Source organism: Thalassotalea sp. Y01 (genome assembly GCF_012932945.1).
GTDB lineage: Bacteria > Pseudomonadota > Gammaproteobacteria > Enterobacterales > Alteromonadaceae > Thalassotalea_A.
Genome location: NZ_JABBXG010000002.1, coordinates 339,852 through 455,194, shown reverse-complemented (window position 1 = coordinate 455,194; position 115,343 = coordinate 339,852). Strand labels below are relative to the sequence as shown.

The window sequence follows — 115,343 nt, the reverse complement described above, 5'->3', positions numbered from 1 at the left end:
CATCGATAGAGTCTCGTAGTAATGACGATCCATGTCGCTAACTTGTATGTGCGCTTTGTTTACGGTTGCTTTTAATGCCATGATTAGCCTGATTATTCGCTGCTATAGGATAAAAAAGACCGGGCTTAGCCCGGTCTTATCTGATTGGACTGCTTGTCCTTAGTGTTCTTTTGCCTGAATTAACTCAATGGCATAACCATCTGGGTCTTTTACAAATGCGATTTCGGTGGTGCCGCCTTTTACCGGGCCAGGTTCACGAGAGATGATACCGCCTAACGATTTAATCTTATCACAAGCGGTATAAACGTCGTCTACTTCAATGGCGATATGACCAAACGCCTCACCCATATCGTAACTATCGACACCCCAGTTATACGTTAACTCCAACACCGTCGAGTGGGCGATATCATCGTAACCTAAAAAGGCCAAGGTATAACGATATTGCTCGTTCTCTGATTGGCGCAATAGACGCATGCCTAAAACATCTTGGTAGAAACTAATAGAACGGTCTAAATCACCGACTCTAAGCATTGTATGTAGAATACGCATAATAAATCCTAATCGCTGGTTTTTCTTTGAATTTGCATAAATCTTTTATGATGCAGGCGCCCGCATTTGAGGGCTTGCTACACAATTATAGCGCCCCTGCAATAAACGCCAGTAGTGTACATCAAGTTTAAAATCTTTGAATACTACTTTTAGCAGCTTTTGTTCGACGAGATCAACATATTTACGCATTCATAAACGGCATATAGATGACTTAAATTATACGAACAGTTTTATAGGGGCAGTTTTGTTTTATGAAATTTCACACCGTTGGCATAATTCGGCGGCTAACTGGGACTTCCATTGCATCGTGCAATTGCAAGAAGCCTGCGGCCGATGTTTTGGCTTGTTTTAAGCTTGTTGTCGTCAAATTTTGAATGAACTCAACATTCACTAAATAGGAACGATGAACCCGTAAAAACGTATTCGGAAGTGTCGACTCCAACTCTTTTAAACTACCCGTAAATAAACGTTGTTGATGGTTTTTAAGGGGCATTTCAACGTAATCGCCCGCCGCTTTGCAAAACACAATTTGATCGCTGGTGATGATTTCGATTTTCCCCGCGCTGTTAATTTTAATGCTACTTGGCTTTGTTTTTTGCTGGTTTTGTTCGAGTTTAAATTGCAGTTTTGCCACTAACGCTTGCTCTGCTTCTTTGTCTTTTTGTTCTTGGCTAAGCTTTCGCGCATGAAGAATAAATAGCATGTTCAGAAACGCATAATAAGTTTATAGAGTATTAATTATTTTACGCACAGAGTTTATCCTTCTTCCACTTTATTTATAACCTAAAACCACTTACAATAGCTGTGATTTTTATAAGAATTATATATGTTTAAACCATTTTCAAAATTGCTGTTCATGATAACGATTCTGGTTGCCTTTGTAGGGCAAACGATGGCTTATCATTTTATGTCGCCGTATGACGGCACCACAATACAGCAGCACACCTATGTTAGTGATAATGCCAATACTATAGTATCAGACAGCATCGATGAATGTTGTGACATTGAGTGTTGTGAAAGTGAATGCGTTTGCCCTTCAAATGCGTGCGTTTCTGTTGTTTTTTTAGGTAGTCATTTTATGATGTCTGCGTTATTGGTGATAAGTGAGTCTTTATTGCCAATTGATAGCAAAGCAACAAACTTTATCGCGAAAACCCTTTATCGGCCTCCCATTTTTACCTCCTAGATTACTTACACTCGTCCCCTAGAAACAACAACATTGCTTTATAAACTGTGAACATTGCACAGTGATAGGCATTATTTGAGGTAAAAATGCTTACTCAATATTCAAAAATAGCACTTGCTGTGCTGTTAGCACCGTCACTGTCTTATGCCAGTGAAAACGACCACCATGATCACCACGAACACGATGAAAACAACATCGAAAAGATTCAGGTCACTGCATCACGCCTTGGCCGAATAGTGAATGAATCGGCAACACGTACTGAAATTATCAATAGCGAAGAAATTCAAGAAAAAGCGTTAATGAGACCGGGCAACATTTCAATGCTGGTAGCCGAAACGGGGGGCGTACGCGTGCAAACGACCTCTCCAGCACTGGGCAGCGCCAATATTAGGTTACAAAGCCTGTATGGTCGTTATACCCAGTTACTCAGTGATGGTTTACCACTGTATGGTGGTCAAACGGCATCTATTGGTTTATTGCAAATTCCGCCTACGGATCTCGCTAATGTTGAAATCATCAAAGGGGCTGCTTCGTCACTGTACGGTGGCTCTGCACTTGGCGGTGTGATTAATTTAATCTCCCGTACCCCATCAGATGAACTTGAAGGGGAAGTGTTATTTAATGCAACATCCAAACATGGTCAAGATATCACCACCTATGTTGCCTCACCTATCAACGAAACCACGCGTGCATCACTAACCGCTGGTGTGCACAACCAAGAACAACAAGACTTAGACAATGACGGCTGGCTCGATATGGCAGAATATCAGCGCGCAACGCTTCGTCCACGGTTATATTGGCAAAGCGATAGCGATGCCAATCTATATCTAACATTTGGCGCCATGCAAGAAGAGCGTGAAGGTGGTACTGAAGATGGGGCAACCGTGCCTGATGGTAATCCATTTAAACAAAGCCAAGATTCGCTCAGGCTTGATAGCGGTTTTATCTTCGAACAACCAATGGGTGATACACTCAATCTGAATGTCCGCGGCTCAGCAATGCGACAGGAGCATGATCATGTTTATGGTTTCGTAAAAGAAAATGATACTCATGAAAGCTTTTTATTAGAATCGAGTATGTCCGGTTATACTGACCAAATCGCCTGGCTTGTTGGGGTGGCTTATCAATCAGACCACTTTGATTCGCAAGATTTTTCAGAGTTTAACTACACTTATCAAGTGCCTGGGGTGTTCTCTCAAGTCGACTATGAAGCCAGTAATGACATTTCCCTTTCATTGAGTGGCCGCGTTGATTGGCACAGTGAATATAGCCGCCAATTTAGCCCGCGCATTTCTATGTTGTATAACCCCGAAAGCTGGAGTATTAGAGGCTCTTATGGCAAAGGTTTCTACGCACCTACACCGTTTATTGAAGACATTGAAGATGCCGGATTATCTCGCTTAGCACCATTTGAGGACGTTGAAGAAGAACAGGCTACTACCGCCTCTATTGATATTAGTTATGCCTTTGACAGTGTTGAAACGAGTGTGACTTTGTTTGCATCTGACATTGATAATGTCACTGAACTTGAAGTAATTAACCCTTTTGACATGACATCAGATAAACGTGTGCGCATTGTCAATGCGCCTGGACAAAGTGAAATTCGAGGCACTGAATTATTGGTTCGCTACCGTTGGCGAGATCTAAAGTTGACGGGAAGTTATTTATATACCGACGCCACAAAACAAAGTGACTCCGGCTTTGGTCGTGCACCACTTACTCTTACTCCTGAGCACTCTGCAGGTGCGGTGATTATGTGGGAACAACATGGCAGTCATTTGGTCGGCTTTGAAGCATACTACACGGGTACACAACATCTTGAGAATAACCCATATCGTGACAAGAGTGACGCATACTGGCACTTAGGCTTGCTTGGGCAAATCACCTTTGATGGCGTGAGTTACTTTTTAAACGCTGAAAATCTTCTTAACGTGCGCCAAACGAAAGAAGAGTCATTACTGCTGCCACAGCAAGCGCCTAGTGGTCGCTGGACGACAGATATTTGGTCTCGTAATGACGGCTTTACGGTCAATGCAGGCATTCGTGTTCAGTTTGGTCACTAAGGGTTATTGAATGTAAAACACAAATATTGAGGAGGCATACTCAGTACCTCCTCATATATTTTTGACAAATTGATTGGGTTCTTATAGGGCTACACGAGGCCAAATTAAAGAGGCTATGCGCCACTAAATGACATTAACTTTACTCGGTCTTTTCTTTAACTCACACAGGTCTTCAATGATACAAGCGCCACATTTAGGTTTACGAGCGGTACAAACATAACGGCCATGTAAAATAAGCCAGTGATGAACGTCGACTTTAAACTCTTTAGGCACCACTTTAAGAAGCTTGTTTTCCACTTCAACCACGTTCTTGCCCATAGCGAACTTAGTACGGTTTGATACGCGGTCGATGTGAGTGTCTACCGCGATTGTTGGCCAGCCAAAACATAAGAAAGGTAGATATATGTTTAATCGTCCAAGGCTTCTTTGTGCCAGTAGCGGAAGTTACTGCTCACCTATAAAACCTCCGCAATATTGTATGGTGTATAATTCTTTATCAAGAGAATACCCATATAACGAATAATTATCACCACCAAGTTTTCTTAAAGCGCGGTGGCGAAATATCTTACTTGATGGAATTAACTATAAAGTCCAAAACCTTGTCACCCGAAGTTGTATATGACGTATCGAATAATGGTACGGGTTTTTCTATCATTCCACGCTCCACCATCTCAGAAACTACACTAGAATCTAACAAGCCAGTTTTGCCGACTAGCAAGTTATCTATTGGTTGTTCTTTAGCAACGTTGAGCACATCTCTAAAGCCCGTCAGGTATAGGTAATCTTTAGTAAAGCCACCTCCCCGATAGACACGAGTCGTCAAGGTAAATGCGAATTCTTTATCCAAAGAAAACTCGTTCATTAGTGCGTGATAAGTTTTTACAAAGTCGCCATGTTCTAGCATGTATTGAACAGCAATAACCCTCAGAGCAATTATTTTCAGGCGTCGTATTGTTAAACTACCAGAGCAATATTCACTATAAAGCGCAATGCCCTCTTGAGTATGTGTATTGCCAGTTAAACCTAAGCTAAATACTTTTAAGGGGTGCTTTTTAGCATTGAGAGTTGTCAGCATATGAATACCAAGCTCGTGATAGGCAAAAGCATGTAGCTCGTTTTCCGTAAACTTAGCTTCTTTGTTAATAAGCAATAGTGCTTTCTCATTATTAACCATAGCTTTGGCTACAATCTTTGAAGACTTTTCAATTTTACATTTAAGTCCCCATTCTTGGGCTTGAAAGCGAAAATAATCGATAGCCTCATCAGCATTAAGGTAAACATCAGTTTCAGGCAACTCGTCATCATTTAAATGCAGAATAAAGCGAGCATTAGCAATATCGGTATGATTTGGCTCACCATAGTATTTAAGAGAGTTGTAAACAAAATCATCTGTGCCAATTGATGTTAGTAAATCGATTTTACTAGCAAGATTGTCGATAACATGTCGATATAGCTGCGCAATACCTGCATCGTAAATATCATCAACAGGTAACTTGTATAAACTCTCTCTAAACTTATAAGGGTTCAAATTTAACTGTTTGTAATTAAAACTAGGTGCTATATAGCTATTTCTTTTGAGAAAACGATTTTTTTGAGCAGGTAAATTAACAGGGTTAATAAAATTAAGCGTTTCAATGCTCTTACATAATGAATATAGTTTTTTGTCTAACTCAACCACTTCTGGGCTAATGTTTGAAGACAAAATATCAGCTTTTTGAGTACGTGTTTTGTTAGTGTAGCGACGCATGAAGAATGCCGCAGTCTCACTAATAGCATCTTTAAATCCTGCTTTAAGATCTTCAAGTACCAGAGGGTAAACCTCACCTGTGGCTTCATCCATAAAAACTTTTTTGACTTCGGTAGGGAGTACAAGCGTATTATCAAAGTGCGCATTAATATGTGAAATTAAATAGCCTCGACCGTGAAAGACTTCATCTGTTGCCGCTCTGACATCAATATTAGGTAATTCAATTTTATTTAGGTGACGTTCAAATTGATTTATCACTTTCCCCCAACGCTCAACATCAATTTGCCCTGCGCCAATATTAAAGGTAGGCGTATTCTTTTCGATGCGCTTGTAGTTATAGGAATGAATATCAAAAACAATGGCATTGCTAAACTGTTTTTCAATAACCGCAACTATTGTTTCTAATACGTTATAGAATGACTCGTGCTTTGCATGGCTAATAGCACGTTGTTTTTGCGTTAAAGGCTTTTGCCATACTTGCTTATCCCATGCTGTTTTAAAATAAGTAGAAAGCGTTTTCGCGCGGTTTAGGTCGTACTCAAATCGAGAGTCATTGCCGATTAACTGAATAGGGAAAGAAGAGATCAATTCATTGGTGTAAGGATCTTCCTCATAAAATCGCTCTTGCTTTGATAGTAAGAATGATTTGTCTAACTCTGCACGTAAACCATGGCCGTTATGAATTGCTGCACAAATTAACGGTGTATATTCATCAATTTTAACAATAAATGAACCGTTGTTGACTTCGGCATGGAAACACTCACGCTTTTTAATGAGTTGAATACACTCTTTCTCAGACAGCGTTAGCATCTTCGATGACCTTTCTAAATTCAGTTTTACGGTTCATGACAAATTCTTTGGCATGTACAACGCTTTCAACAAAGTCAACAACTTGAGACTGTAGTTTAACTCTATTTAATTTATTAATTCTCACGATGCCACCGGGGCTTAACACGTTCACTTCGATCAGCTTGCCGCCAATAACATCAATTCCCGTAAAGTAGAGCCCATCTCGCACAAGTTTTGGGCCTATGTACCTACACAGTTTCTTTTCTTGCGCAGTGAGTTTGTGTTTAACCACATTGCCACCGGCATGAATATTAGAGCGTACATCGTTAGAAGCAGGAATACGCTTCATTGCACCAATAGGTTCGCCATTTAGCATCAAAATGCGTACATCACCTTCTTCTGCACCATGCACATAGTCTTGTAAAATTACATAGTTACTACCTTTACCGTGTTCATCACCGCCTATGTAAAAATCGAGCAATGATCTAAAGCTTTGACGTGCGCTTTTCTCTAAAACGATAACACCACGCCCACCATAACCATCTAACGGCTTTAAGATCATTTTATCACTGTCAGATTCGTCAAAAATTCGTTCTAAATAATCGCGATTTTTAGATACATGCGTCGCTGGAATAAACTCACTTTCGGTATCTTGAAATGATGCGGTATATATTTTGTTGTTCGCAATACGCAACCCATCGAGGTCGTTCATGATAAATGTATCACCACGGACGGAATCTAAGAAGTTAAGCGCTAATGTATCAAGAGGTGGATTAGCCCGCATTATAACGGCATCAAATCCTGCTAAAGGAAGTTGAGCACGCTTAAAGTCAGCGGTTTTATAAAAGCTTGGAATATTGTCTGAGTACTTAGTTTTTTTAGTAAACACATCACAAAATGCACTAGCAACACTATCGCGAATCGTTAAATTATTGACCGTAGAAAGCGCCACAGTATGACCACGCTTTACACATTCATGAATCAAACGAAGCGTCGAGTCTGTCTCTGGTTCAATGCGATCCCAAGGGTACATGATAAAACAAATTTTCATTGGCCTATTCCAAGTAAATGATACTTCATCTAAGTATCGTTAATTTTGGCGGAGCATACAGAAAACTTGTTGTTTTGACTGCTAAAAAATAATTGTCGTTACGTTAAAAAATATTTATAAATAGCTCTTCCTTAAGCAGTCCAATTTTGAATGTGTATTAAGCAAAAGAAAGCTCATTACCACTAGAGTCTTTGGTTTTACCGTTGCTCATAGAAAATCCATGATGAATACGACTTTTCTCAACAACAGCAAGGTACTTTCTCCATAGATTTACTGAGTAAAGGTCACTTTCGCCATTGCTATTTATGGCCTTTATAAACTGTACTTCATCATCATTTACAGGCGATAAGCTGCCATTTAATAGTCCCTCAAAGGTCTTTCCATATATCATTAGTTCATCGGACTCTCGTTTATTGAAATGGCCACTTCGTGAAATGCCATGAGGAAATGAATTATCACCAAAAAAAGCTGATTGTCCTTTTCTAATTAAAGTTTCCATTATTTATGCTCCTTCTCTTGATAAATAAATGAAGTAAGTTCAACGTACGTATTAAAAGTTTTATAAGCCGATATGGCTAAATCATTATTAACGCACTCGAGGATAATATTTTCGATATTCGATTCGGTTTTGACTGTTTGCTGTTCAAGGCAGTACTCGTGAATAGTGGTAACAAGCTCGACTGTCGGTGTAGAAGTTTCGTCAGCTATTAGATTACTCGTTGTCAACAAGGTTAATAAAAACGCTACTTTTCTCATTAAATTGCACCTATTCATTATTTTTAATGAATTTAAGAGAAAATTTGTTCTTTGAAAAACAAATAATATTTGTCGCAACGATAACTTTTATTTACATTAGCGGAAGTAAAATAATTTAGGTACCAACGTGGATATTAGAGTTTTTAAAACATTTATAGCAGTTGCTGAGAATAAACACTTTGGCAGAGCGGCTGAAACATTATATATCACACAAGCAGCCGTAAGCGCTCGTATTAAACAACTTGAAGAATTCTATGCGACCAAGTTAATTATTCGAGAAAAAAATAACCTTAGATTAACTCCATCAGGTGATGCTTTGCTGTCTCATGCTCATCTATTGGTAAGCCAAATGGAGCAATCTAAAGTGGCACTGTCTATAGCTAACCAGCAAAAAATATCATTCAACATCGCTGCAACACCAAACGTATGGGACGCTTTTTTTAGTAACAGAATTCATGATGCAATTGAACTACTCGACAATGTTTCTTTAAGCACTGAAATATCTGTTAGAGAAGCCATTCAGCGAAAACTAGATGATCGAACCCTTGATGTCGGCATGCTAATGGATCCTATCAAAGATGATGAATTTACTAATGAATTAATCGGTCATTTTGACTTGTCATTAGTAGGTTCTCGGTCAACATTTGATAAAAATGTTGAAGATTACATTCTTGTCGATTGGGGGATAACCTTTCAAAAAGAACATGTCCTTCATCATAAAGTGACACCAAATTTGAAGACCTCTACAGCAATGATTGCACTTGAAGTCATTTTATCAAAAGGAGGCTTTGCTTATCTCCCTACGGAATTGATAACTCAGAGCCTTGAATCACAAGAGTTATTTGAGATCGAAGCACCCGTACAAATTAAAAGACCTATATTCATGGTTTACCGAAAAAGTAATGCCAACAACGAACTTATCAGCCAATTCAAGAACCTGTTAATGATAATCCAATAGTCGCTTTTAAAGTTTGCTATTCACTCTAATCAGACGTTTTATTACTCCGTCTTATCTTTATATTCACACAAGTCTTCAATAATACATGCTCCACAGCGTGGCTTTCGTGCCACGCAGGTATAACGACCATGTAAAATGAGCCAGTGATGCACATCCACTTTAAACTCAGCGGGCACAACTTTTAAAAGCTTTTGCTCCACTTCCACAACGTTTTTACCCATGGCAAATTTGGTGCGGTTTGAAACGCGGTCGATGTGGGTATCAACAGCTATAGTAGGCCAGCCAAAAGATAATGAAAGTAGATGTTACTAAATATCTGCTAAGTGCAATAGCAGCCGTTTATTTTCAAGCATTAATCATTATCAGTTAACCAATAGCTATAAATCATAGTGATGGTTACAAACTAAAAAGTAGTTAGTCAAATTCGGTTTTATCTAATATCCCTTTTTCTACCAATTGTGCGTACACTTCATCACATTTAGTTTTTAAATGCTCTCGAAGTAGTCTAACGGCTGGTGTTATTGTTTGTCTGCTTGGACAAATAAGCCAAAGCTCTGTTGGCGTAGGTTTATATTCAGGTAATAATCGAGTTATATTTTCATTGAGTAAGTCATTCGCCATATCTAAGCTAGATTTAATCGCAACTCCCTTGCCGTTAGTACACCAACGCCTAACAAGTTCAGCATCATTGGTTGTTCTATTACTTTGTAATTTCAATTTAATTTTTTCTTTATGTCGGGTAAATTCCCATGTGTCATAAATGATGTCATGTAATTGATACAGCAAACTATTATGATGTTTTAAATCGTTAGGGTGGTTAGGTATACCATTTTCGTTTAAATATTCTCGTGTTGCGCAAATTACACGGGGAACGTTGCAGATTTTGAAGCCATATAGGTTGGCATCATTATGAAAACCATAGCGCAAAGCAATATCAACAGGATCTCGGTAGAAATCAATATTACTATCGCTTATGTGAACCCTGACGCTAATTTGGGGATGGAATTGCATAAATTCATCCAACCAAGGTAAAACGCGATTACGACCTAAATCAGATGGTACTGAAATTCTAAGTTCTCCATCGATGATATCTAATTCTTCTTTAATGTTTTGCTGGGCTTGATTTAGCATTTGCAATGCTTGTTCACACTTTGGAATGTACCTTTCACCTACAACAGAAAGCCTTAAATGGCGAGTTGTACGTATAAATAGCTCAACCCCAAGCAAACGTTCAACCCGTTTTATGGCTGCACTCGCCGTTGCGGTACTCATATCCAAACTTTCTGCTGCCGAGGTGATACTTCTAAACTCAGCAACTTTTATAATTACATTTAGATCTTCTAACTGCATAATTGTCAAAAATATTTTGATAATAAATCAAATATTATAATCTTTTTATTTTCCTGTCTAACTTCTATCATTAATCCATACTAACTATCTCGCTTAATCAATTTATAGTGAAGCAGGAGAATAACAATGAAAGCCATTGGTTATAAAAAATCACTTCCTATTAACGAACCCCTATCTCTAGTCGATATTGAATTAGAACAACCTGTTGCTTCTGGGCATGATTTATTAGTGCAAGTTAAATCAATAGCAGTTAACCCTGTTGATTATAAAATTCGTCAAAATGCTGAACCTGAAAACGGTGAATATAAAATATTAGGGTGGGATGCTGTTGGTGAGGTCATAGGAATGGGCGAATTAGTCAGTCATTTTGAACTAGGAGATATGGTTTATTATGCTGGCGACTTAAATCGACAAGGAAGCAATGCAGAGTATCAATTGGTTGATGAAAGAATTGTCGGACACAAGCCAAAGTCCTTATCTAATAGTGAAGCCGCTGCGTTGCCTTTAACTGCGATCACCGCTTGGGAATTACTATTTGAGCGTTTAGCAATTAAACAACAGCAACCCAATTCAACAGAAAAATCAAACGATATTTTATTAATTGTTGGTGCGGCAGGCGGGGTTGGTTCAATTTTAGTTCAGCTCGCTAGCGTCCTAACAGGCGCAACAGTTATTGCTACAGCCTCTCGTGAAAGCTCCGTGAAATGGGTTAAAAAACTAGGTGCTGACTATATTATTGACCACACAAAGTCATTAACAGGGCAAATTGAAGCGCTAAATGTTGGTAAAGTTACTCATGTAGCTAGCCTTACGCATACAGACTCATATTTAGATAGTTATGTTGATTTATTAGTACCGATGGGAAAGATAGCCTTAATTGATGATCCAGAGGCAATAGACATTACCAAGTTAAAACCTAAAAGCTTATCACTGCATTGGGAGTTTATGTTTACTCGTTCAATGTACCAATCAACAGATATCGAAGAGCAACATATTTTATTGAATAAAGTAAGTGAATTAGTTGACCAAGGCTATATTAAAACCACTGTAGGTAAGCATTTAGGAACGATCAACGCAGAAAACTTACAAGCGGCACACAAGGAGTTGGAATCAGGGAAATCAATAGGAAAGATTGTACTAGAAGGCTTTTAAAACCACACAATAAATTACAATACACAAAGAGAGAATATCAACATGGCAAACTTAACCATAGTAGCAAATATAAAAGCAAACCCTGATAAAGTTGACTTAGTTAAAAGTGAGCTTTTAAAGCTTATCGACATTACTCGTAAAGAAGAAGGGTGTATTAATTACGATTTACACCAAGATAATGATAACCCAGCCCACTTTATGTTTTATGAAAATTGGGAAACTCGAGAATTGTGGCAAACACATATGGCTAACCAGCATTTAGCTGACTATATGGCCGCTACGGAAGGAGCTGTTGAAGAGTTTATATTAAATGAAATGACCGTGATTTCTTAATTTACGTTAACTTGAGCAGGGAGAACAATGGCTGAATAGGTTATTGGTTTCCTTGAAATTAATGCTCTAAGGTGTCTTTCCTTCCAAAGCATCGAACTGCTAATCAGTCTTATCCTTAAACTCACATAAATCTTCAATAATACAAGCGCCACAGCGTGGTTTGCGTGCGATACAGGTATAACGGCCATGTAAAATAAGCCAATGGTGAACGTCGACTTTAAATTCAGCAGGCACAACTTTTAGCAGTTTCTGCTCAACTTCAACCACGTTCTTACCCATGGCAAATTTGGTGCGGTTTGAAACGCGGTCGATGTGGGTATCAACAGCTATAGTAGGCCAGCCAAAAGCCGTGTTTAGCACAACATTGGCCGTTTTTCTGCCTACGCCAGGCAATGCCTCTAAAGCCTCGCGGCTTTCAGGTACTTCGCCACCATGTAAATCTACCAGCATCTGGCAGGTTTTCATGGTGTTTTCGGCTTTGGTGTTAAACAAACCTATGGTTTTTATGTAGTCTTTTAATTTATCTAAGCCCAAATCTAATATAGCTTGTGGTGTATTGGCAACGGGGTAAAGTTTATCGGTTGCTTTATTAACACCTACATCGGTCGCTTGTGCGGAAAGTAATACGGCAATAAGCAGCTCAAACGGGGTGCTAAAGTTAAGCTCAGTGGTCGGGTGTGGATTGTCATCACGTAATCGGGTGAGAATTTCTAATCGTTTTTCTTTATTCATTGTTATTATCGATTTAACGCCATTCTATATGTGCAATACGCAAACTCTATTAACCATCAAAGTTAACGCGTACACGCTCAATGCTGCTGCTTTCTTTTGCTGGTTCTTTTTGCTTAACACGGTTGTCGATATAGTTCTTTAAGGCTATTAAAAAGCCCATCGCGATGAAAGCTCCCGGCGGTAAAATAGCCAACAAAAATTTGCTATCAAAATGAAATATATCAATACGCAACACAGTTGCCCAATCGCCAAACAATAATTCTGCACCATCAAATAAGGTGCCTTGACCAAAGATTTCGCGTATTGCGCCAAGCACCATAAGTACCGCGGCGAATCCAAGTCCCATCATCAAACCATCAAAGCAGGCTTGTTTTAACGGGTTTTTCGATGCATACGCTTCTGCGCGACCGATGATGGCGCAGTTAGTGACGATAAGCGGTAAGAAAATACCTAATGACTGATATAAACCAAAGGTATAGGCGTTCATCAGCAATTGCACACAGGTTACGAAGGCCGCGATGATCAATACAAAGATTGGAATACGCACCTCTTTTGGCACGTAATCACGTATCAAGGAAACCGTGGCATTTGAACAAACCAAGACCAATAAGGTTGCTAGGCCTAGACCAATCGCATTGGTCAGGGTATTGGTTACCGCTAATAAAGGACATAAGCCGAGAAGTTGCACCAATCCTGGGTTGTTTTTCCAAAGCCCTTGCCAGGCCAGTTCTTGGTATTCACTACGCTGGGTCATTGATTTCTCCATGACAAGAAGGCTGTACTGACAATAATTGCTGCTTGTGTTTGGCGAAGTAGATTTGTGCGTTTTTCACCGCTTGGACGACCGCTCTTGGGGTAATGGTTGCTCCGGTGAATTGATCAAAGCTACCACCGTCTTTCTTTACTGCCCAAGTTAACGCATTGTCTTCAGTATAGAAGCGACCGTTAAAATCTAAAATCCAATCGTCTTTACGGGTCTCTATTTTATCACCAAGACCTGGTGTTTCTTTGTGCTTTAATACTCGTACGCCACTGAGGCTGCCATCGATATTAATGGCGACCAATAATTCAATGTTGCCATTGTAGCCATTTGGCGCAATGGTGGTTAGGGCGACGGTTGTTGCGCTGTCATTTACGCGGGCAACGTAGGCGGTTTGCATTTGTTCGCTGCCGAGTAAGTCGGCATCACTAATTAACTGACAATCATTATAGAGATCGTTATTGCTTTGTTCTTTAGCAATCACCTGATGTAACGTATCAAGTAATTGCTTTTGCTGTTGTCTTTCAATTCGATCTTTGGTGCCTAAGCTGACAAGCGATACCATGGCTGTACAAGCGACCGCGAAAATGGCGAGTACTTTGGCATTATTTTCTATGGCTTTTTTCATCAATGATTCTCTTACTTGCTTGCCTTGTGACCATAGGTACGTGGACGGGTGTATTGATCAATCAATGGCACCATCATGTTGGCCAGTAATACCGCAAAGGCGATGGCGTCCGGATATCCACCGAAGGCACGAATAATATAGACCATAAAGGCAATAAAGGCGGCAAATATAACGCGCCCTTTGCGCGTGGTTGACGCAGATACTGGGTCTGTAAGAATGAAAAATGCGCCTAACATGGTGCCACCACTTAAATAATGGAACATTGTTGAGGCACTGCTGTCAGGAGAGATGCTGTAGGCAATAAATGTCACCAACCATAACGTCACCAGAAAGCTTGCTGGAATAACCCAATCGATGGCTTTTCGTGCGATCAGGTATAGACCACCAATGAAAAAGCCGATATTTACCCATTCCCAACCAAGCGAGAAGTGCTCGCCAAATACTGGGCTAGTGATACTTTCTTGTACGGTTAATCCCAAGCTTAAGTCGGTTTTTAAGGTATCTAATGGCGTTGCCATGGTGATACCATCAATGTTCATACGCAGTTGTTCAACGGAAAATCCTTCCCAGGTATAGCCCGTTAAAATAACCCATAAGTGATTGAAAAAGCTGATGTCATGACTCATCAATTGTTGTACTGGCTGCCATGAGGTCATCTCAACAGGAAACGATACCAACAACATGACATAGGCGGCCATTGCCGGATTAAATATGTTGTAACCCAAGCCACCATACAATTGCTTGACCACGCAGATGGCAAAAATGCTGCCGATAACCGTTATCCACCAAGGGGCAAGCGAGGGTACCGATATACCGATAAGTAAACCGGTTAATACCGCAGAGAAGTCGCCAACTTGCGCTTTGATGTTTTTATCGCGAATGGCTAAAAACGTCACTTCAGCGAGCACAGCAACCGTGATGGCAAGGGCAATTTGAATTAAGGTGCCCGGCCCGAAGAAATAATGTTGTGCGGCAATACCGGGTATCGCAGCCATAATCACCGTGCGCATCAACCCCGGAGTATTCGACTTGATGTGGTTATGTGGAGAACTTGCTATCCAATAAGCCATGGTCAGTTACTCACCTTGTTGTTCTTTGTTTTGCTTTTTCGCCTTGGCTTTGGCGATAGCGGCAGAAATTCGGGCTTTTTTATCATCTTCAGCTGAGTTTGATTCAGCTTCAGGGTTATTTGTAGCAGTGTCTACAGCAGTGTTTTCAGTAGCGTTTGCATCCGCTGCTTGGTCACTATCTGTATCTTTAACCGAAGTCTCAGCCTGTTTTTTCGCTTTCGCCTTTGCAATAGCCGCAGCGATACGTGCTTTCTTGAGCTCCGCTTGATCGCCATCTTCTTTGGTCAGTTCATTATCGACAGACGCTTTGGCTTTATTATTGGCTGCAGCTTGTTGTTTTGACTTTGCCAACGCCTCTTCTAAGGTCAAGCTTTTAGAAGCTGAGTCCTTAGTCGATGTCGCAGCAGGTTTATCCGCAGTATTTGCAATTGCGCTTGCACTTGTATCAGCACTTGCATCGGTCGCAGGCTTCGCGGCTGTTTTTGTCGCAGGCTTAGCGGCTGTTTTGGTCGCAGGCTTCGCGGCTGTTTTGGTCGCAGGCTTAGTGGTTGTTTTACTGTCACTTTTGTCTACATCGGCTAAATCCAACTCTTGCTGAGCTGATTTTGCTGCTTTTTTAGCTTTTGCTTTTGCCACAGCACTTGCCACTCGTGCCGACTTTGCCTTGTCTGCATTGTTTGCCGTTGCCGTTGCCGTTTTAGTTGCCGATGCCTTAACCGCTGGTGCGGTTGGCGCTTTAGTTGCTGCTGGCGCAGGTTTATATTCAGCAGACGTTGATGTGCTTTGGCTCTCACTTGCGGCGGCTTTCTTATCCGCAGCGCGTTGCTTGGCTTTGGCTATCGCTCGCGCTTTTGCCGCAGCTCTAGCATCGTCGGCTTTGCTATCGGCACTTTCAGGTTTAAATGTTCCCTCAACCGCTGCCGCTTTAGCTTGTTGTTGCGCTTTTTTCTTGGCTTTTGCACGCTCAATAGCTGCCGCCGCTCTTGCTTTGGCATCCATTGGTGCTGGACCAGTACCATCTGCCGATTGTTGCTCTGCTTTTTTGGCTTTAACGCGAGCTAACGCCGCAGCAACCGCAGAATTGCTGGCACTGCTTTTGTCTTTCGTCATGTTAGCACGGCGTGCTTCCATGGCTTTCTTGTGTTTTTCTTCACGCTCAAGCTTTTCACGCTCTAAGCGAATTTTACGGGCTTCAAAACGCAGTTTTGCGCGTTCCGCTTTGCCTTCTTGCAATTTGTTTTGACGAATGGTGGCTTTTGCAACGCGATAGTAGTGCACCAAAGGAATATGACTTGGGCAGACATAAGCACATGCTCCACAGTCGATACAATCAAACAAGTTTAGCTCTTGTAACTTGTCAAAATCCTTGGCTTTGGCATACCACTGCAATTCTTGCGGTAGCAAGTTAGAAGGGCACACGTCAGCACATTGACCGCAACGCACACACTCAATCTCTTTCTCGGTAGCGGCGATTTCAATTTCACTCGGTGCCAATATACAGTTAGTGATTTTTACCGCTGGGACATTTAAATCGGCCAAGGCAAAACCCATTAACGGGCCGCCCATAATCACACGTTGTTTGGGTTGTGGCTTAAAGCCAACTTGTTGCAGTAAATGCTCGATAGGAGTACCAAGAGGAACCCATAAATTCTGTGGCTTATCAATGGCTTTACCGGTTAACGTTACCACACGGCGAATCAACGGCGTGTCGTTTAATACGGCTTCACTGATGGCAAATACGGTTGCCACATTCTGCATAATGATGCCCATGCTAACAGGCAATACACCGCTAGGTACTTCTTGATTTGTCAGGGCTTTAATAAGTTGCTTTTCACCACCGGTTGGGTACTTAGTTGGCAACACACAGACTTGCACTTTAGCATTATGTGCGGTCGCTTTTTTTAGCGCGCCGATGGCTTCGGGTTTATTGTCTTCAATGCCAATCAACACATGCTCGGGTTCAAGTAAATGATCAAGTATGTCTATACCACTGGCGATGGTCGCGGTTTGTTCGCGCATTAACAGGTCATCTGCGGTGATATACGGCTCACATTCCGCCGCATTGATGATCAAAAACTTTATGCCTGGTTTGACATTGACTTTTATATTGGTCGGAAAGCCTGCACCACCCATTCCGGCAATACCCGCTTCGGCGATTTTATCGATCAAATCTGCTTTCGATAACTGTTTAAAGTCTTTTACGATTTCTCGTTTGCGCCACTTATCTTCGCCATCAGGCTCAAGGATTATGCACAAGTCCTTCATTGCCGATGGGTGGGCTATTGTCGCAGGCTTAATCGCCACTATGGTTCCCGACGTAGGCGCATGCACTGGCACAGCCATCGGGTTGCCATTTTTACTTAATTGTTGGCCTTTTAAGACTTTATCACCAACTTTAACAATAGGCTCACCTGCTTTACCGACATGCTGCTTTAACGGCAAGATGATTTGTTTTGGTAAGGCAATGCTTTTGATCGGTTTGGTGTTTGACAAAAACTTTTGCTCTGGAGGATGAATACCACCAGCAAAGTTAAAATATTTGTGTTCTTTTATGCGTTCAAGGACAGATTCCACTACAACCTCACTAATCTATCTGAACGATATCAATCGATTCGAGATCCCACTGCCAGGTCTCTGGCGTTTGCTCGATAGGGATCATTTTAATACAGTCGACAGGGCACGGTTCGACACATAGGTCACAACCGGTACACTCATCGGCAATGATGGTATGCATTTGCTTTGCTGCACCGGTAATGGCATCGACAGGGCATGCCTGGATACATTTAGTACAGCCGATGCAATCTTCTTCGATGATAAACGCGACTTTTGGTGTTGCATCCGCTTCGTGGGCCTCATCGAGAGGAATTGCTTCGACACCCATTAAATCAGCTATCTTTTTGATGGTGTCTTCACCACCAGGCGCACATTTGTTTATCGAGTCACCATCGGCAACGGCTTTAGCGTAAGGTTTACAGCCAGGGTAACCACATTGACCACATTGTGTTTGCGGCAATAATGCATCGATTTGTTCGACCAGAGGATCGCCTTCAACTTTATATTTTACTGAGGCAAAACCAAGTAGCGCACCAAAGCCTGCGGCAAGTAAACCAAAGACAAAAACCGCCAATAAAAATTCCATTATTTCACCAACCCGGTAAAACCCATAAAGGCTAATGACATCAAACCTGCGGTGATCATGGCAATAGCGGCACCTTGAAAGGGCGCTGGTACATCGGCGCTGGCGAGTCGCTCGCGCATTGCCGAGAACATGATTAACACGATGGAAAACCCGACAGCGGCACCAAAGCCATACACGATGGACTGGAAAAAATTATGTTGTTCGTAAAGATTTAATAGAGCAACACCTAACACCGCACAGTTGGTGGTGATAAGCGGTAAGAAGATGCCCAATAGACGGTATAGATTGGCAGATGTTTTTTGCACCACCATTTCGGTAAATTGAACAACCACGGCAATAACCAATATAAAACCCATCGTGGTTAAATATTCTAAGCCAAGAGGCTGTAATAAATAGGTGCTAAATAAATAACTGAGTAACGATGCCAGAGTGAGTACAAAGGTGGTTGCCAACGACATACCGATGGCTGTTTCCGTGCGTGACGAAACCCCCATGAAAGGACATAGGCCTAGGAATTTGACTAGAACGAAGTTGTTTACCAACACGGTTCCGATCAAAAGTAAAACGTAATCAGTCATTTATGTCTATTTGTTAGAATCACTGAGGTTATTATCCTAGTTTATATGCAATTTAACAACTTGTTGTTAGTAAGGTTATTTTTAATTGCTGATTTTTTAATCTTTATAGAACTAAATTAAACTAAGACGGGTAAAATTGTTGCTTAAAAAATAACGAAAGCGCTTTAAAGCGCTTCCGGTTTACCTAAGTAATAGCCTTGACAGCCGTCAATGAATATTTCATCAAAGGTATATTTTTCTTCTTGTGTTTCAACACTTTCAGCTAATACGCGAATGCCAAGTCGGTGCGCTAAGTCAATCATCAAACGCAAGAAGTACTGGTTGTTTTTATCTAAGTGAACATCACGAGTGTAGCTACCGTCCATTTTCACATAATCTGGTGATAGTTCGCGGAAGAATTTAAATGAGGTGATACCAACACCAAAATGCTCAACACAAATACGCGCACCCACACGATGTACCATGTCGATAAAGTATTTACTGCCACGGATATTTTGCTCTAAACCAAACTCACTGATTTCAAACACCAATCGTGTTGCGATATCGTGATCTTTTAATAAGCGGCGCTCTAACCAAATAACAAAATGCTCGTCATGAATCGAGCGGGTCGACAAGTTGATACCAAAAAATTGGCTACTTATGTTTTTCTCTTTTATTTCCGCTAGGGTTTTTTCAATAACTAAGCGGTCGATTAGAATGATTTTATCAAGCTTCTCTGCCATGGCGATAAACGTTGCGGTTGGCAATGTTTCACCTTCAGAACTGGTAAAGCGCGACAGTATCTCGTGATAAATACGATTGTTACGGCTGCTTGGTTGAATGATTTGCTGTAGCAACGAAACGCTCTGGTTTTCAATAACAAAGTCAATTTCTTTGCTCCAGGTTTGATTACCATAGGTTGCGGTATCGCTATGCAATAGCTCTGGATCTTGTTGGACAAACCAAGCGTTCTTATTGCGAGTTTGTGCAACAGAGATGGCCGAGTCAGCAATCGCTAATAACTCACCCAATGGGCGTTTGGTATCTAACTTAACAATACCTGAGTAGGCGATAGAGTCGAAATCAGCCAACTGCTGGTACTCATTAAATAAGCCGGTTAGCTCGTCACAAAACTTTTCAGATGCTTTAACGGTAATGTTCGGTAAAAAGGTCGCAAAGTCAGAACCATTAAGGCGATAAAGTTTAGAGCCTTCGATGTGCTTACATTGAGCTTTTAGAATATTGGCCACTTGGCAAATATAACGGTCACCTTCTTGATAACCATGCACTTTATTAATGGTTAATAACTCAGAGCAACGGGTGATGATCAAAACACCAAACGCAGAATCGCCATATTTTTTAACGTACTCGTCATAGTTATCAACAAAACCACTGCGATTTTCTAATTCGGTTAGGGTATCAACAAACGCTGTTTGTTCGAGTTGTTGGGTTCGAATCACTTTATTTGCGACAAAGGTTTTCAACTCGACTAAGACTTTGTTTACATCAGAAAACTCAGTCGGTAAGGCCAACTTTGTTGCCGTATCTCGGTTTTCGATAGCTGTTTTAATTTCTTTGGCAATATTCTCTGAAACGTTTTGCGAGGCACGACGATATGCTCTTGCGGTCATTTTTGCGGAAATCATCGAACCGGCAAACAACACCAAAATCATGACTAAGGCAATAAATGAGGTGATTTTGTAATATACCGCATACAACTCGTCGTTATTAACTTTGTAAGAGATGTATATGCCTAAGTTGTTGTTTTTTATCTTGCTAGGCGCAATATCCATACCGACCAAAGCCAGTAGGGATGGACTGGCAGAGGAATTTTTATAACTGTATATCGGTTGATTATTAAGATCAGTTATCTTCAGCTCGTCATATTCGAACGCTAACTTCAATTGTTTAGAAAAGCCTTTTAGATCGTCACCCTGATAATGTTCAGTGATCTTATTTAAGCTGACTTTATGATCATTTTGGGCTTCTTCAACAAAACCAGTGAGGCTGTAGATACTGAAAATCACATAGATGACGGTAACCGCCAAGGTAATGATCAGATTCTTGAAAAAAATTCGTGAAAACGACGACATGAAAATGAATCCTGTTTTCCAGGGCATGTTAACTTAGCGTTTTATTTAACGAGATGGTTAACACACTCTACTTATTATTATTAGCAAATATCCCTGCCTCAATAACCTAAGACAATCGCTTAGCATCCTAATCATCTACGCAAATGTTACTAATTAAAGGCGCAATTAACGCTACTTTAATTATCCAATAGCCACCAATGATATTGAGGTCTATCTAAAATATTAAAATTGTCATGCAAAAGCAATATATTATTCACTTAGCAGCGGACAAACGCATAAACATCATTGCCGTAGCTGTAACGTTTACTAGACGACTGATTTAAATGCATTTTTTACAGTATTAACGGGGCGTTTTTAAGGCTCGCATTCATTCATAAGCTCGAATATAATGAGCATTATCGATGATAATTAATAAAGATTTATGACCAATAAACCTAATGGTACCGGGCTTGGGCGCATAATTAAGGCCGGTTATTGCTCTATCAAGGGCTTTCGTGCCGCTTGGCAACATGAGGCCGCTTTTCGTCAAGAAGCGTTGTTGTGTTTGCTACTTTTTCCTATCTCAATTGTTATCGCCAGTGATTTTCAGCAATGGTTGTGGATGTTTTTCAGTATGATTTTTGTACTGTTTGCAGAGTTGGTCAATTCTGCTTTGGAAGCTTTAGCCGACAAAGTATGTCTTGAACATGACCCTTTGATTGGTCGAGCTAAAGATATCGGTTCTGCCATTGTTTTTGTTGCTTTGGTGTTTATGAGTGTTGTATTTTTTATAACGCTATATCAATACCTTGGCGAATTATTACGGTAATTGACTGTCTAAATAACGCTTAATTGCGAATTGTTACTGGTTTGTAGTAACAGTTTTAGCGACTATTGATTACACTTATCAGTCTATCAACACTAGTTTAAAGGTTTATGACACTACTAATTATTTATTTGAGTATTGCTATTGGCGTATCGTTTTTATGTTCGATACTAGAGGCGGTACTCTTATCCATCACACCGAGCTTTATTGCTCAAAAAGAACAAGAAAAACAACGTGGTGGGGCAATGCTGGCAAAAATGAAGGACAATTTAGATCAGTCCATTTCCAGCATTTTGATTCTTAATACCTTTGCTCATACCATGGGAGCGGCTGGGGTAGGCGCACAAGCGATAAAACTATTCGGTGAAAAATGGGAAACCTTAATCGCCTTCGTTTTAACCTTAGCCATTTTGTACTTGTCTGAGATTATTCCAAAAACCATTGGTGCAACATTTTGGCGTCAATTGGCGATTCCATCGGCTTATATGATTTCTATTTTGGTTAAGCTGGTGTTTCCATTGGTGTGGTTATCTACCCGTATCACCAAGTTGTTTTCTTCAAAATCGAGCCACGGTACTACCCGTGAAGAAGTCCTGGCAATGGTAAGCTTGAGTTACAAAGATGGCAAAATGGTCAGTCAAGAAAACCAACTGATTGAAAATATTTTGACCTTGCGTGAAGCAAAAACTGAAGATATTTTAACGCCACGATCGGTAGTTCATGCATTAAATGAAGAGACTAAAGTTGTTGATGCGCTTACCACAGAGCAAACCGCTGTTTTTACCCGCATGCCGGTATACAAGGGCAGTATTGATAATATCACTGGGGTGATCATTAAAGGTCAACTCTATGAAAACGATCGTCAAGGCAAAGGTGAGTTGCAACTTAAAGCGATTTCTAAACCTATCTACCGTATTTCCGAAAATTTTCCGGTGCTTAATTTATTGGATTTGTTTATTAAACGCGGCGAACACATTTTCTTGGTCGAAGATCACTTTGGTCAAACGGCAGGTATTGTCACCCTCGAAGATGCCATAGAGACCATACTCGGTCGAGAGATCGTTGATGAAAGTGATAAAGTGGCAGATATGCAAAAGCTAGCGAAAACTAAGTATCGCGAGCGTTTACGCAAAAAGTTAAACACATTACCGGACGAATAAACCGAGTAATGTTGCATAACAAGTTTGAATAAAAGCATCGCCAAAGCGATGCTTTTTTATGTCTATATTCAGTAATTTTAAGCGTACCGGTTAAGCGTACCGGTTAAGCGGTAATTATTTCCGGAAGATATTGCCGGCAGCTGTTGTTAGTAGGTGTTGTAGAGAGGTGTTGTCAGGATATGTTGTTGGGATATGTTGTTGGGATATGTTGTCAGGATAGGTTAAAAGAGACACTGCAAAATAACCCTAAGACACAGCCTCATTACGCCCATGGCCATTGTAAGGCATTGTCAAAGTTCAAATTTTAGCGAAATCTTGATCTTTGCCTATACTCAGTTTTATAGGTATATCGATGCTAAAAACAATAAGGTATTTATGGCGAACGTTATTAAGCGGCTTGTTGTCACTGGACTTAGTTTGCTCAGCATATTGTTGCCATTGGCGGCACACACACAAGATACTGAATACTTTGACGGCGCCCAAGATACTGAGGCTGAAGCGGAGCATGATGGGTCGTATTTCTATTTAGGCTTGATGGCCGGTAATGCCGACATGACCACGGAATTTGACGCGTCTTCGGTGTTTGATGGGATTAAATACGAGCAATCGCAAGATGAACAAGGCTTTGGCTTATACTCCGGGTTTAATTTTGCCGATGTGTGGTCTTTAGAAGGCATGCTGTTTATTGTCATGGATATGCAGGGCAGACCATCTGAACTGCCGATTGATGATGTATATCTTACCGTTATTACGCTCACCCCTAGCTATCATTTTCATATATACCCATCATGGTCGTTGTTTGTTAAAGCCGGTCTTGGGGTGATGATATATACCGAAGACTATGACAAACACGGTGAGGAATTTAGCCACAGTGACAGCGATTACTGGACTGGTATTGGCTTTTCTTTGGGCGCTGGTACTCAGTTTGATATCACCGACAATATCGCGATTCGATTAAGTTACGACTACGTTGAAGCTGAACTTGAGTCCGATGACAATAATCACCATCCAAATTTACTCGACGTAGATCAGGACTTTGAGCTGGTATCGTTCGGTATCCATTATCAATTCTAATCAGATATAAGGTCATCAATTGTTATTGAGAGGTGGTCACTACGTCTTTAAGCATCAAGTATTTGCGGCGAATATTGCGTACGTAAGTCACTGGTTCTTGGCCTCTAACATAACCATAACGAGCTTTAGCGGAATACTTACGCTGCGACAGCAATAATATTGCCCGTTCAACATTGTTAAACCAAATGTCCCGTTGCCAACCTTTTTGCTCAGCCAAACGCATCGCATCAATAACATGACCAGGACCGGCATTATAAGATGCCAAGGTAAACCAGGTTAATTGGTCGTCGCGAACCTCTTGCTCTTGCATGCGTTCACTGACCCATGCCATATATTTTATCCCAGCATGGATACCCTTTTCAGGATCTGTAACATCGATAATATTGAGTTGCTTTGCCGTGCGAGGCATTATTTGAAATAAGCCTTGAGCTCCAGCAAAAGACGTAGCGTTGGGATCAAAGCGACTTTCTTGGTGCATTTGTGCGATCAGTAAATGTGGATCAAAGCCATATTGTGCTGCGTATTTTTCAACAATCTCATCGTAAGGTGATAAATTGCCGCCAGCTTGCAGGTTTTCGTAGGCATCATGGTGCTTATCAATTAATCCGTCGGCTTCAAAATATCGCTTGTGGATGAGGTTGTAAAAAAGACCGCGATAGGTACGTTTGATATAGCTGTCTATTTTTTCTCTTAGCTGATTGTTGCCATCTTTGAATATCCAGCTTTGTGCTTTTTCTTTTCCTATAAAGATGCTTGGCGTGATCTTGGTATCAAGGTTGAGCTCCATATCGACTAAATGATTATCCGCTAGGGTTAAATCAAATTCGCCACTGGCAACGCCTTCGATAATTTGTTCGGTATCGTATTCTTCAGGGGCTTCACTGACGGTTATCTGCGGAATGATGGATTGTAAATCCATAAGGGTTTGATAATAAGAACTGGATTTACGAACCGCAATATTACGGTACTTTAAATCGTGGACCGACTCGATAGGTGGATCATTCGGGCCAGCAACAATTTGCTCGCTGGCGTAGTGGTATGGGCGTGAAAACGCTAGCCCTTGCTCGGCTCTGTGCTGGTTTGGCGTGAAAAAGCCTAGCGCGATATCGGCTTCTCCAGTTTTGATCATTTCAAACATTTCAATATTGTCATCAGCAACCAAAATTTCGTAACGAAGCTTGTGTTGTTTAGCAAAGTCTTTGGCTAACTCATAATGAAAGCCCATTAATTGGCCTTTCCAAAGGTAATAGGATGAGATGGTATTGCGCATGACTATGCGAATGGTGCGCCGTTTAGTGATTGTTTGCCATGCGGTGACGGATTCACTGTCTTGCTGTGCGCTTAGCTGTTGTTGTAAAAAGGTATTGAGTTGCTGTTTTAAGGTCGCAGAGTCTTTTCTTACCGCCCAAGCGATGCTTCTAGCGACGTTGGCTTGCAGGCTTTTGACGATATCATCGCGGTATTTTAAGGTTGAGTCGATTATGTTGCCGTCAACGATGGTTAAGTCGTATTCTCCCTTAGCCAAGGCGTCGTATAGTTTATCTCTCGTGGTCTTGGCTGGTATCTGTTCGATTTGAATGTTTGGATAGACGTTGGCAAGACCTAAAGCGGTTATGGCATGCGAGGTGCCAGGTTGCACCGCTATTTTTCGACCATCGAGGTCTTTTGCGGCCGTTAATGCCTTATTGTTTTTACCTAAGACAATATACTCAGGTGTTTCTGTGATAGGCAAGGTAAAATCAACCTGCTCCTGCCTAAGTTTATTTACGGTCATATTGGCGGCAATAATGTCGCCTTCATTAGACAGTAGGGCGGGGATAAGCTGCTCAAACGACGGTTTTTCAATGTACTCCAGATTTAGGCCATGACTATCGGCGAATAATTCGAGATAGTCTCGGTCAAGATTCGGCGGTGAGCCGGCTCTAGGCAGGTAGTTTTCATTACCTGACCATACCAATACTCGCAGTACGTTTTTTTGTGTTTGTTGTGCTTGTTGCGTTGCCTTGCTGTTGGCGTTGTTTGTTGAATCCTTGGCAAATGGTTTAAATGCGAGCAAAGACAAGGCGCACAACATGACCATAACTAAGCGACTAAACCAAGAGCTAAAACAAGAGCTAAAACAAGAGCCTAGCCAAGCCTTGCAGTTTCGCGATGGTGATTTTTGCCTAACGTCGAATTTTTTATAATTCATCTCTCTAAGCATAGCCAACAGCAGTTAGTTGCGCATCAACCAAGCAACAAATTGAAAATTAAATTCACAATGCTTAATTTGCTTGTAATAATGATTATCATGTATCGCAGGCAAGCATAAGATCTGCAAGAGATTTTTGTGGCAGAAAAAAAGCTAAAACATTTTTATATCGCTGAAGACCAATCCATTTATTTGCTTAGTTCGAAAGACGCCGCAAAGCTTAAAAAATGGATGGAACTTTGTATTAAACAGCTCAATCGTCTTGGCTACAGTAATGTAGAAATGATTGGTAAAGGTGCCTACGGTTTTGTCTTTGAGGGCGAAGACGACAACAACCAACCGCAAGTCTTTAAGTTTTCGCGACTTGATTTGCCGTTGCATGTGCAAGATAGGTTGGAAGAAGAAGCGCAAATGCAAGACGCCCTGAGCCACGCTGCCATTCCTCGGTTGTATGAATATTTAAAAATTAAGCGCCAGTCCATTATCCATATGAGCCGCGCCAAAGGCGAAGATTTAGAGGTTATTTCGTTAAAGCAGGGGCCGTTGCCTGCAGAGCAAATCGTTAACATTACGATTTTAATGATCGAGCTACTCACTTATATTGCTGATCCAAAACATAACCGTATGCTAAAACCCGTGGTTCATGGTGATATCAAACCATCAAACATTGTTTGGGATGACGCCAAGCAATCGCTGCAGTTGATCGATTGGGGCTCGTCAGTATGGGCACAGTTGGATAAACAGGGCAACAGTACCGCGACCAATGTTATGGATTTGATGAGCTCTGATATCCAGCAAACCAATTCTCGCATGGGTGATATCTATTTTATCGGTGAGGAACAGCTCAACGGCGGTTTATCCAGCCCCAGATTTGATGAGCAAGGCATGGCGGCAACCATTTATGCCTTAGCATCAGGTCAATCATGTCGTTATGGCTACAAGGTGATAACCGCAAGCTCGCTTGGCTTACCGCAAATTCTAGCCAAACCAATTGATGCCATGCTCGGCGATGACCCTGTATTGCGTCGCCAAGCCGGTGACTATCTTTTTAACAACCTTGGCATGTTAAAAAAGCTGGTGTTATCAGATACACCAACCAAACCTGCAGTTGAACCGTTAATTCCTGTTTGGCTTAGACGCCATGAAGAAGATATCGAAACCGTTGTCTATGGCTCTCGTAAGTCTTTTTTAAGAGAGCAGGGCAGCGAGCAAAGCTTGTATGACGTTGATGATGTGCAGCTGGAAAAATATTATAAAAACTACCTCGCTGGTATGGGCGCAACGGAAAAGGCGTTTATTGCCGCGGTCAGTCGCTTAGCAAAATACCCTGTGGTCGGTGGTCTTGCTGTGCGCTGGGAAAAAGACGGCGTTTATGTTGATTCCAATATCACCTTATATGATCCGTCGTTAGAGTATTCGTTTCAGGCGGCGGTCAATAATATGATCTATTTGGCGCAAGGTATTTATCGCGTCGGTATTTTTAAATCTTGCTTATTTAACGCCAAAGATACGCTGCATTTTGAACGTGACACACGCACTGCACCATTTGAAAATAATGGCCAGCGCATTCCATTTGAAGTCTCGGCAATCACTGATTTAGAAAATGTATCGCATTTGCACTCATATTTTGAAGACGGTAAAGACCCTGATGAGTATTTGCATTTACCCGACAATGTGATGCAGGTTCTTAAAGAAATGAATAGCATTCATCATACCGGTTGTATTATTTTTGAGGTGCTGGAACAACATCTCAAAATTCACAGCTATTTAATGCTGCTCGATCACAGTAAAAAGCAACAATTTGAACAGTGCTTACAACAACTTCTCGAATTATTGCCGAGCATTGATGAGCTTGGAATTGCTGGTTTTATGAAGCTACCTTATAAAGACACACGGTTTTTTGAACATATAAATCAGTTACCTGAGCATTACTATCCAAAAAATCCCAAATAGTTTTGTTAGCGGCAACCTTTGCCTGACAAAACGGCACAGTCAAACGAGGACTACAGTATGGACAAAAATAACATAGGTGATATGGCATGGCTTGATTTAACCGTCGATGATGCCGAAAGCGTTCGAGATTTTTATCAACAGGTCATCGGTTGGAAATCCGATAATGTGTCGATGGGAGACTATGAAGACTTTGTTATGTTGAGCCCCAAAGGCGGTGATGCGCAAGCCGGAATTTGTCATGCTCGGGGTGGCAATGCGGATTTACCACCGGTATGGTTACCGTACTTTCTGGTTGCCGATATTGATCAGGCTGTTAGTGCGGTAGAGCAAAATGGCGGTGCTATGGTGACCGACATTAAATCTATGGGCAGCGACAGATACGTGATCGTTAAAGACCCCGCAGGAGCCCACTGTGCCTTGTATTACAAAGGCTAGTGCAGTAAAGGCAAACCGTCATAAAGACAAAACAGCGTAAAGACGAACCAAGTAAACTCGAGCAACACAAAGACGAACAAAGCTCGATAATTGACATAAGCGAAGATAATACAAGTGAGCAGTTCATTAACCTTGTATGCAGGTAAAACGGCATATCACACCATCAAGCAATACGGCTTACAGCCAGATCTTTTTACCACCTTGGTGGGTGCCAGTGGTGGACCCAAATGGTTTGTATTAGCAGGCCTCGATCGTTATTTTTGTGGTGATTTTTTTAAAGACAGAACAACGCCGCTAGATACCTTGGGATCATCAGCCGGAGCCTGGCGGTTCAGTTGTTACGCGCAAAATGACAAGCTCGCGGCTATAAACCGCTTGATAGATGGTTATGCCAATTTAAGTTATCCAAAAAAAGCCAATAAACAACAAGTGACAGCGCAATCTGAACAGCTTTTACAACATGTGCTGGGGCAAAATGGGGTGAATGAAATCATCAATAATCCCAACATTAGTAATCATATCATTGTCGCTCGTTCAAAAGGCTTAAGTCGCCATGAGAATCCTGTGTTGCAGTTAGGTGGTTTACTGGCCAGTGCGATGGCTAATGCGCGCAGTCGCAAACGTTTATCGAAACATTATCAACGAATTATTTTCTCACAAAATCAATCTACCGCACCGTTTGATTATAACGATGGCATTGACTCAAAACAGGTGGCGTTATCGGCGGACAATACCTATGATGCGTTATTGGCGACAGGGGCTATTCCACTGCTTATTGGCGGGGTGAGAGACATCAGCGGCGCAGGACCTGGCATGTATCGCGATGGTGGCATTATTGATTATCATTTCGATCAGCGGTTTTTAACGCGACCGGTGACGGTAGATGGTAACCCGTCTAAAGAGGGACTGGTATTGTATCCGCATTTCCATCATAAATTTAAACCCGGTTGGTTCGATAAATACGTAAAACACAGATACAGCAACCAAGAGTATTTTGATAACGTGTTGGTGTTAAGCCCAAGTCAGCAGTTTGTCAGCAGTTTACCGTACCATAAGATTCCCGATCGCACGGATTTTAAAACCTTATCTGAACAACAACGCATCGATTACTTTCTGCAAGTGGTCGCCGAAAGCAGCCGTTTAGCTGCTGAGTTTGATGACTTATGCCAACTCGCTCCAGAACACCTGCCAGTGCAATTGATTGGTTAGTATAAATCTTGGCTTTTATTCAAACCTTGGCTCAAAAATAAACTGTCATAAACCCGTATAGCGTGCTCATCGGTCATCCCGGATAAATAGTCGGCAATGACGCGATGCGGGTTTTCACCTTGTTGACACGCAACTTGCCAACGTTCATTGGTCGAAATTGGCAACAATCGAGCAGGATCACTGGCAAACGCTTCAAACAACTCCATTACAATCTGTTGGCCTTTATATTCCATTCGTTGGATGTCGGGTTGCTTGATCACAAATTTGTAGACGTAATCTTTGAATATTTTTAATGCTTGGGCTTGCTTTGCAGGCAATGCGGCGTTGTAGCGCAATAAAGGCTCTTGGAAGTTGGTGCCAATGCTGTCATTTAAATCCTGCAACTCAATATGAGTGATCAGATAATTCACCAGCATACCGATGGCATCTTTTTGCAGATAGCGCTTATAAGAAAATAACTTTTCAAATATTGCTGTGGTGTGTTTATTTAAAAATTCATCATCGAGCTCACTTAGCGGTCGCACAACGTTTTGCTCAAAGCTTTCACGACTGACAACACGGGTGACAATGGCGTCTTCCATATCGTGAATGCCGTAAGCAATATCATCGGCTAATTCCATGATTGAACAGTCGAGTGATTTATAGCAGGTTTTGTGATGCCCATTGCCATTAACAATGACCTTTTGAAATTCATTGCGATCTTTTTCTGACAATGGTGCAAGCACCCAGTCAATGATCTTAAGGTCGTCTTTATACAAACCTTTAGGTGGGTGCCAATCACCAGCTTTTAATTGGCGAAAGTTAACCGGCGGAGTTTGTGCTTGTTGATTGGCGAGTCGCTCAACCACTTGCGGGTATTTGATCAAGCCCAATAAGGTGCGCCGTGTTAAATTCATGCCAAAATGTTCAGTGTATGGTTCGAGCTTGGTAACAATGCGAAAGGTTTGCCCATTGCCTTCAAAACCACCAAAGTTATGCATCATAAAATTAAGCGCCACCTCGCCGCCATGACCAAAGGGCGGATGGCCGATATCATGGGCTAAACACACAGCCTCAATAAGGGCATCTTCAGTGGGCAATAGCTGTTGGCTTAGAGTCGGGTATTTATTGCGTAATTGGGCGCATATCCCTGAGCCAATTTGTGCGGCTTCTAGCGAATGAGTGAGTCGAGTGCGGTAAAAATCACTTTGACCAACGCCCATGACTTGGGTTTTTGATTGCAGGCGTCGAAACGCAGCCGAATGCAGAATGCGAGCTCGATCCCGTTGAAACGGTGAGCGATGATCTAAAACTCGTGATCGTGTTCCTTGATCTTGTCTTTGTAACCAGTTCTCATTCATTGAAAACTCCCATTTGACCGGCTTATAGCTTTAACATACTGAATTTAAATACGTTAGGCAATCATATGGGAGTGTCCGTAAGATATTATTCTGTTCTAAGTTAGCATATACGCTAAGGCTTAACTGACGTTGCTGTCGTAGCCAGAAACATAATCGCGTTGAAAATAATCAACCCACATAGCTGTGGCACCGCAAATGGCAACCGGCATGACAATTAGGTTAACAATTGGGATCATCGCGGCAATAGTGACGCTAATGCCAAAACCAAAACACTTGCCTTTATGCTCAGATAACTTACTGCGCATGTCGATAAAATTGATTTTATGATTGTCAAAAGGGTAATCACAATATTGAATGGCCATCATCCATGCGATAAATACAAACCAGATGATTTGTCCAAAAAATGGCAATATCCATAGCACGATAAAAAAGCCAATGGCGCGAGGTAAGTAGTATTTTAACTTACACCATTCGCGACTTAGGGTACGGGGAATATCCTTAATAACGTCAGCGAAGCCGGAATCATCCAGTTGATGACCAGACAAATGACGTTCAATTTTTTCACTTAATAAACCATTGAATGGTGCCGCCAACCAATTGGCAAACGTAGAAAACACAAATGAAAAACATATCAGCGCGGTGACATACAATAATGGTTCGACAAACATGGTCAGCCATGACCAGTCAGTGCCAAGCCATTGTTCAAAGTCGACGATGATATCGCTAATGTATAAGGTGAGATAATAAAACGCGACGCCAAATAAAATGAGATTGACCATCAATGGCACAAATACAAAGCGGCGGATTCCTGGTGTTTTGATTAATTCAAAGCCTTTGAAAAAGTAGCCCGCACCACCTTGGGCGATAGGCTCGCGAATACTGCGTGTCATTTGTTATCCTTTATTATTGCGGTGAATTACCCTGTGCTTATAAGCTAAAGCTTAGTGGGTAATGAATCACTTTTTACACAAATTCATAGCTGTTTTTTAGTATAACGAATTAGGCGCTGGCAACAACAGCGAAAAATGTTACAAAGCGTGTGTTTATTTGATACAGTAGTTCAATAAGCATAAGCCTTTGCGCAATATTTTCAGCATTGCAACTCAGGCAGAAAAACAATAATAAATACCTAAAAAAAGAATCAATACTCGTTACTTTATGCGCCTAAAAAAGATCAAACTCGCCGGTTTTAAGTCTTTTGTCGACGTCACCAATGTGCCGTTCGAACAAGACATGACGGCTATTGTTGGGCCTAACGGGTGTGGTAAATCCAATATTATCGATGCTGTGCGCTGGGTTTTAGGTGAAAGCTCTGCTAAAAACTTACGCGGCGACTCGATGACCGATGTCATTTTCAATGGTTCTACGTCTCGTAAACCCGTAGGCCAAGCAAGCGTTGAGTTGGTGTTTGATAATGCATCGCAAAATTTGGCTGGCTCTATGGCCGATCGCAGCGAAATATCGATTCGCCGCGTGGTTAATCGTGATAGCCAAAATACCTACTATTTAAATGGCAGCAAATGCCGTCGAAAAGATATTACCGATATTTTTCTCGGCACCGGTCTAGGCCCGCGCAGCTATGCCATCATTGAACAGGGCATGATTTCTCGTCTTATCGAGTCTAAACCGCAAGAGTTGCGCATTTTTATCGAAGAAGCGGCAGGGGTCTCAAAATACAAAGAGCGCCGCCGAGAAACCGAAAACCGCATTCGCCATACCCGAGACAATTTATTGCGTTTGGCGGATATTCGCCAAGAGTTAGCGGTCAATTTGGAAAAACTGCATGGCCAATCGCAAGCTGCCATTCGTTTTCGTGAATTAAAAGCGCAAGAGCGTCAATTAAAAGCTGAACTGGCGGGCATACGATATCGCCATAGTCAGTTGAAATTGCAATCATTGCACAGTAAAGAATTGCAGTTACAAACTGAATTAGAAAAACTCAATGCTGAGCAAGTACAGGCGGAAAAGGACATTATTCGCGCCCGTACGCGACAAGATGATAGCACCGACAAGCTAGAGCTGCTTAATCAAAAAAAATTGGCAATAACGTCAAATATTGCCGGCGTCGAACAAAACATCAAACATGTCAAAGCGCAAAAACTATCGCTGTCTGAGAATAACCAACGTTTGCAGCAATCTTTGCAAGAGAGCAAGCAACTCATTGAGCAACATCAGCAACAACAAGCTGAGTTGGATGAGCAACTAACCCAAATTGAACCAGAACTCGAGATTGTCAGCGCCCAACTTGACGAATTGACGCAACAACAAATGGACATCAGTCAGCGCCAACAAAGCTGGCAACGACAATGGGATGAGCAGCAACGCCAACAAGCAGATTACGAAAAGCGCGTCGCCATCAATCAAAGCCAAATAGACGCGACAAATCAATTGTTGCTAAAAACAGAGCAGCGACTGAGTCAGTTGACAGAGCAAACATCGCTGGTTGATGTTGAGCAATTACAACAGCAGATTGAAGAGGCAATACTCAGCGAACAAGAGTGTTCGAGTCGTTATCAACAGCATCAAGCGGTTGTCGAAGAATGTGAAAGCGCGTTGTTAACCGAGCAAAACAAATTACAAAATCTTCTGGATGAGGTGCAACAGCAAAAACTGCAGCGGGGTGCGCTGCAATCGCAAATCGATGCATTGAACTCTATAAACGCCAATCAAAGTGATTGGCAAAAACGCCAATCTGATTATCTTCAACAACAAGGTGTTACTGAGCTTGAAAGTGTCGCACAACAGCTGAGCGTTGATGCGGGTTGGGAAGTTGCGGTTGAAATGGTGCTAGAGCATTTTCTTATGGCTCAACACGTTGAACAATGGCCGCAATCATGTGATTTAGAGCAAGCGGTGTTGGTTCGCAATGATACAAGCACCGATAAACAGCCATTGCCTGAGGCGATACCAGGGCAACACACCTTGTTGTCTAAAGTCGCTGGTGGTGACGCATTGGCTGATAAACTTGCCAAGGTGTTGGTTGCCGACACGCAAGATCAGGCGATAGAGCTTATTGGCATGTTACCGGATAACAGCTGGTCAGTGATCTGCCCGCAAGGATTATGGTTGTCGAAACAATGGTTACGCAAAGGGGTTTTAGCGGATTCACAAGGTCAACTTGAACGACATAATCGTCTTAAAGAGCTGACAGCGCAACACCACGCAGCACAGCAATCCCTCGCTGATACGCAACAACAACTTACATTGCAACAGCAAATCGTTGCCGAACAAAAGCTAACCCTCGCACAGCATATACAGCAACGTGGTGCCACTAACGAGGCATTACAACAGCAGCAACAGACGGTGCACTTAAAGCGCCAAGAGCTTGAGTTGACAAATAATCAGCAAGGTCAAATCCGTGATCAGATTGCCGCGCAACAGGAGCAGTTGCAACAGGAAATGACTCGTTATGAAGAGTTATTAATTGAGCAACATAATTTGTCAGAGGACAACACCATTGATGCGTCGGCGTTTACTGCGATGGCCGATGAACGTGAGCAATTGCTGCGACAGTATCAAGATAGTTCTAGCCAACATAAAGTTGCTATGCAGCGTTCTCAATCGCTGCAACTGAAGCAACAAAAGTTGACTAGTGAATTAGCCGCCATCGAAAAAGCCAACGTTCGTGAAACGGAACATTGGCAAAAATTGCAGCAACAATTAGAGGAATTAGAACAACAGGCTAAACAAAATCTGCAACCTCTTGATGAGCAACAGGCGCGTTTGCAAACGATGCTAGAGGAACGGTCAAAATTGGATACCCAGCAATCGGCAATAAATCAGCAACTGCAGCAATCGAGTCAGCAAATTGATCGCTTAAATGAGTGTCAGCACAATGCCATGCAGCGCATTAGCGCGAGCCAACAATCAATACAAGATTTGCTTGTTGATATGCAAAGCTACAAACTCAAAGCAGGCAGTGCAAAAGAGCAGTTGGCTGAGCTACAGCAAGATCTCGATACGATACTGGCTGCATTAGATAGCAAAGCCTCTGAAAATCAGTGGCAAATTAAATTGGCTCGTGTGGTCAAATCAATATCGGCGCTTGGCGCGATTAACTTGGCGGCGATTGAAGAGTTTGAACAACAATCGCAGCGTAAAAACTTTCTCGATCAGCAAAATGATGACTTACAGCAAGCATTAGCAACACTGGAGTCCGCCATAGCAAAAATTGACCGTGAAACTCGAGCTAAGTTTAAACAGACCTTTGAACAGGTCAACAATGACCTTAAGGTTTTGTTTCCTAAGGTTTTTGGTGGTGGTAGTGCCTATTTAGAGTTGACCGGAGATGACTTACTTGATACTGGTGTGACCATTATGGCAAGGCCACCAGGCAAAAAAAATAGTACAATTCACTTACTTTCTGGTGGTGAAAAAGCGCTAACCGCATTATCATTGGTATTTGCGATATTCAGACTCAACCCCGCGCCGTTTTGTATGCTCGATGAAGTGGATGCACCATTGGACGATGCAAATGTCGGACGATTTTGTAAATTGGTTGAAGAAATGTCGCAAACAGTGCAATTTATCTATATCAGTCACAATAAAATAGCCATGGAAATGGCTTCGCACCTGACAGGGGTGACCATGTACGAACCTGGAGTTTCAAGAATGGTCGCCGTTGATATTGACGAAGCAGTTGCTATGGCAGAGGCAGTGTAAAACAGGCTTGGTAATGGAATTCAGTTTCAGAGATATATTAATAATTATAAGTGTCGTCGTCATCATCGCTATTTATCTGAACGGACGTCGAAAAATCCATGTAGATGGAAAAAACCCAATAAAGCTCAAATCGGACAAAGTCGAAACCTCTATTGAAGACGACGTTGCTCGTAATTTTGATCGAGAAGGTTTTGATCAACTTGGTGTTGGTGTGCCAAAACCTGTCGTTCTTGACAATTCGGTGCCAGAGCCGAGTGACGAAGAGCTTGAAGTGATCACCTCAAATAATCCTCCACCAGTAAGTGATGAAGAGTTGATGGAGCAAGCGCCAACATTGCAAGAGATTGAAGTGCTTGAGCGTGATTTTTCACCAAGTAACGATGATCTTGAGCCTATCGCTAAATCGGACAACAAAAATCAACAGTCGCTTGATGCCAGTATGCTCGACGCAACTTCAGTTATGCCAAAGACTGCCTTGGAAAATACCTTAGAATCACAACATGCCATTGCTGAAAATGCTGAGGCCGTAAGTGATGCAGAGCAAAACGTTCAGGCAATGAACACGCCAGCGCCTGTTGCTGAGCAAAGCTTTGAAGAGGTTCCTGCGGTAGCTGATTCGGTCAGTGCCGAACCAGTAAGTACCAGTCAAGCTCGCAGCGCAACAGCTGAGCCGGCGAAAGTCGCCGCTGATCAGAGTGTGGCGCAACACGCTGCGGCTACAAAAGATGTCGCTGTGACGGCAAAACCTGCCAAAGTAACGCTTGAGCCAATTTACAAAGAGCCAGTTTACAAAGAGCCAGTGTTTGAGTCTAAACCCGCTGCGCCAGAGCCAGAGATGCCTAGCATGAGTGCATTAGATGATGATGACATCGCTGCAAACAATAGCGCTGTTGCGACTGAGCCAAAGGTGCAAAATGCTAAAGGCGCAGTTAAAGCTGCAGCCAAAGCAAAAGCCACAACCAGTACTGCAAAACCAACCAAAGCCAAAAAAGCCGTTAAACGAAATCAAATGGAAATGGATTTTGATACTGTAGAGCGTGGTGAGAAAGTTGAGTTAGAACAAGAAGTATTGGCGTTATCTGTGGTTATGCCTGAACAACAAGCAATCAGTGGTGCTGCCTTGTTACCGTGTTTCTTAACCTTAGGCTTGAAGTTTGGTGAAATGAATATCTTCCACCGCCATCAAGACAATGCCGGTAACGGCAAAATAACTTTCTCAGTCGCTAATATGGTTAATCCGGGTACTTTTGACTTGGATAATATGGAGCAATTCAGCACTCGCGGTATTACCATGTTTATGACCTTGCCTAATGCCAATGACCCGCAAAAAGTGTTTAAGCAAATGCTGAGCGCAGCTAAGCAAATTGCCGATGAATTTGGTGGTCAAGTCTTAGATGGACAGCGCAGTGTTATGACTCGTCAAACCGAGCAACACTATATGAGCAAAATACGTGAGTTCGATCGCCGCGCCCGATTGGCCGGTTACTAATCTCATTGAATCATCAAGCCCCACACAATGGGGCTTTTTAATCTAAAGTGATCCGTTATGTCTGAACAAGCCATGAATACCCCTATTTTAGAAAAAATGCAGCAAATCATTGCTGAGCTTAACGAGTACAATTACCAATATTATGTATTGGATCAACCAAGTGTGCCGGATGCGCATTACGACCGATTAATGCGTGAACTGCAGGCGTTAGAAAAAGACCATCCAGAGCTGGTGCAACTCGATTCTCCTTCGCAAAAAGTTGGTGGTGCACCGCTTAAATCATTCTCGCAAGTGACACATCAATTGCCGATGTTATCTTTGGATAATGTCTTTTCTGATGACGAGTGGCAAGCATTTGTTAAGCGCATCTCTGAGCGCTTGAATACTTCGCAATTTGCTATTGCCGCAGAGCCTAAGTTAGATGGTTTGGCGGTCAGCTTGCGCTATGAACAAGGTCTGTTAGTGCAAGCGGCAACCCGAGGTGATGGTAGTACGGGCGAGAACATTACTGAAAATGTGCGAACAATTCATGCCATTCCCTTAAAGTTGCGTGGTAGTAACTTTCCTGACGTGCTTGAAGTGCGCGGCGAAGTGTTTATGCCAAAGCAAAGCTTTGAAATGCTTAATGAGCGGGCAATAAAGCAAGGTGAAAAGGCTTTTGCCAATCCGCGCAATGCTGCCGCTGGCTCTTTACGCCAATTGGACTCTCGTATCACCGCCAAACGTAACTTGTCGTTTTACGCCTACAGTCTTGGTTATGTTAGTGATGAAAGCTGGTTGGCAGACAGTCACTTTCAACGTTTAATGCAAGTTAAAGAACTTGGTTTGCCAATGTGCCCAGAGAGCAAATTATTGTCCGATGCCTCGCAATGTCAGGCTTTTTATCAAGACATCTTAACGCGACGCGAGCAGTTGTCTTATGAAATTGATGGCGTGGTCTTAAAAGTTGATGATATTGCCATGCAGCAAACGCTTGGCTTTGTTGCTCGAGCACCACGCTGGGCAACCGCTTACAAATTCCCTGCACAAGAAGAAATGACTCAATTATTAGATGTTGAGTTTCAAGTGGGCCGAACCGGCGCTATTACCCCTGTTGCACGTTTACAGCCGGTTTTCGTCGGTGGTGTGACGGTTTCTAATGCAACATTACACAACCAAGATGAAATAGAGCGTTTGGCATTAAAAATTAATGACACGGTGATCATTCGTCGTGCAGGTGATGTGATTCCGCAGGTAGTCAGTGTGGTGATGGCCAAACGTGACGACAAGGCTAAGGACATTATCTTCCCACAAACCTGTCCTGTATGTGACTCTGCCGTCGACAAACAAGTAGGTGAAGCGGTATTGCGCTGTACTGGTGGATTGTTTTGTGAAGCGCAACGTAAAGAGGCGATTAAACATTTTGCATCCCGTAAAGCGATGGACATCGACGGTCTAGGCGATAAATTAGTTGAGCAATTAGTTGATGAAAGGTTGATTCACACGCCAGCGGATTTGTTTGCGTTAAATGAGACTGTGCTAAGTACGTTAGAACGCATGGGCAGCAAGTCGGCACAAAATTTGGTTAGCTCTTTAAGCAACTCTAAACAAACGACATTAGCCAAATTTATTTATTCGCTTGGTATCAGAGAGGTTGGTGAAACAACGGCCAGTAATTTAGCTCAGCACTTTTTGACACTAACGGCATTACGTGAGGCAAGTATAGACTTATTGCTTGAGGTAAGTGATGTTGGTAATGTGGTGGCAAATAACATTGTGCAGTTCTTTGCTCAGCCTCACAATAACGAGGTGATTGATGCCTTGCTTACCGCTGGCATTCATTGGCCTGATATTGAAGTTAAAGCTGACGATGAATTACCGCTTAAAGATCAAACTTATGTTCTTACTGGTACGCTAAGTCAGATGGGGCGAAGTGAGGCGAAAGCGAAGCTGCAATCTTTAGGAGCTAAGGTGTCGGGCAGTGTGTCGGCTAAAACCCATTACCTTGTTGCCGGTGAAAAAGCTGGAAGTAAGTTAACTAAAGCAACGGATCTTGGCGTCGATATATTAACGGAAGATGAAATGTTGGCGTTATTTAGCCACCATGGTGTTTAAGCCAAGGTTATACGCTATTACGGATTAAGCTTTGCTTGCTGATAAAAATCGCATACAGTGAATCCCTGTATGCGATTTTTTGTGGGTGTTAATAAAGTCCATCAATGTAGAACAGCGACGCTAAATCGCCAATAATAAAAGCAAAAACGAACTAACCAGAACCTAAACCTAACGAATAGAAGCTTATATAAAACCATGGAATTTTTTCTACCAATTCTGATTTTTGCCTTTTCATCGACCATAACCCCAGGGCCTAACAATATTATGATCATGACATCAGGGCTAAATTTTGGCATTCGCAGATCATTGGCACATTTGTTTGGTATTTGCTTGGGCTTCCCCTCAATGGTGGTGCTGGTTGGTCTTGGGTTTGGCGTCATTTTTGAGCATTTCCCGATGCTACATATGGCAATCAAAGTCATAGGTATTATGTATTTACTATATCTTGCCTATCTGATTGCCAATGCCGGTACCCAGCAACAAGGCGAGACAAAGTCTCAACCTCTTACCTTTATACAAGCGGTGCTATTTCAATGGGTAAATCCTAAAGCTTGGGTTATGGCAACCGGGGCAATCGCCGCATTTACTCAGCTGGATGGCCATTTATTTAGCCAAGTATTATTGGTCGCTTTGGGGTTCTTTTTGGTTGCTTTTCCATGCGTAGGTAGCTGGCTCTATTTTGGCGTGTTAATGAACAAGATAATCAATAACCCTAAATCGGTTCGTTATTTTAACCTTACCATGGCGCTGTTACTGGTGGTGTCAATCTTACCTGTCGTTGCTGAACTCATTCCTTAGCCGCATCAGCTAAGCGGTGTAAAGTATCATTTTCGATAAACTCGATGTGATTGTTTTTGCCAGCGCCAGTGCCATTATATTTGTCACATACCGCGATCTGGAACATAGCGTTTGCCACCGAGCTGGCCCTAATCGGTTTTAATTTAGCTAACGGACCAATAAACACAAAGCCCAACAGTGATGTAATAACGATAGAGAGTTGTTCAGCTAAGCGAAACTCTGGTCTTTGGCCAATCAATAAAGAAGGTCTAACAACGCTTATACGCGTTAAACCAAGGCGAGCTATGTCACACTCCATTCTGCCTTTAGTCGCACTGTAAAACGCTTTAGATTTACTGTTAGCACCTAAGCTTGAGATCACCATAAAGTGCTTTACCTGAGCGTGTGCACATTGTTTGGCAATATCCAGCACCAATTGATAATCAATTGCCGCGAAGGCTTGCTTAGTTTTGGCCTTTTTTATGGTTGTCCCTAAACAACAAAACACCGTATCAATGCCGCTTAGATGTTCTGAGAGGTTTCCCATCTGATCGAAATCAACGACGACTTGTATTAATTTTGCGTCACTAACATTAAGCTTTTTACGAACAAAAACCGTCACTTGGCTAAATTGCGTGCTGTTAAGCAGCTTTGTGAGCAGGGCACTTCCGGTCAGACCTGATGCGCCAAAAAGGGAGGCCGTTGCTGTTTTCATGATGGTTTTAACCTATATGTAGTTTTGTTCTTAGAGGAATATTTATATTACCAAAAGAATATAAAAAAAAGTAAAAAAAACGCTTGCAAATTTACAGGTCAATAACAGTACGGCGTGGAAAAAGTTATCCACTGTTTTTGTGAAAAACTTTGCATTTTTGTTAAATTTACAAGACAGGTGGAAATGTAACTGCCATGAAAACTTTATAAATTTTGAAAGTGTAAAGTTGGTATAGGTCTGCAAACCGTATCTAGCAACATTTAACAATATTGTCAACAGAGTTATCCACAGCTTGGTGTGTAAGAATTTTATTGTACTGGTAGTGCAATAAAGTGCTTGTCTATTGCATTAATGTGCAAAAATAAAATATGACGAATCGAGACAATGTAGCGAATTTATAAATTGACATTTGTCATTTTTTTCATCCTTTCAAATTTGATTTTTATTAAATTCAGATTACGTGCAGCTAGGTTAACATCTTGTTTTTAAAGGGTTGAAAGCCATTGCTGTGGTTTTTGTATAGGCGTGCGGTTAAATATGGCGAAAACTTGTGGCGTCGGGGCTTGCTGTGTAAAAATTAACGAATTCATTGGGGCGTCAGTACTTTTTATTGTCTCAAATGCAAGGCGTCAATTTGCATAAAAAACGCACCATCTGAATAGTTATTCATGATGATGCGTTTTTTATCTATAGTTATCAACAGCACTGTTTTGGTGCAGAAATTAGCTTATTGACTATTTTTATTGGCCTTCTGAGCGATGATCATACCAACTAACATCATCAAAATAAAAGCCAGGATTTTATCATTGGCACCAATTATATTAGCAACGGCTGGACCCGGACAAATACCCGATAAACCCCAGCCAATTCCAAAAATAGCACTGCCAATGATTAATCGGCTATCGAGGCTGGAACTTTTAGGCAGATCGAAGTTACTGGCAAATATTGGTTTTTCCATTCGTTTTATCACAAGCAAATACGCGCTTATAAACACCATTAATGCCCCAGCCATGACAAACCCGAGACTGGCATCAAAATGACCGAATAAGTCGAGAAAGTTAAGAACCTTATCTGGATTGACCATTTGCGACACCGTTAGGCCAATCGCGAATATTAAACCACAGACAAAGGCAGATACATTGGTTACGATGCTTTTTCCTGTTTTACTGGTCATGCTAGCCTCCTACCATGTGGCGTGTTACAAACACCGTAATAGCGGCTGTTATCATAAACACAACAGTGGCGACGATTGAACGTTTCGATAATCGTCCTATACCACAAATGCCGTGACCGCTGGTGCAGCCTGAACCATATCTAGAGCCAAAACCAACCAAAAAGCCGCCTATGATCACATGTGACCATTGTACATTGATTTCATTGGGCAACGAAAAGCCGAAAAAAGCCGCAATCATAGGGCCAGCAATAAGGCCGAGTATGAAAAATAACTGCCAGCTCGATTGAATTGGATAGCGAGAAAACGTATGGGCAAAAATACCGGAAATTCCGGCTATCTTACCGAGTAACAGCAACAATAAAATTGCTGCAATACCTATAATAGCGCCACCAATCAGCGCCGAATAGGGAGTGAATTCTGTCATATAAAAAATACCTTGTATCTAATGTTGCCTTATATTAGCACTTGCTAATACAAAAGGGTAGTTCATGCACCCAGCTTTTAGATGTGTGCGAAAATGCGTTTAAATACATAATGCTAGCGCCAATTGATTCAAGTGTAGTCGTTGTAACTCACTAATACATAGTGATAAAAATTATAAAGCCAAGTACACTTAAGCAATAATAACAGTTGATTTAGATTCATTTATGGCACGTAAGTTACCACCTCTGCACTTATTACAAATATTTGAAGTTGCAGCTCGACTACAGAGTTTTAAACAAGCATCTGAAGAGCTGTTTATCACGCCGTCGGCGGTGAGCCATCAAATAAAAGCATTAGAAGAATTTCTCGGCTTCGAATTATTTATTCGTAAAACCCGTAAGGTGAGTTTGAATAATGCCGGTCGTAGTTATTTAAAAACAGTACAAGATGCGTTGTATACCATTGAACAGGGCACCGCAGAGATCACCCGCCAATTTCAATCGCCTGTATTGCGTATATCCACGTTTCCAACCATGGCGTCTAACGTCATTATTCCGCAATTAGGGTTATTTCAAAAGGCTCACCCAGACATCGATATTCGCATTGAGACTGGCATGCAATTGGCGGATTTGCGCTACAGTGATTTTGATATTGCTATACGCATAGGCAAGGGTGGTTGGCCGGGCGTGTTGAGCCAAAAGTTGATGAACGTCGATATTGCCGCCGTTTGCTCTCCTGAATTTCAGCAGCAACATGACTTACGTAAACTTGAACAGCTTAGTGATGTGCCACTGCTTGATTTGGGTAATATGGATAACATTTGGTCGACTTGGATGGGGTACTTAGGTGTTGACCGCTTTAAGGCAAAGACTCAATTAAGTTTTAACAATTACGACACCATGCTTGATGCAGCTGAGCAGGGGCTCGGGGTGGCTTTGGCTATGGTACCGATTGAAAATCGATTGATAGAGCGCAAGTTATTAGTAAACCCTTTTGAAATAGTCACTCCATACACCAATGCGTTGTATGCGGTTTACCGTCCAGAAGACGAAGAGCGCCATGAGATCCATTGTTTTTTATCATGGTTAACCAAGTCACCACTATTGCAACAACAAGTCAAAAATACCAAGAAAACCTCAACATAGTCATTCATAGCGGATTAATTTTCATCTGTTGTCATACTGTTGTCGGCATTTTGTCATCGAATACAGCGCGACTTAGACTTGTAAGTTGTTGATTGTTAATGGGATGTTGATAAATTTATCTACGTTTTTTTAGGGTTGAATGATATTCATCTATATGGTGAATATTTTCCCTTTGTACAAATCTCGGTCAATGCCTAGCATTAACACCATAAGTTGCATACAAGCACCGGGAGCAAATCATGAAGATGAATCGTATGATGTTAAAAGGATATCGTTACTTAGCAACACTGTTAGTTTTAACCCCATTGATGGTGGATATTTTGTTGGTTAACAACATGGTGTATTCAATCCTATACCTACCGCTTATCAGTTTGCTGCTGGCAATTGTTGGTAAATATATCGACCTACAATTTATGATTGCCATTTTGAATGATGAGAAACGTCATCAGTTAGGCAAAGTGAGTAAGGTGAACCCTATGAAAAGCCGCTGCGCTATTGAGAAAAAAGTTGCTTAGCTAGATAGGGCTATAATTGCATTTGTTATATGCCCGCATCGGTTGCTATTTTTCTTGCAGAAACAGTAAGCGCTCTTGTTGGTCAATGTTGAAGGTAAATTGCTTAAGAAAATTCATGCCTAATAAACCATCGGCACTGTCCATACTTTCTAATGGCATAATAACCACTTCCAAATTTTCGACGGTCCAAGCATCTATGGTAAATTGTTTAATTATAATGCTGTAGGCTTGTTCTTCACCGGATGCTGTTCGTATGGTCATAGTGCGATGCACATCATAGTTTTCTTGTGCTGATAATTCATTTAACAAACGTTCAGATATAACCGTTAATGACGCGCCAGTATCGATCATTAAACGCCCATAACGACCTTGATTAAATCGAGCATTAACCAACATATGGTCGCCATCTTTAATCAAGGGAATGCCATTTAAGTTACGTTCTTTACGCTCTATCATGCGCAGTAGTTTATTCAGTTGCACTTCAACTTGCGGTAAACCTTCGACTTGCTCAAGATACGCCAATGCATTGTCTATGTTATTTAAGTGAATATGTGCTTCACTGATGACCAGAATATACTCAACTTGAAATCCTTGCTGATCGATAAGCTTTTCTGTCTGCTCAATCAAAAGTGACCAGTTTTGTAATTGCATGATATGCGCAGACCATTGCTGATAATAAGCCTGCAACTGACTTTCTAAAAAACTGTGCTTGCGGCTGTCGAATTGATTACGTATCAGGTCGAGGTAACGTTCAAAAACCAATTCATTGTCACCGCGTTTTTTTAATATCGCCAACTGCAATATGCTGGTTTCGTAATCGTACGGAAATACTCTTAGCATTTGCTCGACAAAATCTTCAGAAATATTGATTTGGTTGCCTTTTAGCCAAAGGTTAGCCTGTTGTAGCCAGGTTAGTTTTAATTTAAAGCTAATGTCCTCGTCGCTAAAGTAAATTTCTTCATATAGATCGACGGCCTGTGCAAATTGATAACTGTCAAAATATTGATGGGCTTTGGCGATAAGAAGGTTTAAGCGATTATCGTCGCTGTAAAGTTGATCAACTTTATCTTGGGTTGAAATAGACGAGGAAAGACCATCACTGCCGCTCAATGAACCATTGTTAGAATTGTTATGTGTTGACGCTGTTTGCATGGAAACGCCATCGACAGCTTGCTCTGCAATGTTATTTTCGACTTGCGCTTGACGTTTTAATAGGGTGATATTGGTGTATATAGAAAACGATAACGCCAATAACAACAGCACGATAATTTTGTTTTTTGACATCGTGATATTCTACCTTTGCAATGGTTTGTCACTAAAAGCCATTGATTGCACTACAATATTTAGATATACATTAACATACAATGTTGAGTTGCTCGAATTTACTGTTAGTGAATATCAGCTGATATGCATTTTTCTCCGACACGTTCGACATAATCAACACAATCGACGCGAGTATCTATGAAAAGAGTCATCGTAATTGTTAGCTGTTTGATGTTTAGTGGATGCGCCAGTTTAGGCGTTGAACCATGGCAGCGAGAACTGTTAGCAAAAAAAGAAATGGCGCTTAACAGCGGTGGTTTAGATACCATCATCGACGATCATGTTTATTTTTCCAAGGAAGCATCCAGTGGCGGTCGCAGTTTTGCTGGTGGAGGCTGTGGATGCAATTAAAGGATGACTCCGGCAATAAAGTCAAAGCCATCCTTGGCGCTGCTGCATGCTCATTACTCGGCAGCAACGCAAAAGCACAACAAGACGCCTGGCAGATTGATACGGCGGTTTTGTTGTATGCCGAAGAGCAACGTGTTTCAGTCGTTGAAGGTATAGTTTCAGCGACAAAAGATTTTGGCGACCAACATATATTTAATGGCAAAATTACTGCCGATACATTAAGTGGAGCGTCGGCTAATGGCGCGGTACCCCAGCCTTATGTACAGACATTTGCCCGACCAAGCGGTGATGGTGTATATCAAGTTGATGCCAATGAAACTCCCTTGGACCCGACATTTCATGACACCCGTTTACAGTTAAACGCCTCATGGTCACAGCCTTTTAGTGCCGACTATCGTTATTCCGTAGCCGCTCATGCCTCGAAAGAATATGACTACTTTTCACTCGGTGTCAGTGGTTCGATTGCTCGCGATTTTAATAAAAAAAATACCACATTAGCGTTTGGCCTCGGTGCTTTTTTTGATCAAATTGATCCTGAAGGTGGCATTCCTAAGCCATTGGCTATTTTATCGCAAGTCACACCGGATAGTGTATTAAGCGGTAATGTGTTTACCGATTTATCGTCAGGTGAAAACCCATATCGAATTGCTAAAGACGATGACAAAACCACCATTGATGTGTTGTTTGGTGTTACACAGGTGCTCAGTCGCCGCGCCATCGTGCAATTCAATTATTCTTATTCCAGCGTTGATGGCTACCTCAATGATGCGTTTAAAATCGTCTCTTTAGTCGACGAGCAAGGTATTTCACAAGCACAAATTTATGAAAGTCGTCCGGATACAAGGCAAAAACAAAGTGTGTTTGCGCAGAGCAAATATCACTTAGAGCATGACATTATTGATGTTTCGTATCGATACATGTGGGATGACTGGCAAATAAACTCGCATACCTTTGATTTGCGCTACCGCATACAATTAAATGGCCGTTATTTAGAGCCACATGTTCGCTATTACGAGCAGCAGGAGGGCGAGTTTTTTCAACCTTTCGTGACAACGGGACAATGGCAAAATGATCAACCGAAACACGTCAGCGCCGATTATCGTTTGGGGAAAATGAGTGCCTTCACCCTCGGCTTTAAATACGGCATTTTATTTGATAAAGGACGGGAATGGTCGTTTCGATTGCAATATTACCAGCAAGATCCGGATAATCCTGGCGTTGACGCGCCGGGCGTCTTGGCAGAACAAGATTTATATGAATCGGTTAAGGCCATCATATTTCAAGTCAGTAATTCTTTTTAGCGGCTAAGCCTATGACCACTGAGCGAGCAAAATCAAAACATCATGTTGATAGTTCATCGGCTACCGCTGAGACGTTATTGCCATTCTCATTAGCGAAAACCTCATTAGGTTACAAGGTATGCTTTAGCGCTATGGCAAGTCTTTGCGAAATTCTTATTAATAGTGATGATGACGTTGTGGTTAAGCAGTTAGCCCATGCCATTATCGATGAAACCCGCCGTATCGAACAAAAGTATTCAAGATACCGCAGCGACAGTGTATTAACTCATATTAATCAACAAGCGGGACATGAAACTGTTATTGACGACGAAACCAAGCGTTTATTTGCCTTTGCTAAACAGTGCTATCAATTAAGTAATGGATTGTTTGATATCAGTGCCGGTATTTTACGCAAAGCTTGGCAGTTTGATGGTTCAGACCAGTTACCTGCAGATAAAGACATTGAGCCGTTGTTGGCGCACATTGGCTTGGATAAGTTACAGGTAAGAGCTGACAGGATGTGGATGCCGGCATCAATGGAATTAGATTTAGGCGGCTTAGGTAAAGAGTATGCGGTGGATAGGGCGATGCTAATCGCCGAATCATTGATGTCAGACCTGAACACAGCATTGCCAGCGATATTGATTAACTTTGGCGGTGATATGTTGGCCAATAAAGCTCCGTTAAACGCTCGCAATGAACGTCAAGCTTGGCAAGTAGGGTTACAGCACCCTGATAAAAAACAAAACTCGGTGCATACCGTATCTTTAAATACAGGCGCCATTGCCAGTAGCGGTGACGCAAATCGCTACCTTTTAAAAGACGGTGTTCGATACGCGCATATCCTTAACCCAAAAACAGGTAAGGCAATTGTTAATGCGCCGCGTTCAGTGACCATAACTGCGCCTAACTGTGTGCAAGCAGGCTTTATCGCAACCTGGTCGATGTGCCAAGGAGAGCATGCGGCGACATTTTTAAAAGAGCTGGATGTTGGTCATTGGTTGATTTACTAACGTGTAGACTAGCAAGTAAATAGCACCATCATTTGCCGATGATTGACGTAAGCAAAATAAATGCTTAATGTCTGATATAACCAGCAACACAGTGACTAACCTATGACGAAACCGCTCCTCAAAGACCATCGTATTATTGAATTCCTTAATCAAGGTAACACGTTGTTGTTGGATGGCGGTATGTCTAACCAACTTGAAGAACAAGGCTTTGATCTAAACAATAGCTTGTGGTCAGCGCAGCTTTTATTATCAGCACCAACTGCTATCGTTGCAGCACATTTGCATTATTTAAAATCTGGAGCGCAATGCGTAATCACCGCAAGCTATCAAGCATCCGTTGCTGAGCTGACTAAATTAGGATTAAGCGAAAACCAAGCAAGTGATTTAATTGTCAGCTCGGTTACCCTAGCGCAACATGCTGTTGAGCAATTTATGCAGCTTAATCCAGATGCCATGCGACCTTTTGTTGCCGCGAGTATTGGCCCTTATGGTGCCAGCTTAGCCGATGGTTCAGAATATCATGGTAATTATGGGGTGAGTGATGAGGTATTGAAAACCCATCACCAAACGCAAATGTCATTATTAACCCAAACCGATGCCGATATGCTGGCATGTGAAACGGTACCTAGCTTACAAGAAGCCAGAGTGTTAACTGAGTTACTTAACAAGCAAACAAAACCTGCTTGGCTTAGTTTCTCATGCAAAAATGGACAACAATTAAACGATGGTACGCCGATTGAAGAGTGTGTTGCCGCCTTGCGTGATAGCGCAAATCCTATTGCTTTTGGCGTAAATTGTACCAACCCGACATACATGGTCGAACTCATCGAAAGAATCAAATCCGTTTGTAATGACAAGTTTATTGTTGTGTATCCTAATTCTGGCGAAGACTATGATGCACAAAGTAAAACATGGCATGGGACGGCAACCCCAAACGAATGCGGTCTCGCCTCAGAGCAATGGTTAAACGCCGGCGCAAATATTATCGGCGGCTGCTGCCGTATGGGGCCAAAACATATTGCCTCGATAAAAGCCGCGCTAACGAAATCCAATGCCGACTAGCCTCGGTGAGGACACTTCTCAAAGAGTTAACCATTGCGTTTTAAATGCGATATAACAAATAAAAAAGGATTGGCAATACCAATCCTTTCATTTTAAATGTTGCTCGCACGATTACTCGTATTCAGACGCGTATGTTTCTTCATAGGTGTGTGAGTACAGTTCAAATAAGTTGCCAAACGGGTCTTCTAGATACACCATTTTTGCTGGCTTGCTGTCGTCTTCTGGGTGGTAGCGCATAATATCCATACGTACTTTACCGCCAAACTTTTCAGTTTTTTCGATAACGCCTGCAAAGTCATCGGTTTGTAAACAAAAGTGAAATATGCCCAAACGAGAAAAGTCTAAATCATGTCGCTGTGCACGTTCTTTCATCTCAAATAATTCAACGCCAATACCATCTGATGTAACTAAGTGCGCAATATTAAAGCCTTTAAAGCCTTCACCAAAAACGGCGATACACATACGGCCAATCGCGGATTCACGCTCTTCAACAATGGTCGCTTTATTCATAACAATTTCAAGACCTAAAGCATTGGTGTAAAACTCAATCGCTTTATCCATGTCGCCAACCATAATACCTACGTGATTCATTTTCATAATATGCTCCAAAACTTGATAACTAAATAATGAATAATTGAGCTGGATAAACCGTAACTCGATTTGATGAGGAGATTATATGAATTGAAAGGTATTATGTGAAATTATCAATTGTCATGGTATTGATAATAAATCGTAATGATACTTCTATGTTGTGCACTCACTAACACTGCTTACTGTTAGATAAACGCAGACGTTGATAGTTAGTTTGCTTTATGCACCTGTCAGGCAAAAGCTAAAAGATAGGCTCTTTGAGCTATGGTTCTTAATAACTTAGGTTCTTAATAGCTTTTTTGGTATTGAATCGCTTTGGTATTTGAATATAGATACGGTGTGTTATTTACTCACCGTCGCTGTATTGAATATTTGCATTTCATTCTTAATGGTTTTGCGCATATCCATTAATTTTTTCGCGGTTTCGTGTTGTTTAATATCTTCATCGGTTTCAGGAACCCATTGTGGGATATTAACCGGATGACCGCTCTCATCGATGGCCACCATGATGACAATACAATGTGTGGTTAGACGTTTAGATAACGATTTTGGATCGCAAGCAAGCACTTCTAAAGCGATATGCATCGAGGTATTACCGGTATAGATCACTTTGGCTTCAACTTCGACTAGGTTGCCAACGTGGATAGGCGAGACAAATTGAATGCCACCAGCGTAAGCGGTAACACAATAACGTGAGCTCCAACCTGCCGAACAGGCGTAGGCGGCCAAATCAATCCACTTCATTACGGCACCACCGTGTACTTTGCCGCCGAAGTTGACATCTTGCGGTTCAGCGAGAAAACGAAGGGTGAGTGAACGTTGTGGGGCGGCCATAGGCAATCCTTATGAGTCTCAAACAGAGGAAAATAATTATTCAGCTTGCTATAGAGTGTATAGCACAAAGGCCATGATTTACAGGGATATAGTTGATTAATCAGGGAGTTATATAGAGGCTAACGAGTAGATTGCTAGACAGAGTTAATCTGTGGTGACGATGATGTCGGATTTGGGTACCGAGCAACAAGGTAAGAATTCACCATCACGAATAAAGGCCAGTGGTTCACCGTTGACGTATTCAATATCACCTTCAACCAAGTTACAGCGACAGGCGCCGCAAAAGCCATCACGACAATGATAATGAATCTCTATGTCGTTGGCTTCAAAATATTCTAGGGTGGTTTTATAGATAAGGTTGTCGAATTCCGCGTCGACAACCTTATTATCTATGGTGACTTTGTTTCCCACAGGCTTAATGCTTAGGCCTGAGATTACAGATCGAAGTCTTCAAAATCGGTTGAATCAACGGCGCTGTCCGTTTGACCAACCAGGTAAGATGAGATCTCGGTTTCTTGAGGTGCAACCTGCACATTATCACTGCTCAAGTAAGAGTTGATCCACGGTAATGGGTTACTCTTAATTTCAAATTGTGGCGCATAGCCAATCGCAGTTAAACGCTGATTTGATAGATATTCAATGTATTGCTTAAGAATTTCGCTGTTAAGACCGATCATAGAACCGTCTTTAAACAGATAATCAGCCCATTCTTTTTCTTGACGAATAACATCAAGGAAAATTTCTAGGCCTTCTTGATGTAATTCTTCGCTGATTTCTTTCATCTCAGGATCGTCTTTACCGCTCGCCCAAATATTTAGAATATGTTGAGTAGAGGTTAGGTGAACCGCTTCATCTCGAGCGATTAGCTTGATGATCTTGGCGTTACCTTCCAATAATTCGCGTTCGGCAAATGCAAATGAACAGGCAAACGACACATAAAAACGAATCGCTTCTAATGCATTGGTTGAACACACTGAACGGTATAGCGCTTTTTTAATTTCGCGCTCAGTGACCTCAACTTGCTTACCTTCAACTTCGTAAGTGCCTTCGCCTTGAGCTTGATATAACTGAGTCATCAAGATCAAACGGTCGAAGTATTGGCTGATTGTGCTAGCACGTTTGATGATGTTTTCGTTAATAACGATATCATCGAATACGGCACTTGGGTCAGTAAACAAGTTACGCAAAATATGCGTGTACGAACGTGAATGGATGGTTTCATAGAAACCCCAAGTTTCAATCCATGTTTCTAGTTCTGGAATCGAAACCAAAGGTAGCATACAGACGTTAACACTGCGTGCGGCAATTGAATCAAGCAAGGTTTGATATTTCAGGTTGGAAATAAAGATGTGTTGCTCGCTTTGCGTCAATGACTGCCAATCGGCACGATCTTTAGAAATATCGACTTCTTCTGGGCGCCAGAAGAACGAAAGCTGCTTTTCAATCAGCTTTTCAAAAATAGGGTGCTTTTGCTGATCGTAACGGGATACGTTAACGGTTTGGCCCAAAAACATCGGTTCAAGTAAAGGGTTGTTTTTGGTTTGATTAAAAGTTGAGTACGACATCATTTCTCCTTTCAATACTGCCCAATATGTCGTCAATACAGTATTAAATTTTTATTTTCTGCTATCTCAAATCCAAGGCATTTATTGTTCTGGTTATTCATTTAACCGTTTAGCGCAAAATCAACGATAAAGCCGGCTTTTTTTCAGGATTCGAGTTCACAACTTAATTGTGCCAAACCACCTAATTACACAATATATGGTGGTTAATAATTGGATAATAACACCAAATATGGAAATGTTTCTACTCAAATCAGGGGAAAATTGATAACTAAATTGTTTGCATTTCTAAATTCATTATGATGACAGCAATTTAGATAAATACCATGAATTTTGAATCTTTGACCGCAATTATTGTCATAGTCAATTAATGGTTGCTTTTTAGCCAGCTTTCTGGCTATTCTTAATTGCAATGACACACCAAAAATAGACCAAAAAAGATAGACTTATGATGCTGGCAACACTCCCGAGCCTGCCGAATTACCATGCTCTAGTAGTTTTAATCTTAACACTTGGTGCTTTATATCTTTTCAAACGAGAAGATATTTCCTTGGAAACCTCTTCGCTAACGGTTATTGCCGTATTAACGGTGTTTTTTGCTGTTTTCCCATTCGAGTATAACGGCAATGTGATTGAACCCGTTTCATTTTTCTATGGCTTTGGTCATGAAGCGTTAGTCACGGTTTGTGCGTTAATGATCATCGGTCATTCGTTAGTACGCACCGGTGCATTAGAGCCGATAGGGCGAAGTCTGGCAAAGTTGTGGAAGATCAGTCCACAAATATCATTATTATTTACCCTCATTATTGCCGGTACGTTAAGTGCCTTTGTCAACAACACGCCAATCGTGGTGCTGTTATTACCTATCTTGATCAGTGTCGCGATTCGTACCAAAGCCGATCCAAGTGGCATGCTCATGCCGATGGGCTTTGCAACATTAGTCGGCGGAATGGTCACAACCATAGGTACATCAACCAACTTGTTGGTTGTCAGTGTCGCCTTTGATATGGGCTTAAAGCGCTTTGGTTTATTTGATTTTGCTATTCCAGCATTGGTTGCCGCATCCGCAGCGGTGTTATATTTGTGGTTAATTGCGCCACGTATTTTGCCTAAACGTGAAGCCAGCATGCCGGATACATCACCGCGTTTATTTAGCGCTTATCTTAGCGTTAATGACACGTGTTTAGCGGCAGGTAAAACCATTGCCGAAGTAATTAAATTGACCGATGGTCAATTGCAAATCCAAAGTATTCAACGTGGCTCTGACAATCATAAGCTTATGCCATTACCAGACACCTTAATTCGCCCTGGTGATAGGTTGCAAGTGCGAGATTACCCTGACCGATTAAAAGAGTTTGAACGGGTGTTAAAAGCAACACTGTACTCAGGAAAGCACAAACTTGATGCGGATCATCCATTAGAGCCCGGTTCTCAAGTGCTCGCTGAAATTGTGGTGATATTAGGCTCAGGCTTGATAGGTCGTACTTTAAAAAGCGTCAGTTTTGCTCACGAATACGGCTTATCAGTCATTGCTTTACATCGCGATGGTAAAGCGATGGAAATCGGCCGTAAAAGCATTGGTAATGTGACCTTGAATATTGGCGATATATTACTGGTACAAGGTGATGTGGAGCAAATAGAAAAACTAAAAACCAAACAAGGTATTTTGGTTGTCGATGGGGCAGCAAAGATAGTCCATACCCGAAAAGCGCCATTGGCACTCGGTATTCTTTGTGCCGTGGTTACCTTGCCTGTATTGGATATTTTGCCAATCGTAGTGAGCTCAATTGTTGGCGTGCTGTTGCTATTGATGACACGGTGTCTTAATTGGAAAGAAGTCAGTGCGGCATTAAGTACTCAGGTTATTTTAATCGTAGCTGCGTCATTGGCGTTAGGTACGGCGATGATGGAAACCGGCGGCGCCCAGTATTTGGCTGAATTGTTTGTTGCTATGTCGTCTTCGCTGCCCATCGGCGGTGTCCTTGCAGCATTGATGTTACTGCTGGCTATCTTAACCAACGTGGTATCGAATAACGCTGCTGCGGTCATCGGTACACCGATTGCTATCTCTGTGGCTCAACAGCTTGGTGCACCAGCAGAGCCCTTTGTGCTGGCGGTTTTATTTGGTGCTAATTTAAGTTACGCCACACCAATGGCTTATAAAACTAACTTACTGGTGATGAATGCTGGTGGTTATCATTTCTCTGACTTTATGAAGGTCGGTATCCCGCTCAGTATCCTGATGTGGATAATCCTATCATTCACTCTTAACTACATGTATTTGTAGGCAGCAACATTAACTTTTTCTATAAAATAAAAAAGCCTCAGTAAAAAAATGCAAAAAAAAGCCCCACTAAATAGTGGGGCGAAAAATTTGCATTTCAGGGAGGAAAACTATGAAAAGTTAACTGCTTTTAATGTTATACCTTTAGCAAAAAAATACCGTTAACCAAATGTAAAAGCCTGCAAGACTTTGTTGTTATAAACATGTAAAGATTACGTGTTCGCTGTAAAATGTCGTCTCGGGCAGGTTTGTATACATAGATATAACATTGCTCTTATCTGAGTCTGTATATCGCTCTGTGGCATTTATGTCTGTTTGCTGAATACGATAAGCAAAATCTATTAACTTTGCTTGACGTGTTTGCTTGAGGTGCATGCGTGAGGCGGTTGCGGGTTTACTTAAAACGTTCATTGTTATTGAAGCTATTTGAACTCATGTCTGCGCTGTCAGGTTACTGCGCAGTGGTTTTCAATCACAGTACTCACTCTTATACATAAAAACTTGCACATACATGCTCAGGCCTAAAACCTAGGGCCTAAATTCTGGCCATAAAAAAAGAGAAGGCCATGCCTTCTCTTTTTATTGATAGATAGCCAGGCAAGATTAAATCTTACATGCACCGCCTTCACAACCATCATCCATATCGCCTTGGCTGTCATCAGCACCATCGCGGGTATTATGGTAATACATGGTTTTAACGCCAAGTTTATAAGCAAGCAATAAATCTTTAAGGATTTGCTTAACCGGCACTTTACCGTTTTCGAATTTACTAGGATCGTAGTTGGTGTTTGCAGAAATCGTTTGGTCAACGAATTTTTGCATAATAGCAACGAGCTCAAGATAACCTGTGTTATTTGGAATATTCCAAAGTAACTCGTAGTTGTGTTTCAATCGCTCGTATTCAGGCACAACTTGCTTCAATACACCGTCTTTTGACGCTTTAACTGAGATTAAACCACGTGGTGGTTCAATACCGTTAGTTGCATTAGAAATCTGTGATGAGGTTTCTGACGGCATAAGTGCTGAAACGGTCGAGTTACGCACACCATATTGCTTAATGCTTTCACGCAAACCTTCCCAGTCAAGATGCAACGACTCAGAACAGACTTTGTCGACTTCTTTTTTGTAGGTATCAATCGGTAAGATACCTTTAGAAAGTTTGGTTTCGTTAAATAGTGGGCACGCACCTTGCTCTTTCGCTAACTGATTAGATGCTTTAAGCAAGTAATACTGAATCGCTTCGAAAGTTCTATGTGTTAGGTTGTTTGCACTACCATTTGAGTAGAACACGCCATTTTTGGCTAAGTAGTATGCGTAGTTAATGACACCAATACCTAAGGTACGACGACCGACAGTGGCATTTAATGCCGCTGGTACTGGGTAATCTTGATAATCTAGTAAGCTATCTAGCGCACGAACCGCTAAATCGGCTAAACCATCAAGTTCGTCTAACGACTCAATTTTACCTAAGTTAAAGGCTGATAGAGTACATAGCGCGATTTCACCATCTGGATCATTAACATGAGCAAGTGGTTTCGTAGGAAGGGCAATTTCCAAACATAAGTTTGATTGACGAACCGGAGCCACTTTTGGATCAAACGGGCTGTGCGTATTACAGTGATCAACGTTTTGCAGGTATATACGACCTGTTGACGCACGTTCTTGTGCAAACAGGGTAAATAGCTCAATGGCCTTAATGCGCTTCTTACGAATAGTCGAATCGTTTTCGTATTTAACGTAAAGCTCTTCGAATAGTTCTTGATCTTCAAAGAAAGCGTCATATAAACCAGGTACGTCTGACGGGCTGAACAAGGTAATGTATTCGCCTTTGATCAAACGCTGATACATGGTTTTGTTAAATTGAACGCCGTAATCTAAATGACGTACACGGTTCTCTTCAACACCACGGTTGTTTTTAAGAACCAATAAGCTTTCAACTTCAAGGTGCCAAAGTGGATAAAACAAGGTTGCTGCGCCACCACGTACACCACCTTGTGAACAGCTTTTAACCGCTGTTTGAAAGTGTTTGTAGAATGGAATGCAACCAGTATGGAATGCTTCACCGTCACGAATCGGGCTACCTAGCGCACGAATACGACCGGCATTAATACCAATACCTGCACGTTGTGAAACGTATTTTACAATGGCGCTTGATGTGGCATTAATCGAATCAAGGCTATCACCGGTCTCAATCAATACACATGATGAGAACTGGCGTGTTGGTGTACGTACACCAGCCATAATAGGCGTTGGAAGTGAAATCTTGAATGTCGAAATAGCATCGTAGAAGTCACGTACATAGCGCATACGAGTATCTTGTGGGTACTTAGCAAACAAACACGCTGCAACTAATACATACAAGAACTGGGCACTTTCATAAATCTCGCCGGTAACTCGGTTTTGCACCAAGTATTTACCTTCAAGCTGCTTAACCGCACCATAACTGAAGGTTTTATCACGATCATGGTCAAGGAAAGAGTCCATTTCAGCAAATTCTGCAGGGCTGTAGTCAGCCAGCAAATGCTCATCATACTTACCAAGTTCAACCATTTTTTGTACGTGATCAAATAGCTCTGGCGGCTCATACTGGCCGTAGGCTTTTTTACGTAAATGGAATATCGCTAAGCGAGCTGCCAAGTATTGATAATCTGGTGTTTCTTCTGAAATTAAATCAGCGGCAGATTTAATGATGGTCTCATGGATATCTTCCGTTTTGATGCCATCGTAAAACTGGATGTGTGACTTAATTTCTACTTGAGATACGGAAACTGATTCTAATCCTTCCGCTGCCCAGTCGATTACCTTGTGGATTTTGTCTAAGTCGATAGGCTCTTTTTCACCGGTACGCTTAGTGACAAAAAGGTTGTTGTTCATGAATGACCTGTCTTTATAGTTTTTATACATAGCTTTGATTTGTATGCAAAGGGCAGTAATACGTGATCTGCGTTCCCTGCTTTTTTATTTGTAGTTATTGTTATTTATTAGCGCTGGCTCGCAGCCACACAGCTTCATGCCGCGTGTATTTTTTACCCTGATTGCACACTTTTACAACAAAAAGCGATGCACAATATGTTGGGGTTTTTAATGTATCTAGTCACAAGATAATGAGGTTTTGACCTTAATGCAACCCCAATAAATAGTGAATAAATTGTGGAAAAATCACTTGCGCTTTCCCGGTTAGTAACAACTTACATTGTGCGCTTTGTTTCTAAAGAGAATCGCAAAAAAGCAAGATCTTTTTTTCGCTAAAAAATTTTTTTTAAGATCTTTTTGGTTGTTTTTTGACCTTGTTATACTAAAAACGACTATTCAATTTAAATGTTTTTTAAAACAGTGAGTTATAGGCTTGGGCGATCTTTGGCCTGATCATCGATACCAAGAATGTGCAAAGGGTGAGCGACGCAATAATTTGCTTGCCATCTGGCTAATTCTTGTTCGTTTTTAATATAACCCCATTTGGCAATCACGGTAGTCATATCCGCACGTCGACCAGCCTGGATATCACGCTCTGCATCACCAAAATACCAAATGTCTTTGCTCGCCACACCAAGGGCTTCACTGGCCAGTAACATTGGCGCAGGGTCCGGTTTACGTTGTGGTAACGTATCGCCGCTGACATTAATGATCGATTGTTTAAATTCTGGGTACTGCAACATTAATGGATCGGTAAGAAACGCGGGCTTATTTGTGACCACGCCCCAAGGCACATTTTGACGTTCAATTGCATCTATAAGCTCAACTATGCCGTCAAACGGTTTGCTATGAACGGCAATATTATCGAGATAGTAATCGAGAAATTCTTGGCGCAATTGCTCGCGGTCAAAATGCACCAGTTGCTCGGCAAAGCCAAGATCGAGCAATGGGTATACACCATCGGATGCAACTAATCGATATTGTTCGTATGAGACGTGCTCAAAGCCATATTTATCCATCAAATAATTGAGGCACGCACCTAAGTCTTGTGCGGTATCAAGTAGGGTGCCATCAAGATCAAACAACACGCCTTTAGCTTGGCTTAGCATAATTTTGGTATCCGTAAGTTATTCGGCAATTTTTTGACAAGCGATAAGATAATTAACATCCAAACCATCGCCCAATTTATGATTCTCTGTCACTGGATTGTAATGAATGCCTGTCGCATCAAAACATTTTAAATTAACATTTTCGGCCCAGCCGATAAGCTCACTCGGTCGAATAAACTTGTCCCAATCGTGGGTGCCATTTGGTACGATTTTTAATACTTTTTCGGCGCCAACTATCGCGAATAAGTAGGATTTGATGGTTTTATTTAATGTAGAAAAAAACACATAACCACCGGGTTTAACCATGTCGCTGCAGGCTTTCACGATTGATGCCGGGTCAGGCACATGTTCAAGCATTTCCATACAGGTTACGACGTCAAACTGCTCCGGGCATTGTTCGGCTTTTTCTTCAACGGGAATTTTTTGGTAATTGAGGTCAACACCGCACTCTAAAGCATGCAGCTTGGCAACATTTAACGGCTCTTCACCCATATCAATACCCGTTACCTTAGCGCCGAGTCGGGCCAGACTTTCAGCGAGAATGCCACCGCCGCAACCAACATCGATAATGTCTAAGTCAAATAAGTCACCAACATGTGACGTTATAAAATTTCGACGTAAAGGATTGATCTGATGTAGCGGCTTGAAATCACCTTGTAAATCCCACCATTGGTGAGCAACGGCTTCAAATTTAGCGATTTCTTCAGGGTTAACGTTCAAAGGTTTTGACATAGGTATAAACAACTTGATGAGAATGATTCGATTCTAGCCCAGGTAAACAATTAATATCAAAGGAAACTTGGTGTTAATTGTGTAATACGGATGATAGTCAATATAGGTTTATAGTAGCCTATTGACTATTTTCAGTATCAGAGGGTTGATTGTTTACCACTTTTATTCGCTCTCTGGCGTCAGTGAAAAGCTTTGCTAGATAACTGCGATAATCGCGCAGAGTTGCGTGACTGCGACGCCACGCAGAGAATACAGACAGTGATTGCGGGTGATTGGCGACATAATCGTAATCTACTTCAAACGCTAGGCCACGACCACTCGGGTGAGGCAAGGTTTTACCAATTCGTAGTTGATCTTGTTCATTCCAATCTTGACCAGCAAAAATATCGAGCATTTCTTTATCGGTTGTAATCGCACTGTCGATACGAATAAATAGGTTGCGCAATTCGTTATCACGAATAAGAGCAAAGTCACCCGCTGCAATCAGTGCATTGTAGCCGCCCATTTCTAGCATCAATGGTGGGCGTTGTTTTAAGGTTAATACCGCCCACTTAAAGCGCTCGGCTTCCTCGTCATCTTGCGGTTTTTGCTTTATGATTTTGGAAATGGCATACATACTGTCGTTAACTCGTTCATCATGATGCGCAACTAAGGCATTGGCTTTTTCAATATTAACGCCAAAATCACGATAGATTTGACTGAGATACTGTTGTTCTTTGGCATTGTCTTTGCGCTGTTCATTCCAATCGGTTATTTGTAATCCGACGACGATACCCAGCACAACGACCAGAAAATCTAGGATGACCGCAGTCCAGTTTTGTTGTTTTAAGTGAAGGTTAATGCGTCGTAATAGCATAATAGTAAGTGCTTTGTATGGTGTTATTCACTAAATGTAGTCTATATCTTACTGTTTTATAAAAATAAAAGGCAAACCGCTGGAAATTCGGTTTGCCTTTGTTGTTAAGTCGTTAATACGTGCTAGGACTATTCGCTTTGTCCCATGCTCATATCATCTCTTAATGACCAAATGGTATAGTTGGTACTACTAAAATTATCACTCCAGTTACTGAAGATTTCAGCGGTTTTGGCATCATCTTTTAAATGTTCAGATAAAGCTTCGCCAAACGATTTATCCGGTGGTGTCATGCCTTCAAAGTTTTCATAAGGGATGACCAAGTTTAATCCACCTTCGCCGCCGATGGTCCAACTCCATGACCAAAGGTAAGGCCACTTCATCGCTTTTGCATTGTCGCTTAATGTCTTCTTACCCGCTTCAACACTTTCACTTTTTCCCATTTTTACTTGGTACTCGGTAACTGCGAAATAACGATATTTTTTGCCATCATCTGGCCAATGACTGTTGTCAAAGTCCATGCGCCCAAAAAAGTGTTCATAGCTGGCAACATATTGGGCAACGGTTTCATTCCAATGTTTGCCGATGTCATTGTCTTTAGCCCACTTATTATAGGCCTCGACATCTTTAAATGACGTACAACAAAAACGCACCGCGTAACGATTCATGTCAACACCAACGGTTGGCACAAAGACATGCCATTCGCGAGGGTCTTTTTTTGATAATCGATATTTAAGGTGCTCTTTAAACGCTTGTTCAAACTGTGCTTGCTGTCCGGCATTAGGCACCATCACCCACATGTCAGCGAGAGACTTAGGCTTTTCATGGTCATCAAATGCAAATAGAGCAGAGCTGAACAATAGACTAACCGCTAAGGTTAGGGAGGTTATGTACTCTTTCATCTTGTATCCTTCTAATTTTACATAGCTAATTACTGCGTTCCCAATTGAAACCGCTTCTAAATACCATTAGCAGGATCCGTAAAGTCAGTGCTTTACCGGTGCCTAAAGATTAGCAAACTATTGAAATTTTGCTATTTTCATCAAAATAAAATGGATATTCATCAGTGGATTAGATGAGAAAGCGGATGAGCGTCCGAAGTGGAAACGGTAAAAATAATATGCATAAAAAAAAGCCCCACTAAGGAGTGGGGCAAAAATTTTCATTTCAGGGAGGAAAACTATGAAAAGTTAACTGTGTTCAATAATACCTGAGCCTAGAAAAAATACCGTTAATCAAATGTAAATCACTGCAACAGTATGTTGTTAATTAATCGTTAACCTTGCGAAGGCGCGGATATAAATATTCGCCTGGTTGCTTGTATTGAATTTAATGACTAAGTGCTAGAAGCTAGTTATCACTGGTTATTTTGTTGCTCAGTCGGTGCTTGTTCTACTTGCTCAAATCGATAAGACAATTCGGTTAAATTAAAGTAGACATCGTATAAGCCTTCTGGAACCGATATATTATCGCCTTTTAAAATCGCTTCACCTGACGGGAAAAAGCTACCACCCCAATCCTTTTTCCACATGTTATCGGCCCTAAACTTTACCTGCCCTTCAATCAAGTACACACGAACATAAAAAATTCTTTGTTCTTCATTTATAAGTGCCATATCTAATGAGGTTTCAAACCAACCATGACCTTCAATTGCTGAACCAATAATGCCTATTTTGGGGGTTTGGTAAGAGATACTGGGAAAGTAATTCTTTATCATCTGTGACACGTTATCAATTTCAACTGGACTCATAAAATAGGGGTATTTGAGCAAGGATTTTTTTGCCTTCAGGGTATGTAGCTTGGTGATCATTTGCGGTTGTTTCAGTAAGCGTTTTACTTTGTTCACGTCGTCTTCAGAAAATACCGGCATGGTATTAAAGAATTCAAAGTTATTAAGCGCGTACATACCAAACACTAATGCTGGATAGGGAATACCCAAGGCTTCTAAATCAGGTGATATAATGGCTTGATTCAACTCATGTGTGCTTGTCATCAAACCGTTGTAATCTTTGTGTTCGATATAATCGAGTAAGACGTTATAGACCTCTGTTTGCTTGGCAGTGATCGGTTTTAGGTCTTTAATATAGTTGTTAATGCTTACTGGCTGAACTCCCCAGTCTTGGTGGGGTAAATCGACGTAATACAAAAAATAGGGCAGTTGGTTTTCAGGATAAGATAAGAAAAATCGATCTGCTAAGATGGCATCAATGATGTTTTCCTGCTTATCAAGATTAAAAACGTGGTTACGATGCAGGTCTTTTATTTCAAACAGCTTGTTATAGACGATCTCCAGTTCTTGTATAAATATCTGCTGCTGTTTTTTGTTTTCGTTATAGTTGTTCAAGCTTATTGCCAACATAATACCAACAACAATTAACACGATTTCACCTATCGCATACCACGTATAGTTCACCACCCTTGCTGGCAATGATTTAGGCTCGGGTTTTGGGAAGGCTTTAGAAATTAATTTTCTGAACAGTAACATGGTGTTAACTGTAGCAGATAAAAATCGGCTACAATGTTGGCAATTACCCCAAATGTACACTTTTATGGATAAAAAACTGTTAAACGCCTATATGCAAACTGATTACATCATTGATGATGATATTGGCATTTGGCTGATAAATATAGGCCAGACCGAACGCACCTTGAGTCGTTATTTGCATCGTTTTAAACAACCTACTGCGGCGTTTATAACAGCGTATAATCCTCACAGTAAAGTCGTGTCTAAGCAACAAAATGAGCTGCGCCACAAGGCGTTAGTGGCTGAGCTTAATGCTAAGCAGCTGGACTTTTTAAATGGTTATGGCGCTGGACGCGATGAAAGCTGGTCAGCAGAAAAAAGTGTGTTTATAACCAACATCACTCAGCAGCAAGCAAATCAATTGGCGGCAAAGTTTGAACAACAGGCATATGTTTGGTTAGACGAACAAGGGCAGGTCAGTTTAATTACCAACGAACATTACTAGTATACCGTAGCCGTTAGGTCATTTTTCCCTGTAATTCATTACTGGTTTGCACTCAGCTCTGTTTTTTATCGGAATAAAAAAAAGCCCCACTAAAGGTAGTGAGGCGAATATTTGAATTTCAGGGAGGAAAACTATGAAAAGTTAACTGTATTTAATAATACCTGAACCCTGAATAAATACCGTTAACCAAACGTAATTGTTGGCAATCGTTTGTTGTTATAAAACTGTTAACTTAGCCAGCGTCGCTGACCGGCACATCTGTTACCGTATCCTCTTTTATATAGGTATTAAGTACGGTTGCTGACGTCATATCACCCAATATATTGATAACACCACGCCCCATATCCAAGAGTCTATCAACGCCAATGACCAATGCCATGCCCTCGACAGGCAGTCCTTGGCTTGCCAAGGTACCAGCAAGAATCGGAAGAGATCCAGATGGAATACCTGGCGCACCAATTGAGGCAACAATGGCCAATAAGCTAATGATGATCAATTGCGTTGTGGTTAAATCTACGCCAAACGCTTGAGCGATAAAGACCACCGCGGTGGCTTGGAAAATCGCTGTACCATCCATATTAACCGTTGTACCTAAGGGAATGACCAAGCGCGATATTTGCGGCCGAACCTTGTGCAATGTTTCGGTAACACGCAAGGTCACCGGCATGGTGGCACTTGACGATGATGTTGCCAACGCAAACGCGATAACCTCGCGGCAATTTTTAATAAAGGTGAGCGGGTTATGAGGAGTTAAGATGGCAATGATCAACATATACACCAACACCATGCACACCATGCCCAACACGACGGTTGCGAAAAACATCGAAACCGCGACAATGGCGCCTAAGCCCATTTGTACAACCGTGTTAAGAATCAATCCAAACACCACGATAGGTGTGTATTTCATCAACCAAATAACAATAGTCATACAGACTTTTTGTACCGAACGCATTAATGCAATTAATGGCATCGAATCGTCTTTTGCCATATTTAATAGCGCTAAGCCAATAATGATCGCTGCGACAACAATTTGCAGCATATCTGCGTTACTCATATGATAAAACAGGTTACCAGGCATAATGCCTTTGATAATCCCTAAGGCACCGTTTTCGGCTATGTTGATAGGGTTGATGGTGCTGTCACCGCTGCCACCAAAATAACGATTGTCGACAGCCGCACCAGGTTCTATTAAAAACGTCAGGCTTAAGGCAATGGTTGTTGCAATCGTTGTGGTAAATAAAATAAAGCCCACGCTTGAGCCTAAAGTTTTTAGTGCTTTTGAGCCAGACGAGTCACAAATTCCCAGCATTACCGAACTTATCACCAAAGGGATAACGATAAATTTGAGTAAGGTCATAAATAGATAGCCCGGTAGTGCTAACCATTCGCTGATAGATGTTGCTATGTGATGCGGCATAAGCGCCAAGTCTTGGCCCATCAATACGCCGACGATGACACCGGCAAACAAGGCGAACAGTACTTTGAACCAGAGCTGTTCTCGTAATTTGGGTTTATTAAGAATTCCGTTTTCGATCATCATTTATTCTTATTGTTTTTTCACCACCTTATCATAAATGTTTGCAAACGAAATAGAGATGAGTAGATTTGCAAGCCTATTGCCAAGCTTTTAAATGAACTAGAGAAAGGTTGCCAGTAGATGCTATGTCGGGCAAAAAAAAGCCCCACTAAGGAGTGGGGCAAAAATTTGCATTTCAGGGAGGAAAACTATGAAAAGTTAACTGCTATTAAGTCTAATCTGTTCATAAATTATTTCCGTTAACCAAATGTAAAACAGTGCAATGCTTTGTTTTACTATGATGTGAATAGAGCACTGTTTTTGTCGGTTACCTTTTTGTCGTTGGTTTACTATTCATTTACCGAGGTGCTCGGCACACCAGGCACAAATTCAGCACCATGGGTAATTTGAATACTAGAGTTGTCAAAGTCATCACCAATCGGTTGTACACGACCATTTTGGCATTTCGCTAAAAATGCTTCTGCTACCGCGTAGAATGCCAGATTGTTTTCAGGCTTTTGGAAACCATGCCCTTCATCCGGGAACAATACATAGGTCACTGGAATATCTCGTGCCTTCATCGCATCGACGATTTGATCAGACTCCGCTTGCTTAACGCGTGGATCATTAGCACCTTGAGCAATTAACAATGGTTTGTTTATCTCATCAACATAGGTTAATGGTGAACGTTCTTTTAATAGTGCTAAGCCTTCATCGGTATCAGGGTCGCCAATGGCGTTAACAAACACTTGTCTGAAACTGGTCCAGTAAGGCGGAATAGAAGACAATAACGTTTGTAAATTTGACGGGCCTACAATATCAACCCCACAGCTAAACTCGTCCGGCGTAAACGTTAACCCTGCTAATGTGGCATAACCGCCGTAACTACCGCCCATAATTGCTACTGTATTGGCGTCCGTAACGCCTTGCTTAACCGCCCAGTTTTTTGCGTCAATCAAATCGGTATGCATGGCTTTGCCCCATTGCTTATCACCGGCATTAGTAAACTCTTTACCAAAGCCTGTTGAAGAGCGAAAGTTTACTTGCAGAACCGCATAACCGCGGTTTGCTAGCCATTGTACAACTGGAGAGTAACCATAGATGTCACGTCCCCATGGGCCACCATGAACCAGCATCACCATAGGCACCTTGGCTTCAGGTTTGCCATCTTGATTCATGTCGCTTTCTAATGGCAGGGTAAGGTATGAAACAAGGTCTTTATTATCGCGTGATTTGATCACCACACCGTACATTTTAGCTAAGCTAACCTCATTAAGTTTCGGGTTGGTAACAAACATATCGGTGAGTGTTTTAGTGGTTCGATCATAAACCTTGTAAATAGGCGAGCTATTACTGTTGTCGGTATATACGGTCCAGTAATTATTATCATTTGATTGCGCTAAGATTTGCGCACCGCCACTCAATTGACTGTTTAGGGTGTTAATGTCGTCTTTGTAACCGTCATCAATAGCAACCCATTCTGGTTTGATAAAATCGACACTATAGGCAACCGGAGTATGGTTATCTGGGTCAAACAAAATGCTGGAAATATCGACTTTATCATCGCTGGCGAGAACGGTAAGTTTACCGCTGGCCAAATCCATGTGACTCAATGCTGCGGTGTTACGACCACGGCTGTCGAGCATGTATACACCTGAGTTGTCGTTATCAAACTTTAAAATCTGCGTGGTTCGCATATCTGAATAAGGGACGCTTAAAAATGATGTAAATTGTTCACCGTCTTTTTTAAACCATTCCATATCGGCGTTAGCGAGGGTTTTTGCAGCCAAACGAACATTCAGTTCATTATCGAGTACAAAACCGGCATAGCCTTCATTTTGCTGTAACAAGGTGCGTTCACCGCTGGCTAAATCAACCTTGTATACATCATGCCAACGTGGATCTCTGTCATTCATACCGGCAATAATGATGCCAGGCATGTCCTTACTTTGACCTAAAAACTGGGCCTGTGTATTGGCATGCGGTGTCAAATCTGTGGTTTTACCTGTGGCCAGCTCTACGCTGTATAAATGCCAATTTTCATCACCGTTTTGATCTTGAATATAAAAAATGTAATTACTGTCTTTTGACCAAAAATGGCTCGGAATACCTCGTCCGGTGTCTTTAGTAATCGCTTTAACACTGTCAAAGTTACCTTTATCGCCTACCCATAAGTTCATCACGCCATCTAATGGCGCACGAAAACTCATTTTATTGCCATCAGGACTAACACGGCCTTGAAAGCGACTTGGGTTGCCAAATAAAACGGCACGGTCGATAAGTTCAGGAGGAGTAATTTTTTTTGCCATCGTGCTTTCAACTTCATTATTACCGGAAGAGCAAGCGCCTAGTAGCAAAGAGCCAACGAGCGCAAGACTCAGTGAAATGCGTTTATTCATAGTGATTCCTTGTTTATTATCATATCGGGCCATATCCGTTTCACTAAACTTAAAACGCCCGAATTCGTCTTTGATAACTATAGTAGAATTATGTTGATGTGCTTGATTTTTATAATATTAAACAGGGTGTTAGGGTGTTTTAAGGGAAGCTGATCAACCAGCTTGTACAGATGTTTGGTTTCAACGTTGCCCAATTCTCGCTCAATGGCAGTATCTGACATAGACTGTAAAGCAGGTGTTTTGGTTAAGCGCTTTTTTTAACAGCTCTGCTTACGTAGTCCAAGGAATAAGGAAACCCATGCAAAATGATAGCTTAGTAAATTCTTCATCAACACAAACGAGCAATGCTCGATTGCATGTTGTCGATGCGTTGCGTGGCTTTGCACTGGCGGGCATTATTATTTGTCATATGCTAGAACAATACATGGCAACCTTGCCGCCTCCGGGATTCTTTGATGGTTTGAATACCAGTGTCATAGACGCCATTATCGGTCCAATAGACTGGATTTTCCTGCGTGGTAAATTCTTTGCGTTATTTTCAATTCTTTTTGGTCTCAGCTTTTTTATTCAAATGGACAGCGCCGAACGCAAAGGCGTCAATTACCACGGCCGCTTTGTTTGGCGACTCGCCTTATTATTGGTAATTGGCTTTCTGCATAATCTGTTTTATCGAGGTGATATTCTGGTGATCTATGCGGTTTTAGGTATTCCGCTAGTTGCTTGCTATAAACTCTCCAACAAAGCCTTTTTTTGGATAATGGCGTTTATTTTCGCTGGTGGCTTTCGTTATTTAATATTTTTCACTCACGGTACCGATACCATCATACCTGGGGGAAGTGTGGAACCCGATGAACCGGCGTTACAGGCTTATATTGCGGCTATAACACAGGGCAGTCTTGGTGATGTGTTTTATGAAAATGCCTTTTCTGGCATGCTGGCGAAATTTGAATTTCAAATCAGTATTTTTGGTCGTTTGTACCTCACCTTTGCTTACTTTTTAATCGGCCTTTGGTTGGGTAGATTAGGCATATTCAACGATATTATTGCCAATAAAGCAGTATTTAAAACCTGGCTTAAACGACTGGGTATAGCCTTTGCTATATGTCTACCTATCGCTGGATTTGTGATTTACCACGCGTTTATGAAAGAAAACGCCGCTGGTTTTGATAGCTTTGTCGGCATGGTGGCCTTGACCATGTATCAATTGGTTAATTTGACGATGACCGGTGTGTATCTGTGTTTATTTCTCTTGGCCTTTGCTACCTTGCGTGGGCAGAAGGTTTTACTGCGCTTAGCACCTTTTGGCCGAATGGCACTCACCAACTATGTGACGCAAAGCATGATCGGCACCTTTATTTTTTTCAATTGGGGGTTAGGTTATATTGCGAAATTATCTCACCATCAAGGCCTTGTGATTGCGCTGGTTATACTTATTGTGCAATTAAAACTCAGTAGCTGGTGGCTTAAACGATTTCAGTTTGGACCATTAGAATGGCTGTGGCGTTGCGGGACAAAACTGCAACAGCAACCTTTTTCAAAGCAACAAACCAGTAAGCCTTAGTATCTATATTTAACGCATGGTTTTTAGTAATGATATAGTTGACTCGTTGATGCTGACCGACGAATAGAGCACACCCGTTATGTCAATGGTAATTTAGATACGCCAAAGTACGCATACAAAGCAGAAAATATGATGACGTAGACCGTCAGACCTTATTATTGGCCACCGGTGGTATCTTGCAAGATCTCGGCTATATCGTTGAAGAGTCCAGTACCCGAATCGGTGTGTTATCGGCGCAAAAGAAATCGATGCGTCGCGCTCGGGTGAAAAGGCGGCGGCATTTATTGTCGCCATGTTAACCGGTTCCATGCCTGCAACCGACGATATTCAGGAGATTCGCGTATGTTTGGTGGTGTATGAAGACCTCAACCATGCACGAAATGCGACTTATTTATATAAAAACGTCGTTTCGAACTAGGGCACTGAATCGGAGAAAATTATAAGCAAAAAAAAGCCCCACTAAGGAGTGGGGCAAAAATTTGCATTTCAGGGAGGAAAACTATGAAAAGTTAACTGTCTTTAATGATATACCTTTCCCCGAATAATACCGTTAACCAATTGTAAAACTGCGCAACGGTTTGTTGTTAGCAATTTGTTAATCAGTAGGCTCTTATTTTTGGGTTAAGCAAACGATGATCATGTCACCGCCATTGGCACTGAGTTGTTCGGCGTTTTTATCCATATCCACCTTTAATAGATGATTACTGGCAACCGTTATATAGAAATTGTTACTTTTCACAATGACAGGCTCTCCCAAGCTATAAACAAAGGCTAAATCACAATCAGGGATAGGTTGCGATGTTTTATCTAGGTGAGTGAACACCTCAACATCATAGGTATTGATGCACGTAATGATATTAAAGTCGGTGATCGGGCCATTAGGTAACTTTCCAACGGTTTTGTTGCCGCCATTAAAGGTCGCAAAACGTAAGTATTGGTTAAGTGCATCGGTGTTTTGTTTGTCATGCTCAAGGGTAATGGCTGAACCTTTGATTAATACCAGATTTCTTAAATAGCCGCTAAAGTCTGAAAACTCACCATCTTCCACCACATCGGCCATGCTGATGCGCCAAGTGAAATTATCCAGCGTTGCACCATCGTTTATGGCTAACTCAACGGTATTGCCTTTGCCGTTTTTCCAGGGAATGGTTTTAAACTGATTTGGTGAGATAAGAGTGTGCTTCATAGTAACCTGAATGAAAGTAATTGTAATAACGGAATTATTTTAACCTAACTGAATCGCTTATTGTCGCTTTATTTATTGAATTAACAACAAGGAGCTTGGCCACGTGTTTTCAGTACCGAGGATTTCGCGCAAAAAAAAGCCCCACTAAGGAGTGGGGCAAAAATAGTATTTCAGGGAGGAAAACTATGAAAAGTTAACTGCCTTTAATGTTATACCTTTCCCTGAATAATACCGTTAACCAAATGTAAAACTGCGCAACAGTGTGTTGTGAGTGAAATGTAAATGTCGATTATGGCTGTTGCTCTGTTACCAGTCCTTCATAGGGAATTTAATCAGCGTTTGTGGCGGCCAGCTAACTTGAGCTTGTTCAAGACGTCGGGCAAAAGTTGGCGTATGCTCAATATCGAAAGTAGCGCCACAACTACAATTTAAAATGCTTTGTAATAAATAAAAAGAACCTGCGGGGTCTTTATCCAGTTGCGCGGCAATTTCATTGGCCTTGTCTCTATCACCAATAAAATTGGCGTGCACTAAATCATCCATTAAATATGTTCGAGTACCATTGCGGTGATTGGTCAACAATTTTATGGCCTGTTTAATGTCATTTTCGTTGCCTATCGCACTGGCAATTAAACCTTCGCCTATGTTTTTTAGAGGACCCACAGACGCTTTTTTAATGGCATTTTGAGCTTCATCAATGTTGCTTTCAGCGAGATAGGTAAGAACTTCTACCACTGCATAGCGGTATTGGTTACCTTGCTTCGTGTTAAATTGTTTGATGAGTCTTCGTACTTCTTCTTGATCGCCCGAATTATAGTTTTCAAATAATAAGGTTAATTTATTCAATCCATTTAAAGGGTCACATTCATATGTTTTTTTAGCCAAATCCAAAATCAATTGTTTGTAGCCAAGACTTTTTAAAACATCTATCCATTGTATCGTGGCACAGAAGTCTATCGCTTGAATATTTTGTGCATACCTGGGCAGGTTACGCCAATCATCCCCAAACAGGGTCGCGCTCATTTGATATAAAGCTTTTAAATTCTTATTTCGCTCATTATTGATAACATGCGTAAACAGACTGAGCAGTTCTTGTTGCGCCTGTAATTTGTCTTCTTTGCTGTATCTTACTTCGTCACTCAAAAATACATGGGCATAGTAATCAGACTTATAAACATATGAATCTTTAAAGGTAGGCGCTTGCTCAATGGTAATATCAAAATACTGATTAGCAGTTTTAAGTAACTCAATATTGACGAACAAATTGGAATGCGCTTCATTGAATGTCTCCACCCCTTTTTGAAAGGCAATAAAGGCTTGCACATCTCCTATACCCGCTTGTTGCATTTCATTTCGTGCTTGCTCATCAAGAATGATATCCAAGGCTTCGGTCACTTCAGTGGCGATTTTATCTTGCACTGTAAGTGCATTAGCCAAATCACTGTCGTAGGTATCAGACCACATATGAAAGCCATCTTCGGCGCGTATTAACTGCGCCGTGATGCGCGCGCTATTCTCGTCTTTACGAACGCTGCCTTCTAACAGGTAACGGACCCCAAGTTCTTCACCAATAACACGTAAGTCTTCATTGGTGTTTTTGTATTTGAATGCTGATGTTCGGGCTGTGACCTGCAATTTCGATACACGGGCAAGTTTATTGAGGATTTCTTCGGTTAAACCATCGGCAAAGAATTCGTTTTCCTTATCCGTACTCATATTGATGAATGGCAACACGGCAATGGTTAGTAGCTGGCTTTGCGTTTGTGTCTCTGCGGTTGTATTGGCAGGCGTTGTCGCAATGAGCTTGTCATAGGCAATAAAAAATAACGCGAATGCGAGAAGGATGGATAGGCTGATACTCAGCTTTTTGCCGGTAACATCGGTTATGGATTCTTCTTTATCAACCTGTTTTGTTTTCTTTAAACCCTGTGGTGTTAACTCAAATGCCCAGGCAAATATGACCGCAATAGGAAAACCAATCGCCAACACAACCGTGCTTATGGTGCCAAAAATTAACGGCAAGTGCAGATACGGGGATATGACCGAAATGATTTGAATAATAAGCCATGTAGTAACCAAGTACACACTGGCTACCTTAAACACGTTTCTTCTTTTTAATTCCTGAAAAAGACTCATGCGTCCTGCTAATTGTTGATTTGTCTAGATTTTATTAGATAGTGCAAGTATAGAATGGAAGCGGGAAATTTGCCTGATTTTAAACACTCTTTAATAATCTGTTTGATAGGATAAAAAAAGCCCCACTAAGGAGTGGGGCAAAAATTTGCATTTCAGGGAGGAAAACTATGAAAAGTTAACTGTGTTTAATACTAAACCTTTCCTGAAATAATACCGTTAACCAAATGTAAAACTTGGCAACAGTGTGTTGTTAGTGAAATGTTAATCGGCCATGTTGGTTTTTACATCATGCGCCGCCTTAAACAGTTGCAGGTGCACATCAGCAAGGGCATCAATATCACGCTGATAACCACCACCAATCACAGCCGCTACTGGCAATTGACGTTCGGCGCAGGCTTGAAACACTAACTTATCGCGTTGATACACGCCATCAGTGGTAATGTTCAAATGGCCCAAATCGTCGTGCTGATGAATATCAACGCCGGCATCATAGATAACCGCATCCACGTCATAACAATTAAGGGCTAACTCAATGGCTTGCTGCACGGTTTGCAAATATTCGTCATCATTTAGGTGGTTATCTAATGGAAAGTCCATGTTGGACACTTGTTTGCGGTACGGAAAGTTTTTCTCGCAATGCAATGACACGGTAATGATGTCATCACGCTTTTTGGCCAATGCGGCCGTGCCATCACCTTGATGAACATCACAGTCAAAAACCAATACTTTATGTACGCCATCATCATCGAGCATTTGATTGGCCGCCAAATACAAATCGTTGATCATACAAAAGCCTGAACCAAAATCGGCAAAGGCGTGGTGATAACCACCGGTGAGATTTATCGCCACACCATGTTCTAAGGCTAGCTCTGCGGTTAATAAGGTACCACCAACGGCGGTAAAGGTACGTTTGATCAGTTGCTCTGACCAAGGAAAACCAATACGGCGCATGGCTTTGTGATCGAGCTTATTGGAAACCAATGCATCCACATAAGACGAATCAATCCATGGTGAAGCCGATTCATATGGCAACATATCCGGTTGATGAAACACTTCCTCGGACACACCTTCCTGCAACAAACGCTCATAAATGGTTCGATATTTATCAATAGGAAAGCGATGCCTGTCAGGCAATTCAAGCTGACTGTAGATAGGGTGAAATACCAACGGAATATTAAATGATTTCATCTAAAGCAATACGCTGTTCGCGAAAAAAGAGCCCATTGTATATGAGTAAGCAATGATCTGGGAATGGCTAAATAAAAAAAGCCCCACTAAAGTGTGGGGTGAAAAATAGCATTTCAGGGAGGAAAACTATGAAAAGTTAACTGTCTTTAATGTTAACCCTTTGCTGAAAAAATACCGTTAACCAAATGTAAAACTGTGCAATAGTGAGTTGTTATAAATATGTTAAAACGACACTGGTTTTGCCCTAATATACGACTTTATCGTGAATGTAATTACGAACCAACAAATCTTGCAGCAGTCTTTGATCTCTTAATCCATTGAATTATGGCTAATTTACGTTAATGCCTAACATCAGTATCTGTTATACTTACGCTTTCCCATTTATATAGCTATTGATTGTGTCTAATCCAACATTTAACTCGACTAATTTAAAATTGGCCCTCGTTGAAAATTTAACAACGCTTGGTTACCTATCTATGACTGACATTCAAGCCAAATCTATTCCATTGATGCTTGCTGGCAAGGATGTAATAGGTCAAGCAAAAACCGGTTCCGGTAAAACCTGTGCGTTTGGATTGGGCTTATTGAATAACTTAAATGTGAAACGCTTTCGAGTGCAAAGTGTGGTGCTGTGTCCAACCCGTGAATTAGCAGATCAGGTTGCTGTTGAAATACGCAAGCTGGCAAGAAATATTCATAACATCAAAGTACTGACCTTATGTGGTGGTCAGCCCATGGGGCCGCAAATAGGGTCATTAGAGCATGGTGCGCATATTATCGTTGGCACACCGGGTCGAGTTGAAGAGCACATTCGTAAAGGCCGTTTATCTTTAGATGAGGTCAATACCTTGGTATTGGATGAAGCTGACCGCATGCTCGATATCGGTTTTGAAGAGTCATTAAATACCATAGTTGGTTTTTGCCCGAGTGATCGACAAAATCTGTTGTTTAGTGCCACGTTCCCACCGAAGATTGAACAGTTCGCTGCACATATTATGAACGCGCCTGAAAAAGTCACGGTAGAAGCGAGCCATGACAACAGCAGCATCAGTCAATACTTTTATGAAGTTGAAGGGGGCGATGAACAACGAATGGACGCCAGTAAACGCTTATTACTTGCGTTTCAGCCACAATCGGCGGTGGTGTTTTGTAATACCAAGGTACAATGCCAATTATTATCCGAGCAATTAAAAGCCAGTGGCTTTGATAGTGCTGCTTTGCATGGCGACTTAGACCAAAAAGATCGAGACAAGGTCATGATCCGTTTTGCCAACAAAAGTTTGTCGGTGCTTATCGCAACCGATGTCGCAGCCCGCGGTCTCGATGTCGATAACTTGGACTTGGTGATTAACTTTCACATCGCACACGACCCTGAAGTACACGTACATCGCATTGGTAGAACCGGCAGAGCCGGAAAAAAGGGTACCGCCTGTTCGTTTATCAGTTACAAAGAAGCTCATAAAGTCATTCGTTTAGAAGAATACTTAGGCCAAGAAATTATACCGACAGAGTTACCTGATGAATCTGTGCTAAACCAAAAAGCAGTCAGAGCGACTATGGTAACCTTGCAAATTGATGGTGGTAAAAAGAGTAAGTTACGACCTGGTGATATTCTTGGCGGATTAACCTCAAATCCAAACATTAGCGGCCAACAAATTGGTAAGATAAAGGTACAAGCGGTCGCATCGTTTGTCGCGGTTGAGGCAAAAATTGCTAATCTTGCAGTAAAAACTATTAGCGAAGGCAAAATGAAAGGGCGAAATTTTAGAGTTCGAAAAATTAGCTAGTCACCTTAGCCCCAGCAAATACTCAACATCTAGCTAAAAAAAAGCCCCACTAAAGAGTGGGGCAAAAATTTGTATTTCAGGGAGGAAAACTATGAAAAGTTAACTGTGTTTAATAGTAAACTTTTCCAGAAAAAATACCGTTAACCAAATGTAAAACACTGCAAAAGTGTGTTGTTATACTTTTGTTCATGGATGCGTACTTTATAAAACCATTGTTACATTGGTATGAACGTAATGGTGGGTAAGATGTCTATCTTCATGGATTTCATCTAAAATTTATAACGTGCATATCAAAAATCGTCAGGAGTTTTAAGTTGCAACGGTTTATCGCTTTCATTCTTTTATTATCACTCACCGGTTGTGCCAACAGTGATTGGCGCACAGCAAGTCGAGAACCTGCGGGTATTGCAGCATTACCGAGTGAAGAAAACCGAGCGATCATAGAAGTGTATGCCGCCGATGCGTTTAGCTGGCGTGGTTGGTTTGCCGTGCATCCGTGGGTAGCAGTGAAAGGTGAAGACGCAGATAAATACACGGTATATGAAGTGGTAGGCTGGCAAGTAAGACGAGGGCTTTCTGCTATCCGTGAATATGATACCGCAACGCCCGACAGATTTTGGTATGGCTCAAAGCCAGAGCTTTTACTATCAATAAAAGGTGATAGAGCAACAGAGCTTATCCCAAAGATTAAACAAGCTATACAAAGCTATCCGTGGGCCGATGAATACAGTGTCTTTCCAGGCCCTAACAGCAATACCTTTGTTGCTTGGATTGCTCAAGAAGTACCCGAACTTGAATTAGAGTTACCATTCAGCGCTATTGGTAGTGGTTATGCTGAACAGTAATCGCTTTAACTGCACTTAAATATAATTGCCTTTTTCATTTCTTTATCTTTTCTAAAAACAAAAGTTGATTTGTGTATTTAACTTATGTTTACTAAATTGAATCAAGTCAATAACTTAAGCTAGGGAATAAGAATGAAGAAAATCGCTTTGTTGCTGCTGCCGTTGTATATAACAGGTTGCAGTGTCGATAATGAAGGTAAGGAACAGTCAGTGGCTGATGAGGTTCAAGTGGTCGCACCTATTGCTAAGAAAGTGCCGAAGAAAATGCAGATTCATGGTGATGAGCGCATTGACAATTATTACTGGTTACGTGACGACACCCGTTCGGATTCAGAAATACTAGCCCATCTTCAAGCGGAAGAAGATTACGCGATGGCTAAATTGGCGCATACTCAGGAGCTGCAAGATACCTTATATGACGAGATGATCAGCCGCCTTAAAAAAGACGATTCATCGGTGCCATATACGAAGAATGGTTATACCTATCAGAGCAAATTTGTCACCGGCGGTGAGTATCGTATATACAGCCGTGTGAAACAGGGCGGTAGTGAAGAACAGGTATTGCTTGATGCCAATGTGCTAGCCGAAGGCAAAGATTACTATGCGAATGGCAGTGTCGAAGTTAGCCCTGACAATGGTTTATTAGCCTATTCAGAAGATTTGTTGAGTCGTCGTGTTTATACCATCAAGTTTAAAAATATCCATACCGGCGATATGCTCAGTGATGAATTAACCGGTACAAACGGTCAAATCATCTGGGCCAACGATTCCAATACTGTTTTCTACATTAAAAAAGACCCGCAAACCTTATTAGGTTTCCAAGTTTATCGTCATACCCTTGGCACCAAGCAAGAAGACGATGTGCTGATGTATGAAGAAACTGACAAGTCATTCTATACCTGGATAGGTAAATCGCTGGATGATCAATACATTGAGATTTTTCACAACAGTACGGTGAGCTTAGGTGTTTCATTACTCGATGCCAATAACCCTGATGGTGAGTTTAAGCTAGCACATGCGATTGAACGAGATTTAGAATACAGCGTGCAGTCGCACGGTGAAGATTTCTATATTCTTACTAATCTAGATGCCAAAAACTTCAAAATAGCTAAGGTCGCAAAAGCGGATGTCGGCGATAAAAGCAAATGGGTAGATGTGATTGAACATCGTGAAGACACATTAATTTCGGGGCTATTGGTACTTAACGATGCGCTTATATTTACCCAACGCGAAAACGGCTTAATGGGCCTTCGTGTTATGGATTTAAATACCGGCAAAGTCGCACCGGTTGAGTTTGATGAGTCTTTATATTCTGTTTATCTGCAAAACAATGTTGATTTCAATGCCGACTTTGTTCGCGTAGGTTATCAAAGTATGACAACCCCTCGTTCGGTGTATGACGTCAGCCTGGATTTATCTTCTATTAATTTGAAGAAACAGGATGAAGTGTTAGGCGGCTATGACGCCAAGCAATACCATTCTGAGCGCATCATGATGAAAGCCCGTGATGGCGCCGACATTCCGGTCAGTGTGCTTTATAAAAAGGATCAGTTTAAAGGCGATGGTACCAACCCATTGTTGCAATATGCCTATGGTTCTTATGGTTCAACCAATGACCCATTCTTTAGTGATTCTGTGATCAGTCTGGTCGACCGTGGTTTTGTCTATGTGGTCGCGCACATTCGTGGTAGTTCTATGTTAGGCCGCAAATGGTATGACAATGGCAAGCTTTTGAAAAAGAAGAACACCTTTAACGATTTTGTTGATGTCACCCGTGAACTAGTGAAAGGCAAGTATGGCGCTGACGATAAGATCTTTGCCTACGGTGGTAGTGCTGGCGGCTTATTGATGGGCGCGGTCATTAACCAAGCGCCTGAATTGTATCGAGGTGTTGTTGCAGCGGTTCCGTTTGTTGATGTGGTGACCACCATGCTTGATGCGTCTATTCCGCTCACCACAAATGAATATGATGAGTGGGGTAATCCAAATGAGAAAGCCTATTACGACTACATGTTGTCTTATTCGCCATATGATAATGTAGAGGCCAAAGCGTACCCGAACCTATTGGTTACAACGGGCTTACACGACTCGCAAGTTCAATATTTTGAACCGGCTAAGTGGGTGGCGAAATTACGTGAGATGAAGACTGATGATAATGAATTGTTGTTCCATATAAATATGGAAGCAGGCCACGGCGGTGTTTCTGGTCGTTATAAACGTTATAAAGACCGTGCTCTGGTATACGCATTTATGCTGGATTTGTTGTCGCAATAAATACGCTATTCTCTAGTTGATTTATCGTCGGTAAATAAAAAGCGCTATCAAAAAGATAGCGCTTTTTTTATCTGTATAGTGAAAAGCCTGGTAGGCCTTGCAGATACCTAAACTATCTACTCTTCATTTAATATGATCTCACGTTTAACCTGTTCTTTTTGCTCGTTGTAAACTGCATACAAGGTCTCAGCCATAGAGATAATGTCACTAGCTATAGTGAGTGTATAGTTGCCGTCATTCATCAAGGATGTCGCCATATGTGCGGTGATTTTTTTATCCTGTAATAGACTGGTGATATGACGATAGAACTTTTGATCTATGCCTTGTATTTCTTGTTTTAAATCTTGAATCATCATTAACGCTTTTTGATCGTCATTTTCTACCCGTATCATGATGCGTACACCGTCAAGTTCACGAATGATGCGAGCGATCATCAGCCGCATCAAGTCATACTGCTCTTGTAAGTCTTTATTGCTGTGCACAATCGCTTGAGACATGTTTTTACGCAGGTGCTTCATCGCTTTTACCGACTCGACAATGTTTTGCGTTGCCGATCGTAACCAATGAATCGAAGACGATTGCTCTACTTCCCAGGTAAACGATGCCTTGGAAATAAACTTAATTATCTCAGAGTAAATGCCTTTTATTTCAGTTTCATAGAGACCATCAATATCAAGGTCCTTTACGGTTCGGCTATTTTTTACCACCAATTCAAGATCTTTGTCTGACAGCACTTCATCTCGATTTAAACTCAGCCCCTCACACAATACATTGGTCGATATTTGGTACATATGGGCGGTTTCCTTGCGCACCGCTTCGACTGCGGTTTCAGGGAAGTCGACAGAAATATTATGTAAATGAATGGCGCCTTTGCCTTCCACCGTTGGTTCTTTGAATATGTTTTCTAAAAAAATGACCATTTTATTGACGAATGGCCACATGATGACCACCCCGGCGGTATTAAATAGGGTATGAAATACCGCCAGTTTTAGAGTGTAATCGTCGTTGGCAATGCCTAAAACCTCACTAGAGTAGTTTACTGCCACTAAAAACTGTTGCAAAAAGACTATCGCAACTAAGCCTGTAACCATATTAAATATCAAGTGAGCTGCAGCCAGCCGTTTCCCGGGAATGGCTGCGCTCATTGCGCCGATTACTGCGGTTACGGTGGTGCCGACATTCGCACCTATGGCTAACGCAAGAGAGTTTTCATAAGTGATTTGCCCCGCAGCCAAAGCGGTGATGATCAACACCATGGTGGCATGACTTGATTGCATGATCACCGTTGCCGCGATACCGATTAAAGAGAACAACATCAAGCCGGCGAATCCTTCCATGGCAAATTGCGCTAAGTCAATGGTATCTTTAAAGGCTTCAAATCCAGATTTCATATAGGAGATGCCGAGAAATAAAAAGCCAAGCCCGGCAAGAATAAAACCAAAGCCTTTTAAATTCTTTTGTTTTTGTAGCAATAACACCACACCAAAAACCAGCATGGGCATAGCATAGGCGGATATCTTAACTTTAAGACCAAGTCCGGCAACCAACCAAGCACCCGTGGTGGTACCTATGTTGGCGCCAAAAATAATACCAATACCGGCGGCCAGACCAAGCAGTCCTGCACTTAAAAAGGAAATAGTAATAACCGAGACAAGAGAGCTCGATTGCATAATCGTGGTTGTGGCGATACCAAAACCAACACTCTTCCATTGTTTGTCTGTGGATTTTTTTAAAATCCGTTCCAGCGTACCGCCGGTAAACGTATTAAAGCCTTCTTCAAGAGATATCATGCCAAATAAGAAAATCGCCACACCAGCAGCTATCTCTTTAAAATCTGGGCTGATCCAAAAACCATAGGCTAGGACTAACAGAATGGTAAATATTAGAATTTTTTTAAACATAGGGCGGCACCAAAATGATTGAAACACATTTACTACCGTGTGTATTTACTAAGTGTATCAGAGGTTTTTTCTTTAGCTAATCAATAACTTTGATAAAGCTGTTGCAATTATAGTTAAGCGCGCTCGTCATTTCTTGTCTTCATATGCTTCTCTTTTACTTGGGTTCGTCATTTGTTTCTGGTTCGTTGTTTGTTTTCGTCATATTTGCTCGTTAGGTTTTGGTTTTGATTTTGCTGTGATTGTGCGTTTATTGCACTAATCCCCATAACTCGCTGTCTGTATTAGTTATTTTAAAGTTTGGCACGCTTCTCGCATTGTAAAGAATACAATAATAAAAAATTATGGACAGGGCATGAAATCGTTCAAATTTTTAGAAAAATCTGTTTTAAGGTCTGCGCTAATGACCTCGCTGCTCGTATTAACGGCAGCTCTCCTATACGTCGGTCACCAACATGCGGAAGAGCGTTTTTCGTATATTGTGCAAGGAGCAAGTAAGCCGACACTGGTTAACGCTGTAGAGTCAGTCGGTGGTGAAGTACTGCACAAGTACACCGTCATCCAAGCAATCTCTGCATTAATGACCGATGCTCAAGTGAATGAAGTGCGTAACGCTCATCCTATGATTCGTTTGTTCAATGACGATAAAGTGCAATTGAGCATGGCTAATGAACGTGGTGTTGCAGCGGCAGAAGCATTCGCTAACGAAAGAAATACCTATGTATCGACCCTAACTGGCGCCAGTCAGTTGCATCAAAATGGCATAACCGGTAAAGGTGTTGGTGTTGCCATCATCGATACAGGCGTACGTCATATGAAAAGTATCAAACAAGATACCACAGGTCATAAACGTAATTTAGTACTGCATAATGTCTTAGGTGGTACAGATATAAAACACGATGAAAATGGTCACGGTACCCACGTGGCAAGTATCATTGGTAACAGTTCATATAGTTATGACAGAAATGGAAACCAAATGGCTTTCTATAATGGTGTTGCTCCTGATGCGGATTTGTTGGTTGTAAAAGCTTTCTATGAAGATGGCAGCTCAACTTACACCGAGATCTTAAAGGCCCTTGATTATGTTATCTCCCATAAAGACGAGCATAATATCAAGGTTCTTAATCTGTCGTTCTCGGCTAATCCGCAGTCTTTTTATTGGGACGATCCTATTAATCAGGCCGTTACTTTAGCCTGGAGCAAGGGCATTACCGTGCTTGCTTCTGCAGGTAACAAAGGTTCAGATGCGATGAGTATTGGCGTTCCAGGCAATAACCCTTATGTTATTACCATTGGTGCTAGCTCAGACAATGGCACGCCTTATTTCCTTGGTGATGACATCTTGTCATCGTTCTCAAGTGCAGGCCCAACGGTCGAAGGGTTTATTAAACCTGAATTAATCGCACCGGGTAGCAAAATCCAAGGATTAATGAGCGAAAATAGTTATATATACCGAAATTTCCCAGAAGCCGATGCAGGCGGCAAATACATGGCATTATCTGGCACTTCTCAGTCAACAGCGGTTACCTCGGGAATTGTTGCCCTGTTGTTACAAGAAGACCCAACCCTCTCCCCCGATGATGTCAAATGCCGCCTGTTATCGTCTGCTATTGCAGGTGCTAATTCTGAAACGGATGAATATACCTACAGTGTGTTCCAACAAGGTGCCGGTTTTGTAAATGCCGAACGTGCCGTGAATTCTGATACTGTTGGCTGTGCCAATCGTGGCATGAACATTGAACAAACGCTGACCGCACAAACTAAGTATCAACATTACGTTGGTCCAGCACGTTATAACTTACAAGAAGGCAAGTTTTACCTAGTCGGTAATAAAGAATACAGCTGGGATGGCACCTACGCCAGTGGTCACTTGTGGCCTGACGATGAAATTGGTGCTGATGGCCACTTATGGCCAGACGATGAAATTGGTGCAGCTGGTCATTTGTGGCCAGACGATGAAATTGGCGCTGATGGTCACTTATGGCCAGATGATGAAATTGGTGCTGATGGTCACTTATGGCCAGACGATGAAATCGGTGCTGATGGTCACTTATGGCCAGACGATGAAATCGGTGCTAATGGTCACTTATGGCCAGACGATGAAATTGGTGCTAATGGTCACTTATGGCCAGATGATGAAATTGGCGCTACCTACTATTTATGGCCGAACGACACCATTACCGCCTACGGGTATTTAAAACTAGACGGTAAGTTCTTCACTAATGGACATTTATGGCCAGATGATGAAATAGGTGCAGACAATATCTGGTCACAGCAAAGGATTGAAAATGCGGCCATAACCAATACCTGGTTTGTCGAATAAACGAAAAATAAAAAGGCACCTTAGGTGCCTTTTTTATCGGTATCAAAATTGGCGATAAATATAGTCAAAACATAGACGTGACAACGGATTGCGCAAGTGTTTTAATGTGATAAAGCAGTACTCCCAAAAATTATAAAAATAAACTGGGTTTAATCGATGTATAAAACCAAACTATCTTTTACGATGCGTAAATTAAGCGTTTCTTTTTGTTGTATTTTTCTGGCACTAGTGAGTGTACAGTTATTCGCGACGTCGTATCGATATTCCAATCATGAAATTCAATTTACCAACTTAAAAGACAGCAAACGCTTATCACAACAATCGGTTAATGCCATTGCTCAAGATAAAATGGGCTATATCTGGATTGGTAACCAAAATGGTTTAAACCGCTTTGATGGTATTTCTTCTAAAGCTTATAACCATAACCCTCGTGATCCAAAATCCCTTGCAAGTAATTGGGTTAAAGACGTATTTGTTGATTCAGAAGAGCGGATCTGGGTATTAGGTGATGGTGGTATTAGTTTATATCTACCTGAGATTGATGGCTTTCGTAATCTAAGTGATTCAGCGCAATACAAAGATATCATTCCAAGTGATTTTGATGTGGCCGCAGAAGACGCTAACGGTAACTTATATTTTGGCAGTCGTAACCAAGGTATTATTGCGTTTATTGATAATGGCTCCGATGTTAAACATTTTAACGAACTTGATGGTAAATCGCATCTTAGTGGCAATACGATAGCCGATCTTCAATTTGATTCTACGAATAATTTTTGGGTAGGAACAAACCTTAATGGTCTTAATTTATTAAAACCTGGAGAAGACTCCTTTGTTACATTTTCTACATCGACGCAAATTTCGATACCCAGCGACAAAATAAAAACCATTTATGAAGATAATTCCAATACTCTTTGGATCGCCACTGGCGATAAAGGGGTATTTACGTTCGACCCTGTTGGTGGCGTACAAAAGCGTTATATCTCATCAGAGCAATCGGGCACTTTATGTCACGATAGCGTACATGACATATATCAGGATAAAAATAATATTCTGTGGTTTGCTACCGATAGTGGCTTATGCCAATACCAAAGTGAAACCGATAGCTTTATCGCTCACCGCCACAGCGATGCAAGGCCCACCAGTTTAATTGATGATAGGGTCAAAACGTTATTCCAAGACGACGGTGGCGTTATGTGGGTTGGTACACAAAGCGGTTTAAGTCGTTGGAACGCAAGTTTGGCCAAGTTTCCTCATGTTCGTAAGGGAATGAACGATAATATTTCTTCGGATGTCATTGCCTCATTTGCCGAAGACTCAGCCGGCAACTTGTATGTTGGCACCTGGGGCGGCGGCTTAAATGTTTTTGACTCCGATAACACCAAAACCGAAGTGATTAAAGCGAGCCCTGGTACAGAAGGCGCCTTGCAAGATGAGCGGGTGTTAAGTTTATTGGTCGATTCAAATGACAATTTATGGGTAGGCACATTTCGTCAGGGCTTGCATCTACGTCGCAGCGGAGAATCAACATTTCAACTGTTTACCAATGACCAAACCAAAGATCATCATTTAAGCAGTAACGCCATTTCAAAAATCATCGAATTACCAAGCGGCAATATCGTTGCAGCAACCTTTGGTGGTGGTCTCAATATTATTGATGCAAACGGCAAGATCACTCATATAGAAAGCGATGAGAACAATAAAGATTCCATTTCAAGTGATAGGGTACTCGATGTTATCTACGATGGAGCGAGTCATTTATGGATAGCGACACGCAGTGGTGGTGTGAATACTTACAACATTAAAAGTGGCAAAGTAAATTACTTTAGTCATCATCAACAACAACCATATTCATTGCCAACCAATAAAATTGTTAGTTTATTAAATACCGAAAAGTATATTTGGGTGGCTACCCAAGACGCCGGTCTGGCGCGTATTCGCAAAGATAACTTCGCCAAAGGCAACATGCACTTTGAATTAATTGGCTTGCAACATGGTCTGCCAAGTTTGTTCACCTATGGCATGGTAGAAGACGATGACGGCTATGTTTGGGTCAGTCATACGCGAGGCTTATCGCGCATTAATGCCAAGACGTTAAAAGTGAACAGCTTTAATACCACGCATGGTTTGCAAGGCGAAGACTTTAATAGTGGTGCCTATTTTAAATCTGCAACAGGCAGGGTGTTCTTTGGTGGTTCTAATGGTTTTAATGCCTTTATGCCAGATCAGATCCCAATTAATAATTATCAGGCACCGTTACGGTTAACGCGGTTCAGTATTTTTGGTACTGAAATGCCGATTGAAAAAGTATTCAATCATAATGAAGTGCTTGAACTGAAACATTCTGATGCCTTTTTAGAATTTGAATTTGCGTCGTTGGATTACACCAAGCCAGAAGACAATCAATTTCAATACATGATGCAAGGCTTGCGTAATGAATGGGTTGATTCTGACAATAATAATCGTATTACTTTTACCAATTTACCGGATGGTGATTACATCTTTCGTGTGCGCGGTTCAAACAACGATGGTGTATGGAGCAAACAGGAGTTGAGTTTACCGATTAAAGTAAATCCACCATGGTGGTACAGTTGGTATGCCTATGCATTTTATGCCTTAGCAACATTACTTTTAATCGCTAGCATAGTGATGCGCAGTAAGCAACGTCGTCGCGATCAGCTTGCCTATCAAGCGCAATTGGAAAAAGACGTGGCGGAACGGACCGCGGAATTGCAAGAGGCAAACGTAGCGTTAGAAGTCGCGGTCATTGAAACCAATAAAGCCAAAGATACTGCAGAACGTGCGGCGCAAACCAAGTCAAATTTCTTAGCAACCATGAGTCATGAGATACGTACACCGATGAACTCAATCATCGGCATGAGTGATTTATTATTGAAGACAGGGTTGAACCGAGCTCAAAATCGCTATGCGCTATCTGTGCAAAAAGCCAGTCAAATGTTGCTTGATTTGATCAATGATATTCTCGATTTTTCAAAGATGGAAGCTGATCAAATTGAATTAGAAAAACAACCCGTTAACTTACATGAGCTGGTCGAAGAAACGGCGTTTTTATTCGCCAATCGCGTTCATGAAAAAGGCGTTGAATTGGCGGTAACTATTGACCCTCATGCGCCGGTATGGGTTGTCGGCGACGCGTTACGTATTCGCCAAATTATCGCCAACTTGCTTGGCAATGCCGTTAAGTTTACCGAGCAGGGCCATATTGAAATAAGTTGCTCTGTAAAAGGTGACCATATTGTCATCAGTGTGTCGGACACAGGCATAGGGATTGCCAAAGCCAATCAAAATAAGATTTTTAAAGCGTTTCGCCAAGAAGACAGCTCGACCACTCGTCGTTATGGTGGTACCGGTTTAGGCCTGGCGATCATCAAGCGATTGCTGGAGGTCATGAAGGGTAATATTGATGTGGTATCGATACCGAACAAAGGCTCAGTGTTCACCATTAACTTACCTTTGGTAAGAGCTGAGCAGCATGAGCAGTGTCAGTCACAAAGTTTTGATTCTCATGTTGTCGTGCTCAGTGATTCTCAAATTGTGCGTCGCATGACCATCAATACCTTGCATCGATTAGGCATTGATGCTGATGCGATTGATAAGCCTTTAGACTATGTCTCTCAACAACCTCTGAATGATGTCGATTTATACATCATTGATAGCCCATTATTGGAAAATCCAACGGTTAAGCACTTTTTTGCCAAACGTAAACACGTGGTGTTGTTAACCAGTACCTTAGCCGATGGTAAGGTCAAGGATCATGGTTTCCATCTGGAAAAACCACTTCGTAAGCAAGTAACCATTGAAGTGTTGCATGACTGTTTAAGTGGTACGGTGCGAGAAGAAAAAGACGGATTTGTTGATGCCTTTGCCAATGTTGATGAGTTTAGAGCTCGGATTTTGCTTGTTGAGGATGTGCGCACAAACCAAGAAGTCGCCACCAGTATGCTGCATATGTTTGGCTGTGAGGTCGATATTGCCGAAAATGGTCAGGTGGCGTTAGAGATGGTTAAGACAACCCAATATGACCTATTACTGATGGACTGCCAAATGCCGGTCATGGATGGCTTTGAAGCAACCCGAGCCATACGCAAGTGGCAAAGTTATATGAACCTTCAAGCGGTGCCGATTGTCGCGCTAACCGCAGGGGTTGGTTTGGGGTATGAACAAAAATGTATCGATGCGGGTATGAATTCACACACCTATAAACCGTTTACCATCAATCAAATATTGACGGTGTTAAATCAATTTTTAGCACACCTTAAAGTTGATGATGCTGAAATCGAAGAGTTTATCGAGGCCTACCACATAGAAGGTAGCCATGCTCAGGGGCAAGATAACGCAAACCAAGGAATGTTTGAAGACTGCAATAACGACAGTCAGTCATCCGCAGCGCATTTATCATTGTCATCATCGGCGCCGCAAAAACCATTGAAAACAACCGACAATCTGATTGATAAAAGCGCGGTTGATGCCATAAAAGACATAGAAAAGATGACCGGCAAGCCAATTTATGCCAAAGTCTATAAAACATTTAAAGAGGAGTTCGCTCATAAATACCAAGCGCTTGAACAAGCACTTGAAAGTAATGACAGCGAACAGGTACGAAAAACCGCTCACGCCATGAAATCACTGAGCGCTAATGTCGGTGGCAAAAAGCTTGCTGACTATTGTGCGCAAATTGAGCGAAATGCCAGCCAAGGAAATATTGACACTTGTTTACGCTATAGCCAGCAGTTACAAGATGTATACGGCGAAACCAATCTTGTACTTGATGAAATAGCCAGAGAAGTTGTATGAGCGAAGAAGAATTAAAAGATTATAACGGGTATAAAGTACTGGTCTGTGATGACGATCCAACCTATCTGATGTTAATGCGTGATACGTTAGAGGCAGAAGGTTTTTACGTGATTGATGCTTGCGACGGCGAACGTGCCATTGCGGCATTTATTGAACATGAAATTGATATCGTACTACTTGATGTTGAAATGCCTGGTTTAAGTGGTCATAAAGTTTGTGAGCGCATTCGACAGCACCCTAAAGGTAAAGATATTCCTATCTTAATGATCACCGGTGCAGATGATTATCAGTCTATTCGCCGTGCCTATGATATTGGCGCAACCGACTTTTTACCTAAACCGATTCGCTGGCCAATGATTGGCCATCGTGTTCGCTATATGTTGCGTTCACAACAGGCGGTAAACGAGCTAAGACACTCAAAAGAGCACCTGCATTATCTTGCCTATTACGACAGCTTAACCGGCTTACCCAATAGACAAAGTTTTTACGACAAGCTCGATCATTTGATAGAGTCAGCGCAAACCAATAAACAAAGGCTTGGCGTACTGTTTATCGATCTTGATCAGTTCAAGCGAATCAACGATACATTAGGCCATAATTTTGGTGACAAAGTCCTTAAAAAAGTTGCCAAAATACTTGATCAAACTCTGGCAAGTTATCACGGCGTATCGCCAAGTAGCTTGAAGCCTCAGGTGTCACAAGTGGCCCGTTTAGGTGGTGATGAATTTACGGTGTTTTTGGATAACATTGATACCTTGGATGACATCAATGTGGTGGCGCAAGATATCATCGATGCGGTGTCCAAACCTTTGATGATTGATCAATACGAAGTTTTAGTAACGCCAAGCATTGGCGTATCGGTATTTCCGGATGACGCCATTAGTGTAACCAATTTGATGAAAAATGCTGATGTTGCTATGTATCATGCCAAACAAGAAGGGCGAAGTTGTTTTAAATATTACAGCAGCTCTCTCAACCATTTGGCTGCCGAACGCTTGCAAATGGAACAGGCATTGCGTAAAGCGGTTGATAATAATGAATTGGAAGTATTCTATCAGCCACAAGTGTGCAGCAAAGCCGGTAATATCGTCGGTGCTGAAGCATTAGTTCGTTGGCGCAGTGAAGAGTTTGGCTATGTATCACCGGCTAAATTTATCCCTATTGCCGAAGAAACAGGCCTTATCGCCGCGATTGGCGAATGGGTATTAGAAAATGCCTGTATGCAAGCCAGTTTATGGCAAAAGCAGGGTTATCATGACTTGAAAGTCTCCGTTAATGTTTCAAGCATTCAGTTTCGCCGTGGCACTTTGCTTAGCCATTTAGAAAAGGTGTTACAACACACCCAAATTAATCGTAAATCATTGCAGTTGGAACTGACCGAAAGCGCCATCATGAATGACGTCAAAGACAACATCAGCCGATTACAACAGATCAAAGAACTTGGCGTTGATATTGCCATCGATGACTTTGGTACGGGCTATTCATCGCTTAGTTACTTAAAGCGCTTTCCTATCGATACGGTAAAAATTGATCGCTCATTTATTATTGATCTCGCCACATCAGAAGATGATAAAGCCATTGTTCAGGCAATCATTGCTTTGGCTAACGCACTTAACCTAGATGTGATTGCCGAAGGCGTTGAAAACGACGCTCAGTTGCACGTACTAGAGCAACATGGTGTGACAATGGTACAGGGCTTTTTATTTGGCGCAGCGGTTAACGCCACTGAATTTGAAGCCTTGTTGTCACATGATTATTGTGGCTGGGTTACTGAGGGGCAGGCGTAATGAGCATTGATTGCCAACAACAATTATTACAACAAGCGGTTTCGGCTATTGGTGAGGTACAGATTTATCTCGACAGTCGTGGTCAAATCGTTACTGCCAATCAATCGGCATTATCACTTTTAGCGCCGGTGGGTGTCGACATTATCGGTCAACCATGGCCGGCATTGATTCGTATGCGTGAAGATTTAAGTTCTCGCCACGCCGAGCAGTTTATCGACGCCGCGATCAAAGTTGATACCTTGACTAAATTGCAACCCATCGCCGTACAGTGTGCTAATAATGCCAGTGTTTTGCTCGACGGTATTATTGCGCCTATGCATTACGATGATATGGAACGCGGTGCGGTTTTATTTCTTAGGCAACTGACTCGCCTTGATCATTTACCTATGGGTTTGGCGAATCATATTGGTGATGAAAACAAAAGTGTATCGGGAATCTTGTTATTAAGCCCAGATAACTTCAACCAAGTTAATATTGAATATGGCCGTGAAATCGGTGACAAGGTTTTGTATGGCATAGGTGACTTTTTACGAAAGTTCGCTCGCCCTGGCGATTTAGCATCGCATTATGGCGGCACCATCTATATGTTGATGTTTTATGATACCAACGAAGAGCAAATGCTGAACATGAGTAGTCGTTTGCAGACATTATTGCATGAGCATCGTTTTGCCGGATTGAATCAATCATTGTCGTTCAGTTGTGGTTTGGCATTGAATAGCCAAGAAGTAAGCTATTCGCCAATTGAATTGTTTTATTATGCCAACTTTTCGTTATCGAATGCGTTGGAGACCGGTGGCAATCAACTAAACCAATGGCAGCATCAAAATACCTTAACGCAAATAGGTAATCTGGATAAAATTTCCGGAAAAGTATCGCAAACCACCGATGGCGATTATCAAAAGATGTTGATGCAGTGGAGTATTATCAACCAACAAGGTGATAACGCCCGTAAAGAAGAGTTTATTGAAAGTACCTTAGCTCACCTATGTCATGGCTTTGAACTCGACCAAAGTGGCTATTATGAGATCGTTGATAGCGGCAATAGCGTCACCAGTAAGTTGTTGTGTGCCATAGACCAACAAGGCCAACCTGTTGAGCATGCAGGTTTAACCATCAGTAATACACAACTGCAATTTTTGGCGTCGGTAGAAAATGCCAGTTCAGACTATCGAGTGTTTACCTCGGTACTGGCCAACTCAGGCACGCAATCAATCGTTGGTGTCTATGATGAAGAGCGGCTATTAGGCTGTTTGTCATTGATAAACCATTCCGGTATGAGTATTCAAAAGCGCGACCATCATGTGTTGTGTCATATCGCAGACTTTATTGCCATGACCTTAACCAAACTAGGTCACAGTGATACCGCTGTTGTTAGTCAAAACAAACACCATGTACCAAATTTTTGGTTTAATTCGATGTCTATGCATAAGTTAATGGATGAGCTGCAACTGGTGGCACCGACCAATGCGACGGTCCTAATTACCGGTGAATCGGGTACTGGTAAAGAGATGTTGGCTAAGAGCTTGCACCATTTTTCCGATCGAAAAGATCAACCCTTTGTTATTTTTGATTGCGGTACCGTGGTAGAAAATTTGGTCGAAAGTGAGTTGTTCGGTCATGTTAAAGGCGCGTTTACTGGCGCCAGTAAGGCCTCTACTGGTGCGATCGCTAAGGCGGATGGTGGTACCTTATTCTTGGATGAAATTGGTGAATTACCTCTGGAAATGCAAGTTAAATTACTGCGTTTTGTCCAGGAAAAACAATATTCACAAGTCGGCTCAAGTGATATTAAACGCGTCGATGTGCGTTTGGTTGCGGCAACTAATGTCGATTTAAAAGAGCGAATCAAGCAAGGTTTGTTTAGAGAAGATCTTTATTACCGCCTAGATGTGTTCAACCTAAAAAATATTCCTCTGCGCCAGCGCAGTGACGATATTTTGTTAATCGCATCGTCTTACTTGCAAGTATACAATCGTGAGTACAATAAAGGCATTACGGGTTTCACCGCCGATGCCAAACAAGCATTATTAGATTACCCTTGGCCGGGTAATATACGAGAATTGAAAAACTTAATTCATAGAGCGGTTATTTTATGTTCTGAGCAACAACTTGGTTGCGCTCACCTTGGCTTATACCATAGCGGTGAAAACGTCATTGATACTGAGCCTGAGCACACGCAGTCGTCTGTTCAGCACGAGAACACTCATTTTATTAATAATCAGGCTGGTAATGCTGGCGGAGCGCTGCCTAGTGTTTCGCATATGAGTGTGTCCAATAGCAATGCCATGCATGGCGAGGCAGCACAATCCAATGTGGCGTTCGCTCCGGCGACCGCACATAACTTGGCATCGCATAGCCCTGTACCGCATAACCCGGCACCGCTTAACACCCCATCTACCAGTCATTCAGCAGCATCAAGCTATTCGCCAAACACAACGAGCCAACAACATACTGTAGCCTTTATGTTTGATCAAGGTGTTGAACAAGCATTGACGGAATTGGTTTTTGCCATTAGTGATGTGACCTTGCCGTATCAAAAACTGCCTCCGGTAGCGAGCTATCTTGAATACGCGCTGTATCAATACGCGATGAATCAATGCCAGCAGGTTGTGTTGCAATCGGCGAATGTTCTATTGCTGCCAGAGGCAACCTTTAGACGTCGTTGGCAAAAGCTTCAGAAATTGCCCGAGGTACAAGATTATAAGTTGCTAGGGTTGATTAATCACATCTCTGAATCGCTTATGCGCATGCCATTGGCAGAGCCTAGAGTGGATTTGATGCAACGTTTATTGGCTAAAGCGGCGTTAGATAGTGGTTTGGCAGCTAATAGGGCGTGTCAATTATTGGCGATGTCGGCACCGACATTTCGAAAGCTAAAGCATCGATTGGCGGCTTAAAGCAATAAGCTGAAAGGTGATCAACAACAAAAAACGCCAACATATTTGTTGGCGTTTTTTGTTTGGAACAGGCGCTAACGATCAGCGTTCGTCGTCTATTCGGTCACCTATCTTGTTAAGAACGGTTACTTCACCATCACATACTGCAATAATGGATTTACCTTTCTTAAATTCCTCATCAATAACGACTCGACCGCCATCTTTTTGAGGAAATGTCTCAATGGCGTGTTTTAGTTGTAAAGAGGTGATGTCGTAATAAAGAATGGTTACTTTTCGCTGGATAACTTTAGCCATGTGATTATTATTATTTCCTAATTTCTACAACAGGTCTTACCTGCGCATTTTACCGTTCCGTCGCTGGTTTTTTGACCTATGAAATCACACAGTCCATGTGTGTTAACTATTTGTAACTACGCTTATTTATATCGAAGTCATATCAATATGTAAACCTATAACTGATAACAAAGATTATTTTCTGTAAAAAGGCTTATAAAAGAGGTGACAAGCGGCTAGGATTAGGGTTTAATCAATAGTTTGAAAGACGACGGTTTACTGACTTATGACGTGTGTTTTTTGTTCAGTTAGCGTTAATTATCTTGTCGCATTTTACTTCTAGAGTTGCAATCACTCTTGGTCGTTTATCACGTTGCGGCAGGGCTATTTTTATTAGTCGCGTAAATATAAGCTAAAAGGTGCTTTGTTGCACCGTAATAAAAAACGTTTATTGCGACTAAAGAAGTGCAGAAGGTAGGGCTTTTATGCTAAAATTCTGCCTCGATAATAATAATGTTGGAGCACCCGATAAACCTAGGTGTTCAAGTTTAGGGAAAGCATCGTTTTATGACCGATCTGGCTAAAGAAATCGTTCCTGTCAATATTGAAGATGAATTAAAGAATTCATACCTGGATTACGCCATGAGTGTAATCGTAGGTCGTGCTTTACCTGATGTACGTGATGGTTTAAAACCAGTGCATCGTCGTGTGCTATATGCAATGCACGATTTAGGTAATGACTGGAACAAGGGCTATAAAAAATCTGCCCGTGTTGTTGGTGACGTAATCGGTAAATATCACCCGCATGGTGACACCGCTGTTTATGACACTATTGTTCGAATGGCTCAGCCATTCTCGCTTCGCTACATGTTGGTTGATGGACAAGGTAACTTCGGTTCTGTTGATGGCGACTCTGCAGCGGCAATGCGTTATACGGAAATCCGCATGCAGAAAATCTCGCATGCCTTACTTGCCGACCTTGAAAAAGAAACTGTTGATTTTGTGCCGAACTACGACGGCCAAGAGTTTATGCCTTCAGTTTTACCAACTCGTGTACCTAACCTGTTAATTAATGGTTCATCCGGTATCGCGGTAGGTATGGCAACCAATATTCCACCGCATAACCTAACGGAAGTAGTCAATGGCTGTATTGCCATGATTGAAAATCCAGACATTACTACCGAAGAATTAATTGAATACATTCCGGCACCTGACTTCCCTACCTCGGGCATTATTTCTGGCGTTGCGGGTATTCATGAAGCATATAAAACCGGTCGCGGTAAATTAAATATTCGTGCTCGTACTGAAATTGAAGTAGACGAGAAAACAAGCAAAGAGACCATTGTTGTTCACGAATTACCGTACCAGGTAAACAAAGCTCGCCTTATTGAAAAAATGGCTGAGCTAGTAAAAGAAAAACGTATTGAAGGTATTTCAGCCCTACGCGATGAGTCTGATAAAGACGGTATGCGCATGGTTATTGAAGTTAAGCGCGGTGAAGTGGGTGAGGTTGTATTAAACAACCTATTCAAACTAACACAAATGCAAATTAGCTTTGGTATGAACATGGTTGCGCTTTCAAATGGCCAACCAAAACTGTTTAACTTACGCGACATGATTGACGAGTTTATCTTGCATCGTCGTGAAGTTGTAACGCGTCGTACTATCTTTGAACTTCGCAAAGCGCGTGAACGTGCGCACATCTTGGAAGGCTTGGCGGTAGCGTTATCGAATATCGATCCTATCATCGAATGCATTAAAAGCTCGCCGACAGCCGCTGAAGCAAAAGAGAAGCTAACGGCTCAAGGTTGGGATTTAGGCAATGTTTCTGACATGCTTGAACGTGCTGGTGTTGATGCCGCGCGTCCGGATTGGTTAGAACCAGAATTTGGTTTCCGTGATGGTAAATATTACCTAACCATGCAACAAGCTCAGGCTATTTTGGACTTACGTCTACAAAAGCTTACTGGTCTTGAGCACGAAAAGATTCTAAATGAGTACAAAGAGTTATTAGACATCATCGCTGAATTGCTACACATTTTATCTAGCCCTGAACGTTTAATGGAAGTTATTCGTGAAGAGTTAGAAGCGATTCGTGAAGAGTTTGGTGATGAGCGTCGCTCAGAAATCTCATTGTCATCTCATGATTTGTCACTAGAAGATTTAATCACTGAAGAAGACGTTGTCGTGACCTTATCTCATGAAGGTTACTGTAAGTATCAACCGCTGAGTGAATACGAAGCGCAACGTCGTGGTGGTAAAGGTAAAGCTGCAACCAAGATGAAAGATGAAGATTTCATTGAACGTCTGTTGGTTGCCAATACCCATGATACGATTTTATGTTTCTCTGACCGAGGCAAGTTGTACTGGTTGAAGGTGTATCAATTACCTCTAGCAACTCGTACTGCTCGTGGTCGACCTATCGTTAACATCCTACCATTGGATGGTGACGAGCGTATTACCGCTATTTTACCGGTACGCGAATATGAAGAAGATAAATACATCGTCATGGCGACGGCATCAGGTACGATTAAGAAAACACCATTGACGGCGTATTCGCGTCCACGTGCTAATGGTATTATCGCCTTGAACTTACGTGATGATGACACCTTGATCGGTGTTGATATTACCGATGGTCATGACGACATTATGTTGTTCAGTGATGAAGGTAAAGTGGTTCGTTTCAACGAGATGGCTCGCGATAGCGAGACCGGTGAAATCAAAGTTGATGCAGAGACTGGCGAACAGATTCATGCACTACGTGCCATGGGTCGTACCGCAACAGGTGTTCGTGGTATCAAACTTGAAGGTGACCAAAAAGTTGTTTCACTGATTATTCCTCGCTCCGACGGTGCGGTGTTAACGGTTACTGAAAACGGCTATGGTAAACGTACCGCACTTGAAGAATACCCAGCTAAGTCGCGTGCGACCAAAGGTGTGGTATCAATCAAGGTGAGTGATCGTAATGGTCCGGTTGTTGGCGCAGTTCAAGTTGATGACAATGACGAGATCATGTTGATCACCGACAACGGTACCTTAGTTCGTACTCGTGTTAATGAAGTAGGCATCATCGGCCGTAATACGCAAGGGGTTCGATTAATCAGAACCGCTGAAGATGAAAACGTCGTAGGCTTACAACGAATCGAAGAAATCGATGAAGACGATGAATTGCTAGAAGGCGAAGAGGGTGCACCAACAGCAGATGGTGACGCTCAACCAGAGCCGGAAGCGGAGCAGGCTGAAGCGGATGACGCTGAGGCAAGCGACGAATAATTCAACGTAACAACAATGAAAAAATGAGCGGCTAACCCCGCTCATTTTGTTTTTAAACAGGCAAAGACTGCAAGGTATTGCCGCAAGTTTATAGGTAGTAAAACAGCAATGAGTGAAGTGTTTAATTTTTGCGCCGGACCGGCAATGTTACCCAAGCCGGTTATGCAACGTGCCCAAAGCGAATTTTTAAACTGGAATGATAGCGGTTGTTCGGTGATGGAATTATCTCACCGTGGCCCTGAATTTATGGCGCTTGCATCCCAAGCTGAGCAAGACCTTCGTGATTTGATGAATATCCCTGATAACTACAAAGTATTATTTTGCCATGGTGGCGGACGAGGCCAGTTTTCAGCGGTACCTTTAAATTTATTACCTGCGGGAAAAAGTGCGGATTACATCGTAACCGGTTCATGGTCAAAAGCTGCTGTGGTTGAAGGTGAGAAGTTCGGGCGTATTCGCAGTGTTGATGTCATCACTGACATTAATGGCGAAAAAGCGGTTAAGCCAAGCTCTGATTGGGACTTAGACCCTAACGCAGCCTATGTTCATTACTGTCCAAACGAAACCGTTGACGGTATTGAAATATTTGAGGTTCCGCAAACCAATGGCGTGCCTTTGGTTGCTGATATGTCGTCAACCATATTATCGAGACAAATTGATGTCAGCCAGTTTGCGTTGATATACGCTGGTGCGCAAAAAAATATCGGCCCGTCAGGCCTAACCATTGTTATCGTTCGTGAAGACTTGCTTGGTCAACATGCTAAAGCAACACCGGTGATTATGGATTATGAAAAGACAGCAAATTTTGAGTCTATGTTTAATACGCCGCCTACCTATGCTTGGTATTTGGCATCGCTGGTGTTTCAATGGTTAAAGTCATTAGGTGGCGTGCCAGCCATCGAACAGCATAACCAAGATAAAGCGCAATTACTGTATGACTATATCGACGCATCTGCGTTCTATCAGTCGCGCATTAATAAAAGCAATCGTTCTTTGATGAATGTACCATTTTATTTAACCGATGAAGATCTCAACCAACGTTTTTTAAGTGAAGCGAAAGACGCTGGCTTGTTGGCTTTAAAGGGACACCGTATGGTCGGCGGTATGCGCGCGAGTATTTATAACGCCATGCCAATCGAAGGGGTTCAGGCACTTGTTGACTTTATGAAGCAATTCGCCGCAGAAAACGCTTAACCCAACGTATCTACTTGGGCAAGGTAGCGACTTACCCATAATAAACAGATTAAACTGCCACTAATTACAATAACAGGCATTCACGCATCGCATTCATGCTGTATATATAGAAGGAAGTAAACATGTCAGGTTCTCTAACCTTTATTGCCAATCCTGCTGAAGGTAACGTCAATGGTGACGTTAACGTTCCAGGAGATAAGTCAATTTCTCACCGTTCCATTATGTTTGGCTCTTTAGCCGATGGCCGCTCGTATGTGAAAGGCTTTTTACCTGGTGATGATTGTTTGGCAACCATGAATGCGTTTAAAGCCATGGGTGTAAATATACAAGGGCCTGATGCAGACAATAACGTGATTATTGATGGTGTTGGTATTGATGGTTTGCAACAACCAAGTGAACAAATTGATATCGGTAACTCAGGCACGTCGATTCGTTTAATGTCAGGGATTCTAGCAGGGCAATCGTTTGCCAGCTCAATGGCAGGTGATGTATCTCTGAATAAGCGTCCAATGATGCGTGTTGTTAACCCATTGAAACTTATGGGTGCAGATATCAGTGCCAACGATGATGGCACGCCACCGGTGGTGGTTAAAGGTGGTAGCAAATTAAGCGGTATTGATTACCAGCTGCCAATGGCTAGTGCGCAGGTAAAATCCTGTGTTCTTTTAGCCGGTTTGTTTGCCGAAGGTACAACCACAGTTACTGAACCGGGCATTACTCGCGATCACACCGAACGTATGTTGCAAGCCTTTGGTTATGACGTGCAAGTCGATGGCAATAAAGTGAGCCTACAAGGCGGTGGTCGCTTAACGGCTTGTGATATTACCGTGCCTGGCGATATTTCATCAGCAACATTTTTTATCGTTGCCGGCTTAATAGCCAAGCAAGGGGCGATAACCTTGCGCAATGTTGGCATGAACCCAACTCGTATTGGTGTGTTAAACATTGTTCAGCAAATGGGCGGAAATATCGAATTAGTTAACAAACGTTTTGCTGGCGCTGAGCCCGTGGCTGATTTAATAGTGCATGCATCACAATTACAAGGTATTGATATCGATGAGAAGGACGTACCACTGGCAATTGATGAGTTTCCTGCAATATTTATAGCAGCCGCTTGTGCTAAAGGTACAACTCGTCTTCGCAATGCTGAAGAGTTACGTGTAAAAGAAAGTGATCGTATTCAAGCCATGGCCGATGGCTTAGTGACCTTAGGTGTTGATTGTACTGTTGTACCAGATGGGATTGACATTGTTGGTGGAAAATTAGGCGGTGGAACGATAAATTCACACCATGATCACCGAATTGCCATGTCTTTTGCTATCAGTTCTTTGCGTGCTAGTGATACAATTACCATACTCGAGTGCGAAAATGTTGCCACATCATTCCCCAACTTTGTTGAAATGGCTAATGGCGTAGGTTTGAACATCAAAAAGCAACCAGCATAATAAGTGAATTAGGAATTACACATGAGTGAGCAAATCCCTCTAATTACAATTGATGGCCCTAGTGGCGCAGGTAAGGGGACAGTAGCAAGGATAGTTGCTGAGCAACTAGGCTGGAATTTTTTAGACAGTGGCGCTATTTATCGAGTGCTAGCTGTGGCTACCGAACATCACGGCATCGATGTTGATAATGAAGAATCAGTGATCCCGTTAGCGGCTCATCTGGATGTTGAATTTTCAGTGGAAGATAACGAGACGCGCATATTGTTGGAAGGGGAAGATGTAACCGACAATATCCGCACTGAAACTGTTGGTGCTGTGGCATCAAAAGTCGCAGCGTATCCACGAGTACGAGAGGCATTATTGCGTCGCCAACGCGCATTTCGTGAAACTCCAGGTTTGATTGCTGACGGTCGAGATATGGGAACCGTGGTTTTTCCTGATGCAAAAGTAAAAGTATTTCTTGATGCCAGCGCTGAAGAACGTGCGAGAAGACGCTGTTTACAGTTGCAACAAAAGGGGGAAGATGTTAGTATCGGGCGCCTTTTGGAAGATATACGTCTACGGGACGACCGAGATCGCAACCGAGCAGTTGCGCCTCTAGTACCCGCCGAAGGTGCGTTAATTGTAGACTCAACTGAAATGAGTATTGAACAAGTAGTTGAAAAAATCCTCTTGTTCGCCAGTGAAAAACTGAGCTAAGTAATTGATTTGAATTATCTTTAGCTAAAGCAATTAATGTAAATAGATTTATACGATATCAACCAATTATGGTTGATATCTTTATTTAGGGCTTACTGCATGGAAGCACGAAGTCAATTAAACAACCCCATGAGACAATGACGTCGACTGGATTAATAACTGAGTTTATATACAAGTTATGACTGAAAATTTTGCACAGCTTTTTGAAGAAAGCTTAAAAGAAATCGAAACACGTCCTGGTTCAATCATCAAAGGTACTGTTGTACGTATCGAAAAAGACAACGTACTAGTTGATGCTGGCCTTAAATCTGAATCTGTTATCTCAATTGACCAATTCAAGAATTCTGCTGGTGAAGTAGAAATCAACGTTGGCGATCAAGTAGATGTTGCTCTAGACGCTACTGATGACGGTTTCGGTGAAACTATCCTTTCTCGTGAGAAAGCGAAGCGTTTCGAAGCTTGGCAGTTCCTTGAAAAAGCATACGAAGAGAAAGAGACTGTTGTTGGTGTTATCAACGGCAAGGTTAAAGGTGGCTTCACTGTTGAAGTTTCTAACATCCGTGCCTTCCTTCCTGGTTCATTAGTAGATGTTCGTCCAGTACGTGACACTGCTCACCTTGAAGGTAAAGATCTAGAATTTAAAGTTATTAAACTAGATCAAAAACGCAACAACGTTGTTGTTTCTCGTCGTGCAGTTATCGAATCTGAAAGCTCTGTTGAGCGCGATGCACTTCTTGAGTCTCTACAAGAAGGTCAAGAAGTTAAAGGTATCGTTAAGAACCTTACTGATTACGGTGCGTTCGTTGACCTTGGTGGTATCGATGGTCTACTACACATCACTGACATGGCTTGGAAGCGCGTTAAGCACCCAAGTGAAATTGTTAATGTTGGCGACGAAATCAACGTTAAAGTTCTTAAGTTCGACCGTGAGCGTACCCGTGTATCACTAGGTATGAAGCAACTAGGTGAAGATCCATGGGCAGCTATCGCTAATCGTTACCCAGAAGGTTCTAAACTTACTGGTCGCGTAACTAACCTAACTGACTACGGTTGTTTCGTTGAAATCCAAGAAGGCGTTGAAGGTCTAGTTCACGTTTCTGAAATGGATTGGACTAACAAAAACATCCACCCATCTAAAGTTGTTAACTTGGGTGATGAAGTTGAAGTTATGGTTCTTGAAATCGACGAAGAACGTCGTCGTATTTCACTAGGTCTTAAGCAATGTATCCCGAACCCTTGGGAAGAGTTTGCTAAGAACTTCAGCAAAGGTGATAAAGTTTCTGGTAAGATCAAGTCTATCACTGACTTCGGTATCTTCATCGGTCTTGAAGGCGGTATCGACGGTCTTGTTCACTTATCTGATATTTCTTGGAATGGCGGTGAAGAAGCTGTTCGCGAATACAAGAAAGGCGATGAAATCAGTGCTGTTGTACTTCAAGTTGACCCAGAACGTGAGCGTATCTCTCTAGGCGTTAAGCAAACTGAAGAAGATCCGTTCAACAACTACCTAGCAGACAACAAGAAAGGTACCGTAATTACTGGTACTATCATCGAAGTTGACGCTAAAGGTGCTAAAGTTGAACTTGCTGAAGGTGTTGAAGGTTACATCCGTGTAGCTGACATCTCACGTGAGCGTGTTGAAGATGCAACAACTGAACTTAACGTTGGCGACAGCGTTGAAGCTAAGTTTGTTGGTGTTGACCGTAAGAACCGTGCAATCAGCCTTTCTATCAAAGCGAAAGATCAAGCTGAAGAGCGTCAAGCTCTAGAAGACGTAAACCAAGCGGAAGATAGTTCATTCACTAACGCTATGGCTGAAGCCTTCAAAAACGCGAAAAACTAATCTGACATCAGATAAAGTTATTACGTAATAAAAAGCCGCTTAAAGCGGCTTTTTTTTATGCCTGAGATTTACCCATCTCGTTATAATTAAACGAATCTACTAAGTTGTTTTGACAAATTAATGCGATTTTTCTAAATAGTTAGCCGTTAATTTGCTGTTTGTTTTTTGTTCAAGCGTGCTAATAAGTTGATACGGTTACAATTTTTTTAAAAAAAGACGACATAACTATTTGATCAAACTATAATATTTATTAAAATTAATAAAAGAAAGAATGGCAACCAAAAGTCTTAAGGCAACAAACGAGCTTAGACTTAGCGTTTTGGTACAAGAATGGCAAAAGAACGAGTTGGGGTTCAAATGACTAAGTCAGAGCTTATAGAAAGATTAATAGATAGACTTGAACATCTTTCAGCGAAAGATGTTGAGACAGCGATAAAAGAAATTATCGAGATGATGGCCAATACTCTGGAAACAGGGGAGCGGATTGAAATTCGTGGCTTTGGCAGCTTCTCGTTGCATTATCGTGCACCGCGAACCGGTCGTAATCCTAAAACCGGTGAGTCGGTTGAATTAACGGGTAAATACGTACCGCATTTTAAACCGGGCAAGGAATTGCGCGAGCGGGTGAACCTGTCTTTGTAGAATATTAGGCCGGAGCACTTGTGCTCCGGTTTTATTTATTCATATACTTGAGACACTTAACCAACGAATCAAAAAGAGCACTCCTTTGAAACTCTACTTATCTGTACTAGTATTGTTCATCTTTTTAGCCATCGCTTTTGTTTTTGGTACGCAAAACGAGCAATTGATTGAATTGAACTATATCGTTGCGAAGTCACGAATGTCGGTCGCCATGGCGGTAAGCATCTTTACCCTTATTGGCTTCGTCATAGGTCTGATGACCATGTTCAGTATCATGCTGTCGCGCAAAATTAAACGTTTGCGTAAATCCTCCAGCAAATAAACTAACAAGAAGCCCTATCTTTTATGTTTGAATTATTGTTCTTGTTGCTCCCGGTTGCTGTAGGTTACGGTTGGTTTATGGGCCGCAACAGCGTTAAACAAAAAGACCAAACCGACAAAGACAATCTCACCATCAAATATTCCACTGGCTTAAATTATCTGTTGTCTAACCAACAAGACAAGGCCATGGAGTTTCTCTTAGAAGCCTTAACGGTAGAAGACGATACCGTTGAAGCTCACTTTGCTATGGCAAACTTGTTTCGCAAGCGAGGTGAGCTCGACAGGGCGCTGAAAGTTCATGAATACCTGGTGAGACAACCGGTATTATCAGATCCTCAAAAGCAGCAAGCCTTATTTGAATTAGGTCGTGATTTTTATGCTGCTGGTTTGTTTGACCGTGCCGAAAAGTTATTTTTAAAACTGACGAAAACGCCTACCTATGGCAATAAGTCTTTAAGTTATTTGTTGCAGATATACCAAAGTACCAAAGATTGGCAAAAAGGCCGAGAACTGGAAAAGGCGATAATTAAAAGCAAAGATAAGAAGTTACAACACGTGCTAGCGAACTTTTATTGCGAGTTGGCGACACAGGCGTTTGCGCAAAATGAGTACATAGGTGAACTAGAATTATTGCAAAAAGCATTGGAGCTCCACCCTAAGTCCAGCCGTGCTAATTTTCTTATGGCTCAGGTTTTTGAAAATAGCGAGCAATTTAATGATGCATGCCAGTGTTATAAAGAAATTTTTTATCAAGATATGGAGTTTTTTCCTGACGTTATTGATAAAATGCAGGCTGCATATCAGCGCAGTGATATTAACGATGAATTCTATCCGTTTATTCGTAAAGTGTTCGAGAAAAGTGGTAGTACAACTGCGTTGATCAAATATTTAGAATATGTTGAACAATCGAAATCGAAAGAAAAGGCAGAAGAATATATTTTGCAGGCGTTAAAGAGACGCCCAACCATCCGTGGCTTCAAACACTTTGTTAAAATGCAACGTCATGAAAGTCAGGATGATAAAACCGCAAAAAGCCTTGATGTGATTAGCGAAATGGTCGCCGCCTATATTAACATTAGGCCTAGGTACAGCTGCCGTAATTGTGGTTTCAATTCAACAGTCCATTACTGGTCATGCCCAAGCTGTCATGACTGGGAACAATTAAAGCCGGTAAGAGGCCTTGAAGGAGAATAATTAGATGTCTGATGCCAAAGTAGTTGTGGCTCTGGATTTTGCTGAAAAAGCGCAAGCGCTATCATTTGTTGACAAAATTGAACCAAACCAGGCGAAGTTGAAAGTCGGCAAAGAAATGTTTACCCACTTTGGTCCTGAGTTTGTTAAAGGTTTAACAAATCGCGGTTTTGACGTCTTTCTTGATTTGAAATTTCATGATATCCCAAACACTGTTGCCAAAGCTGTGCAAGCAGCCGCTGATCTTGGCGTTTGGATGGTCAATGTTCATGCTTCTGGTGGCAGTAAAATGATGACCACCGCCAAACAGGGTCTAGAAAGCTATGGTAAAGACGCACCGTTGTTGATTGCGGTTACGGTATTAACCAGTATGACAGAGCAAGATTTGCATGAATTAGGCTTAGCGGTGACACCTGAACAACAGGTTATGAACCTTGCGCGATTGACGAAAGAGTCAGGGCTTGATGGTGTCGTATGCTCTGCTCAAGAAGCGGCAATGCTAAAGCAAAACCTAGGTCAAGAATTTAAACTGGTAACCCCAGGTATTCGTCCGGTAGGCAGTTCAGTGGATGATCAAAAACGCATCATGACCCCGCCGCAAGCAATCGAACTTGGTGTTGATTATTTGGTCATTGGTCGTCCGATCACCAAAGCTGCAGATCCGTTCCAGGTTCTTGAAGATATAAATAAAAGCATTATTGTTTAGAACAAACGTTAACAGGAAATAATCATGCCTAAGGCAAGTGACATTAAAAAGAATCAGGCGATTGAACATAACGATCGCGTTTTTTTCGTAAAAGATATTCAACGTTCGGTACCACAAGGCCGTGCAGGTGGCAGCATTTATCGTATGCGCTTATACGATGCGGTAACCGGTGGTAAAGCCGATGAGTCGTTTAAAGACTCTGACATGCTTACCTTGGCAGATTTAACGCGTCGTCAAGCCATGTTCTCTTATGTGGATGGTGATGAATATGTGTTCATGGATAATGAAGACTACACACCGTACAACATTAATACCGTATCTATCAGTGATGAAATTCAGTTCATCAATGAAGCAACTGAAGGGATTTACGTGGTCATCATCGATGGTAACCCTGTATCGATTGAATTGCCACCAAGTGTTGAACTGGAAGTTGTGGAAACAGATCCTTCTATCAAAGGTGCTTCGGCAACGTCTCGCACCAAACCTGCAACTTTAACGACAGGTATTGTTATTCAAGTTCCTGAATATATTTCTACTGGCGATCGCGTAAAAGTGAATACCGAAGAGAAAAAGTTTATGAGTCGTGCTGATAAATAACCAGTCACCCTTTAACAACGATTAAAAAGCGGCAACCACTAGGTTGCCGCTTTTTTGTTGCACAGTTATTTACGCGAACGAGAACGATAGTAAATTCATTAACCTAGTCGCTATGGCACCTTTGTTGTTTTGACATCAGCTCATGGTTAACTATGTTTTAAATAGGTGACAACCTGTGTCACTGATTGTTGCAGGATGCAGCAATGGCAGGGCGGTCTTTAGTCATCGTTCTATTCAGCTCTAATTACGTAAAGGAACTACACATGAAAATACTTACTTCATCTTTTTTAGTGTCATCTTTTTTGGCGTTATCACTATTAATCCCATCAACTAGCTTTGCGTTTGCAGATAAAGCTCAAAACAAAAACGTAGCAAGTGGTGCTGTGGCGCAAGCAAACCATAGTCGTGTGGACATCAATAAAGCCAATGCTGCTCAATTGTCTGAGTTAAAAGGCTTAGGCAGTAAAAAGGCGCAAGCGATTGTTGACTATCGTCAAGCACATGGCCCATTTAAGTCATTGACAGATTTGGCTAATGTAAAAGGTATTGGCGAAAAGTTTATCGAGAAAAACGCCCAGTATATGAAGCTGTAACAGATAAAATGGGTTAATTTAATCGCTAAATAGTTTTTGTTAACGATCGTTTTAACAATAAACGCTTAGATATAAAAAATGCCAATCAATTGATTGGCATTTTTTATATGGAGTCTAATGTAGCCTCTAACAGAACTGTATTCTGTTAGAGGCTTAAGGCCTTATTAAGGCCTAAATTAAGGCTTATAAGGACCTGATGTACTGTGCTCTGTTGCAAAACCTACTGCAGCTGAACGTTCTGAACGAACAACCGACTCACGATCGGCAGTATCAACCGCATCTGTCGGAATAACCGATGATGTAGGTTCTACAGCCGCTGGTTTTGCCATTGGCGCATGTGCTTTAGCCTTTAAGCGAGCGACTTTTGCTGCTGGCTTTTTAACGTCAGCTTTAGGCGTTTCTGCTTTCGGTTCTTCAGCTTTAGGCGTTTCTGCTTTCGGTTCTTCAGCTTTAGGCGTTTCTGCTTTCGGTTCTTCAGCTTTAGGCGTTTCTGCTTTAGGTTCTTCAGCTTTAGGCGCTTCTGCTTTCGGTTCTTCAGCTTTAGGCGTTTCTGCTTTAGGTTCTTCAGTCTTAGGCGCTTCTGCTTTAGGTTCTTCAGCTTTAGGCGTTTCTGCTTTCGGTGCTTCAGTCATAGGCGCTTCTGCTTTCGGTGCTTCAGTCTTAGGCGCTTCTGCTTTCGGCTCTTCAGTCTTAGGCGCTTCTGCTTTCGGCTCTTCAGTCTTAGGCGCTTCTGCTTTAGGTGCTTCGGTTTTAGCAGCTGCAGCACTTTCTGTGGCTTGTTCAGCTACAGGCTCAGCTTTTTTAGCAGAACGAGGTTTTCTCGTTCTCTTTTTCGCTACTGGTGCATCGGCATCTAATGGCAGGCTTTGTTGCTGCTCTGACACACCATCACCACTGTCTGCTTGCTCAACGTCAGATTCAGGTACTTGTTGTTTAGCAACAAAACCTTCAGGCGTTTCAAGATCAAGCGATGTTTGCGCCTCATCAGCTTCTGTACTGCCAGGGTAACGTGCAGTTACTGGATCTTCATCAATACGTTGTTCGATGATGGCATTTTCAGTCTCAGCAGCATCTTGTTTTTCTCTACGACGACGTTGGCCTGAAGAGCGTAAGTGACGTGGAGAACGACGGCTGCGTTGGCGACGTTCTTTATTGTCACCCTCATCACCGGCATGTTCTGCGCTATCTTCATTTACATCTTCAGCTATAGCGTCTTCAGCTTGCTGTGGTTTCGATTTCTCGTTTTTATTTTTACGAGGCTCTTTTCTAGCAGGCTGCTCTTTTTTCACTGGTGTGTCGGTTTTTACCGTCTCTGTTGCAGCTTGTTGAGTTTCAGCTTGCTCTTTATTTTGCTCACTTACGCGTACTTTTTTACGAACATTTCGACGTTGACGGCGTTCTGCAACTTTTTCCTCTTTCGCTTTTTGCTCTTGAGGTTGCTTCTTTGGTTGTTGCTGTTGCTTGCCTTTGTTTTGAACGTCTTTGTTTTGAGCGTCTTTGTTTTGAGCGTCTTTGTTTTGAGCGTCTTTGTGCGGCTTCTGGCGTTTATTTTGCTGATCGCGTTGCGCATCACGTTTGTTATCGCGCTGTTGATCTTGCTTATCACCACCTTTGTGCTGCTCGCGACCTTTACCACGACGTTGTTGATTGCGCGGCTTACGACGACGATTGTTGTCTTGTGGGCGACGTTGATTGCTGTGTTGTGGTTTCTTCTCTTCTTTTTTCTCGTCAGCCGAGAATAAAGATTTAAAGAAGCTGCTGATTGCTTCGAACAAACCAGCGGACGTTTTCTCAGGTTCAGCTTGTTGCGGAGCAGGTTGCTTCGGTGCTGTCATACCTTGCAATACTGGCTCGTCGCGTTTAACAGCTTCCTTTTGGAACTTCGGCATAACCGCTTCTTCAACAACCGCCTCTGTTAGCTTCATTTCGTAGCTTGAGGTGGCCACCGTTTCATCGTCGCGGACACGCAACACTTCGTACTGCGGCGTTTCCATATCACTATTCGCTAAAATTAATACTTTAACGTTATGGTTACGCTCAATATGACCTACAGCATTACGCTTTTCGTTTAAAAGGTAAGTGGCTACAGGAACAGGAACCTGTGCATGAACTTGCGCGGTTTTGTCTTTAATCGCTTCTTCTTCCATTAAACGAAGAACAGAAAGAGCTAAAGACTCAACGCCACGAACATTACCGGTACCGCTACAACGTGGACACACGTGTTGGCTCGTCTCGCCAATCGATGGGCGCAATCGCTGACGCGACATTTCTAATAGACCAAACTTTGAAATACGGCTCAACTGAATTCGAGCACGGTCTGGACGTACGGCATCGCGCATACGGTTTTCAACTTCACGTTGATGACGAACGGGCGTCATATCGATAAAGTCGATAACAACCAAACCACCTAAATCGCGAAGACGTAATTGACGGGCAATTTCTTCCGCAGCTTCTAAGTTGGTATTGAATGCTGTTTCTTCGATATCACCACCTTTGGTAGCACGGGCAGAGTTGATATCAATAGACGTTAATGCTTCCGTTGGATCGATAACGATTGAACCACCAGAAGGCAAACGCACTTCACGTTGGAACGCAGATTCAATTTGCGATTCGATTTGATAATGAGTAAACAGTGGTACATCACCTTTGTACATCTTAACTTTGTTAATAAAGTCAGGACGAACTAAGTCAATATGCTGTTTTACTTGATCGAATACTTTTGGACGGTCAACAACAATCTCACCAATATCACGACGTAAATAGTCGCGAATTGCGCGCAAGATTACATTTGATTCCTGGTGAATTAAAAATGGTGCAGGGCGTGACGATGCAGCATCTTCAATTGCTTTCCAGTGTTGCATTAAAACGTTTAAATCCCACTCTAGCTCTTCGTAGGCTTTGCCAACACCTGCGGTACGAACAATAAGACCCATACCTTTAGGTAGGTTTAGCTTAGACAGTGAGTTTTTAAGTTCGGTACGTTCATCACCTTCGATACGACGTGAAATACCACCAGCACGTGGGTTGTTTGGCATCAATACCAAGTAACTACCAGCAAGTGAGATAAAGGTGGTAAGGGCGGCGCCTTTTTGGCCTCGCTCTTCTTTATCAATTTGCACGATGACTTCTTGGCCTTCTTGCAATACATCTTTGATGTTAGGGCGGCCTTGGAAGCTGTAGCCTTGTGGGAAGTAGCTGCGGGCGATTTCTTTCATAGGTAAGAAACCGTGGCGTTCGGCGCCATAGTCCACAAAAGCTGCTTCAAGAGATGGTTCTACGCGAGTGATGGTACCTTTGTAGATATTGGCTTTTTTCTGTTCATGGCCTGGGCTTTCGATATCCAGATCGTACAAGCTTTGGCCGTCAACAAGCGCTACGCGGAATTCTTCCGACTGTGTAGCATTGATTAACATACGTTTCATATAATTTATGACTCTGTTTTTATAAACCAAGTCACAACAGGCGCATTTGTGCAAAAGCTAACATACCTGGTATTCAGGCAGCAAAGCAGATAAACAGAGGGTTGTCAGCCTCACGGATGTCAACTCCCTAATGAATTCGGGACTGTCATTAAATTTTTTACGTTTAGTAGAGCCTATCTTTGTCGGTTCTACTTACGCGAATAACTTTTACACATCACACATATTGTGCTGGCTTTTGTTAAAAACACTCCGAATTTGCTGGATTCATTGTTTATGCTTCGAATTTGGCAAGTTACAAGCGCCAATCAAGCAATGGGCAATGCTGTCACTATATCTTTTGTGGCGGACATACTCGGCAAATGGCCTATGCGCATGTAACTCGCTCAATTGTTCGTATAGTGAAGTTGCCGCAATAAACCTCTTACGATTCTCTCTGGAGTGCGGTTTGTTTCAATTTTTCTTTAATAAGTAAGTCGATTTTTTAAGTTTTATCGTTTACTTTTTATTGTTACAGATAATTTTTCAGTAACTGAGCCATTATCCCACTAAATACTAGCTTAAGGCAATGATTTTGCCTTAGAAAGTTACGCAAAAATGCAAAAAAATGTGTTAGACTTCGCGCCATGAAAGACAACAAGCCAAAAAATCCGTTGCACGATAAACGAAAAGCGGCAACAAACCCCTCTGAAAACGTTGCCGAGCCTAATGCTGATAGACCTAAGGTTCGCTTCATTACGGTAGATGAAGACAGTGCCGGTCAACGAATCGATAACTTTCTGCTAAGAACTCTCAAAGGGGTACCAAAAAGTATGATTTATCGTTTATTACGTAAAGGCGAAGTGCGGGTTAATAAAAAACGTACCAAACCTGAATATAAACTGCAGACAGATGATCTTATCCGTGTGGCACCGATACGCGTGTCTGAGAAAACCGATATTGTTTCGACTAAATTAGACAAAGTATCTCGTCTTGAACAAAGTATTTTGTTTGAGGATGACTGTTTAATTGTCATTAATAAACCATCGGGTATGGCGGTGCATGGTGGTAGTGGTTTGTCATTTGGACTCATTGAAGCGCTGCGCGCACTGCGTCCACAAGCAAAGATGCTCGAGCTTGTGCATCGTCTTGACCGTGACACATCCGGTTGCCTAGTGGTTGCCAAAAAGCGCTCTGCATTACGTCATTTGCACGAACAATTGCGCAGTAAAAAAGTGCAAAAATTTTATCATGCTTTAGTCAAAGGACATTGGCCTACAAAACTCACTAAGGTAACCGAAGGGTTACGTAAAAATGAGCTTAAATCAGGCGAACGTGTCGTTATCGTTGACAATGTTCAAGGTAAAGAGTCAGAAACCCGTTATCGAGTAATAAAGCATTTTGAAGGTGCTAGTTTGGTTCGAGCGTTTCCAGTTACCGGCCGTACGCACCAAATTCGTGTGCATTGCCAATGCTCTGGATTCCCTATTGCTTGTGATGCTAAATACGGTGCTGAAGATTTTACTGCGACGATGAACAAGCAAGGTCTTAAACGATTATTCTTGCATGCTCACAGTATTGAATTCGAACATCCAAGAAGTGCAGAGCGGGTTCGTTTTGAAGCGCCATATGATGCACAATTAACGGCAATATTGAAAAAGCAGACCATCAAAACCTATTAAGTTGGCATGGCTAGTGTTGTGTTAACTGTTCACTAAGATAAATCTAAAGGCGGTGTTTTCACCGCCTTTTCTGTGCCTGTTATTGCTGTATCAAGGTGTTCACTCATCTTCATAGAGATTACGTATTGCTGGGTCGTCGGCGGTGTATTGCACAAACTCCACCTCAAAGCCTGTCGGGTCGATAAAATAAGCATTACGTCGACCGGTTAATTGCTTGCCACCGCTAGAGCGTGTAAATCCAGCCTGTTTTAATCTATCTATTAACGACTGCAGATTGCTAGTGGTAAAAGCAAAGTGAGCGAGACCGAGTTGTTGTGAGCTTAAGTCGCGATTTTCACCTTCGCCACCGTCGTTAAAGGTAATATATTGCTCGTCATCACCAAAATGTAACCAGCGTCGGTCCTTGCCGTACCAATTCATCTGTCCTTGACCACGCACATGCCAATGGGGGAATGCCGCTTGATAAAAGGTCAATGTCTTATCCAAATCACTAACCACCAAATTAATATGTTCTAATCTCATCGTTTTCTCCTTGAAGTGTTACAGTATCGGCGTTGTTATCTTGCCTCTGATTAACACCAACCTCGGGTTAGGCTATTTTGTTATCGTTCTTTAACTACCTGGTTATTGCCTAAAGCGTTTTGTGACACTTATTTGTTGGCCATGGTGTCGTTCATTAACTGCCAATATTTGTTCTTGAAATCGTTATCTAACCAGTTTTGTAAGTTATTGATTAAAGTTTTCATCGTGTCGCTCCTTTAAATTGTTGCTGTTTTTGTTTGGGTGTTGTCATCTTGTAATGCAAAGGATAAGGCCTCAAGTTAACTTGAGGTAAAGGCTTTTTTGCATTAAATTAGTAGATTAAACGAATCGAAAAATTCGATTACTTACAAAGAGCTAGTGATAAAGAGGTGAAGTATGGAGGCAAACTTATCTGTCGGGCAAGTGGCCAAACGCACCGGAGTGAAGGTGTCAACGTTGCATTTCTACGAAACCAAAGGGCTGATCACCAGTTGGCGTAATACCGGCAATCAGCGACGTTACAAAGCCGATGTTTTACGACGAATTTCGGTAATAAAGGTCGCGCAGGGGCTCGGTGTGAGCTTAGAAGAAATTAAAAACGTATTTCGCTCGCTGCCAAAAAATCGCACACCGGACAAACAAGACTGGCAGGCTATATCGACCTTATGGCAACAACAATTAGAACAACGCATAGTTCAACTGAATAAACTTAAAGACTCACTGGATGCGTGTATTGGCTGTGGTTGCCTGAGTTTAAAGTCTTGTCCTTTATATAACCCAGACGACACATTGGCAAAGCAAGGGGTAGGCGCCGTATTACTTAACAAACGCTAACGGTGCAGCTAAAGCTCGCGTATATAGATGGAAGGGTTAATGTGTTTAACCCTTTATATTTGACAAATTTTAGTGATTACAGGCTTTGTTTCGCGAGCACGTCATAACCTTCATTTTTTAATAGTTGATGTAATTTAATCAATGGCAGGCCAATCAAACTGTTTGGATCATCACCTTGTAACGATTTAAATAAACAAATCCCTAAAGCTTCACTCTTAAAGCTACCCGCACAATTGTATGGTTGTTCGGCTTTTAGGTAATTATCTATCTCGGTGAGACTAAGGTCGCGAAAACTCACGTAAAATGGCTCGACAATAACCTGGCTGTTTTGTGTTGCACTATTATATAAGCACAAGCCGGTTAAGAAGGTGACCGTTTTTCCGCTAAAGGATTGCAATTGTTTAATGGCGTTTTCATGAGTATGTGGCTTACCCAATATATTGCCATCACACACGGCGACTTGATCTGAGCCAATGATTAAAGCATCAGGATATTGTGCCGCTACCGCGTTTGCTTTTTGTTCGGCTAGGCGCGCGACCAACTGCTCTGGCGATTCATCAGTAAGCGCAGTTTCATCTACGTCTGGTTTGGCGCAGGCAAACGGCACGCCAAGTTTCTCTAATAAAGCTTTACGAAAAGGAGATGTTGAACCTAATACAAGTTGTGTCATGGGGCTGTGTTTGTTTGGTTATGATGCAGGCATTGTAGCCCAAGCGTATGTTCTCGCCAATATCTGTCATACTGTGAATTGATGATAGTTGGCTTTTATTGTGGCAAAATAGGTTAATAGCAAGTTAACCGAGTAAAGTTGTTCACAATTAAGTCACTTGTGTTAAAATTTGTCATTAATTAGTCAAAAGAACAGACAAAGGTTAATTTTCTTTTGACACAGGGCGATACACCCATTAATATGCGCGCCTTATGAAGAATCTTAAACTTCCGGTAACAATAGATCCGTACAAAAGTGCACAGCGACGTTTAGTCGTTGATGGATTTTTTGAACTATGCCGGTTCGAAAGATTGCTTGGTGAAGCTGATAAGGCTACCGAGCATGTAAATGTTGTAATAAATTTTGATGTTGATGAACAGGGTTTGATTGTTATCAGCGGAAAAGCATCAACCCAAGTTTATTTAACATGTCAGCGTTGTAATGAACCATTTGAACAAGAGTTGAAAGTAGACTTTTCTTTCTCTCCTGCGAAAAATGAGGAGAAGGCAGGTGAACTGCCGGAACATTATGATGCTGTCGTTTTAGATGAAAATGGTGAAGTCAATTTACGCGATTTAGTGGAAGATGAACTTTTAGTTTCGATTCCATTAATTCCGAAACATAACCTCGAGGACTGTGGCCAAGATGCCAACACGACTTGGGGCAAGTTACCGGATACGCTTGAGAAACCGAATCCATTTGATGTTTTAAAAAACCTCAAGTAGCTTTAAAAAATTTTTAGGAGTAAGGTAAAATGGCCGTACAAAAGAGTAAGAAATCTCGTTCAAGACGTGGCATGCGCCGTTCACACGATGCGTTGACTACAGAAAACCTATCAGTAGATAGCGTATCTGGCGAAACTCACCGCCGTCACCACGTAACAGCCGATGGCTTTTACAAAGGTGAAAAAGTTATCGCTAAATAAGCGAGTTAACTTTGGATAGTCTAACCGTCGCGTTAGATGTTATGGGGGGCGATAATGGCCCCCTTGTAACAATTCCTGCTGCAAAAATGGCACTTGAAAAAATGCCATACCTCCAACTCACCCTTTGCGGCGACAAAAGCGTTATCGAAGCGCATCTCAAACATCACAATATCGTTGACCATTCGCGTATTGAAATTTGTCATACCAGCGAATCGATCGCTATGAACGAAAAGCCAAGTATTGCTTTGCGTACCAAGAAAGATTCATCGATGCGAAAAGCGCTTGATTTGGTACAACAAGGCGACGCTAATGCCTGCGTCAGTGCCGGTAATACCGGAGCCTTACTAGCGATTGCTCATTATGTCTTAAAGATGTTACCGGGCGTCGAACGCCCAGCGCTTGTTTCTCATTTACCAATAACCGATTCTCATCGACACGCCTTTATGCTCGATTTAGGCGCCAATGTATTTGTTGATTCAACCACCTTATTCCAGTTTGCGGTAATGGGGTCAGTGATGGCACAAGAAGTTGATGAAATTGAATCCCCCAAAGTAGCCTTGCTTAATATGGGGGAGGAAGATATCAAAGGCAGCGATCATATCCGTCAAACGGCGGTATTATTGGAGCAGACTGAAGATATTAACTACGTCGGCTTTATTGAAGGCAATGACATTTTTTCTGGTAAAGCGGATGTTATTGTTTGTGATGGATTTGTTGGCAATATTGCCCTCAAAACTTGTGAAGGTGTTGCTAAATTGGTCATGGGTAAGGTGATGAAAATCATCAATGAGAATAAATTCACCCGTTTATTAGGCGTAATGCTTAATCCGACACTAAAAAATATCGTAAAACGTCTGAACCCCGACCAGTATAATGGCGCAAGTTTGATAGGATTACGCGGCATCGTGGTTAAAAGTCACGGTAACGCAACCAGCTCCGCTTTTTATAACGCCATTAAGGAAGCGGTTAAAGAAGTTGATAGACAAGTTCCACAGAAAATAAATCACAAATTGGAACAGACGTTAGTAAAAGGTCATAAATAACTATGTATTCACGAATTGCTGGCACCGGTAGCTATTTTCCGGCTCAAATTCGCTCTAATGCTGATTTGGAAAAAATGGTAGATACCACCGATGATTGGATCATGGAACGCACCGGTATCAAGGAAAGACGCATTTCAGCAGAGCACGAGAACGTTGCTTATATGGGCGCACGCGCCGCTGAAAAAGCATTAGAAATGGCAGGTCTTAAAAAAGAAGATATTGACATGATTGTTATGGGGACGACCTCAAACCATGTTGATTTGCCAAGTGGTGCCTGTTACGTACAAAAATATTTGGATATGCCATATGTTCCAGCGTTTGATGTTGCAGCGGCATGTTCGGGCTTTATTTACAGTTTAAGTATTGCCGACCAATATATTCGCTCAGGCATGGCCAAGCGTATTCTTGTGATTGGTGCCGATGCATTATCACATATGTGTGATCCAAAAGATCGCTCAACCATTATTTTGTTCGGTGACGCTGCAGGTGCGGTGGTTCTTGAAGCGAGCGAAGAGCAAGGGATCATCTCTACTCATTTGCATGCAGATGGTAATTACGGCGCATTACTTGGCGCGAATTCACCAAAACGTGGTGATCCGTTAACTGAAGAAAAAGCCTACATATATATGAAGGGCAATGAAGTATTCAAGTTTGCGGTAACTCGTTTAAGCGAAATCGTTACCGAAACGCTAGAGCACAATAATATGGATAAGTCGGATATCGACTGGTTGGTTCCGCATCAGGCGAACCTACGTATTATTGCTGCCGCTGCAAAAAAACTGAGTTTACCTATGTCACAAGTGGTCGTTACCCTTGATAAGCATGGTAATACATCAGCAGCGACAATTCCTACTGCACTTGATGAAGCGGTCCGCGATGGCCGTATCAAGCGTGGTCAAACAGTATTAATGGAAGCCTTTGGTAGTGGTTTTACCTGGGGCAGTGCATTAATTCGTTTTTAATTTCAGGACTATAAATAAAATGAACAATCAATTAGCGTTTGTATTTCCTGGTCAAGGCTCACAAGCTGTTGGCATGTTGGCTGACCTTGGCGACAACGACGTTGTAAAACAAACTTTTGCTGAAGCATCAGAAGCCCTTGGTTACGACCTTTGGGATCTGATTCAAAACGACAGCGATGGCAAATTGAATCAAACAGATTATACCCAACCGGCACTACTCGCCTCTAGTGTTGCTGTATTTCGTGCTTGGTTAGCGGCCAATGGTGATAACCCGGCAGTATTAGCCGGCCATTCGTTAGGTGAATATTCTGCACTAGTATGTGCGGGTGTTTTATCTCTTAGCGATGGTGTAAAACTGGTAGAGAAACGCGGTCAGTATATGCAACAAGCTGTGCCGGCAGGTGTCGGTGCGATGTATGCCATTATCGGCTTAGATGATGCAACGATTATTGACTGTTGTGCGCAAGCTGCCCAAGGTCAAGTCGTATCAGCCGTTAACTTTAACTCACCAGGGCAAGTTGTGATTGCTGGTAATAAAGACGCGGTTGAACGTGCAGGCGCTTTGTGTAAAGAAGCCGGTGCCAAACGTGCGTTGCCATTACCTGTTAGTGTGCCATCGCATTGTGCATTGATGCAACCTGCGGCGGATCAATTGGCTGCCGATTTTGACAATATCAGCTTTAATGCACCGCAAATTCCAGTAATCAATAATGTTGATGTTGCGACGGTTGATGATGCCGCAGCGATCAAAGATGCGCTTATTCGTCAATTATACAGCCCAGTTCGTTGGACTGAGTCGATTGAAAAAATCGCTGGTATGGGTGTCGAAAACGTCATTGAAATGGGACCAGGTAAAGTACTATCAGGTCTTGTAAAACGAATTAATAAACAACTTAGCTGCGTATCAGTCAATACAGCTGACACGCTTACAT

General features: G+C 41.9%; 91 protein-coding genes and 2 pseudogenes (2 of these 93 cut by a window edge). 49 read left to right on the top strand and 44 right to left on the bottom strand.

Annotation, left to right across the window (positions count from 1 at the left end):
• The 3 genes from HII16_RS04825 to HII16_RS04815 form a co-directional block, all read right to left on the bottom strand.
• Positions 1–81 carry the 5' end (the start) of a YaeQ family protein gene (locus HII16_RS04825; protein ID WP_169127946.1) on the bottom strand. Its footprint begins 456 nt before the window's first position, so only the first 81 of its 537 coding nucleotides appear in the window; its start codon is at positions 79–81; the stop codon falls past the left edge of the window.
• A gap of 78 nt (positions 82–159) precedes the next feature.
• Entirely contained in the window at positions 160–549 is a 390-nt protein-coding gene (gloA, locus tag HII16_RS04820) for a lactoylglutathione lyase (protein WP_135439982.1), read from the bottom strand.
• Positions 550–808: 259 nt separating this feature from the next.
• Positions 809–1,252 carry a LytTR family DNA-binding domain-containing protein gene (locus tag HII16_RS04815; RefSeq protein ID WP_169127944.1) on the bottom strand — a complete coding sequence of 148 codons (444 nt, stop codon included), beginning with the start codon at positions 1,250–1,252 and terminating at the stop codon, positions 809–811.
• A gap of 123 nt (positions 1,253–1,375) precedes the next feature.
• Here HII16_RS04815 and HII16_RS04810 point away from each other — a divergent pair, with 123 nt between their 5' ends.
• Together HII16_RS04810 and HII16_RS04805 are read left to right on the top strand one after the other, a co-directional pair.
• Positions 1,376–1,735, top strand: a complete 360-nt coding sequence (locus tag HII16_RS04810; RefSeq protein WP_169127942.1) for a hypothetical protein — start codon at positions 1,376–1,378, stop codon at positions 1,733–1,735.
• Positions 1,736–1,821: 86 nt separating this feature from the next.
• A complete protein-coding gene (locus HII16_RS04805) occupies positions 1,822–3,798 on the top strand; it encodes a TonB-dependent receptor (RefSeq protein WP_169127940.1) in 1,977 nt (658 codons plus the stop codon).
• A 123-nt stretch (positions 3,799–3,921) separates the two neighbouring features.
• Here HII16_RS04805 and HII16_RS04800 read toward each other — a convergent pair.
• The 4 genes and pseudogenes from HII16_RS04800 to maoP form a co-directional block, all read right to left on the bottom strand.
• Positions 3,922–4,182: pseudogene (locus HII16_RS04800) on the bottom strand (endonuclease III); the annotation flags it as partial.
• Positions 4,183–4,363: 181 nt separating this feature from the next.
• On the bottom strand, positions 4,364–6,355 hold the full coding sequence (locus tag HII16_RS04795; RefSeq protein WP_169127937.1) for a flavohemoglobin expression-modulating QEGLA motif protein: 1,992 nt from the start codon (positions 6,353–6,355) through the stop codon (positions 4,364–4,366).
• Positions 6,339–7,385, bottom strand: coding sequence for a glutathione synthase (gshB, locus tag HII16_RS04790; RefSeq protein WP_169127935.1), 1,047 nt, complete (start codon positions 7,383–7,385; stop codon positions 6,339–6,341). The genes HII16_RS04795 and gshB overlap by 17 nt, the downstream gene beginning before the upstream one ends.
• A 157-nt stretch (positions 7,386–7,542) precedes the next feature.
• Positions 7,543–7,884: a DUF413 domain-containing protein gene (gene maoP, locus HII16_RS04785; protein WP_169127933.1), complete on the bottom strand. Its 342-nt coding sequence runs from the start codon at positions 7,882–7,884 to the stop codon at positions 7,543–7,545.
• Between the two features lie 384 nt (positions 7,885–8,268).
• Here maoP and HII16_RS04780 point away from each other — a divergent pair, with 384 nt between their 5' ends.
• Positions 8,269–9,099, top strand: coding sequence for a LysR family transcriptional regulator (locus HII16_RS04780; RefSeq protein ID WP_169127931.1), 831 nt, complete (start codon positions 8,269–8,271; stop codon positions 9,097–9,099).
• A 41-nt stretch (positions 9,100–9,140) separates the two neighbouring features.
• Here HII16_RS04780 and HII16_RS04775 read toward each other — a convergent pair.
• Together HII16_RS04775 and HII16_RS04770 are read right to left on the bottom strand one after the other, a co-directional pair.
• Positions 9,141–9,401 (bottom strand): annotated as a pseudogene (locus HII16_RS04775) (endonuclease III); the annotation flags it as partial.
• A gap of 112 nt (positions 9,402–9,513) precedes the next feature.
• On the bottom strand, positions 9,514–10,449 hold the full coding sequence (locus HII16_RS04770) for a LysR family transcriptional regulator (RefSeq protein WP_169127930.1): 936 nt from the start codon (positions 10,447–10,449) through the stop codon (positions 9,514–9,516).
• 126 nt (positions 10,450–10,575) lie between these two features.
• On the opposite strand from HII16_RS04770, the gene HII16_RS04765 reads away from it, so the two are divergent.
• Together HII16_RS04765 and HII16_RS04760 are read left to right on the top strand one after the other, a co-directional pair.
• The gene (locus HII16_RS04765) at positions 10,576–11,601 is read left to right on the top strand and encodes a zinc-binding alcohol dehydrogenase family protein (RefSeq protein WP_169127929.1); all 1,026 of its coding nucleotides are present in this window, start codon (positions 10,576–10,578) and stop codon (positions 11,599–11,601) included.
• A gap of 42 nt (positions 11,602–11,643) precedes the next feature.
• On the top strand, positions 11,644–11,934 hold the full coding sequence (locus HII16_RS04760) for a putative quinol monooxygenase (RefSeq protein ID WP_169127928.1): 291 nt from the start codon (positions 11,644–11,646) through the stop codon (positions 11,932–11,934).
• 99 nt (positions 11,935–12,033) lie between these two features.
• Here the strand turns inward: HII16_RS04760 and nth are convergent, their stop codons facing one another.
• The 8 genes from nth to HII16_RS04720 form a co-directional block, all read right to left on the bottom strand.
• Entirely contained in the window at positions 12,034–12,666 is a 633-nt protein-coding gene (nth, locus tag HII16_RS04755) for an endonuclease III (protein ID WP_169127927.1), read from the bottom strand.
• Between the two features lie 49 nt (positions 12,667–12,715).
• Positions 12,716–13,420: an electron transport complex subunit E gene (locus HII16_RS04750; RefSeq protein WP_169127926.1), complete on the bottom strand. Its 705-nt coding sequence runs from the start codon at positions 13,418–13,420 to the stop codon at positions 12,716–12,718.
• Positions 13,407–14,054, bottom strand: a complete 648-nt coding sequence (rsxG, locus tag HII16_RS04745) for an electron transport complex subunit RsxG (protein ID WP_169127925.1) — start codon at positions 14,052–14,054, stop codon at positions 13,407–13,409. Before rsxG ends, HII16_RS04750 begins: the two co-directional genes overlap by 14 nt.
• An 11-nt stretch (positions 14,055–14,065) precedes the next feature.
• A complete protein-coding gene (gene rsxD, locus HII16_RS04740; protein ID WP_169127924.1) occupies positions 14,066–15,124 on the bottom strand; it encodes an electron transport complex subunit RsxD in 1,059 nt (352 codons plus the stop codon).
• Between the two features lie 6 nt (positions 15,125–15,130).
• Positions 15,131–17,698 (bottom strand): electron transport complex subunit RsxC, encoded by a 2,568-nt coding sequence (gene rsxC / locus HII16_RS04735; RefSeq protein ID WP_169127923.1) that lies wholly within the window; start codon positions 17,696–17,698, stop codon positions 15,131–15,133.
• A 10-nt stretch (positions 17,699–17,708) separates the two neighbouring features.
• A complete protein-coding gene (gene rsxB / locus HII16_RS04730) occupies positions 17,709–18,263 on the bottom strand; it encodes an electron transport complex subunit RsxB (RefSeq protein WP_135439999.1) in 555 nt (184 codons plus the stop codon).
• Entirely contained in the window at positions 18,263–18,841 is a 579-nt protein-coding gene (gene rsxA / locus HII16_RS04725; RefSeq protein ID WP_135440000.1) for an electron transport complex subunit RsxA, read from the bottom strand. The genes rsxB and rsxA overlap by 1 nt, the downstream gene beginning before the upstream one ends.
• Before the next feature lie 164 nt (positions 18,842–19,005).
• The gene (locus HII16_RS04720; RefSeq protein ID WP_169127921.1) at positions 19,006–20,913 is read right to left on the bottom strand and encodes an EAL domain-containing protein; all 1,908 of its coding nucleotides are present in this window, start codon (positions 20,911–20,913) and stop codon (positions 19,006–19,008) included.
• Positions 20,914–21,334: 421 nt separating this feature from the next.
• On the opposite strand from HII16_RS04720, the gene HII16_RS04715 reads away from it, so the two are divergent.
• The 3 genes from HII16_RS04715 to HII16_RS04705 all read left to right on the top strand — a co-directional run bounded on the left by HII16_RS04715 (position 21,335) and on the right by HII16_RS04705 (position 23,952).
• Positions 21,335–21,721 carry a diacylglycerol kinase gene (locus HII16_RS04715; RefSeq protein WP_169127919.1) on the top strand — a complete coding sequence of 129 codons (387 nt, stop codon included), beginning with the start codon at positions 21,335–21,337 and terminating at the stop codon, positions 21,719–21,721.
• Between the two features lie 107 nt (positions 21,722–21,828).
• Positions 21,829–22,878 (top strand): CNNM domain-containing protein, encoded by a 1,050-nt coding sequence (locus HII16_RS04710; protein WP_169127914.1) that lies wholly within the window; start codon positions 21,829–21,831, stop codon positions 22,876–22,878.
• A 375-nt stretch (positions 22,879–23,253) separates the two neighbouring features.
• A complete protein-coding gene (locus HII16_RS04705) occupies positions 23,254–23,952 on the top strand; it encodes an outer membrane beta-barrel protein (protein WP_169127906.1) in 699 nt (232 codons plus the stop codon).
• A 22-nt stretch (positions 23,953–23,974) separates the two neighbouring features.
• Here the strand turns inward: HII16_RS04705 and HII16_RS04700 are convergent, their stop codons facing one another.
• Positions 23,975–26,008 carry a transporter substrate-binding domain-containing protein gene (locus HII16_RS04700; protein WP_211183393.1) on the bottom strand — a complete coding sequence of 678 codons (2,034 nt, stop codon included), beginning with the start codon at positions 26,006–26,008 and terminating at the stop codon, positions 23,975–23,977.
• A 273-nt stretch (positions 26,009–26,281) separates the two neighbouring features.
• On the opposite strand from HII16_RS04700, the gene HII16_RS04695 reads away from it, so the two are divergent.
• The 3 genes from HII16_RS04695 to HII16_RS04685 all read left to right on the top strand — a co-directional run bounded on the left by HII16_RS04695 (position 26,282) and on the right by HII16_RS04685 (position 29,740).
• Positions 26,282–28,096, top strand: coding sequence for a serine/threonine protein kinase (locus HII16_RS04695; protein ID WP_169127902.1), 1,815 nt, complete (start codon positions 26,282–26,284; stop codon positions 28,094–28,096).
• A 57-nt stretch (positions 28,097–28,153) separates the two neighbouring features.
• Positions 28,154–28,531 carry a VOC family protein gene (locus HII16_RS04690; protein ID WP_169127900.1) on the top strand — a complete coding sequence of 126 codons (378 nt, stop codon included), beginning with the start codon at positions 28,154–28,156 and terminating at the stop codon, positions 28,529–28,531.
• Positions 28,532–28,645: 114 nt separating this feature from the next.
• Entirely contained in the window at positions 28,646–29,740 is a 1,095-nt protein-coding gene (locus HII16_RS04685) for a patatin-like phospholipase family protein (RefSeq protein ID WP_169127898.1), read from the top strand.
• On the opposite strand, the gene HII16_RS04680 is transcribed toward HII16_RS04685, so the two are convergent.
• Positions 29,737–31,080, bottom strand: a complete 1,344-nt coding sequence (locus HII16_RS04680; RefSeq protein ID WP_135440009.1) for an anti-phage deoxyguanosine triphosphatase — start codon at positions 31,078–31,080, stop codon at positions 29,737–29,739. The genes HII16_RS04685 and HII16_RS04680 overlap by 4 nt on opposite strands.
• 119 nt (positions 31,081–31,199) lie before the next feature.
• Entirely contained in the window at positions 31,200–31,970 is a 771-nt protein-coding gene (cysZ, locus tag HII16_RS04675) for a sulfate transporter CysZ (RefSeq protein ID WP_169127896.1), read from the bottom strand.
• A gap of 268 nt (positions 31,971–32,238) precedes the next feature.
• Between cysZ and smc the strand changes: the two genes are divergently transcribed.
• The 4 genes from smc to HII16_RS04655 all read left to right on the top strand — a co-directional run bounded on the left by smc (position 32,239) and on the right by HII16_RS04655 (position 40,123).
• The gene (gene smc / locus HII16_RS04670; RefSeq protein ID WP_169127894.1) at positions 32,239–35,742 is read left to right on the top strand and encodes a chromosome segregation protein SMC; all 3,504 of its coding nucleotides are present in this window, start codon (positions 32,239–32,241) and stop codon (positions 35,740–35,742) included.
• 13 nt (positions 35,743–35,755) lie between these two features.
• Positions 35,756–37,231, top strand: coding sequence for a cell division protein ZipA (gene zipA, locus HII16_RS04665; protein ID WP_248289491.1), 1,476 nt, complete (start codon positions 35,756–35,758; stop codon positions 37,229–37,231).
• A gap of 72 nt (positions 37,232–37,303) precedes the next feature.
• On the top strand, positions 37,304–39,325 hold the full coding sequence (gene ligA, locus HII16_RS04660; protein WP_169128002.1) for an NAD-dependent DNA ligase LigA: 2,022 nt from the start codon (positions 37,304–37,306) through the stop codon (positions 39,323–39,325).
• Between the two features lie 195 nt (positions 39,326–39,520).
• On the top strand, positions 39,521–40,123 hold the full coding sequence (locus tag HII16_RS04655; protein WP_135440012.1) for a LysE family translocator: 603 nt from the start codon (positions 39,521–39,523) through the stop codon (positions 40,121–40,123).
• Here HII16_RS04655 and HII16_RS04650 read toward each other — a convergent pair.
• From HII16_RS04650 to HII16_RS04640, 3 genes are all read right to left on the bottom strand, one after another.
• On the bottom strand, positions 40,113–40,817 hold the full coding sequence (locus HII16_RS04650) for an NAD(P)H-binding protein (protein WP_169127893.1): 705 nt from the start codon (positions 40,815–40,817) through the stop codon (positions 40,113–40,115). The two genes, HII16_RS04655 and HII16_RS04650, sit on opposite strands and share 11 nt — an antisense overlap.
• Before the next feature lie 727 nt (positions 40,818–41,544).
• On the bottom strand, positions 41,545–41,991 hold the full coding sequence (locus tag HII16_RS04645) for a YeeE/YedE family protein (protein WP_169127892.1): 447 nt from the start codon (positions 41,989–41,991) through the stop codon (positions 41,545–41,547).
• Position 41,992: 1 nt separating this feature from the next.
• Complete coding sequence (locus tag HII16_RS04640) at positions 41,993–42,415, bottom strand: YeeE/YedE family protein (RefSeq protein ID WP_135440015.1); 423 nt, start codon at positions 42,413–42,415, stop codon at positions 41,993–41,995.
• 223 nt (positions 42,416–42,638) lie between these two features.
• Between HII16_RS04640 and HII16_RS04635 the strand changes: the two genes are divergently transcribed.
• Both HII16_RS04635 and HII16_RS04630 read left to right on the top strand, forming a co-directional pair.
• Positions 42,639–43,559 (top strand): LysR substrate-binding domain-containing protein, encoded by a 921-nt coding sequence (locus HII16_RS04635; RefSeq protein WP_135440016.1) that lies wholly within the window; start codon positions 42,639–42,641, stop codon positions 43,557–43,559.
• Between the two features lie 239 nt (positions 43,560–43,798).
• Complete coding sequence (locus HII16_RS04630; protein ID WP_169127891.1) at positions 43,799–44,074, top strand: hypothetical protein; 276 nt, start codon at positions 43,799–43,801, stop codon at positions 44,072–44,074.
• Positions 44,075–44,119: 45 nt separating this feature from the next.
• Here HII16_RS04630 and HII16_RS04625 read toward each other — a convergent pair whose 3' ends face one another.
• Positions 44,120–45,358, bottom strand: a complete 1,239-nt coding sequence (locus tag HII16_RS04625) for a retropepsin-like aspartic protease (protein WP_169127890.1) — start codon at positions 45,356–45,358, stop codon at positions 44,120–44,122.
• A 177-nt stretch (positions 45,359–45,535) separates the two neighbouring features.
• Between HII16_RS04625 and HII16_RS04620 the strand changes: the two genes are divergently transcribed.
• From HII16_RS04620 to mmuM, 4 genes are all read left to right on the top strand, one after another.
• Positions 45,536–45,748: a DUF4266 domain-containing protein gene (locus HII16_RS04620; RefSeq protein ID WP_169127889.1), complete on the top strand. Its 213-nt coding sequence runs from the start codon at positions 45,536–45,538 to the stop codon at positions 45,746–45,748.
• Entirely contained in the window at positions 45,739–47,049 is a 1,311-nt protein-coding gene (locus HII16_RS04615) for a DUF3570 domain-containing protein (protein WP_169127888.1), read from the top strand. The genes HII16_RS04620 and HII16_RS04615 overlap by 10 nt, the downstream gene beginning before the upstream one ends.
• An 11-nt stretch (positions 47,050–47,060) precedes the next feature.
• Positions 47,061–48,041: an FAD:protein FMN transferase gene (locus tag HII16_RS04610; RefSeq protein ID WP_169127887.1), complete on the top strand. Its 981-nt coding sequence runs from the start codon at positions 47,061–47,063 to the stop codon at positions 48,039–48,041.
• 102 nt (positions 48,042–48,143) lie between these two features.
• Positions 48,144–49,103 (top strand): homocysteine S-methyltransferase, encoded by a 960-nt coding sequence (gene mmuM, locus HII16_RS04605; RefSeq protein WP_169127885.1) that lies wholly within the window; start codon positions 48,144–48,146, stop codon positions 49,101–49,103.
• Between the two features lie 111 nt (positions 49,104–49,214).
• On the opposite strand, the gene HII16_RS04600 is transcribed toward mmuM, so the two are convergent.
• From HII16_RS04600 to nrdB, 4 genes are all read right to left on the bottom strand, one after another.
• Positions 49,215–49,700, bottom strand: coding sequence for a VOC family protein (locus tag HII16_RS04600; protein WP_169127883.1), 486 nt, complete (start codon positions 49,698–49,700; stop codon positions 49,215–49,217).
• A 336-nt stretch (positions 49,701–50,036) separates the two neighbouring features.
• Entirely contained in the window at positions 50,037–50,528 is a 492-nt protein-coding gene (locus HII16_RS04595; protein WP_169127881.1) for an acyl-CoA thioesterase, read from the bottom strand.
• A gap of 144 nt (positions 50,529–50,672) precedes the next feature.
• Positions 50,673–50,882: a class I ribonucleotide reductase maintenance protein YfaE gene (gene yfaE / locus HII16_RS04590; protein WP_348981389.1), complete on the bottom strand. Its 210-nt coding sequence runs from the start codon at positions 50,880–50,882 to the stop codon at positions 50,673–50,675.
• Positions 50,883–50,962: 80 nt separating this feature from the next.
• A complete protein-coding gene (gene nrdB, locus HII16_RS04585; RefSeq protein WP_135440025.1) occupies positions 50,963–52,093 on the bottom strand; it encodes a class Ia ribonucleoside-diphosphate reductase subunit beta in 1,131 nt (376 codons plus the stop codon).
• A gap of 547 nt (positions 52,094–52,640) precedes the next feature.
• On the opposite strand from nrdB, the gene HII16_RS04580 reads away from it, so the two are divergent.
• On the top strand, positions 52,641–54,377 hold the full coding sequence (locus tag HII16_RS04580) for an SLC13 family permease (protein WP_248289490.1): 1,737 nt from the start codon (positions 52,641–52,643) through the stop codon (positions 54,375–54,377).
• A gap of 600 nt (positions 54,378–54,977) precedes the next feature.
• Here HII16_RS04580 and nrdA read toward each other — a convergent pair.
• The 6 genes from nrdA to HII16_RS04550 form a co-directional block, all read right to left on the bottom strand.
• Complete coding sequence (gene nrdA, locus HII16_RS04575) at positions 54,978–57,248, bottom strand: class 1a ribonucleoside-diphosphate reductase subunit alpha (protein WP_169127877.1); 2,271 nt, start codon at positions 57,246–57,248, stop codon at positions 54,978–54,980.
• Between the two features lie 464 nt (positions 57,249–57,712).
• Complete coding sequence (locus HII16_RS04570; protein WP_169127875.1) at positions 57,713–58,396, bottom strand: HAD-IA family hydrolase; 684 nt, start codon at positions 58,394–58,396, stop codon at positions 57,713–57,715.
• 18 nt (positions 58,397–58,414) lie between these two features.
• A complete protein-coding gene (gene ubiG / locus HII16_RS04565; protein WP_169127873.1) occupies positions 58,415–59,128 on the bottom strand; it encodes a bifunctional 2-polyprenyl-6-hydroxyphenol methylase/3-demethylubiquinol 3-O-methyltransferase UbiG in 714 nt (237 codons plus the stop codon).
• Positions 59,129–59,246: 118 nt separating this feature from the next.
• On the bottom strand, positions 59,247–59,984 hold the full coding sequence (locus HII16_RS04560; RefSeq protein WP_169127871.1) for a hypothetical protein: 738 nt from the start codon (positions 59,982–59,984) through the stop codon (positions 59,247–59,249).
• Positions 59,985–60,112: 128 nt separating this feature from the next.
• Entirely contained in the window at positions 60,113–60,883 is a 771-nt protein-coding gene (locus HII16_RS04555) for a hypothetical protein (protein ID WP_169127869.1), read from the bottom strand.
• 455 nt (positions 60,884–61,338) lie between these two features.
• The gene (locus HII16_RS04550) at positions 61,339–62,394 is read right to left on the bottom strand and encodes a hypothetical protein (protein WP_169127867.1); all 1,056 of its coding nucleotides are present in this window, start codon (positions 62,392–62,394) and stop codon (positions 61,339–61,341) included.
• A gap of 136 nt (positions 62,395–62,530) precedes the next feature.
• Here HII16_RS04550 and HII16_RS04545 point away from each other — a divergent pair, with 136 nt between their 5' ends.
• On the top strand, positions 62,531–62,950 hold the full coding sequence (locus HII16_RS04545) for a DUF3293 domain-containing protein (protein ID WP_169127865.1): 420 nt from the start codon (positions 62,531–62,533) through the stop codon (positions 62,948–62,950).
• A 232-nt stretch (positions 62,951–63,182) separates the two neighbouring features.
• On the opposite strand, the gene HII16_RS04540 is transcribed toward HII16_RS04545, so the two are convergent.
• The gene (locus tag HII16_RS04540; protein WP_169127863.1) at positions 63,183–64,487 is read right to left on the bottom strand and encodes a dicarboxylate/amino acid:cation symporter; all 1,305 of its coding nucleotides are present in this window, start codon (positions 64,485–64,487) and stop codon (positions 63,183–63,185) included.
• Positions 64,488–64,816: 329 nt separating this feature from the next.
• Positions 64,817–66,865: a S9 family peptidase gene (locus HII16_RS04535; protein WP_169127861.1), complete on the bottom strand. Its 2,049-nt coding sequence runs from the start codon at positions 66,863–66,865 to the stop codon at positions 64,817–64,819.
• Positions 66,866–67,163: 298 nt separating this feature from the next.
• Between HII16_RS04535 and HII16_RS04530 the strand changes: the two genes are divergently transcribed.
• A complete protein-coding gene (locus HII16_RS04530; protein WP_169127859.1) occupies positions 67,164–68,426 on the top strand; it encodes a DUF418 domain-containing protein in 1,263 nt (420 codons plus the stop codon).
• 610 nt (positions 68,427–69,036) lie between these two features.
• On the opposite strand, the gene HII16_RS04525 is transcribed toward HII16_RS04530, so the two are convergent.
• From HII16_RS04525 to HII16_RS04515, 3 genes are all read right to left on the bottom strand, one after another.
• Positions 69,037–69,612, bottom strand: a complete 576-nt coding sequence (locus tag HII16_RS04525; RefSeq protein WP_169127857.1) for a HutD family protein — start codon at positions 69,610–69,612, stop codon at positions 69,037–69,039.
• Positions 69,613–69,918: 306 nt separating this feature from the next.
• Entirely contained in the window at positions 69,919–71,748 is a 1,830-nt protein-coding gene (locus HII16_RS04520) for a hypothetical protein (RefSeq protein WP_169127855.1), read from the bottom strand.
• Positions 71,749–72,009: 261 nt separating this feature from the next.
• Positions 72,010–72,936, bottom strand: coding sequence for a histone deacetylase (locus tag HII16_RS04515; RefSeq protein WP_169127853.1), 927 nt, complete (start codon positions 72,934–72,936; stop codon positions 72,010–72,012).
• Positions 72,937–73,334: 398 nt separating this feature from the next.
• Here HII16_RS04515 and dbpA point away from each other — a divergent pair, with 398 nt between their 5' ends.
• The 3 genes from dbpA (at position 73,335) to HII16_RS04500 (ending at position 77,842) form a co-directional block, all read left to right on the top strand.
• Entirely contained in the window at positions 73,335–74,723 is a 1,389-nt protein-coding gene (dbpA, locus tag HII16_RS04510) for an ATP-dependent RNA helicase DbpA (protein ID WP_169127851.1), read from the top strand.
• A gap of 314 nt (positions 74,724–75,037) precedes the next feature.
• Positions 75,038–75,568 (top strand): DUF3750 domain-containing protein, encoded by a 531-nt coding sequence (locus HII16_RS04505; RefSeq protein WP_169127849.1) that lies wholly within the window; start codon positions 75,038–75,040, stop codon positions 75,566–75,568.
• A gap of 132 nt (positions 75,569–75,700) precedes the next feature.
• Positions 75,701–77,842, top strand: a complete 2,142-nt coding sequence (locus tag HII16_RS04500; RefSeq protein ID WP_169127847.1) for a S9 family peptidase — start codon at positions 75,701–75,703, stop codon at positions 77,840–77,842.
• A 116-nt stretch (positions 77,843–77,958) separates the two neighbouring features.
• Here HII16_RS04500 and HII16_RS04495 read toward each other — a convergent pair whose 3' ends face one another.
• Positions 77,959–79,743 (bottom strand): Na/Pi symporter, encoded by a 1,785-nt coding sequence (locus tag HII16_RS04495; protein WP_169127845.1) that lies wholly within the window; start codon positions 79,741–79,743, stop codon positions 77,959–77,961.
• Positions 79,744–80,143: 400 nt separating this feature from the next.
• Between HII16_RS04495 and HII16_RS04490 the strand changes: the two genes are divergently transcribed.
• From HII16_RS04490 to HII16_RS04475, 4 genes are all read left to right on the top strand, one after another.
• Entirely contained in the window at positions 80,144–82,063 is a 1,920-nt protein-coding gene (locus tag HII16_RS04490; protein WP_169127843.1) for a S8 family peptidase, read from the top strand.
• Between the two features lie 228 nt (positions 82,064–82,291).
• A complete protein-coding gene (locus HII16_RS04485; protein WP_169127841.1) occupies positions 82,292–86,875 on the top strand; it encodes a two-component regulator propeller domain-containing protein in 4,584 nt (1,527 codons plus the stop codon).
• Complete coding sequence (locus tag HII16_RS04480) at positions 86,872–88,662, top strand: EAL domain-containing protein (RefSeq protein ID WP_248289489.1); 1,791 nt, start codon at positions 86,872–86,874, stop codon at positions 88,660–88,662. The genes HII16_RS04485 and HII16_RS04480 overlap by 4 nt, the downstream gene beginning before the upstream one ends.
• Positions 88,662–91,559, top strand: coding sequence for a sigma 54-interacting transcriptional regulator (locus tag HII16_RS04475; protein WP_169127839.1), 2,898 nt, complete (start codon positions 88,662–88,664; stop codon positions 91,557–91,559). The genes HII16_RS04480 and HII16_RS04475 overlap by 1 nt, the downstream gene beginning before the upstream one ends.
• 81 nt (positions 91,560–91,640) lie before the next feature.
• Here the strand turns inward: HII16_RS04475 and HII16_RS04470 are convergent, their stop codons facing one another.
• Positions 91,641–91,853: a TIGR02922 family protein gene (locus HII16_RS04470; protein ID WP_135440051.1), complete on the bottom strand. Its 213-nt coding sequence runs from the start codon at positions 91,851–91,853 to the stop codon at positions 91,641–91,643.
• 546 nt (positions 91,854–92,399) lie between these two features.
• Here HII16_RS04470 and gyrA point away from each other — a divergent pair.
• The 11 genes from gyrA (at position 92,400) to HII16_RS04415 (ending at position 104,336) form a co-directional block, all read left to right on the top strand.
• Complete coding sequence (gene gyrA / locus HII16_RS04465; protein ID WP_169127837.1) at positions 92,400–95,105, top strand: DNA topoisomerase (ATP-hydrolyzing) subunit A; 2,706 nt, start codon at positions 92,400–92,402, stop codon at positions 95,103–95,105.
• Positions 95,106–95,213: 108 nt separating this feature from the next.
• On the top strand, positions 95,214–96,299 hold the full coding sequence (serC, locus tag HII16_RS04460) for a 3-phosphoserine/phosphohydroxythreonine transaminase (protein WP_169127835.1): 1,086 nt from the start codon (positions 95,214–95,216) through the stop codon (positions 96,297–96,299).
• Positions 96,300–96,421: 122 nt separating this feature from the next.
• The gene (gene aroA, locus HII16_RS04455; protein ID WP_169127833.1) at positions 96,422–97,744 is read left to right on the top strand and encodes a 3-phosphoshikimate 1-carboxyvinyltransferase; all 1,323 of its coding nucleotides are present in this window, start codon (positions 96,422–96,424) and stop codon (positions 97,742–97,744) included.
• Positions 97,745–97,765: 21 nt separating this feature from the next.
• Positions 97,766–98,443 carry a (d)CMP kinase gene (gene cmk / locus HII16_RS04450; protein WP_169127831.1) on the top strand — a complete coding sequence of 226 codons (678 nt, stop codon included), beginning with the start codon at positions 97,766–97,768 and terminating at the stop codon, positions 98,441–98,443.
• Between the two features lie 178 nt (positions 98,444–98,621).
• Entirely contained in the window at positions 98,622–100,286 is a 1,665-nt protein-coding gene (gene rpsA / locus HII16_RS04445; RefSeq protein ID WP_169127829.1) for a 30S ribosomal protein S1, read from the top strand.
• 357 nt (positions 100,287–100,643) lie between these two features.
• Positions 100,644–100,928: an integration host factor subunit beta gene (ihfB, locus tag HII16_RS04440; protein ID WP_135440539.1), complete on the top strand. Its 285-nt coding sequence runs from the start codon at positions 100,644–100,646 to the stop codon at positions 100,926–100,928.
• Between the two features lie 85 nt (positions 100,929–101,013).
• Positions 101,014–101,250, top strand: a complete 237-nt coding sequence (locus HII16_RS04435; protein WP_169127827.1) for a LapA family protein — start codon at positions 101,014–101,016, stop codon at positions 101,248–101,250.
• A gap of 23 nt (positions 101,251–101,273) precedes the next feature.
• Positions 101,274–102,443 carry a lipopolysaccharide assembly protein LapB gene (gene lapB / locus HII16_RS04430; RefSeq protein ID WP_169127825.1) on the top strand — a complete coding sequence of 390 codons (1,170 nt, stop codon included), beginning with the start codon at positions 101,274–101,276 and terminating at the stop codon, positions 102,441–102,443.
• 4 nt (positions 102,444–102,447) lie between these two features.
• Complete coding sequence (gene pyrF, locus HII16_RS04425; protein WP_169127823.1) at positions 102,448–103,146, top strand: orotidine-5'-phosphate decarboxylase; 699 nt, start codon at positions 102,448–102,450, stop codon at positions 103,144–103,146.
• A gap of 24 nt (positions 103,147–103,170) precedes the next feature.
• Positions 103,171–103,743: an elongation factor P-like protein YeiP gene (gene yeiP, locus HII16_RS04420; protein ID WP_169127821.1), complete on the top strand. Its 573-nt coding sequence runs from the start codon at positions 103,171–103,173 to the stop codon at positions 103,741–103,743.
• A 263-nt stretch (positions 103,744–104,006) separates the two neighbouring features.
• Positions 104,007–104,336 (top strand): helix-hairpin-helix domain-containing protein, encoded by a 330-nt coding sequence (locus HII16_RS04415; RefSeq protein ID WP_169127819.1) that lies wholly within the window; start codon positions 104,007–104,009, stop codon positions 104,334–104,336.
• Positions 104,337–104,512: 176 nt separating this feature from the next.
• Here HII16_RS04415 and rne read toward each other — a convergent pair whose 3' ends face one another.
• Positions 104,513–107,758 (bottom strand): ribonuclease E, encoded by a 3,246-nt coding sequence (gene rne / locus HII16_RS04410; RefSeq protein ID WP_169127817.1) that lies wholly within the window; start codon positions 107,756–107,758, stop codon positions 104,513–104,515.
• A 623-nt stretch (positions 107,759–108,381) separates the two neighbouring features.
• On the opposite strand from rne, the gene rluC reads away from it, so the two are divergent.
• Positions 108,382–109,416 carry a 23S rRNA pseudouridine(955/2504/2580) synthase RluC gene (gene rluC, locus HII16_RS04405; RefSeq protein ID WP_169127815.1) on the top strand — a complete coding sequence of 345 codons (1,035 nt, stop codon included), beginning with the start codon at positions 108,382–108,384 and terminating at the stop codon, positions 109,414–109,416.
• Positions 109,417–109,515: 99 nt separating this feature from the next.
• On the opposite strand, the gene HII16_RS04400 is transcribed toward rluC, so the two are convergent.
• Positions 109,516–109,938: a VOC family protein gene (locus HII16_RS04400; protein WP_169127813.1), complete on the bottom strand. Its 423-nt coding sequence runs from the start codon at positions 109,936–109,938 to the stop codon at positions 109,516–109,518.
• A gap of 396 nt (positions 109,939–110,334) precedes the next feature.
• Here HII16_RS04400 and soxR point away from each other — a divergent pair, with 396 nt between their 5' ends.
• Positions 110,335–110,772 carry a redox-sensitive transcriptional activator SoxR gene (gene soxR / locus HII16_RS04395; RefSeq protein ID WP_169127811.1) on the top strand — a complete coding sequence of 146 codons (438 nt, stop codon included), beginning with the start codon at positions 110,335–110,337 and terminating at the stop codon, positions 110,770–110,772.
• A gap of 76 nt (positions 110,773–110,848) precedes the next feature.
• Here soxR and HII16_RS04390 read toward each other — a convergent pair whose 3' ends face one another.
• Positions 110,849–111,442 (bottom strand): nucleoside triphosphate pyrophosphatase, encoded by a 594-nt coding sequence (locus tag HII16_RS04390; protein ID WP_169127809.1) that lies wholly within the window; start codon positions 111,440–111,442, stop codon positions 110,849–110,851.
• 251 nt (positions 111,443–111,693) lie between these two features.
• Between HII16_RS04390 and yceD the strand changes: the two genes are divergently transcribed.
• The 5 genes in view from yceD to fabD are tightly spaced (at most 29 nt apart) and all read left to right on the top strand, a layout consistent with a single transcriptional unit that may run on beyond the window.
• Positions 111,694–112,206: a 23S rRNA accumulation protein YceD gene (gene yceD / locus HII16_RS04385; protein ID WP_135440067.1), complete on the top strand. Its 513-nt coding sequence runs from the start codon at positions 111,694–111,696 to the stop codon at positions 112,204–112,206.
• Between the two features lie 29 nt (positions 112,207–112,235).
• Complete coding sequence (gene rpmF / locus HII16_RS04380) at positions 112,236–112,406, top strand: 50S ribosomal protein L32 (protein ID WP_135440068.1); 171 nt, start codon at positions 112,236–112,238, stop codon at positions 112,404–112,406.
• 11 nt (positions 112,407–112,417) lie between these two features.
• Positions 112,418–113,449, top strand: coding sequence for a phosphate acyltransferase PlsX (gene plsX / locus HII16_RS04375; protein ID WP_169127806.1), 1,032 nt, complete (start codon positions 112,418–112,420; stop codon positions 113,447–113,449).
• Positions 113,450–113,451: 2 nt separating this feature from the next.
• Complete coding sequence (locus tag HII16_RS04370; RefSeq protein ID WP_135440070.1) at positions 113,452–114,411, top strand: beta-ketoacyl-ACP synthase III; 960 nt, start codon at positions 113,452–113,454, stop codon at positions 114,409–114,411.
• Positions 114,412–114,430: 19 nt separating this feature from the next.
• Positions 114,431–115,343 carry the 5' portion of an ACP S-malonyltransferase gene (gene fabD, locus HII16_RS04365; protein ID WP_135440071.1) on the top strand. 17 nt of this gene lie beyond the right edge of the window, so 913 of the gene's 930 nt are visible here — the first part of the coding sequence; the start codon lies at positions 114,431–114,433; its stop codon lies beyond the right edge, outside the window.

Coding starts and splice junctions, on each gene's coding strand:
- gloA (WP_135439982.1), bottom strand. CDS start 549: ATGCGTATTCTACATACAATGCTTAGAGTCGGTGATTTAGACCGTTCT.
- HII16_RS04815 (WP_169127944.1), bottom strand. CDS start 1,252: ATGCTATTTATTCTTCATGCGCGAAAGCTTAGCCAAGAACAAAAAGAC.
- HII16_RS04810 (WP_169127942.1), top strand. CDS start 1,376: ATGTTTAAACCATTTTCAAAATTGCTGTTCATGATAACGATTCTGGTT.
- HII16_RS04805 (WP_169127940.1), top strand. CDS start 1,822: ATGCTTACTCAATATTCAAAAATAGCACTTGCTGTGCTGTTAGCACCG.
- HII16_RS04795 (WP_169127937.1), bottom strand. CDS start 6,355: ATGCTAACGCTGTCTGAGAAAGAGTGTATTCAACTCATTAAAAAGCGT.
- gshB (WP_169127935.1), bottom strand. CDS start 7,385: ATGAAAATTTGTTTTATCATGTACCCTTGGGATCGCATTGAACCAGAG.
- maoP (WP_169127933.1), bottom strand. CDS start 7,884: ATGGAAACTTTAATTAGAAAAGGACAATCAGCTTTTTTTGGTGATAAT.
- HII16_RS04770 (WP_169127930.1), bottom strand. CDS start 10,449: ATGCAGTTAGAAGATCTAAATGTAATTATAAAAGTTGCTGAGTTTAGA.
- HII16_RS04765 (WP_169127929.1), top strand. CDS start 10,576: ATGAAAGCCATTGGTTATAAAAAATCACTTCCTATTAACGAACCCCTA.
- HII16_RS04760 (WP_169127928.1), top strand. CDS start 11,644: ATGGCAAACTTAACCATAGTAGCAAATATAAAAGCAAACCCTGATAAA.
- nth (WP_169127927.1), bottom strand. CDS start 12,666: ATGAATAAAGAAAAACGATTAGAAATTCTCACCCGATTACGTGATGAC.
- HII16_RS04750 (WP_169127926.1), bottom strand. CDS start 13,420: ATGACCCAGCGTAGTGAATACCAAGAACTGGCCTGGCAAGGGCTTTGG.
- rsxG (WP_169127925.1), bottom strand. CDS start 14,054: ATGAAAAAAGCCATAGAAAATAATGCCAAAGTACTCGCCATTTTCGCG.
- rsxD (WP_169127924.1), bottom strand. CDS start 15,124: ATGGCTTATTGGATAGCAAGTTCTCCACATAACCACATCAAGTCGAAT.
- rsxB (WP_135439999.1), bottom strand. CDS start 18,263: ATGGAATTTTTATTGGCGGTTTTTGTCTTTGGTTTACTTGCCGCAGGC.
- rsxA (WP_135440000.1), bottom strand. CDS start 18,841: ATGACTGATTACGTTTTACTTTTGATCGGAACCGTGTTGGTAAACAAC.
- HII16_RS04720 (WP_169127921.1), bottom strand. CDS start 20,913: ATGTCGTCGTTTTCACGAATTTTTTTCAAGAATCTGATCATTACCTTG.
- HII16_RS04715 (WP_169127919.1), top strand. CDS start 21,335: ATGACCAATAAACCTAATGGTACCGGGCTTGGGCGCATAATTAAGGCC.
- HII16_RS04710 (WP_169127914.1), top strand. CDS start 21,829: ATGACACTACTAATTATTTATTTGAGTATTGCTATTGGCGTATCGTTT.
- HII16_RS04705 (WP_169127906.1), top strand. CDS start 23,254: ATGGCGAACGTTATTAAGCGGCTTGTTGTCACTGGACTTAGTTTGCTC.
- HII16_RS04690 (WP_169127900.1), top strand. CDS start 28,154: ATGGACAAAAATAACATAGGTGATATGGCATGGCTTGATTTAACCGTC.
- HII16_RS04680 (WP_135440009.1), bottom strand. CDS start 31,080: ATGAATGAGAACTGGTTACAAAGACAAGATCAAGGAACACGATCACGA.
- cysZ (WP_169127896.1), bottom strand. CDS start 31,970: ATGACACGCAGTATTCGCGAGCCTATCGCCCAAGGTGGTGCGGGCTAC.
- smc (WP_169127894.1), top strand. CDS start 32,239: ATGCGCCTAAAAAAGATCAAACTCGCCGGTTTTAAGTCTTTTGTCGAC.
- zipA (WP_248289491.1), top strand. CDS start 35,756: ATGGAATTCAGTTTCAGAGATATATTAATAATTATAAGTGTCGTCGTC.
- ligA (WP_169128002.1), top strand. CDS start 37,304: ATGAATACCCCTATTTTAGAAAAAATGCAGCAAATCATTGCTGAGCTT.
- HII16_RS04655 (WP_135440012.1), top strand. CDS start 39,521: ATGGAATTTTTTCTACCAATTCTGATTTTTGCCTTTTCATCGACCATA.
- HII16_RS04650 (WP_169127893.1), bottom strand. CDS start 40,817: ATGAAAACAGCAACGGCCTCCCTTTTTGGCGCATCAGGTCTGACCGGA.
- HII16_RS04645 (WP_169127892.1), bottom strand. CDS start 41,991: ATGACCAGTAAAACAGGAAAAAGCATCGTAACCAATGTATCTGCCTTT.
- HII16_RS04640 (WP_135440015.1), bottom strand. CDS start 42,415: ATGACAGAATTCACTCCCTATTCGGCGCTGATTGGTGGCGCTATTATA.
- HII16_RS04635 (WP_135440016.1), top strand. CDS start 42,639: ATGGCACGTAAGTTACCACCTCTGCACTTATTACAAATATTTGAAGTT.
- HII16_RS04630 (WP_169127891.1), top strand. CDS start 43,799: ATGAAGATGAATCGTATGATGTTAAAAGGATATCGTTACTTAGCAACA.
- HII16_RS04625 (WP_169127890.1), bottom strand. CDS start 45,358: ATGTCAAAAAACAAAATTATCGTGCTGTTGTTATTGGCGTTATCGTTT.
- HII16_RS04620 (WP_169127889.1), top strand. CDS start 45,536: ATGAAAAGAGTCATCGTAATTGTTAGCTGTTTGATGTTTAGTGGATGC.
- HII16_RS04615 (WP_169127888.1), top strand. CDS start 45,739: ATGCAATTAAAGGATGACTCCGGCAATAAAGTCAAAGCCATCCTTGGC.
- HII16_RS04610 (WP_169127887.1), top strand. CDS start 47,061: ATGACCACTGAGCGAGCAAAATCAAAACATCATGTTGATAGTTCATCG.
- mmuM (WP_169127885.1), top strand. CDS start 48,144: ATGACGAAACCGCTCCTCAAAGACCATCGTATTATTGAATTCCTTAAT.
- HII16_RS04600 (WP_169127883.1), bottom strand. CDS start 49,700: ATGAAAATGAATCACGTAGGTATTATGGTTGGCGACATGGATAAAGCG.
- HII16_RS04595 (WP_169127881.1), bottom strand. CDS start 50,528: ATGGCCGCCCCACAACGTTCACTCACCCTTCGTTTTCTCGCTGAACCG.
- nrdB (WP_135440025.1), bottom strand. CDS start 52,093: ATGTCGTACTCAACTTTTAATCAAACCAAAAACAACCCTTTACTTGAA.
- nrdA (WP_169127877.1), bottom strand. CDS start 57,248: ATGAACAACAACCTTTTTGTCACTAAGCGTACCGGTGAAAAAGAGCCT.
- HII16_RS04570 (WP_169127875.1), bottom strand. CDS start 58,396: ATGCTAAGCCAAGCTAAAGGCGTGTTGTTTGATCTTGATGGCACCCTA.
- ubiG (WP_169127873.1), bottom strand. CDS start 59,128: ATGTCAAAACCTTTGAACGTTAACCCTGAAGAAATCGCTAAATTTGAA.
- HII16_RS04560 (WP_169127871.1), bottom strand. CDS start 59,984: ATGCTATTACGACGCATTAACCTTCACTTAAAACAACAAAACTGGACT.
- HII16_RS04555 (WP_169127869.1), bottom strand. CDS start 60,883: ATGAAAGAGTACATAACCTCCCTAACCTTAGCGGTTAGTCTATTGTTC.
- HII16_RS04545 (WP_169127865.1), top strand. CDS start 62,531: ATGGATAAAAAACTGTTAAACGCCTATATGCAAACTGATTACATCATT.
- HII16_RS04540 (WP_169127863.1), bottom strand. CDS start 64,487: ATGATCGAAAACGGAATTCTTAATAAACCCAAATTACGAGAACAGCTC.
- HII16_RS04535 (WP_169127861.1), bottom strand. CDS start 66,865: ATGAATAAACGCATTTCACTGAGTCTTGCGCTCGTTGGCTCTTTGCTA.
- HII16_RS04530 (WP_169127859.1), top strand. CDS start 67,164: ATGCAAAATGATAGCTTAGTAAATTCTTCATCAACACAAACGAGCAAT.
- HII16_RS04525 (WP_169127857.1), bottom strand. CDS start 69,612: ATGAAGCACACTCTTATCTCACCAAATCAGTTTAAAACCATTCCCTGG.
- HII16_RS04520 (WP_169127855.1), bottom strand. CDS start 71,748: ATGAGTCTTTTTCAGGAATTAAAAAGAAGAAACGTGTTTAAGGTAGCC.
- HII16_RS04515 (WP_169127853.1), bottom strand. CDS start 72,936: ATGAAATCATTTAATATTCCGTTGGTATTTCACCCTATCTACAGTCAG.
- HII16_RS04500 (WP_169127847.1), top strand. CDS start 75,701: ATGAAGAAAATCGCTTTGTTGCTGCTGCCGTTGTATATAACAGGTTGC.
- HII16_RS04495 (WP_169127845.1), bottom strand. CDS start 79,743: ATGTTTAAAAAAATTCTAATATTTACCATTCTGTTAGTCCTAGCCTAT.
- HII16_RS04490 (WP_169127843.1), top strand. CDS start 80,144: ATGACCTCGCTGCTCGTATTAACGGCAGCTCTCCTATACGTCGGTCAC.
- HII16_RS04480 (WP_248289489.1), top strand. CDS start 86,872: ATGAGCGAAGAAGAATTAAAAGATTATAACGGGTATAAAGTACTGGTC.
- HII16_RS04475 (WP_169127839.1), top strand. CDS start 88,662: ATGAGCATTGATTGCCAACAACAATTATTACAACAAGCGGTTTCGGCT.
- HII16_RS04470 (WP_135440051.1), bottom strand. CDS start 91,853: ATGGCTAAAGTTATCCAGCGAAAAGTAACCATTCTTTATTACGACATC.
- gyrA (WP_169127837.1), top strand. CDS start 92,400: ATGACCGATCTGGCTAAAGAAATCGTTCCTGTCAATATTGAAGATGAA.
- serC (WP_169127835.1), top strand. CDS start 95,214: ATGAGTGAAGTGTTTAATTTTTGCGCCGGACCGGCAATGTTACCCAAG.
- aroA (WP_169127833.1), top strand. CDS start 96,422: ATGTCAGGTTCTCTAACCTTTATTGCCAATCCTGCTGAAGGTAACGTC.
- cmk (WP_169127831.1), top strand. CDS start 97,766: ATGAGTGAGCAAATCCCTCTAATTACAATTGATGGCCCTAGTGGCGCA.
- rpsA (WP_169127829.1), top strand. CDS start 98,622: ATGACTGAAAATTTTGCACAGCTTTTTGAAGAAAGCTTAAAAGAAATC.
- ihfB (WP_135440539.1), top strand. CDS start 100,644: ATGACTAAGTCAGAGCTTATAGAAAGATTAATAGATAGACTTGAACAT.
- lapB (WP_169127825.1), top strand. CDS start 101,274: ATGTTTGAATTATTGTTCTTGTTGCTCCCGGTTGCTGTAGGTTACGGT.
- pyrF (WP_169127823.1), top strand. CDS start 102,448: ATGTCTGATGCCAAAGTAGTTGTGGCTCTGGATTTTGCTGAAAAAGCG.
- yeiP (WP_169127821.1), top strand. CDS start 103,171: ATGCCTAAGGCAAGTGACATTAAAAAGAATCAGGCGATTGAACATAAC.
- HII16_RS04415 (WP_169127819.1), top strand. CDS start 104,007: ATGAAAATACTTACTTCATCTTTTTTAGTGTCATCTTTTTTGGCGTTA.
- rne (WP_169127817.1), bottom strand. CDS start 107,758: ATGAAACGTATGTTAATCAATGCTACACAGTCGGAAGAATTCCGCGTA.
- rluC (WP_169127815.1), top strand. CDS start 108,382: ATGAAAGACAACAAGCCAAAAAATCCGTTGCACGATAAACGAAAAGCG.
- HII16_RS04400 (WP_169127813.1), bottom strand. CDS start 109,938: ATGAGATTAGAACATATTAATTTGGTGGTTAGTGATTTGGATAAGACA.
- soxR (WP_169127811.1), top strand. CDS start 110,335: ATGGAGGCAAACTTATCTGTCGGGCAAGTGGCCAAACGCACCGGAGTG.
- HII16_RS04390 (WP_169127809.1), bottom strand. CDS start 111,442: ATGACACAACTTGTATTAGGTTCAACATCTCCTTTTCGTAAAGCTTTA.
- yceD (WP_135440067.1), top strand. CDS start 111,694: ATGAAGAATCTTAAACTTCCGGTAACAATAGATCCGTACAAAAGTGCA.
- rpmF (WP_135440068.1), top strand. CDS start 112,236: ATGGCCGTACAAAAGAGTAAGAAATCTCGTTCAAGACGTGGCATGCGC.
- HII16_RS04370 (WP_135440070.1), top strand. CDS start 113,452: ATGTATTCACGAATTGCTGGCACCGGTAGCTATTTTCCGGCTCAAATT.